This window comes from Erythrobacter sp. HL-111 (assembly GCF_900105095.1).
GTDB lineage: Bacteria > Pseudomonadota > Alphaproteobacteria > Sphingomonadales > Sphingomonadaceae > Erythrobacter.
This window is the reverse complement of the sequence record NZ_LT629743.1, coordinates 1-110,684: the sequence shown is the minus strand read 5'-3', so window position 1 is coordinate 110,684 and position 110,684 is coordinate 1. Positions and strand designations below refer to the sequence as shown.

General features: G+C 66.8%; 111 protein-coding genes, 2 tRNA genes and 3 pseudogenes (1 of these 116 running past the window's edge). 53 read left to right on the top strand and 63 right to left on the bottom strand.

Features of this window, described 5'->3' with window-relative positions:
- Positions 1-1,241, bottom strand: partial view of an IS1380 family transposase gene (locus BLU08_RS00555; RefSeq protein ID WP_090193770.1) — the 5' portion only. It extends 130 nt beyond the left edge of the window; the window shows 1,241 of its 1,371 coding nt (coding positions 1-1,241); the start codon lies at positions 1,239-1,241; the stop codon falls past the left edge of the window.
- A gap of 94 nt (positions 1,242-1,335) precedes the next feature.
- Here BLU08_RS00555 and BLU08_RS00550 point away from each other — a divergent pair, with 94 nt between their 5' ends.
- The 3 genes from BLU08_RS00550 to BLU08_RS00540 are packed head-to-tail and all read left to right on the top strand — an operon-like array spanning position 1,336 to position 3,386.
- On the top strand, positions 1,336-1,623 hold the full coding sequence (locus tag BLU08_RS00550) for a hypothetical protein (protein WP_090193997.1): 288 nt from the start codon (positions 1,336-1,338) through the stop codon (positions 1,621-1,623).
- A 3-nt stretch (positions 1,624-1,626) separates the two neighbouring features.
- Positions 1,627-2,433: a class I SAM-dependent methyltransferase gene (locus BLU08_RS00545; RefSeq protein ID WP_090193995.1), complete on the top strand. Its 807-nt coding sequence runs from the start codon at positions 1,627-1,629 to the stop codon at positions 2,431-2,433.
- The gene (locus tag BLU08_RS00540) at positions 2,430-3,386 is read left to right on the top strand and encodes a lysylphosphatidylglycerol synthase domain-containing protein (RefSeq protein WP_172800948.1); all 957 of its coding nucleotides are present in this window, start codon (positions 2,430-2,432) and stop codon (positions 3,384-3,386) included. Before BLU08_RS00545 ends, BLU08_RS00540 begins: the two co-directional genes overlap by 4 nt.
- Here the strand turns inward: BLU08_RS00540 and BLU08_RS00535 are convergent.
- Positions 3,331-4,461, bottom strand: coding sequence for a glycosyltransferase (locus BLU08_RS00535; protein WP_090193991.1), 1,131 nt, complete (start codon positions 4,459-4,461; stop codon positions 3,331-3,333). The genes BLU08_RS00540 and BLU08_RS00535 overlap by 56 nt on opposite strands.
- A 316-nt stretch (positions 4,462-4,777) precedes the next feature.
- On the opposite strand from BLU08_RS00535, the gene BLU08_RS00530 reads away from it, so the two are divergent.
- Positions 4,778-6,322, top strand: a complete 1,545-nt coding sequence (locus BLU08_RS00530) for a CpaF family protein (protein ID WP_090193989.1) — start codon at positions 4,778-4,780, stop codon at positions 6,320-6,322.
- 114 nt (positions 6,323-6,436) lie between these two features.
- On the opposite strand, the gene BLU08_RS00525 is transcribed toward BLU08_RS00530, so the two are convergent.
- Positions 6,437-6,685: a hypothetical protein gene (locus tag BLU08_RS00525; RefSeq protein WP_233996031.1), complete on the bottom strand. Its 249-nt coding sequence runs from the start codon at positions 6,683-6,685 to the stop codon at positions 6,437-6,439.
- 98 nt (positions 6,686-6,783) lie between these two features.
- Here BLU08_RS00525 and BLU08_RS00520 point away from each other — a divergent pair, with 98 nt between their 5' ends.
- From BLU08_RS00520 to BLU08_RS00515, 3 genes are all read left to right on the top strand, one after another.
- Positions 6,784-7,764, top strand: a complete 981-nt coding sequence (locus BLU08_RS00520) for a DMT family transporter (RefSeq protein WP_090193986.1) — start codon at positions 6,784-6,786, stop codon at positions 7,762-7,764.
- Positions 7,761-7,889, top strand: a complete 129-nt coding sequence (locus BLU08_RS15570) for a hypothetical protein (RefSeq protein ID WP_255361267.1) — start codon at positions 7,761-7,763, stop codon at positions 7,887-7,889. The genes BLU08_RS00520 and BLU08_RS15570 overlap by 4 nt, the downstream gene beginning before the upstream one ends.
- Before the next feature lie 123 nt (positions 7,890-8,012).
- Complete coding sequence (locus tag BLU08_RS00515; protein ID WP_090193983.1) at positions 8,013-8,144, top strand: entericidin A/B family lipoprotein; 132 nt, start codon at positions 8,013-8,015, stop codon at positions 8,142-8,144.
- A gap of 12 nt (positions 8,145-8,156) precedes the next feature.
- Here BLU08_RS00515 and BLU08_RS00510 read toward each other — a convergent pair whose 3' ends face one another.
- The 15 genes from BLU08_RS00510 to BLU08_RS15565 form a co-directional block, all read right to left on the bottom strand.
- Entirely contained in the window at positions 8,157-8,756 is a 600-nt protein-coding gene (locus BLU08_RS00510; RefSeq protein WP_090200808.1) for a DUF938 domain-containing protein, read from the bottom strand.
- Positions 8,753-10,315 (bottom strand): fatty acid--CoA ligase, encoded by a 1,563-nt coding sequence (locus tag BLU08_RS00505; RefSeq protein ID WP_090193981.1) that lies wholly within the window; start codon positions 10,313-10,315, stop codon positions 8,753-8,755. The genes BLU08_RS00510 and BLU08_RS00505 overlap by 4 nt, the downstream gene beginning before the upstream one ends.
- Before the next feature lie 76 nt (positions 10,316-10,391).
- Positions 10,392-10,841, bottom strand: coding sequence for an ABA4-like family protein (locus tag BLU08_RS00500; RefSeq protein ID WP_090193978.1), 450 nt, complete (start codon positions 10,839-10,841; stop codon positions 10,392-10,394).
- Positions 10,842-10,854: 13 nt separating this feature from the next.
- Positions 10,855-11,589, bottom strand: coding sequence for an NAD(P)H-binding protein (locus BLU08_RS00495; protein ID WP_090193976.1), 735 nt, complete (start codon positions 11,587-11,589; stop codon positions 10,855-10,857).
- A gap of 12 nt (positions 11,590-11,601) precedes the next feature.
- On the bottom strand, positions 11,602-12,780 hold the full coding sequence (locus tag BLU08_RS00490; RefSeq protein WP_090193973.1) for a deoxyguanosinetriphosphate triphosphohydrolase: 1,179 nt from the start codon (positions 12,778-12,780) through the stop codon (positions 11,602-11,604).
- Between the two features lie 300 nt (positions 12,781-13,080).
- The gene (locus BLU08_RS00485) at positions 13,081-13,791 is read right to left on the bottom strand and encodes an aspartate/glutamate racemase family protein (protein ID WP_172800947.1); all 711 of its coding nucleotides are present in this window, start codon (positions 13,789-13,791) and stop codon (positions 13,081-13,083) included.
- 77 nt (positions 13,792-13,868) lie between these two features.
- Complete coding sequence (locus tag BLU08_RS00480) at positions 13,869-14,897, bottom strand: alpha/beta fold hydrolase (RefSeq protein WP_090193971.1); 1,029 nt, start codon at positions 14,895-14,897, stop codon at positions 13,869-13,871.
- Positions 14,894-15,910 (bottom strand): SO2930 family diheme c-type cytochrome, encoded by a 1,017-nt coding sequence (locus BLU08_RS00475; protein WP_233996030.1) that lies wholly within the window; start codon positions 15,908-15,910, stop codon positions 14,894-14,896. The genes BLU08_RS00480 and BLU08_RS00475 overlap by 4 nt, the downstream gene beginning before the upstream one ends.
- Positions 15,907-17,115, bottom strand: coding sequence for a parallel beta-helix domain-containing protein (locus tag BLU08_RS00470; RefSeq protein WP_090193969.1), 1,209 nt, complete (start codon positions 17,113-17,115; stop codon positions 15,907-15,909). Before BLU08_RS00470 ends, BLU08_RS00475 begins: the two co-directional genes overlap by 4 nt.
- A gap of 58 nt (positions 17,116-17,173) precedes the next feature.
- A complete protein-coding gene (locus tag BLU08_RS00465) occupies positions 17,174-18,667 on the bottom strand; it encodes a hypothetical protein (protein ID WP_090193966.1) in 1,494 nt (497 codons plus the stop codon).
- 57 nt (positions 18,668-18,724) lie between these two features.
- Complete coding sequence (locus BLU08_RS00460; protein ID WP_233996029.1) at positions 18,725-19,117, bottom strand: hypothetical protein; 393 nt, start codon at positions 19,115-19,117, stop codon at positions 18,725-18,727.
- 1 nt (position 19,118) lies between these two features.
- Positions 19,119-20,618 (bottom strand): NAD(P)(+) transhydrogenase (Re/Si-specific) subunit beta, encoded by a 1,500-nt coding sequence (locus tag BLU08_RS00455; protein WP_090193963.1) that lies wholly within the window; start codon positions 20,616-20,618, stop codon positions 19,119-19,121.
- A 2-nt stretch (positions 20,619-20,620) separates the two neighbouring features.
- Positions 20,621-20,902 carry an NAD(P) transhydrogenase subunit alpha gene (locus BLU08_RS00450; protein WP_090193961.1) on the bottom strand — a complete coding sequence of 94 codons (282 nt, stop codon included), beginning with the start codon at positions 20,900-20,902 and terminating at the stop codon, positions 20,621-20,623.
- A gap of 85 nt (positions 20,903-20,987) precedes the next feature.
- Positions 20,988-22,100, bottom strand: coding sequence for an NAD(P) transhydrogenase subunit alpha (locus BLU08_RS00445; RefSeq protein ID WP_090193959.1), 1,113 nt, complete (start codon positions 22,098-22,100; stop codon positions 20,988-20,990).
- 36 nt (positions 22,101-22,136) lie between these two features.
- On the bottom strand, positions 22,137-22,259 hold the full coding sequence (locus BLU08_RS15565; RefSeq protein ID WP_255361266.1) for a hypothetical protein: 123 nt from the start codon (positions 22,257-22,259) through the stop codon (positions 22,137-22,139).
- A 360-nt stretch (positions 22,260-22,619) separates the two neighbouring features.
- Between BLU08_RS15565 and BLU08_RS00440 the strand changes: the two genes are divergently transcribed.
- The 4 genes from BLU08_RS00440 to BLU08_RS00430 all read left to right on the top strand — a co-directional run bounded on the left by BLU08_RS00440 (position 22,620) and on the right by BLU08_RS00430 (position 26,520).
- Positions 22,620-24,014 (top strand): sigma-54 dependent transcriptional regulator, encoded by a 1,395-nt coding sequence (locus BLU08_RS00440; RefSeq protein WP_233996171.1) that lies wholly within the window; start codon positions 22,620-22,622, stop codon positions 24,012-24,014.
- Between the two features lie 64 nt (positions 24,015-24,078).
- Positions 24,079-24,921, top strand: coding sequence for a hypothetical protein (locus BLU08_RS15005; RefSeq protein ID WP_157674397.1), 843 nt, complete (start codon positions 24,079-24,081; stop codon positions 24,919-24,921).
- Positions 24,922-24,924: 3 nt separating this feature from the next.
- Positions 24,925-25,041, top strand: a complete 117-nt coding sequence (locus BLU08_RS00435; protein WP_369816847.1) for an SDR family oxidoreductase — start codon at positions 24,925-24,927, stop codon at positions 25,039-25,041.
- A gap of 108 nt (positions 25,042-25,149) precedes the next feature.
- A complete protein-coding gene (locus BLU08_RS00430) occupies positions 25,150-26,520 on the top strand; it encodes an IS1380 family transposase (protein ID WP_090193770.1) in 1,371 nt (456 codons plus the stop codon).
- 194 nt (positions 26,521-26,714) lie between these two features.
- Here BLU08_RS00430 and BLU08_RS00425 read toward each other — a convergent pair whose 3' ends face one another.
- The 5 genes from BLU08_RS00425 to BLU08_RS00405 form a co-directional block, all read right to left on the bottom strand.
- A complete protein-coding gene (locus BLU08_RS00425) occupies positions 26,715-27,872 on the bottom strand; it encodes an alkaline phosphatase (protein WP_090193949.1) in 1,158 nt (385 codons plus the stop codon).
- A 108-nt stretch (positions 27,873-27,980) separates the two neighbouring features.
- Complete coding sequence (gene folP / locus BLU08_RS00420; protein ID WP_233996028.1) at positions 27,981-29,108, bottom strand: dihydropteroate synthase; 1,128 nt, start codon at positions 29,106-29,108, stop codon at positions 27,981-27,983.
- A gap of 1 nt (position 29,109) precedes the next feature.
- Positions 29,110-30,264, bottom strand: coding sequence for a site-specific DNA-methyltransferase (locus BLU08_RS00415; RefSeq protein WP_369816805.1), 1,155 nt, complete (start codon positions 30,262-30,264; stop codon positions 29,110-29,112).
- Between the two features lie 218 nt (positions 30,265-30,482).
- The gene (locus BLU08_RS00410; RefSeq protein ID WP_090193945.1) at positions 30,483-31,406 is read right to left on the bottom strand and encodes a sodium:calcium antiporter; all 924 of its coding nucleotides are present in this window, start codon (positions 31,404-31,406) and stop codon (positions 30,483-30,485) included.
- Between the two features lie 30 nt (positions 31,407-31,436).
- Positions 31,437-32,051 (bottom strand): ribonuclease HII, encoded by a 615-nt coding sequence (locus BLU08_RS00405; RefSeq protein ID WP_233996027.1) that lies wholly within the window; start codon positions 32,049-32,051, stop codon positions 31,437-31,439.
- 55 nt (positions 32,052-32,106) lie between these two features.
- On the opposite strand from BLU08_RS00405, the gene BLU08_RS00400 reads away from it, so the two are divergent.
- The 6 genes from BLU08_RS00400 to BLU08_RS00375 all read left to right on the top strand — a co-directional run bounded on the left by BLU08_RS00400 (position 32,107) and on the right by BLU08_RS00375 (position 37,154).
- A complete protein-coding gene (locus BLU08_RS00400) occupies positions 32,107-33,276 on the top strand; it encodes a PQQ-dependent sugar dehydrogenase (protein ID WP_090193941.1) in 1,170 nt (389 codons plus the stop codon).
- A 12-nt stretch (positions 33,277-33,288) separates the two neighbouring features.
- A complete protein-coding gene (locus tag BLU08_RS00395; protein ID WP_233996026.1) occupies positions 33,289-33,831 on the top strand; it encodes a GNAT family N-acetyltransferase in 543 nt (180 codons plus the stop codon).
- A 45-nt stretch (positions 33,832-33,876) separates the two neighbouring features.
- Positions 33,877-34,425 (top strand): DUF1285 domain-containing protein, encoded by a 549-nt coding sequence (locus BLU08_RS00390; RefSeq protein WP_090193939.1) that lies wholly within the window; start codon positions 33,877-33,879, stop codon positions 34,423-34,425.
- 7 nt (positions 34,426-34,432) lie between these two features.
- Positions 34,433-35,050, top strand: coding sequence for a CoA pyrophosphatase (locus BLU08_RS00385; RefSeq protein ID WP_090193936.1), 618 nt, complete (start codon positions 34,433-34,435; stop codon positions 35,048-35,050).
- Positions 35,051-35,146: 96 nt separating this feature from the next.
- Positions 35,147-36,319: a CCA tRNA nucleotidyltransferase gene (locus BLU08_RS00380; RefSeq protein WP_090193934.1), complete on the top strand. Its 1,173-nt coding sequence runs from the start codon at positions 35,147-35,149 to the stop codon at positions 36,317-36,319.
- A gap of 262 nt (positions 36,320-36,581) precedes the next feature.
- Entirely contained in the window at positions 36,582-37,154 is a 573-nt protein-coding gene (locus BLU08_RS00375; RefSeq protein ID WP_157674396.1) for a hypothetical protein, read from the top strand.
- A 188-nt stretch (positions 37,155-37,342) separates the two neighbouring features.
- On the opposite strand, the gene parC is transcribed toward BLU08_RS00375, so the two are convergent.
- Positions 37,343-39,655 carry a DNA topoisomerase IV subunit A gene (gene parC / locus BLU08_RS00370; protein WP_090193928.1) on the bottom strand — a complete coding sequence of 771 codons (2,313 nt, stop codon included), beginning with the start codon at positions 39,653-39,655 and terminating at the stop codon, positions 37,343-37,345.
- Between the two features lie 203 nt (positions 39,656-39,858).
- Here parC and BLU08_RS00365 point away from each other — a divergent pair, with 203 nt between their 5' ends.
- Complete coding sequence (locus BLU08_RS00365) at positions 39,859-40,401, top strand: type 1 glutamine amidotransferase domain-containing protein (protein WP_090193926.1); 543 nt, start codon at positions 39,859-39,861, stop codon at positions 40,399-40,401.
- A gap of 76 nt (positions 40,402-40,477) precedes the next feature.
- Here the strand turns inward: BLU08_RS00365 and BLU08_RS00360 are convergent, their stop codons facing one another.
- From BLU08_RS00360 to BLU08_RS00345, 4 genes are all read right to left on the bottom strand, one after another.
- Complete coding sequence (locus BLU08_RS00360) at positions 40,478-41,584, bottom strand: AI-2E family transporter (RefSeq protein WP_157674395.1); 1,107 nt, start codon at positions 41,582-41,584, stop codon at positions 40,478-40,480.
- Positions 41,585-41,670: 86 nt separating this feature from the next.
- Positions 41,671-42,006: a 2Fe-2S iron-sulfur cluster-binding protein gene (locus BLU08_RS00355; RefSeq protein ID WP_090193919.1), complete on the bottom strand. Its 336-nt coding sequence runs from the start codon at positions 42,004-42,006 to the stop codon at positions 41,671-41,673.
- Between the two features lie 22 nt (positions 42,007-42,028).
- Complete coding sequence (locus BLU08_RS00350) at positions 42,029-43,126, bottom strand: cysteine desulfurase family protein (protein ID WP_090193916.1); 1,098 nt, start codon at positions 43,124-43,126, stop codon at positions 42,029-42,031.
- Positions 43,123-44,115: an aminotransferase class V-fold PLP-dependent enzyme gene (locus tag BLU08_RS00345; RefSeq protein WP_233996169.1), complete on the bottom strand. Its 993-nt coding sequence runs from the start codon at positions 44,113-44,115 to the stop codon at positions 43,123-43,125. Before BLU08_RS00345 ends, BLU08_RS00350 begins: the two co-directional genes overlap by 4 nt.
- A gap of 191 nt (positions 44,116-44,306) precedes the next feature.
- Here BLU08_RS00345 and BLU08_RS00340 point away from each other — a divergent pair, with 191 nt between their 5' ends.
- Complete coding sequence (locus tag BLU08_RS00340) at positions 44,307-44,963, top strand: alpha/beta hydrolase (protein WP_090193912.1); 657 nt, start codon at positions 44,307-44,309, stop codon at positions 44,961-44,963.
- Positions 44,964-44,987: 24 nt separating this feature from the next.
- Here the strand turns inward: BLU08_RS00340 and BLU08_RS00335 are convergent, their stop codons facing one another.
- Positions 44,988-45,203: a hypothetical protein gene (locus BLU08_RS00335; RefSeq protein ID WP_090193910.1), complete on the bottom strand. Its 216-nt coding sequence runs from the start codon at positions 45,201-45,203 to the stop codon at positions 44,988-44,990.
- An 88-nt stretch (positions 45,204-45,291) separates the two neighbouring features.
- Between BLU08_RS00335 and BLU08_RS00330 the strand changes: the two genes are divergently transcribed.
- The 3 genes from BLU08_RS00330 (at position 45,292) to BLU08_RS00320 (ending at position 49,447) form a co-directional block, all read left to right on the top strand.
- Positions 45,292-45,681, top strand: a complete 390-nt coding sequence (locus tag BLU08_RS00330; RefSeq protein ID WP_090193908.1) for a DUF3597 domain-containing protein — start codon at positions 45,292-45,294, stop codon at positions 45,679-45,681.
- 74 nt (positions 45,682-45,755) lie between these two features.
- Entirely contained in the window at positions 45,756-47,645 is a 1,890-nt protein-coding gene (locus tag BLU08_RS00325; RefSeq protein ID WP_090193906.1) for a DUF885 family protein, read from the top strand.
- A 104-nt stretch (positions 47,646-47,749) separates the two neighbouring features.
- The gene (locus tag BLU08_RS00320; protein WP_090193905.1) at positions 47,750-49,447 is read left to right on the top strand and encodes a site-specific DNA-methyltransferase; all 1,698 of its coding nucleotides are present in this window, start codon (positions 47,750-47,752) and stop codon (positions 49,445-49,447) included.
- Between the two features lie 23 nt (positions 49,448-49,470).
- Here the strand turns inward: BLU08_RS00320 and BLU08_RS00315 are convergent, their stop codons facing one another.
- Both BLU08_RS00315 and BLU08_RS00310 read right to left on the bottom strand, forming a co-directional pair.
- Entirely contained in the window at positions 49,471-49,830 is a 360-nt protein-coding gene (locus tag BLU08_RS00315; protein WP_090193902.1) for a hypothetical protein, read from the bottom strand.
- Between the two features lie 107 nt (positions 49,831-49,937).
- Entirely contained in the window at positions 49,938-51,545 is a 1,608-nt protein-coding gene (locus BLU08_RS00310; protein ID WP_233996025.1) for a phosphoenolpyruvate carboxykinase, read from the bottom strand.
- 350 nt (positions 51,546-51,895) lie between these two features.
- On the opposite strand from BLU08_RS00310, the gene BLU08_RS00305 reads away from it, so the two are divergent.
- From BLU08_RS00305 to BLU08_RS00275, 7 genes are read left to right on the top strand one after another with little or no spacing between them, the layout of a single operon-like run.
- Positions 51,896-52,702, top strand: a complete 807-nt coding sequence (locus BLU08_RS00305) for a response regulator transcription factor (RefSeq protein ID WP_090193896.1) — start codon at positions 51,896-51,898, stop codon at positions 52,700-52,702.
- Positions 52,695-54,347 carry a HAMP domain-containing sensor histidine kinase gene (locus BLU08_RS00300; protein WP_233996024.1) on the top strand — a complete coding sequence of 551 codons (1,653 nt, stop codon included), beginning with the start codon at positions 52,695-52,697 and terminating at the stop codon, positions 54,345-54,347. The genes BLU08_RS00305 and BLU08_RS00300 overlap by 8 nt, the downstream gene beginning before the upstream one ends.
- 8 nt (positions 54,348-54,355) lie before the next feature.
- Positions 54,356-54,811 carry an HPr kinase/phosphorylase gene (locus tag BLU08_RS00295; RefSeq protein WP_233996023.1) on the top strand — a complete coding sequence of 152 codons (456 nt, stop codon included), beginning with the start codon at positions 54,356-54,358 and terminating at the stop codon, positions 54,809-54,811.
- A 55-nt stretch (positions 54,812-54,866) separates the two neighbouring features.
- Complete coding sequence (rapZ, locus tag BLU08_RS00290; protein WP_090193891.1) at positions 54,867-55,811, top strand: RNase adapter RapZ; 945 nt, start codon at positions 54,867-54,869, stop codon at positions 55,809-55,811.
- A 58-nt stretch (positions 55,812-55,869) separates the two neighbouring features.
- Entirely contained in the window at positions 55,870-56,307 is a 438-nt protein-coding gene (locus BLU08_RS00285) for a PTS sugar transporter subunit IIA (protein ID WP_090193887.1), read from the top strand.
- Between the two features lie 41 nt (positions 56,308-56,348).
- The gene (locus BLU08_RS00280) at positions 56,349-56,639 is read left to right on the top strand and encodes an HPr family phosphocarrier protein (protein WP_090193884.1); all 291 of its coding nucleotides are present in this window, start codon (positions 56,349-56,351) and stop codon (positions 56,637-56,639) included.
- An 18-nt stretch (positions 56,640-56,657) separates the two neighbouring features.
- Entirely contained in the window at positions 56,658-57,458 is an 801-nt protein-coding gene (locus tag BLU08_RS00275; RefSeq protein ID WP_090193881.1) for an RNA methyltransferase, read from the top strand.
- A 273-nt stretch (positions 57,459-57,731) separates the two neighbouring features.
- Here BLU08_RS00275 and rmuC read toward each other — a convergent pair whose 3' ends face one another.
- Complete coding sequence (gene rmuC / locus BLU08_RS00270) at positions 57,732-59,147, bottom strand: DNA recombination protein RmuC (RefSeq protein ID WP_090193879.1); 1,416 nt, start codon at positions 59,145-59,147, stop codon at positions 57,732-57,734.
- Between the two features lie 538 nt (positions 59,148-59,685).
- On the opposite strand from rmuC, the gene BLU08_RS00265 reads away from it, so the two are divergent.
- Entirely contained in the window at positions 59,686-60,099 is a 414-nt protein-coding gene (locus BLU08_RS00265; RefSeq protein ID WP_090193875.1) for a four-helix bundle copper-binding protein, read from the top strand.
- A 127-nt stretch (positions 60,100-60,226) separates the two neighbouring features.
- On the opposite strand, the gene BLU08_RS00260 is transcribed toward BLU08_RS00265, so the two are convergent.
- Both BLU08_RS00260 and recR read right to left on the bottom strand, forming a co-directional pair.
- Positions 60,227-60,799, bottom strand: coding sequence for a peptide deformylase (locus BLU08_RS00260; RefSeq protein ID WP_090193873.1), 573 nt, complete (start codon positions 60,797-60,799; stop codon positions 60,227-60,229).
- A 57-nt stretch (positions 60,800-60,856) separates the two neighbouring features.
- Positions 60,857-61,453 carry a recombination mediator RecR gene (recR, locus tag BLU08_RS00255; RefSeq protein ID WP_090193871.1) on the bottom strand — a complete coding sequence of 199 codons (597 nt, stop codon included), beginning with the start codon at positions 61,451-61,453 and terminating at the stop codon, positions 60,857-60,859.
- Positions 61,454-61,506: 53 nt separating this feature from the next.
- Here recR and fmt point away from each other — a divergent pair, with 53 nt between their 5' ends.
- From fmt to BLU08_RS00240, 3 genes are read left to right on the top strand one after another with little or no spacing between them, the layout of a single operon-like run.
- A complete protein-coding gene (gene fmt / locus BLU08_RS00250) occupies positions 61,507-62,412 on the top strand; it encodes a methionyl-tRNA formyltransferase (RefSeq protein ID WP_090193869.1) in 906 nt (301 codons plus the stop codon).
- A 30-nt stretch (positions 62,413-62,442) separates the two neighbouring features.
- Entirely contained in the window at positions 62,443-63,216 is a 774-nt protein-coding gene (truA, locus tag BLU08_RS00245) for a tRNA pseudouridine(38-40) synthase TruA (protein ID WP_090193867.1), read from the top strand.
- Complete coding sequence (locus tag BLU08_RS00240; RefSeq protein ID WP_090193865.1) at positions 63,213-64,325, top strand: zinc-binding dehydrogenase; 1,113 nt, start codon at positions 63,213-63,215, stop codon at positions 64,323-64,325. The genes truA and BLU08_RS00240 overlap by 4 nt, the downstream gene beginning before the upstream one ends.
- A gap of 112 nt (positions 64,326-64,437) precedes the next feature.
- Here BLU08_RS00240 and BLU08_RS00235 read toward each other — a convergent pair whose 3' ends face one another.
- Together BLU08_RS00235 and BLU08_RS00230 are read right to left on the bottom strand one after the other, a co-directional pair.
- On the bottom strand, positions 64,438-65,649 hold the full coding sequence (locus BLU08_RS00235) for an MFS transporter (protein ID WP_197676884.1): 1,212 nt from the start codon (positions 65,647-65,649) through the stop codon (positions 64,438-64,440).
- A 20-nt stretch (positions 65,650-65,669) separates the two neighbouring features.
- Positions 65,670-65,846, bottom strand: a pseudogene (locus BLU08_RS00230) (transposase); the annotation flags it as partial.
- A gap of 113 nt (positions 65,847-65,959) precedes the next feature.
- Here BLU08_RS00230 and istA point away from each other — a divergent pair.
- Both istA and istB read left to right on the top strand, forming a co-directional pair.
- Positions 65,960-67,474: an IS21 family transposase gene (gene istA, locus BLU08_RS00225; protein WP_090193857.1), complete on the top strand. Its 1,515-nt coding sequence runs from the start codon at positions 65,960-65,962 to the stop codon at positions 67,472-67,474.
- Positions 67,461-68,189: an IS21-like element helper ATPase IstB gene (gene istB / locus BLU08_RS00220; protein WP_090193854.1), complete on the top strand. Its 729-nt coding sequence runs from the start codon at positions 67,461-67,463 to the stop codon at positions 68,187-68,189. The genes istA and istB overlap by 14 nt, the downstream gene beginning before the upstream one ends.
- A 169-nt stretch (positions 68,190-68,358) precedes the next feature.
- On the opposite strand, the pseudogene BLU08_RS15425 reads toward istB, so the two are convergent.
- The 3 genes and pseudogenes from BLU08_RS15425 to BLU08_RS00200 all read right to left on the bottom strand — a co-directional run.
- A pseudogene (locus tag BLU08_RS15425) lies at positions 68,359-68,948 on the bottom strand (IS5 family transposase); the annotation flags it as partial.
- 187 nt (positions 68,949-69,135) lie between these two features.
- Positions 69,136-70,119: an asparaginase gene (locus BLU08_RS00205; protein ID WP_369816846.1), complete on the bottom strand. Its 984-nt coding sequence runs from the start codon at positions 70,117-70,119 to the stop codon at positions 69,136-69,138.
- A gap of 16 nt (positions 70,120-70,135) precedes the next feature.
- Positions 70,136-71,008 carry a hypothetical protein gene (locus tag BLU08_RS00200; protein ID WP_090193844.1) on the bottom strand — a complete coding sequence of 291 codons (873 nt, stop codon included), beginning with the start codon at positions 71,006-71,008 and terminating at the stop codon, positions 70,136-70,138.
- 141 nt (positions 71,009-71,149) lie between these two features.
- Between BLU08_RS00200 and BLU08_RS00195 the strand changes: the two genes are divergently transcribed.
- Positions 71,150-71,225, top strand: a tRNA-Val gene (locus BLU08_RS00195).
- Positions 71,226-71,322: 97 nt separating this feature from the next.
- On the opposite strand, the gene BLU08_RS00190 is transcribed toward BLU08_RS00195, so the two are convergent.
- Positions 71,323-71,922 carry a TlpA disulfide reductase family protein gene (locus BLU08_RS00190; protein ID WP_090193842.1) on the bottom strand — a complete coding sequence of 200 codons (600 nt, stop codon included), beginning with the start codon at positions 71,920-71,922 and terminating at the stop codon, positions 71,323-71,325.
- A gap of 64 nt (positions 71,923-71,986) precedes the next feature.
- Between BLU08_RS00190 and argH the strand changes: the two genes are divergently transcribed.
- From argH to BLU08_RS00170, 4 genes are read left to right on the top strand one after another with little or no spacing between them, the layout of a single operon-like run.
- Positions 71,987-73,378 (top strand): argininosuccinate lyase, encoded by a 1,392-nt coding sequence (gene argH / locus BLU08_RS00185; protein WP_090193839.1) that lies wholly within the window; start codon positions 71,987-71,989, stop codon positions 73,376-73,378.
- Entirely contained in the window at positions 73,375-73,623 is a 249-nt protein-coding gene (locus BLU08_RS00180) for a hypothetical protein (protein ID WP_090193836.1), read from the top strand. Before argH ends, BLU08_RS00180 begins: the two co-directional genes overlap by 4 nt.
- A 26-nt stretch (positions 73,624-73,649) precedes the next feature.
- Positions 73,650-74,906: a diaminopimelate decarboxylase gene (gene lysA / locus BLU08_RS00175; protein WP_090193834.1), complete on the top strand. Its 1,257-nt coding sequence runs from the start codon at positions 73,650-73,652 to the stop codon at positions 74,904-74,906.
- Between the two features lie 15 nt (positions 74,907-74,921).
- Positions 74,922-75,755 (top strand): bifunctional precorrin-2 dehydrogenase/sirohydrochlorin ferrochelatase, encoded by an 834-nt coding sequence (locus BLU08_RS00170; RefSeq protein WP_090193831.1) that lies wholly within the window; start codon positions 74,922-74,924, stop codon positions 75,753-75,755.
- Between the two features lie 44 nt (positions 75,756-75,799).
- On the opposite strand, the gene BLU08_RS00165 is transcribed toward BLU08_RS00170, so the two are convergent.
- From BLU08_RS00165 to BLU08_RS00155, 3 genes are all read right to left on the bottom strand, one after another.
- The gene (locus BLU08_RS00165; RefSeq protein ID WP_090193829.1) at positions 75,800-76,786 is read right to left on the bottom strand and encodes a MarR family transcriptional regulator; all 987 of its coding nucleotides are present in this window, start codon (positions 76,784-76,786) and stop codon (positions 75,800-75,802) included.
- 104 nt (positions 76,787-76,890) lie between these two features.
- Entirely contained in the window at positions 76,891-77,463 is a 573-nt protein-coding gene (locus BLU08_RS00160) for a murein L,D-transpeptidase family protein (protein WP_090200792.1), read from the bottom strand.
- 88 nt (positions 77,464-77,551) lie between these two features.
- Positions 77,552-78,841: an adenylosuccinate synthase gene (locus BLU08_RS00155; RefSeq protein ID WP_090193826.1), complete on the bottom strand. Its 1,290-nt coding sequence runs from the start codon at positions 78,839-78,841 to the stop codon at positions 77,552-77,554.
- A gap of 192 nt (positions 78,842-79,033) precedes the next feature.
- On the opposite strand from BLU08_RS00155, the gene BLU08_RS00150 reads away from it, so the two are divergent.
- Positions 79,034-80,092, top strand: a complete 1,059-nt coding sequence (locus tag BLU08_RS00150; protein ID WP_090193824.1) for an alpha/beta hydrolase — start codon at positions 79,034-79,036, stop codon at positions 80,090-80,092.
- Between the two features lie 303 nt (positions 80,093-80,395).
- On the opposite strand, the gene BLU08_RS00145 is transcribed toward BLU08_RS00150, so the two are convergent.
- The 4 genes from BLU08_RS00145 to BLU08_RS00130 all read right to left on the bottom strand — a co-directional run bounded on the left by BLU08_RS00145 (position 80,396) and on the right by BLU08_RS00130 (position 84,884).
- Positions 80,396-80,785, bottom strand: a complete 390-nt coding sequence (locus BLU08_RS00145; RefSeq protein WP_090193821.1) for a RidA family protein — start codon at positions 80,783-80,785, stop codon at positions 80,396-80,398.
- Positions 80,782-81,912, bottom strand: coding sequence for an ATP phosphoribosyltransferase regulatory subunit (locus tag BLU08_RS00140; RefSeq protein WP_090193819.1), 1,131 nt, complete (start codon positions 81,910-81,912; stop codon positions 80,782-80,784). Before BLU08_RS00140 ends, BLU08_RS00145 begins: the two co-directional genes overlap by 4 nt.
- Before the next feature lie 88 nt (positions 81,913-82,000).
- A complete protein-coding gene (serA, locus tag BLU08_RS00135) occupies positions 82,001-83,587 on the bottom strand; it encodes a phosphoglycerate dehydrogenase (RefSeq protein ID WP_090193817.1) in 1,587 nt (528 codons plus the stop codon).
- A gap of 115 nt (positions 83,588-83,702) precedes the next feature.
- A complete protein-coding gene (locus tag BLU08_RS00130; RefSeq protein ID WP_090193815.1) occupies positions 83,703-84,884 on the bottom strand; it encodes a phosphoserine transaminase in 1,182 nt (393 codons plus the stop codon).
- Between the two features lie 261 nt (positions 84,885-85,145).
- Here BLU08_RS00130 and BLU08_RS00125 point away from each other — a divergent pair, with 261 nt between their 5' ends.
- Entirely contained in the window at positions 85,146-86,339 is a 1,194-nt protein-coding gene (locus BLU08_RS00125) for a glycosyltransferase family 1 protein (RefSeq protein WP_090193812.1), read from the top strand.
- A gap of 34 nt (positions 86,340-86,373) precedes the next feature.
- Here BLU08_RS00125 and BLU08_RS00120 read toward each other — a convergent pair whose 3' ends face one another.
- Together BLU08_RS00120 and BLU08_RS00115 are read right to left on the bottom strand one after the other, a co-directional pair.
- The gene (locus tag BLU08_RS00120; protein ID WP_090193810.1) at positions 86,374-86,847 is read right to left on the bottom strand and encodes a hypothetical protein; all 474 of its coding nucleotides are present in this window, start codon (positions 86,845-86,847) and stop codon (positions 86,374-86,376) included.
- A gap of 108 nt (positions 86,848-86,955) precedes the next feature.
- Positions 86,956-87,585, bottom strand: a complete 630-nt coding sequence (locus BLU08_RS00115; protein ID WP_197676883.1) for a PadR family transcriptional regulator — start codon at positions 87,583-87,585, stop codon at positions 86,956-86,958.
- A gap of 99 nt (positions 87,586-87,684) precedes the next feature.
- Here BLU08_RS00115 and BLU08_RS00110 point away from each other — a divergent pair, with 99 nt between their 5' ends.
- The 4 genes from BLU08_RS00110 to BLU08_RS00095 all read left to right on the top strand — a co-directional run bounded on the left by BLU08_RS00110 (position 87,685) and on the right by BLU08_RS00095 (position 91,724).
- Positions 87,685-89,016: a replication-associated recombination protein A gene (locus BLU08_RS00110; RefSeq protein ID WP_090193805.1), complete on the top strand. Its 1,332-nt coding sequence runs from the start codon at positions 87,685-87,687 to the stop codon at positions 89,014-89,016.
- Between the two features lie 45 nt (positions 89,017-89,061).
- Positions 89,062-89,946, top strand: a complete 885-nt coding sequence (locus tag BLU08_RS00105) for a hypothetical protein (protein WP_090193802.1) — start codon at positions 89,062-89,064, stop codon at positions 89,944-89,946.
- Positions 89,947-90,001: 55 nt separating this feature from the next.
- A tRNA-Thr gene (locus BLU08_RS00100) sits at positions 90,002-90,077 on the top strand.
- A 276-nt stretch (positions 90,078-90,353) separates the two neighbouring features.
- A complete protein-coding gene (locus BLU08_RS00095) occupies positions 90,354-91,724 on the top strand; it encodes an IS1380 family transposase (RefSeq protein ID WP_090193798.1) in 1,371 nt (456 codons plus the stop codon).
- Positions 91,725-91,828: 104 nt separating this feature from the next.
- Here the strand turns inward: BLU08_RS00095 and BLU08_RS00090 are convergent, their stop codons facing one another.
- From BLU08_RS00090 to BLU08_RS00070, 5 genes are all read right to left on the bottom strand, one after another.
- On the bottom strand, positions 91,829-92,743 hold the full coding sequence (locus BLU08_RS00090; RefSeq protein WP_090193796.1) for a recombinase family protein: 915 nt from the start codon (positions 92,741-92,743) through the stop codon (positions 91,829-91,831).
- The gene (locus BLU08_RS00085) at positions 92,736-92,975 is read right to left on the bottom strand and encodes a hypothetical protein (protein ID WP_090193793.1); all 240 of its coding nucleotides are present in this window, start codon (positions 92,973-92,975) and stop codon (positions 92,736-92,738) included. The genes BLU08_RS00090 and BLU08_RS00085 overlap by 8 nt, the downstream gene beginning before the upstream one ends.
- A gap of 140 nt (positions 92,976-93,115) precedes the next feature.
- Positions 93,116-93,799 (bottom strand): hypothetical protein, encoded by a 684-nt coding sequence (locus BLU08_RS00080; protein ID WP_090193791.1) that lies wholly within the window; start codon positions 93,797-93,799, stop codon positions 93,116-93,118.
- Complete coding sequence (locus BLU08_RS00075; protein WP_090193788.1) at positions 93,792-94,802, bottom strand: hypothetical protein; 1,011 nt, start codon at positions 94,800-94,802, stop codon at positions 93,792-93,794. Before BLU08_RS00075 ends, BLU08_RS00080 begins: the two co-directional genes overlap by 8 nt.
- 62 nt (positions 94,803-94,864) lie before the next feature.
- Complete coding sequence (locus BLU08_RS00070) at positions 94,865-95,179, bottom strand: hypothetical protein (protein WP_090193786.1); 315 nt, start codon at positions 95,177-95,179, stop codon at positions 94,865-94,867.
- 99 nt (positions 95,180-95,278) lie between these two features.
- On the opposite strand from BLU08_RS00070, the gene BLU08_RS00065 reads away from it, so the two are divergent.
- Positions 95,279-95,722 carry a hypothetical protein gene (locus BLU08_RS00065; protein ID WP_090193784.1) on the top strand — a complete coding sequence of 148 codons (444 nt, stop codon included), beginning with the start codon at positions 95,279-95,281 and terminating at the stop codon, positions 95,720-95,722.
- Between the two features lie 475 nt (positions 95,723-96,197).
- Here BLU08_RS00065 and BLU08_RS00060 read toward each other — a convergent pair whose 3' ends face one another.
- The 3 genes from BLU08_RS00060 to BLU08_RS00050 all read right to left on the bottom strand — a co-directional run bounded on the left by BLU08_RS00060 (position 96,198) and on the right by BLU08_RS00050 (position 100,583).
- A complete protein-coding gene (locus BLU08_RS00060; RefSeq protein ID WP_090193770.1) occupies positions 96,198-97,568 on the bottom strand; it encodes an IS1380 family transposase in 1,371 nt (456 codons plus the stop codon).
- Positions 97,569-97,860: 292 nt separating this feature from the next.
- Positions 97,861-99,231: an IS1380 family transposase gene (locus tag BLU08_RS00055; RefSeq protein ID WP_090193782.1), complete on the bottom strand. Its 1,371-nt coding sequence runs from the start codon at positions 99,229-99,231 to the stop codon at positions 97,861-97,863.
- A gap of 108 nt (positions 99,232-99,339) precedes the next feature.
- Positions 99,340-100,583 (bottom strand): IS3 family transposase gene (locus BLU08_RS00050; protein WP_090193779.1). Its coding sequence is split into 2 segments (ribosomal slippage): positions 99,340-100,242 and positions 100,245-100,583, totalling 1,242 coding nucleotides; the frame shifts between segments, so codons are not numbered across the junction.
- A gap of 57 nt (positions 100,584-100,640) precedes the next feature.
- On the opposite strand from BLU08_RS00050, the gene BLU08_RS00045 reads away from it, so the two are divergent.
- The 4 genes from BLU08_RS00045 (at position 100,641) to BLU08_RS00030 (ending at position 104,379) form a co-directional block, all read left to right on the top strand.
- On the top strand, positions 100,641-101,144 hold the full coding sequence (locus BLU08_RS00045) for an antirestriction protein ArdA (RefSeq protein ID WP_090193777.1): 504 nt from the start codon (positions 100,641-100,643) through the stop codon (positions 101,142-101,144).
- A gap of 107 nt (positions 101,145-101,251) precedes the next feature.
- Complete coding sequence (locus tag BLU08_RS00040) at positions 101,252-101,497, top strand: helix-turn-helix domain-containing protein (protein WP_090193775.1); 246 nt, start codon at positions 101,252-101,254, stop codon at positions 101,495-101,497.
- Entirely contained in the window at positions 101,497-102,828 is a 1,332-nt protein-coding gene (locus BLU08_RS00035) for a type II toxin-antitoxin system HipA family toxin (protein ID WP_090193773.1), read from the top strand. The genes BLU08_RS00040 and BLU08_RS00035 overlap by 1 nt, the downstream gene beginning before the upstream one ends.
- A gap of 180 nt (positions 102,829-103,008) precedes the next feature.
- Positions 103,009-104,379 carry an IS1380 family transposase gene (locus BLU08_RS00030; RefSeq protein ID WP_090193770.1) on the top strand — a complete coding sequence of 457 codons (1,371 nt, stop codon included), beginning with the start codon at positions 103,009-103,011 and terminating at the stop codon, positions 104,377-104,379.
- Between the two features lie 214 nt (positions 104,380-104,593).
- Here BLU08_RS00030 and BLU08_RS00025 read toward each other — a convergent pair whose 3' ends face one another.
- Both BLU08_RS00025 and BLU08_RS15370 read right to left on the bottom strand, forming a co-directional pair.
- Positions 104,594-105,331: a PaeR7I family type II restriction endonuclease gene (locus BLU08_RS00025; protein WP_090193765.1), complete on the bottom strand. Its 738-nt coding sequence runs from the start codon at positions 105,329-105,331 to the stop codon at positions 104,594-104,596.
- A 129-nt stretch (positions 105,332-105,460) separates the two neighbouring features.
- Positions 105,461-105,853, bottom strand: coding sequence for a hypothetical protein (locus tag BLU08_RS15370; RefSeq protein ID WP_197676882.1), 393 nt, complete (start codon positions 105,851-105,853; stop codon positions 105,461-105,463).
- A gap of 53 nt (positions 105,854-105,906) precedes the next feature.
- Here BLU08_RS15370 and BLU08_RS15365 point away from each other — a divergent pair, with 53 nt between their 5' ends.
- A complete protein-coding gene (locus BLU08_RS15365; protein WP_197676881.1) occupies positions 105,907-106,332 on the top strand; it encodes a hypothetical protein in 426 nt (141 codons plus the stop codon).
- A 79-nt stretch (positions 106,333-106,411) separates the two neighbouring features.
- Entirely contained in the window at positions 106,412-106,657 is a 246-nt protein-coding gene (locus BLU08_RS15360; RefSeq protein WP_197676880.1) for a hypothetical protein, read from the top strand.
- A 121-nt stretch (positions 106,658-106,778) separates the two neighbouring features.
- Here the strand turns inward: BLU08_RS15360 and BLU08_RS15355 are convergent, their stop codons facing one another.
- The 4 genes and pseudogenes from BLU08_RS15355 to BLU08_RS15000 form a co-directional block, all read right to left on the bottom strand.
- Positions 106,779-107,042: a hypothetical protein gene (locus BLU08_RS15355; RefSeq protein WP_197676879.1), complete on the bottom strand. Its 264-nt coding sequence runs from the start codon at positions 107,040-107,042 to the stop codon at positions 106,779-106,781.
- A gap of 245 nt (positions 107,043-107,287) precedes the next feature.
- Positions 107,288-108,656, bottom strand: a pseudogene (locus BLU08_RS00015) (IS1380 family transposase).
- A gap of 182 nt (positions 108,657-108,838) precedes the next feature.
- Positions 108,839-110,182, bottom strand: coding sequence for a relaxase/mobilization nuclease domain-containing protein (locus BLU08_RS00010; RefSeq protein ID WP_090193762.1), 1,344 nt, complete (start codon positions 110,180-110,182; stop codon positions 108,839-108,841).
- The coding region (locus BLU08_RS15000) for a hypothetical protein (RefSeq protein WP_157674391.1) at positions 110,179-110,684 on the bottom strand (506 nt) is incomplete at its 5' end. The genes BLU08_RS00010 and BLU08_RS15000, both read right to left, overlap by 4 nt.

The window sequence follows — 110,684 nt, the reverse complement described above, 5'->3', positions numbered from 1 at the left end:
AGGCGCAGGGTCGTAAACTCGGCTTTTGCCAGAGCGGTGGTCTTTGGGATCGCCTGCTGAACGCGCCACAGCAGCCAGTAGGCAGCGGTGTGCAGGATCAGGCGCATCTGGTTGGCGTTCGCCGACCGGCACGAGGTGCGGTCACTGGCCAGCTGGGTCTTGTGCAGCTTGATCAAGTTCTCGGCCTGCCCGCGCGCACAGTAGAGCGTGTCATAGATGTATTCAGCCGAGCCTTGGGTTAGCGATGTGACGACATAGCGGATATCCATGCCCAGCGTGCTGGCCTCGATCCTGGCGACGACGCGGCGCTGGCGGTTCCAGCTCTTCGCGCCGTAGCGGGTCTCGGCATAGCTGCGCAGGACCGGGAGTTGGCACTCGGCGCGGCGGACCGCGCAGGCATCGGCGGCAGTGACGATAACCGGATCAGCGCGCAGCGCGGCGTTGGTCGGCAGACCGAACACGTAATCGACATGGGCCGCCTCGCAGAAGGCCATGACCTCGGGCCGTCCATAATGCCCGTCACCGCGGATGGTGATGTGGGTATCGGGCCAGTGGCGGCGAAGATGGCGCACCAGACGCCGGATATGCCCTGCCGCCTCCTTGCCCGAAGGCGTCTTGCCCGTGCGCAGCAGCATCGCCACCGGCCGGCCCGTTGCCGTGTCGTAGACATGGATCGGCAGGAAGCAGCGCTCCCCATGATGTCCGTTCCAGAAGGAGAGTTGCTGATAGCCGTGCACGACGTCGCAGGTGTCATCGATATCCAGCGTCACCGCCGCCGGCGGAGTGGGGTAGCTGGCGCAGTAGATGTCGATCATGATCCCCAGCATCTTTGCCAGCTCGCGCGTGCTCGGCGCATTCTCCCAGCGGCTCATCGTCGGTTGGCTGGCCAACCCCGCACCCGATCCCGGCAGCTTGCCCAGCGCAAGGCGGAAGCCCGGATCATCGCGCAGAGCGTCGAGATCATCGGCATCCTCATAGCCGCAGGCGATCGCGAACATCCGCGCGCGCAGGATATCTTCAAGCCGATGAACCACCCGAGCAGGATCGCGCGGATCGGCAATACACGCCGCAAGCCGCTGGCAGAGCCCCATCATGCGCTCGGCCTGAGCCAGCACCAGGACCCCGCCATCCGAGGTCAGCCTGCCGCCGTCAAACGCAGCTGTGACCTTCTTGCCGCGCACTGCTGGAAACGAAAATACGGACGCGCTATCATCGCATCCGGCGGGTGTGGTCTGTGGCATATTTTGCCCCGTTGCAGGTCTGGCTTAAGCAACCACATTCCTACAACAATGCAAATGCTTACGCCACTCCCGCCAACCCGTCAGACCACCGCCGGTGAATAATCCGGGCTATATCCGCTTCTGGGGCGACATCTTCCTGGCCGGACGAGAGATCGAAGCGGGCAAGGCGATTGAGTGGAATGCGCGCGTTCCGGGCCCTTACACGGTCGAAGGAGCACTTGCGGTGAACGGCATCGCCTATTCTGACGGCGAGGTGCTAGAAATGGAGCGCGGGATCGTCAGCCTTGTCAACTTGGGGAGCGAAACCGCCCGCCTTGTCTGGGGCCAGAACCCCCGGCGCCCGCAGACAATGCCGCCTGAGAATTACTGGACCGGATTCTAGGGGATGATGATGAGCATGGAAGCCGACCAGACCTTGAACCTGCAATTCGATGCGCCGCAGCGTACCGCGCTCGAAAGGCTCTTGCCGCCGCTGACACCCAATGCGTCGCTACGATGGGATGTGGTCTCGCGGCTGCTCCCCGAGAGCGTTGGGAACGCTCTTGAAATAGGCTGCGGGCGCGGCGCGGCAGCCGCCCGGATTGCCAGGCGGGCCGAAACCATGACGGCCGTCGAACCCGATGGCCAAAGCTTCAAGGCAGCGCAAAAAAACCTTCGTGGACTGGCGCAGGTTTTCAATTGCATGAGCCATGAATTGCCCGTCGCCGCGCGATTCGATACGATATGCGCGTTCGAAGTACTCGAACATATCGAAGACGACGCGGCTGCTCTTCAGGAATGGAAGGCCAAGCTCAAACCGGGTGGAGCGCTAGTAATTTCAGTGCCTGCGTGGCAGGCGCGTTTTAGCCTATTTGACGAGATGGTTGGTCATTTCCGCCGCTACGATCCCGAGCACCTGCAGGAGCGTCTCGATACGGCTGGGTTTGTCGATATTCACGTCGAACCTTATGGTTTTCCAGCGGGGCACGTGCTCGAAGCATGCCGCAACTTCGCCGCCATCCGCATGGCAAAGCACGATGCTGGAAAAGCCGACTATGCCGGGCGAACCGCAGCTTCGGGCCGCGTAATGCAGCCTGGACGAGGGATGATGGGCGATCTTGTCCAAATGGCCGCCCGCCCGATGGTCTGGACACAGCGCCTATTCCCCGGTCGCGGGGTCGGTCTCGTTGCCCGGGCATGCAAGCCCCTGTGACCCACGCTGCGACTTCCGATCGCATGCCGGAACGCGGCGAGCCGACTTGGAAAGCCCTTGCGCGGGTGGCTTTTCTGATCGCAACGCTAATCGCTGCCTTGGCATTGCTGTGGAATGAATGGCCGGGAATTTCGGCGGCGCTTGCTCAGGCTGATGACGGCCTGATCCTGCTGGCGGCGCTGGCGGCGATGGCGAATGTCGCGATGACCGCCGCGTCATGGCGCGTCCTTCTCATCAAAGCACCAATCGAGCTGTCTCCGCGGGCTTCAGCGCAGATCTTTTTTGTCGGCCAGATCGGCAAGTATCTGCCCGGCACATTATGGTCATTCATTGCATCAGGCGAACTCGCGCAGCGCGAGGGCTTTCCGCGCGGTGTAGCCATGGCAAGCCTCGGGCTTGCGCTGCTGATCGGACTGGCTTCCGGCATTTTCATGGCGCTAGCGCTGTTACCCAAAGCAATTGGCGATCTGACGGACAACCGTATCGTGTTGGGGGCAGCGCTGGTGTTTGTCGTCTTAGGCTTTATCCCGAAGGTGCAGCGAAAGGCGTTGCGCATGGCGCGCATCGATTTTCCGGTACCTCTTGGCGCGATCATCGCCTCGCTCACGTTCGCGCTCCTCGCGTGGTTTCTTGCAGGTGCTCAGATCGTCTTATTGTCCCAAGCCGTAGGCGCTCCGCTGGACTGGTCGGACTGGCCACAGGTCACAAGTGGTTATGCATTTGCCTGGGTAGCCGGGCTTCTTGTTTTCTTCGCCCCCGCAGGACTGGGCGCGCGCGAGGCCGGGCTGCTGGCGGTGCTGAGCCTGTCGATTGGCCTTGCCGAGGCTAGCGCAATCGTCCTTCTGTCGCGCCTCGCGGTAACCTTTGCAGACTTTGCCTGCGCCGGTATTGCGCTTGTTATGCCGGCTCATCCAGCCTCGCCAGCAGCTGCGCTACGCCGGCATCGGGACTGAGTTCACGCATTGCCTCTTCGGGGAGCGCGGCGAGTTCGTCCTTGCGGGCGAGAGCCTTGGCCACCGCATCCGCTAGCGCCTGCGCATCTCCCGGCGGCACGGTGATTATGCTGCATGGAAAGCGCTTCGCCAAGGGGTCCACCGCCGGGCTTGAGCGGGTGATGACCGGCTTGCCGACAGCTGCCTGCTGGAACAGCTTGTTAGGGATCACGCGCGCTGCCTTATCCGAAGCGCCAAAGACGCCCAAGCACAGACTCGCCCGAGCAATGACCGCCGGCAGTCTTTCGTAATCGATCCATTCGATCCATTCGATATTCGGCTCGCTACGAGTCAACGCGTCGCGCAGCATCGGTTCGAGCTGGCCTCGACCGATCACCACCCAGCGTATGTCGCGCCCTTTGGTGAGAGCCGCAGCCTCAAGGATGGTGGGCAATCCGTGGAGCGGTATCAGCTGGCCATAGAACAGCACGATGGGCCTATCGTCGAGCGGGCCCAGAACATCCTCGACCGTATCGTCTTGCACTGCCTCGGGCGTGAAGCCCGCTTCAGCACCAACCAGCACAGTGATGAATTTTTCACGTTTTAAATCATATTCTTGTGCAAAATAATCGCGATGTGCATCGGTGTCGACAAGGATCAGCGAAGCGCGCCCAAGCGCGATTTTCTCGAACCACCAGATAATGCTCGTGACCACGCCTCGCTTGATCAGCGCGCGGTCTCCTGCTACAGTATCGTGGATGGGGAGGAAAGCATCGAGAACTATTGGCCTGCGCATCGCCTGAGCAATCGGGGCAAGCAGCAGGATCTCGATAATGCCTGGATACGGCAGCAGGATCGCGGTTTCTTGCGATGTTTGCGCCAGGCGCCATATCGCGCGCGGATAGCCAAGAAACATCCGCCAAAGCACGCGGAGAACGTGGCCATACGAGGGAACATTCGTCTCTGGCACCTCCTCCCACGCAGGAATGAGGATTTCTTCTTCAAGCGCGCCAGCCCGCCGCAGCGCACCGAGCAGCAACCTGACCCGCGGTTTTCGCGTGTCATAGGCCCCGAAAGCGGCGAGCCCCGCACTCATCGGCTCGTCTCCGTAACCCAAGCGCGGGACAAAGGCCTGATACGCAGCGGTGCGAGCCAGAAGTCAGCGCGGGCCCCCGCCTCCCCGCCGACACAAATCGTCTGCGTGCCGACGCAAAAGCGGGGTAGTGTCGGCGGAGGAAGGAGAACAGGCATCATGCAGGGGACATGCCAGCCGGAAACCTTTGCGGGCAAGCGCGAGACTTAGGAAAAAAATAAGCTTTCCAAATTATTCACCAAATTTCGAGAGGCGCCCTTCGCCATCAGGCGAGAGATAGGTGGCGCAATTGATTTGATTGGAGCCTCGGGGGCTTGGCATGAGTGCATTCGGGAAAAAGGGCAACGCAGGCGGGATGAAACCCGGCAGCCGACCGGCTTTCGGAGTGGCCCGGCCGATGAAGGGTGGCGGGCGTCCCGGCGACGCGCCGCGCGGCGGCGAGCAGTTCCCGCCCCTGCCCGGCGAGGAAAGGCCGGCCGCGCCCGAAGCGCCCCGGCCCGCGCAGCCCAACCCCTCGCGCGGCGGCGCGACCTCGGCCGCGATGGAACGCCTCGCCGAGCGCATGAGCGCGGTCCACAACGCCGACAGCGAGGTCGGCGGTTTCGAAGCGAGCGTCCACAAGATCAAGGAACAGGTGCTCCCGCGCCTGCTCGAGCGGGTCGATCCCGAAGCGGCGGCGACGCTGTCGAAGGAGGAGCTATCCGAGGAATTCCGCCCGATCATCATGGAAGTGCTGGCCGAGCTCAAGGTCACGCTGAACCGGCGCGAACAGTTCGCGCTGGAAAAGGTGCTGATCGACGAGCTGCTGGGCTTCGGTCCGCTCGAGGAATTGCTCAACGATCCGGACGTGTCCGACATCATGGTCAACGGCCCGGACCAGACCTACATCGAAAAGAAGGGCAAGCTCCAGCTCGCCCCGATCCGCTTCCGCGACGAACAGCACCTGTTCCAGATCGCGCAGCGCATCGTCAACCAGGTCGGCCGCCGCGTCGACCAGACCACGCCGCTGGCCGACGCCCGCCTCAAGGACGGCAGCCGCGTCAACGTCATCGTCCCGCCGCTTTCGCTGCGCGGCACCGCGATCTCGATTCGCAAGTTCTCCGAAAAGCCGATCACCCTCGACATGCTCAAGGAATTCGGCTCGATGAGCGAGAAGATGTGCACCGCGCTCAAGATCGCGGGCGCGTGCCGGATGAACATCGTCATCTCGGGCGGCACAGGTTCGGGCAAGACGACCATGCTCAACGCCCTGTCGAAGATGATCGACCCGGGCGAACGCGTGCTGACGATCGAGGACGCGGCGGAACTGCGCCTGCAGCAGCCGCACTGGCTGCCGCTGGAAACCCGCCCGCCGAACCTCGAAGGCCAGGGCGCGATCACGATCGGCGACCTCGTGAAGAACGCGTTGCGTATGCGACCCGACCGCATCATCCTCGGCGAAATCCGCGGCGCGGAGTGTTTCGACCTCCTCGCGGCGATGAACACCGGCCACGACGGCTCGATGTGCACGCTGCACGCCAACAGCCCGCGCGAGTGCCTTGGCCGTATGGAAAACATGATCCTGATGGGCGACATCAAGATCCCCAAGGAAGCCATTTCGCGCCAGATCGCCGAATCGGTGGACCTCATCGTGCAGGTCAAGCGCCTGCGCGACGGTTCGCGCCGCACCACCAACATCACCGAGGTGATCGGGATGGAGGGCGACGTGATCGTGACGCAGGAATTGTTCAAGTTCGAATATCTCGACGAGAGCGAGGACGGGAAGATCCTCGGCGAATTCCGCTCGTCGGGCCTGCGTCCCTACACGCTCGAAAAGGCGCGCCAGTTCGGGTTCGACCAGGCGTATCTGGAAGCCTGCCTTTGAGGCAGGCGATACCGGGCCATCCGGCCCGGTATCTGCGGCCTGGCCGGCCGGCGGGCAGTCGCCCTTGCGGCGGCTGAGCCGCCGGGGCTTACCGAGACGAGGCTTCGGCGCGCGCTACAACAATTCCCCCAGCACCACCGGCGCGCTCAGGGAGAGCATTCCCCCACCGATGATCGCGCAGGCGACAAAGATCGGCGTCCATGGCACCCAGCCGACAGCTTCGAGCCGGTGAAGCGGGCGGCTTCGCACCCGCCGCCGCTCCATCACGGCGGCGAGCCCCGCGACCACCCAGAACCCGAGCCCCGCAAGCGCCATCAGCGTCGCGTCGCTCGCAAGCAGAAGGCGGTGGAAGAGATCGATCATCATTGGCATCCGCTGGGCGGAGACTCCCCAGGCCGTGACGAGCATTTAGGCGCGCTCGGCGCTTGCGCAATCCCATGGGGGGCCTAAGTCGCGCTGCAATGGATGGCTCCATCGCCCGCCCCCGCCCGCTGCTCGCGCTCGCCGTCCGCCTTGCCACCGCCGCCGTGCTCGCAACCATGGGGATGCTGGTCAAGCTCGCCGGAGAGCGCGGGGCGCATCTGCTCGAACTGATCTTCTGGCGTCAGGCGCTCACCGTCGTCGCGGTCGTCGGCGTGCTCGCGGCGTGGCGACGGCTCTCCACCATCCGCACCCGGCGCATCGGCGCCCACGCCCGGCGCGCGGCCTACGGCATCACCGGCATGATGTTCGTCTATGGCGCGGTCATGCTCCTGCCCCTGCCAGAGGCGACCGCGATCAGCTTCACCGCACCCTTTTTCGCGGTGATGATCTCGGTCCTGATGTTCGGCGAGAAGGTCGGGCTGTATCGCTGGGGCGCCGTGATGCTGGGGTTCGCGGGCGTGCTCGTCATCACCAGCCCCGGTTTCGGCCTTGCCGCAGGCAGCGCGATCGACCCGTGGGGTGCGGCGGTCGGTCTGGTCGCCGCCTTCCTCGTCGCGCTCATCAGCTTCCAGGTGCAGGACCTCAACACCACCGAAAGCCCGTGGAGCATCGTGTTCTGGTTCTCCGCCATCACCGCCCCGCTCATGGCGCTTGCCCTGCCCTTCGTGTCGGGCGCGCATGATGCCGGGACCTGGGGCATCATCCTCGCCATGGCGCTATGCGGGGCGCTGGCGCAGATAATGCTGACGACCTCGCTCAGGTTCGGGTCGGCGGCGGTCATCCTGCTGATGGACTACACCTCGCTCCTGTGGGCGACCTTCTACGGCTGGCAGGTGTTCGGCCGCGCCGCGCCGGCGAGCCTTTGGATCGGCGCCCCGCTCATCATCGGGGCGGGCGCGCTGATCGCCTGGCGCGAACGGGAACTCGCCCGCAAAAAGGCGCGCCCTGCCGCAGTTTCGGAACCGCCTTCGCCCCAACACCTTGATTCGGCGTGCAAGCACAAAGGAGGACCGACATGATCCGCAAGACTTTCATCGCCATCGCCGCGAGCACGCTGACCCTCGCCGCGGCCGCCTGCAACACCGTCGACGGCGCGGGCGAGGACCTGCAATCGGCATCGGACGAGGTCGAAGACGAAATCTGATTTCCCCACGACCGCGAAAAGGGGCTCGCCCGCCCGGCGGGCCCTTTTTTGTTGCCTTTCCGGCGCGCGGTGCCAATTTCGCCGGGGCGTCAAACCCCCGTGCAGATCGATAAGGCCAGACCGATGAAACTGAAGCGCCTGAACGCCGCCGTGATCGGCGCGATCCTCGCCTCGACCGCCGCCTGCAACACGGTCGAAGGGCTGGGCGAGGACATCAAGTCGGTCGGCCGCGCGGGCGAGCGCGCGATCGATTGAGCCGCGCCGCAGCTAGCGCCGCCGGTAGACGAGCGTGAGGTTGTTGGCGGGCATTTCGTGGCGCGCGGTGCGGGTGAAACCGCTGCGCGCGGCAAGCCGGTCGATCTCGGCAAGGTCGCGGATGCCCCAGCGCGGATCGCGAGCCTTCAGCGAAAGGTCGAAATCGAGATTGGACGGGGCGGGTTCGACGCCCTCCTCGAAGAAAGGACCATAGAGGACCAGCGGCGTCCCTTGATCGAGCAGGCGCGCGGCTCCGTCGAACAGGCCCGTCGCCGCCTCCCACGGGGCAATGTGGATCATGTTGATGCACACCAGCGAATCGGCGTGCTGCACCGGCCAGTCGCGCGCCGCGGCGTCAAGCCGCACCGGGGCCGAGAGGTTCTCGCCCGGATAATCCTCGCGGTAGGCCGCGATCGAGGCGAGCGCCTCTTCCCCCGGATCGCTCGGCAGCCATTCGAGCGCGGGAAAGCGCCCGGCGAAGAACACCGCGTGCTCGCCCGTCCCTGCCGCCACTTCGAGCACGCGGCCGGTTTCGGGCAATTCCCCGGCGAGCACGGCCGCGATCGGTTCGCGGTTGCGGAGCGTGGCGGGGGCGTGCTGTTTCAAGGTCAGGAAACCTGCCGTTCCTGCCCTTCCCAATAGGGCGCGCGCAGCTGGCGGCGCAGGATCTTGCCGCTGGGATTGCGCGGCATTTCGGGGATGACATCGACGCTCTTGGGCGCCTTGAACGCGGCGATCCTTTCGCGGGCGTAGGCGATGACGTCGGCCTCGTCGATCTCGTGGCCGGGCCTGGGCACGACGCAGGCCTTGACCTCCTCGCCCCATTTCGCGCTCGGCACGCCGATCACCGCGACCTCGGCAATCGCCGGGTGGCCGTAGATCGCGCTCTCGACCTCGGCCGGATAGACGTTCTCTCCGCCGGAGATGATCATGTCCTTGATCCGGTCCTGGATGTAGACATAGCCGTCCTCGTCCATGATCCCGGCATCGCCGGTGTGGAGCCAGCCGTCCGGATCGATCGTCTTTCCCGTCGCCTCCGGCAGTTTCCAGTAGCCCGCGGTGTTGGAAGGCGACCTGACGCAGACCTCGCCGATCTCGCCGCGCGGCAGTTCACGGTTGTCGGGCCCGCGCACCTCGATCTCGGCGCCCGGCACCGCCTTGCCGGCCGAACGCATCCGCCGGTTGCCCTCGAGGCTGTGGTCCTCGGGCGGCAGGATCGAGATCGTGCCCGCCGTCTCTGTCATGCCGTAGGCCTGGAGGAACTTCGTCCCCGGCATGGTCCGCACCGCTTCCTTGAGCAGTTCGAGCGGCATGGGCGCCGCGCCGTACATGAGATAGCGCAGGTTGGAGAAATCGGTTTCGGCCGCGCGCGGATGCTGGACCACCATCTGAAGGGCGGCGGGCACGATGAACATGTGGGTCGCGCCGTTCTCGATCGCCTCCAGCACGCCCACCGGCGTGAATTCGGCCTGGACGAGGCTCCTGACCCCGTTCGCCACCGCGATGTTCATCAGCCCCGTGCCCCCGATGTGCGCGCAAGGCATCGCGATCAGGAAGCAGTCGCCCTCCTCGAAGAAATTCCATTCGAGCCCCGCCTCGTTGCCCGGGTTGCGAAGGCCGAGGAGGTTGCGGTTGGACAGCACCGCGCCCTTGGGATTGCCGGTCGTGCCCGAGGTGTAGAGCTGCAGCACCGCCTCGTCCGGGCCCGGCGCCTCGTAGGTCGCGGGCGGCAGCGAAGCGGCCTCGCGCCGGGCCGCCTCGGCCTCGATCACCTGCGGCTTCATCGGCACGTCGCCCGCCACCCTGCTCGCGGTGCCGACGAATTCGGCGCCGGCGAAGAGCAGCTTCGCGCCGGTATCCTCGAGGATGTAGGCGATCTCGGGCGGGGCGAGCCGCCAGCCGATCGGCACCATCACCGCGCCCACCCGCGCGGCGGCGAGATAGAGCAGGAAATACATGTCCGCGTTCTTGCCGAGCCACGCGATCCGGTCGCCCTTGCCCACCCCGCGTTCGCGCAAAAGGGTGATGAGGCGCCGCGTGAGGTCGTCCGCCTCGGCAAAGCTCGTGCGCCTGCCCTCCTGTTCGAAGGCGGGCGCGTCGGGCCGTTCCTTCGCCCAGAAGGTCAGGATTTCATCGAAGGTGAAAAAATCGTGATGGGCTTGTCGCGCCATGGCCGTGCTCTCTCCCAGCTTGGTCACAGGACCTTGGTTAAGCACGGCCCGCAGGCGAGGTCCACCGCCTAGATCGCTAGCTGAACCGGCCGGTCTTGCGCGCCACCGGCTCGCGCACGACCAGCCAGATCAGCAGGCCGAGCGGCCCGGCCATGAAGGTCGCCAGCAGGATCGGGGCCTGCACCAGCCGCGAGACGTTCTTCGCATCGCCGTCGCGCGCGATCCACAGGCCGACGAAAAGGTCGAAGGCGAGGTAATGGGTCCAGCCGATCGTCACACCCGCGCGGGTCGCGAAGATCGCCTGGACCCCTTCGATCGTGGTGAAGTCCGCCCCGCCGCCTTCGGGGTTCGGGATCAGCCCGCTCACCACTCCGATCATGCCGACCGCATAGACGAGGCACAGCAGGCCGACGCCGAGATAGAGCACGCCCGACAGCAGCGCCGGCCAGCGCGGCAGCAGGATCAGCGCCACCCACGCGATCAGCGCGAGCAGGTTCACGGCGTTGAAGATCGCGGACCAGTCCATTGCCTTTCCCCTTTCAGCGCCGCTTCGCGCGCCATTCGCGCGCGGCGCGTTTGATCGCTTCGTTGTCGTGGGCGAAGCGCCCCTGCGCGCGCCGCTGGGCGAGGAACAGCGCGGCCTCGGCGACGACATCCGCCTCGATCGAGCGGAACGGCGCCCATTTCGCGGGCAGCAGCGGTTCGACCAGCGGGCTAGCCGCGATCGCGAGGCGCTCCAGCAGGCGGCGATCCCCGTCGCGCTCGCCCCGGAGCAGGCCCGGGCGCAGGATGTCGAGCCGCCGGAAGCCGAGCTTGGAAACCATCGCCTCGGTCTCGCCCTTGACCCGCAGGTAGAAGGTCCTGGCGCGCGGATCGGCCCCGGCCGCGCTCACCAGCACCATGTTCGGCACGCCCGCCGCGGCCGCCGCCTTCGCCGTGGCGATCACGAGGTCCTGGTCGACCGCGCGGAAGGCGGCCTCCTCGCGGCCCGCCTTTTTCCAGGTCGTGCCGAGCGCGCAGACGAGCGCGCGCGGGCGCACCGCCTCGAGCACCTCTCCCCACTTGTCGGGCTCGGCGACGAACACCTCGACCCGCGCGCCCGGCGGCAGGGGCACCTCGCGCCGGGCGATGCCGACGATCCGCACCTCCTCGCCCGCGCTGGAGATCGCGATCAGCCGGCTTCCCACCAGCCCCGTCGCCCCGACCAGCGCGAGCCGCACGGGCGCGGGCGGGCGCGTCTCGCTCCCGGAGCCCTGGGCGAGGGTCCGGATCATGCCCCGCCGCGCTCAGACATTGACCAGCCCCAGCGGGCGTTCGCCGTAGATCTCGGCGCAGGCGCGGATGGCGAAGCGGTCGCTCATCCCGGCGATGAAATCGGTGATGACGCGGCTGCGATGGGGCTCGCGCTCGGGCAGGCGTTCCTGCCATTCGGGCGGCATGAGGCTCGAATCCTGCGAATAGGCCGCCACCAGCCGGGCGACCACGTCGCGCGCGCGTTCGGCGGCGGTGATCTGGTCGGGGTGGTAGTAGAGCTTGTCGTACATGAAGCTCTTGAGCCGGCGCTCGTCCTCCGCCAAGGCGGGCGAGAAACCGGCGAGCTGGCGCCCCGCCGAACGCACCTCGGCGACCGAGCCGATGTCCCTCACCTGTTCGCGCGTGTGCTCGATCACGTCGTTCACCATCAGCCCGATCTGGTCGCGCACCAGTTCGCGCAGCAGCCGGTCGCGCGGCGCATCGGGAAAGCGCCGTTCGACGGCGCGCCACTGGTCGGCGAGGAAATCGAGCTGCAGGAGATCGTCGAGATCGAGGAAGCCCGCGCGCAGCCCGTCGTCGATGTCGTGGTTGTCATAGGCGATGTCGTCCGACACCGCCGCGACCTGCGCCTCGAGCGAGGGCCAGGTGCCGAGATCGAGCGGGAAGGCCTCGTCGAGTTCGGCCAGCGCCCAGTTCGGCGCGACCACCGGGCCGTTGTGCTTGGCGAGCCCTTCGAGCAGGTCCCAGGTCAGGTTCAGCCCGTCGTGTTCCGGATAGGGACACTCGATCCGCATGACCGTCCTCAGCGCCTGTGCGTTGTGGCAGAAGCCGCCGTGGCGCAGCATGGCATCGCACAACGCTGCCTCGCCCGCGTGGCCGAACGGCGGGTGGCCGAGATCATGCGCGAGGCACAGCGCCTCGGTCAGGTCCTCGTCGAGGCCGAGCGCGCGCGCGATGACCCGGCCGATCTGGGCGACCTCGAGGCTGTGGGTCAGGCGGGTGCGGTAATGGTCTCCCTCCGGCGCGATGAAGACCTGGGTCTTGGATTTCAGCCGCCGAAAGCTCATCGAGTGGATGATCCGGTCGCGGTCGCGCTGGAAATCGGTGCGCGGTCCGCGCTGTTCCGCGCGGAGCGGCGCCTCGCCGGCCCGCCCGGTCCATTCGCGGCCCCCATGGGCGTGCGGGTCGGCTGCATAGGGCGCGCGCGTCATCACGCCCGAGCGCTTAGGTCAGCGCCGCGCGCGGCTCAACGGGAACAGATCGAAAACACCGGCAGGGCGAGCCGGAAAAGGGGGGAAAGGGGCCACTCCCCAGGTGCATTGGGGGGGGGTTGGAGAGCGGCCCCAAGAGCCCGAAGGCCCCGGGCCATCGGATCGAACCGACAGCCCGGAACTCGCCGTCACGATGGATGGACGAAGTTCCGGCGGCGCCCTAGGTGGTGGCCGGCGGGGTTGCATAGGGCATGGCGCCAAGTTGCGGCGGGGCGTGTCCGAATGGCGATCAGCCGCCGCTCAGTCGACAAGTTCCTGGTCGAGCACCCAGTCGGCTGCGGCCTCGCAGTGGATCCGGGTCGAATCGAACACCGGCAGGACATTGGCGTCGATGTCGACGACGAGGTTGAGTTCGGTGCAGGCGATCACGATCGCATCGGCGCCTTCCTGCGACTTGGCCGTGATCATCGTCTTCATCTCGCGCTGGGCCTCGCGGCTGACCTTGCCGACCATGAGCTCGTCGTAGATGATCCGGTCGAGCAGTTCGACATTGCTCATGTTCGGCGGGAGCAGGTCGATCCCGTGCGCGACGAGCCGCTTGCGATAGAAGCTTTCGGTCATCACGTTGCGCGTCCCGATCAGCGCGGCGCTCTTGTGACCCGACCGCTTGAGCGTGCGCCCGACATATTCGGCGATGTGGAGGATCGGGACATCGACCGCTGCGGCGACGTCGTCATAGACCTTGTGCATCGAATTGGCGCCGATGATGAGCCCTTCGGCACCCGCGCCCCGGAGCCGCTTCGCGCTTTCGGTCAGCACTTCGGCCGCGCGCTTCCAGTCCTCCTCCTCGCGCAGGGCGTAGAGCTGGGCGAAATCGAGGCTTTCGATGAGCAGCGGCGCGCTCGCCATGGGGGCGGCGCGTTTCTGCACGATGCGGTTGATGCGGTCATAATAGATGCCCGTCGACACCCAGCTCATGCCGCCGATCAATCCGAGTTTACGCAAAGCCATTGGGTGACTCCGTCCAATCTTCCCCACGGTTTAGCGAGGAAGCGCAAGAACAGTCCATAGCGCGCGTTTGCGCGGGGCTATTTCGCGGCTTCGTCGGCGAACGCCCGGTTTTCGAGCCACTCGCGCACGTCCGAAAGGCTGCGCCGGGGCGCTTCCTTCTGCGGCAGGTGGCCGACGCCTTCGTACACGACGAGCCTGGTGTCGGGCATGACCCGGTCGAGCCAGCGCCCCGCGGCGAGCGGGATCAGCCGGTCCTCGGCGCCCCACAGGATCAGCGCGGGCGCGTCGATCCCGGCGATCTCCTCTTCGGCGAGCGGGTCGTATTCGCCCGCGAAACGATCGAGCGTCGCGCGGCGGTTGCCGGGATAGCGCAGCAGTTCCCAGTAGCGGTCGATCATCGCCTCGGTGACGACCGACTTGACCGAAACGCTCTGTTCGAGACTGCTTTCGATCAGCGAGCGCGGGGTGACCTGTTCGACGATCCGGTTGACCCCCGGCAATTGCGCGATGGCGAAGCCGATATTGCCGCTGCCGTCGTCATCCTCCTCCTGCGCGTTGTCCTCCTCCCCGCCCGGCTCCTCGCCGCCCAGCTCTTCCTCGCCCAGCATCGGCCCGCCGCTTGCGTCGACGAGCACGAGGCCGAGCACGCGCTCGGGATGGACGGCGGCGAAGGCCATGGCGTGCTTTCCGCCCATCGAATTCCCGCCGATCACGAACCGGTCAAGCCCGAGCGCGTCGGCCACCTCGCGCACGTCCTCGGTGTAGTTGGCGCGGCTGTAATCGCCTTCGGGATCGGGGCCGGTGAGGCCGTGCCCGACCTGGTCGAAGCGGATCACGCGGTAGCTGTCCTCGAGCCCGGCGGCCCATTCGTCCCAGGTGTGGAGGTCTGAATTCGAGCCGTGCAGCAGCATGATCGGCAGGCCGTCGCGCGGTCCCGTGTCGCGCAGGTGAACGACGGTGCCGTCGCCGATCTCGACGAAGCGCGAGGGCTCGCCGCCATACTTGGCGCGCATCGCCTGCGCGTCGGTATCGGGCGTGCGGAATACCAGGAACAGCACGACGAGCACCGCGACCAGGCCGAGCGCGATGCGAAGGACCCATTTCATGGCGAAGGCATCTCCGCAATCCAGCGGCGCACGATCGAGACGCCCTCGCGGTCTACGGTTTCCCGGCCGAGTTCGGGCATGGCGACCCCCGGCTCGGCGGAGGCCATGCGATGGGCGAGGATCGAGCCATCGGGATCGCCCGGGGCAATGCTGACGAGCAGCCCGCCGGCCCCGCGCCCCGCGGCGACCGGCGGCTTGTCGATGCCGATGGCGTGGGGATCGTCCTGTTCCCACCTCAGGTCGAGCCCCGAATTCGACGCCGCCCCGCCCGGCTGGTGGCAATGGGCGCAATTGACGTCGAGATAGGCCCGCGCGAGCGCCTCGGTCCGCGCGCCCGCGCGCGCGTTCCGGTCGGGCAGCGTGTCGTGCCCGGCGGGCATGGCGGCGAGCATCCCGGCGCGTTCCATGCGCGCGAGCCATCCGGCGGAAAGGTTGCGCGCTTTCGGCCCGATCGGTATCACCGCGCCGTTCTTCGAATGGCAGGTCTTGCACTGGTTCTTGTTCGGCACGCGGTAACTGATCGTCTCGCCCGCGGGCGTCGTGACCGGCAACCGCGCCCCCGCGAGGGCGAGGCGCGCGTCGGTCTGTTCCTCGTTCCAGAGATAGGGCAGCGCGACCCAGCCCCCGGCGCGGTGGAGGAGCACGCGGGTCTCGATCAGGCGCCGCTCCTGCCCTTCCCCGAAAGCGAAGGTCTTGACGATCGCCGAACCCACCGGAAAGCGCGGCAGGCCTTGTCCGTCGGGCTCCATCGCCGTGCCTTGGGGGACGTAGACGAAGCGCAGCTTGTCCGCTCCGTCGGACCAGAGCGGCGTGTTGAGTTCGTAGGCGGCGACCCGCGCGGCAGGCTGCTGCGCGGCGAGATCGGTGAAGAACCCGTATTCGGACAGCGCGCGCGGCATCCCCTCCATGACCGCCGCCTCGCTGACCGCCGCAGGAACGCGCGCGGCCGAATGGCCGACGACCCCCGCGAGCGCGAACGCCCCGGCGAGGAGAAGGACCGCGCCGCGCTTCACTTCAGCCGGGCCACCATGCTTTCGGGCAGGTTCACCCGGGCGAGCGCCGGCGCACCCTCGGGTGTGGCAGCAGGCTTCGGCATCATGACGTCGGGCTTCGCCTCGGCGATCGACTGGCCGACCGCGGTGAGGCCGAGGCTCAGGACCGGCACGGGGTCCTCGACCGTCAGCCCCTGCTGCAGTCCGTCGGCGAGGATCGGGGGCAGGGCACCGCCCACCGCGGCGACCAGCATCTCGCCCCCCGGAAAGTCCGGCGCGCTGCCGCCTTCGCCATAGACATTGCCCTTCACCAGCACATCGACCGGGCGCGGCTGATAACGATCATCCGTATAGCCCTGCGAATAGGCGATCAGCATGACGTGGCTCGTCGCGTTGTTGGTGAGCAGGTTTTCGGTCACGTGAACATTGGTGTTCGCCATCACCATCACGCCAGTCCCCGCCGGAACGCTCGCGACGATGTTGCCCTCGGGCGCGAAATTGTCGGTGTTGTTGCCGATCAACGCGTTGCGCGCGACCAGCACGTCGCCCCCGCCGACCCGCGGCAGGCCGGGCAGGTCGAAGACGAGGATCCCGCCGGTGTTCATCGTCGCGAGATTGTCGGTGACCTCGGCGTGGTTCGAATTCTCGATCTCGATCCCGGCAACGTTCTCGACCACGCGGTTGCGGCGCACGATGATGTTTTCCGACTGGCCGACATAGATCCCCGCATCGCTCGCCCCGCGCACGTAGCTGTCCTGCACGAGGATGTTCGCGCTTTCGACCGGATAGATGCCGTAGGCCCCGTTCGAGGCTTTCGGCCCGCCGGTCCATTCGACCCGCAGGGCGTGGTAGATGATGTTGTCCGCACCCTTGGACTTGATTCCGTCGCCCTTGGCGTTCTCGACCGCGAAATCGCGCAGGGTGACATCGTCGGAAGTGACGAGCAGCCCCTCGCCCGCGCCCTGCTGGCCGGTGAAATCGAGGATGCTGGCGGTGTCGCCCTCCATCCCCGCACCGCGCAGCGTGACCCGGTCGACATCGAGGCTGAGCCCGTCGGTCAGCGCATAGCGCCCCGGTTCGAGCACGATCTCGTCACCCGGCTCGGCGAGGATGAGCGCCTCCTGCAGGCGTTCCTGGGCGCCTTCGCCCGGGGCGACGGTGCGCGTTTCGGCGGCAAGCGGTGCGGCAGACGCCAGCAGCAGCGCGCCAAGGGCCAGTCTTGTCATTGTCTCTCTCCCTCCATTCCCGCTCATCTGGCCCATAAAAGGGAGCGCTGACAAGGCTTCAGGTGCCCGTCGCGGCCTCCAGACCCTTTAGCGAGAGTCGCCGTCCCGGCGCGAAGCGAAGCGAATTGCGGAATGCCTCCGCCGCCTCTTCCCTGCGGCCGAGCGCCAGCAATTCCTCGCCCAGCAATTCCCAGCTGGGCTTGGGCATGGCGGGCGGGCCGAATACGGTGGGCAAAGCGGATTCGGCCTCCGCCGCCGCGCGCAGTGCGGCAAGACCGCCTTGCGTGTCCCCCGAAGCGAGCAGGCGAACCGCCTCGACCTGCGCGATCGCACGCTCGATCCAGGGCATGGTGGTGCGATCGTCGGGAGCCATCCGCGCGAGCAGATCGGGCACCGCCTCGGCATCGCCCCGCATTTCGGCAAGCGCGGCTGCGACGGCACTGGGGTCCTCGCGGCGGCGCAGCGCCTCGACATGGGTAAGAAGCAGGCGCGGAAGCAGGAAGGCTCGCCTGTCCTCGTCCAGCGGTTCGGGCCATTTGCCGGTATCGACCGCCTGCCATGCGGCCATCACGCTGTAACTCCTGACGGGCCCATAGGCAGGCTCACCGCTCTCGGCCACCGCACGGCAGGCCGCCACGCGGTCGCTTGCATCCTTGCCCTGCTGAAGGCGGGCATAGACAAGCCATTCATTGTAATGTCCGCAATCGGTGGGCGCACGCCCCGCAGCGATGCGCTGGCGATCCACCACGGCATCGGCGTTGATGTTCGCTTCCTCCGAAGCCTCCCAGTCGGCGAGCGCGTGGAAGATGTGGCTCACCATGTGCTGGGCGTGGCCCGCATCGGGCGCGACGGTCGCGTAGCGTTCGGCCATGCGTTCGCCCAGCGGCGCGTGGACAGGGTCGTCATAGGAATGAATGAGGTAGTGGAGGATCCCGGGGTGCTGAGGGTGCGTCATGAACCCGGGTTCGAGGATGCCGGCCGCCTCCATGTAGATCGGCACCTGCCGCCCGCCATGCGAGGAGCCGAGCACGGCAAGGCCGGTAAAGGCGCGCACGTCGATATCGTCAGGATAATTGGCCAGCATGGCGCGCATCCTGGCGAGATAGGCGAGATCGCGCTGATCTTTCGTCCCTTCCTCGGCATAGAGCGTCTCGATCGCGGCGAGCCACGCCTTCTCGCGCGGGCTGCGCGCCTTCGCCGCGCGGGCCTCGGCGGAGGGGGCGAGCCGCGCGAGGATCGCGCGCGCCGCGTCGCGGTCCTGCTCTTCCCACAAGGGGTGGTTGTGGGTCATGGCCTCGCCCCAATAGGCCATGGCGAAACCGGGATCGGCCGCCTGCGCCGCGCGGAAGGCTTCGCCCGCGCGGGCGTATTCGAAATTGTGGAGCAGCGCGAGGCCGCGCAGGAACCGGGCCTTGGCCGTCTCCTCCGCCTCGACTTCGAAGACCATGTATTCGGTCCCGACCCGCTCGCCCGCGGGATCGGCGGTTTCGGCCCTGGCCGCGCCGGTGACGGCGCAGGCGAAGAGGGCGGCGGCAAGGGTCGATCTGATCATGAAGGGTTCTCCCGATGGCCTGCGAGTGTGCGGACAGGCTGGCGGCAAGGCAAGGCTTCAGAAACGATCGCGCAGCATTTCCATCCCGCAACCCGCCGCCGCCCGCGCGAGCGCATCGACCGCCGCGGGATCATCGACCCGTTCAAGCCGCACCAGCGCCTCGCGGATCGAGCGCGGCAGCGCGCTCTCGCCGGGTTCCGGGGCGAGCCGTTCGAGCTTTCGCAATTGCTCGCGGCCGAGCCGGTCGACGAGGCGCGGGGCCATGCATTCGGCCATGGGCGCGGGCATCCCGTTGTCGGTGAGCGCGCGTTCGACCCGAGCTTCGGTCACGGTGTCGAGCATCCCGTCCTCGCGCAGCACGAACCACGCACCCGCAGCGATGACGATGATGGCGAGGAGAATCGCAAGAAGCCGCAGCGGTCGCGGCCCGTTGCCTCCCTCGCCCGCCACCTCAGTCGAGCGCCTTGACGATTTCCTCGACCATCTTCTTCGCGTCCGACAGCAGCATGGTCGTCTGGTTCATGTAGAACACGTCGTTATCGACCCCGGCATAGCCTACGCCGCCCATCGAACGCTTGATGAAGAAGACCTGTTTCGCCTTGTCGACGTCGAACACCGGCATCCCGTAGATCGGCGAGGACTTGTCGGTCTTGGCCGCCGGGTTCACCACGTCGTTCGCGCCGATGATGAAGGCGACGTCGCAGTTCGCGAATTCGGAGTTGATGTCCTCGAGTTCGAAAACCTTGTCGTAATCGACCGAGGCTTCGGCCAGCAGCACGTTCATGTGGCCCGGCATCCGCCCCGCGACCGGGTGGATCGCGTATTTGACCTCGACGCCCTTCTCTTCGAGCATTTCGGCCATTTCGCGCAGGGCGTGCTGCGCCTGCGCCACCGCCATGCCGTAGCCGGGAATGATGATGACCTTCTCCGCCTGTTCGAGCATGAAGGCGGCATCTTCCGCGCTGCCCTGCTTGTAGGGCCGCTGCTCGCGCGCCTCGCCGCTGGCGCCGCCGGAATCGTCGGCGCCGAAACCGCCCGCGATCACGCTGAGGAAGCTGCGGTTCATCGCGCGGCACATGATGTAGGACAGGATCGCGCCCGAGGAGCCGACCAGCGCGCCGGTGATGATCATCGCCGTGTTGCCGAGCGTGAAGCCCATCGCGGCGGCGGCCCAGCCCGAATAGGAATTCAGCATCGAGACGACCACCGGCATGTCCGCCCCGCCGATCGGGATGATCAGCAGGAAGCCGATCGCGAAGGCGAGCGCGGCAATCGCGACGATCATCCAGCCTTCGCCCGCCGCCCCCTGCGGCGAAACGGCATAGAGCCCGATCAGGACGAGGATCGCGGCGAGCGTGCCGAGGTTGATGACGTGGCGCGCGGGCAGGAGGATCGGCGATCCGCTCATCCGGCCCGAAAGTTTCAGGAAGGCGATGACCGAACCCGAAAAGGTGATCGCCCCGATCGCGATGCCGAGGCCGAGCTCGATCCGGCTGACCAGCAGGATCTGCCCCGCATCGTCGAGGATCCCGAAGGCCCCGGGATTGAGCCAGGCGGCAAAACCGACCAGCACGGCAGCCATGCCGACAAGGCTGTGGAAGCCCGCGACCAGTTCGGGCATCGCGGTCATGGCGATCCGCCGCGCGATGACGAAGCCGATCGCGCCGCCGATCGCGATGGCGACGACGATCTCGACGATGTTCGAAAGGTCATGAGTGACGAGCGTCGTCGCCACGGCGATGACCATGCCGATCATGCCGTTGCGGTTGCCCGCCCGGCTGGTCGAGGGATGCGACAGCCCGCGCAGCGCGAGGATGAAGAACACCCCCGCGATCAGGTAGGCGAGCGGGACCCAGGCGGGCGTATCGCCCGCGCCGGTGGCGGCATGGGCGGGCGCGGCGACCAGCGCCGCGAGCGCCGCGATGCCGAAGGAGGAAAGCAGGCGGCCCATCCTCACTTCTCCTTCTTCTTGTACATCGCGAGCATCCGTTCGGTCACGGCAAAGCCGCCGAAGATGTTGACGCTGGCCAGCACGACGGCGGCGAGCCCGAGATACTTCGCCACGTCGGACCCCGCCTCGGCGCTGGCGATCAGCGCGCCGACCACGATGACCGAGGAAATCGCGTTCGTCACCGCCATCAGCGGCGTGTGCAGCGCCGGGGTGACCGACCAGACCACGTAATAGCCGACGAAACACGCCAGCACGAAGATCGAGAGGATTGAGATGAAGTCCATTGATTCGCCCCTGTCCGGCACCTGGCCCGCTGATGTCTTCGATTGATCCGCCACCCTGCCCGTATTCGGCACGGCGTGGCCGAGCTTATCCCTTCAGCCTTTCGTTCACCACCGCGCCGTCCTTCGTCAGGCGGATGGCGGTGCCGATCTCCTCGTCGAGGACCGGCTTGCCGGCCTCCTTGTCCCAGAAGGCGGAGAGGAAGTTGAAGTGATTGCGTGAGAACAGCGCCGAGGCGTCGGCGGCGAGGTGGGCGGGCGTGTTCGAATAGCCCATGATCTTGACGCCGTGCCTCACGACGACCTCGTCGGGCTTAGAGCCTTCGACATTGCCCCCCTGCGCCACCGCGAGATCGAAGATCACGCTGCCCGGCTTCATCGTCGCGATCTGCGCGTCCGTGACCAGCACCGGCGCCCTGCGGCCCGGGATCAGCGCGGTGGTGATGACGAGGTCCTGCTTGGCGATGTGGGTGGAAACCAGCTCGGCCTGCTTCGCCTTCTGTTCGTCGGTGAGTTCGGCCGCGTAGCCGCCCTCGCCCGCCGCCTCGAGCCCCTCGGCAAAGACCGCCTTGGCCCCGAGCGAGGTGATCTGTTCGGCAGTTTCGGGCCTCACGTCCGTCGCCGAGACCTGCGCGCCGAGCCGCTTGGCCGTCGCGATCGCCTGGAGCCCCGCAACGCCCACGCCCATGATGAAGACGCGCGCCGCCTGCACCGTGCCCGCCGCCGTCATCATCATCGGGAAGGCGCGGCCATATTCGTCCGCCGCCGCCAGCACCGCCTTGTAACCGGCAAGGTTCGACTGGCTGGAAAGCACGTCCATCGACTGCGCGCGGGTGATGCGCGGCATGAATTCCATCGAAAGCGCCTCGAGCCCGGCCCTGGCATAGGCCTCGACCCGCTCCTTGTGCTGGAACGGATCGAACAGCGCCGCGACCCACGCGCCCGGCCTGGCGCCGGAAAGCAGCGCGACGTCGGGCGCCTGCACGCCCAGCACGATGTCCGCGTCCTTCACGCTCGCCGGCGCATCGCCGATCGCAGCGCCCGCTTCGGCATAGGCCTCGTCGGTGATCGAGGCGGACAGGCCCGCCCCCTGCTCCACCGCGACCTCGTTGCCGAGGCCGATGTACTTCTTCACCGTTTCCGGCGTCGCCGCGACGCGCGTTTCCCCTGCGGCGCGTTCTTTAAGGACTGCGATCTTCACTTGTGCCCCCCAGGTTTCGGCGAATTGTGCGGGTGGTTACCCGGCGATCAGCGAGACGACGAACAGGGTGATGAGGGCGACCACCGGAACGGCCCATTTGAGCGCGGTCATGAACGACTCGTAGGTCGAGCGCGCCTTGTCCATGTCGTGCGATGCCATGCTGCGTATTCCCCTTGATTGTGCGTAACGTGGGTTCCGGCAAAAGGTTGCCGTGAAAAGTGATAGGATGCGCGTTATCCGAGCCTGCCCTCGCGCTCAAGCCCGTGCTGCACCCGCGAAAGCGCCCGCCGGTCCCGCGCCATCATCCGCAACAGGCTTAATCCAGTCTTTACCCGCGCGCCTTAAAGCGGGCCGACGTTTCACCCCGGGACGGTTTGACCGGGGATCGAGGGAGGTCTGCGCACGCCGATGTCGGAAAACTCCATGCCCGATATGGACCGGCAGCCCGCCGCGTGCGCCGACGGGGCGGCCCGCCGCGCGGACGACGAACGGGCGGAGACCGCCGAAACCCGGCTCGTCATGCTGATCGACGACGAACCGGCCCAGAGCCGGCTGATCTGCGCGATCGCCGCGCGGGCGGGCTGGCGCACGCTCGTCGCGCCCGATGCCGAAACCGCGATCGCGATGCTCGGCACGCGCGAGGGAATGCAGTTGTCCGCGATCCTGCTCGACCAGTGGGTGCCGGGCGATGACGCCTGCTCGCTGATCGCCGAGCTCAAGGAACGCCGCCCGGCCCTGCCGATCCTGATGCTGACCACCAGCGCTTCCCCCGTGCTGGCGGTCGAGGCGATGCGGGCGGGGGCGAGCGACTACCTCGTCAAGCCGATCGCGCCCGATCGCCTGATGGAAGCGCTGCGGGCGGTCACCACCCGCGAACGTCAGCGCGACGAACTCGCCCCGCTGACCGAGAAGATGGGCGCCCATCTCGATTTCGACGCGATGATCGGCACCGCGCCCGGTTTCCGCACCGCGCTCGCCCAGGCGGCGAAGGCGGCGCGCGGCCACGGCCACGCCCTGATCGAGGGCGAAAGCGGCACGGGCAAGGAAATGCTGATGCGTGCGATGCACTCGGCGAGCCCGCGGGCGAAGGAACCCCTGCGGATCATCAACATCGCGAGCCTGCCGCCCGGATCGGTCGAATCGGTGCTGTTCGGGCACGAACCGGGCGCCTTTCCGGGCGCCTTCGACCGCCAGATCGGCGCGCTCCAGCATTGCGACGGCGGGACGCTGGTGCTCGACGAGGTCGACCGCCTGCCGCGCAGCGTGCAGCAGCGCCTCGCCGAAGCGCTCGAAAGCGGGATCGTGCGCCCGGTCGGGGCGAGCTACGGCTACCGCATCGACATGCGCCTGTTCGCCACGAGCAACCTTTCGCTGACAGCACTGGTCGAAGGGGACGAATTCGACGCCGAGCTTGGGCGGCGGCTCACCGCGACCCGCATCGTCCTGCCGCCGCTGCGCGAGCGGACGAGCGACATTCCCGCCCTCACCCGCCATTTCCTCGCGCGCATCGGCGAGCAGCCCGGACTAAACCACCTCTCGATCTCCGACAGCGCGCTGGCGCTGCTCGCGGCCTATGACTGGCCGGGCAATGTCCGCCAGCTGCAATCGGTGCTATTCCGCGCCGCGGTCTATTGCGAGGGCGAGACGCTGACGGCGGAAAGCTTCCCGCAGCTGGCCGAACTGGTCGGCGACCGCGGCGAGGCGCCGGTCCCCGCCTTCCACGAAGGCGCGGGCGTGATGCTCTACACCGAGGACGGCAACCTGCGCCCGCTCGAGGAGATCGAGGCGGACGTGATCCGGCTCGCCATCGGCCATTACCGCGGCCGCATGACCGAGGTGGCCCGGCGGCTCGGCATCGGGCGTTCGACGCTCTACCGCAAGCTCTCCGACCTCGGGATCGACAACGCAGCCTGAGCAAGACTGTGCATTATGGTGGCAGAAGCTTCACCCATCGCGGAGCCGGTGCTAGGCATTCTGCATGGGAAAGCCAGCCGCACCATATCAACAAAAACTGTTCAACGACGAGCAACTTGGCTTACGAAGCCACGATGAAATCGTGCGATGGATTGATCAGAAAAGCAAGGTCAGTCCAGGAACAATATTACGCGCGCTAGACCTCAATTTTACCGAAGATGAAAAAGGTGTTTGCCACGCTTGGGGAAAGAATTGGGTTGAACTAGCGGATCATGAGTATCTGAGCGAGCGCACGATCCCCCATTGTCTGAGCGTGTATCTGAGTGGGAACTACCCGAAACATCCTGAACCTCCTCCTCTAGAAGTAAGCCCACCACGCTGGGAACGCTTGATACTCGGCCCCCGCGGGGGATTAATCGGAGCGATCGATCTCTCGTTCTCCATTAAGATCTACCGACCCTTCTTGCATATACGAACACACGAGATCGAAAGAAGTGTATGGTCCGAGTTGGATTTAGAGTTCGATCACCTCTTAGGCGAAAGAGAGTTTGGCATCTGGTCTGATAGGGGAGTGGCAAAAGACGGTTGCACAAATCTAGTTCCTTGTTCATCAACTCCGGCCTCTTCTCTGGCGATCATTCGACATCGTTACGGTCGCTTGGCGATCAAGGGGATTAAATGGGAAAAGATGGACTGGGCACATGAGGAATACAAGGTTTTTGTCGAAGCGAAGACGGAAGTGCGTAGTGCGGGCGAATTATTGAGGCAAATGAACCTCTATCGCACGCATCTTAGCAAGAAAAATAGCTTCTTCTTAGTTGTCGCGCCTCGCGAGAAGGTTCCTGCTGAATTGCCGACAATACTCGATGAGCAAGGAATAAAATTTCTAGCCTATAATGCGAATTAGGATCTGACGGTCTTCGCCACCTCCGCCGAAATGGCCGCGGCGATCCTTTTCCTGCTGAGCGATGCCGCCGCCAACATCACCGGCCACGTGCTGGTGTCGGACGGCGGCTACACTCTCTAGCCCGGATTATTCACCGGCGGTGGTCTGACGGGTTGGCGGGAGTGGCGTAAGCATTTGCATTGTTGTAGGAATGTGGTTGCTTAAGCCAGACCTGCAACGGGGCAAAATATGCCACAGACCACACCCGCCGGATGCGATGATAGCGCGTCCGTATTTTCGTTTCCAGCAGTGCGCGGCAAGAAGGTCACAGCTGCGTTTGACGGCGGCAGGCTGACCTCGGATGGCGGGGTCCTGGTGCTGGCTCAGGCCGAGCGCATGATGGGGCTCTGCCAGCGGCTTGCGGCGTGTATTGCCGATCCGCGCGATCCTGCTCGGGTGGTTCATCGGCTTGAAGATATCCTGCGCGCGCGGATGTTCGCGATCGCCTGCGGCTATGAGGATGCCGATGATCTCGACGCTCTGCGCGATGATCCGGGCTTCCGCCTTGCGCTGGGCAAGCTGCCGGGATCGGGTGCGGGGTTGGCCAGCCAACCGACGATGAGCCGCTGGGAGAATGCGCCGAGCACGCGCGAGCTGGCAAAGATGCTGGGGATCATGATCGACATCTACTGCGCCAGCTACCCCACTCCGCCGGCGGCGGTGACGCTGGATATCGATGACACCTGCGACGTCGTGCACGGCTATCAGCAACTCTCCTTCTGGAACGGACATCATGGGGAGCGCTGCTTCCTGCCGATCCATGTCTACGACACGGCAACGGGCCGGCCGGTGGCGATGCTGCTGCGCACGGGCAAGACGCCTTCGGGCAAGGAGGCGGCAGGGCATATCCGGCGTCTGGTGCGCCATCTTCGCCGCCACTGGCCCGATACCCACATCACCATCCGCGGTGACGGGCATTATGGACGGCCCGAGGTCATGGCCTTCTGCGAGGCGGCCCATGTCGATTACGTGTTCGGTCTGCCGACCAACGCCGCGCTGCGCGCCGATCCCGTCATCGTCACGGCTGCCGATGCCTGTGCGGTCCGCCGCGCCGAGTGCCAACTCCCGGTCCTGCGCAGCTATGCCGAGACCCGCTACGGCGCGAAGAGCTGGAACCGCCAGCGCCGCGTCGTCGCCAGGATCGAGGCCAGCACGCTGGGCATGGATATCCGCTATGTCGTCACATCGCTAACCCAAGGCTCGGCTGAATACATCTATGACACGCTCTACTGTGCGCGCGGGCAGGCCGAGAACCTGATCAAGCTGCACAAGACCCAGCTGGCCAGTGACCGCACCTCGTGCCGGTCGGCGAACGCCAACCAGATGCGCCTGATCCTGCACACCGCTGCCTACTGGCTGCTGTGGCGCGTTCAGCAGGCGATCCCAAAGACCACCGCTCTGGCAAAAGCCGAGTTTACGACCCTGCGCCTGCGGCTGCTCAAGGTTGCTGCCCGCGTCATGGAAAGCGCCACCCGAATCCGCGTAGCGTTCGCCTCTGCGTGCCCCGATGCCGATCTGATGCGTGCCATCGTTCTCGCGCTCAAGCCTGCGCCGACGTAGCGGGCGCGGCAGTGCCGCAGAAACCCCGAGCCAAGTCCTTCAACCAGAAAAGCCCATCGATCACAGCGCGGTGAAACAGACGCCAGCGGTGCCGCACGCCCGCTCTACGCCGCCGCACGCAGCAGTGGCGTCAAGCTCGCACCGAGAGGCGCCCAACCGCATCGCCGTGAATAAGAGAGGCTAGCGGCGGGCGCTCACCAGCTCACCGTCCGGCTCACCCGCTCCTCGCCCCGGTTCCCGCGCAGGGAAAGGGTGAAGGTGCGGTTCTCCCAGTCGATGTCGACAAGGCCGAAATTCTCTTCCGAGATGAAATCGGTCAGCCGCTTGGGATCGGGCTCGCGCGCGGTGTTCGTCGCCGTGTCGTTGAAGGCGAGATTGAGCGAGGAGCTGGTCAGCTCCCAGAATTGCTCGCCGCCCGCCTCGTCCGGCGTGTCGGTGTAGATGCCGCCCGCGTGCCGATCGCCCGAAAGCAGGACCAGCCCGCTTTCCTCGCGGCCCGCGAGCAGGCGGTAGAGCTTCGCGCGTTCGAGCGGCAGGTTCTCCCAGCTTTCGTAGTTGTGCGCGTCGGTCAGCACCTGGATCGAGCTCGCCACGATGCGGAAATCGGCGGGCTTGGCGAGTTCGGCTTCGAGCCATTCCCACTGCGCTTCGCCCAGCATCGTCTTTTCGGGATCATCGCTGGGCACGTAGGGGCCGAGCGGCGGGCGGGTCTCGGAATAGCCCATCGTTTCGAGTTCGGAGCGGAAGAAGCGCGTGTCGAGCAGGATCACCTGCGTTCGCCGCCCGTCCTCGCCGACGATGCGCGAGGAATAGATGCCGGGGCGCTCACGGACATCCTCGGGCGAGCCCCAGAAGGTTTCGAAGATCGTTTCCGACCAGCGCCGCGGGGTGAAGCTCGCCCCCGCATCGTTGAAACCGTAATCGTGATCGTCCCACACCGCCATCATCGGCACGGCCTCGCGGAAGGCGGCGAGTTCGGGGGTTTCGGCCTGCTTGGCATAGGCGGCGCGCAAGGAACCGAGCGCGGCATCGCCGTCCCAGCCGTTGTCGCCGTAGTTGTTGTCGCCGATGAACAGGAAAAGCTGCGGATCGGCTGCCGCGATCCGGGCCCACATGTGCTGCGAGCGGCTCTGGTGGTTGCAGCTGCCGACCCCGATCCGGGTCAGCACCGTGTCCTCGGCGAGGCTCGCCCCGGGAGGCGCGACCGGCAGGTCGATCTCGGTTTCGAGCCTGGCGTAATAGGGCGCGAGCACGTCCTCGGCCGAAAGTTCGACCTGCGGGTTGGCGGAAAGCGGCGCGAGGGCGGCAATCGTCGCGGTTCCGGCCGCGGCGAGGAGAAGCGGAAAGCGCATGGGCGATGGTTCCTTCTGGGGTTTCCTGCGGAGGGTTGCTGGGGGTCCCTTGCCCCCGCTCCATGACGCGATTGCGACAGCGCGCAAGGGGCTTTCGCCCCGACCCGGTCAGTCGAAGCCCGGCAGCTGGCTGAAATCGGTCAGCGCCGCGTCCCTCAGCCCGCGCCAGACATTGCGCGCCTGCACCGTCTCGGCAACGTCGTGGACGCGCAGGATGTGGACCCCGGCTTCCATCGCCCTGACCGCGAGCGCGATCGACCCGGCGAGGCGATCCTGCGGTCCCTCCTCGTGCGAGAGCGCGCCGATCATGCGCTTGCGGCTCACGCCCACCAGCAGCGGCGATCCGAGCGCATGGAACAGCGGCAGGGCGTTCAGCAGCGCGAGATTGTCGGCGAGCGACTTGCCGAAGCCGATCCCCGGGTCGAGCACGATGTTCGCCTCCGCGATCCCGCCGCCGATCGCCTTTTCGCGGGCGAGGCGGAGGAAATCGAACACCTCGCTCACCACGTCCGTGTAATTGCCGCCCTCGTGAAGATCCGCTCCCGCGCCGGGCGCGTGCATCAGCACGACCGGGCATTCGTATTGCGCGACGAGTTCGAGGCTCCGCGGATCATAGCGCAGCGCGGAAACGTCGTTGGCGATATGCGCGCCCGCCGACAGCCCCTGTTCGAGCACGCCCGCGCGCCTGCTGTCGACGCTGATCGCCGCGCCCATCGCGGCGCAGGTGCGGACAGCGGGCACGACGCGTTCGATCTCCTCGGCCTCGAAAGTCGGCTCGGCCCCGGGCCGCGTGCTTTCCCCGCCGATGTCGATGATCGCCGCGCCAGCTTCCAGCATGGCGGCGGCGTGGGCGCGCAGGGCCTCGGGATCCTCGTGGAACGCGCCTCCGTCGGAAAAGCTGTCGGGGGTCACGTTGAGCACGCCCATCACCTGCGGCTGGTCGAGCCGGATCACCCGTTCGCCCGCGTTCAACGGGGCGTGGACCCTGGCGAGGTTGGCCCATTGGCGGCGGGCCTCGCCCTCTTCGAGCGGGCCGAGCCCGGCGAAGGCGCTTTCGGCATCGGCCGGGCCGAAGAGGCTGCGGTCCACCACCCGTTCCCCGTCGCGCAGGACCAGCGCGAAGCGGCTCGCATAGGCCATCGACCCGCCCAGCCGGATCGCGCCCGGCCCGTGCTCGCCCGCCTCGGCCTGCGGGCCGGAGGCGAGCGTCACGGGATGGAGATAGACCGATCCCACCTCAATCCTCGGCGGCGAGGAGATAGAGCTGGCGCGCGGCATCTACGGGGACGATCTCGCCGTCCTTCTCGTAATGCCAGAAGCTCCATCCATTGCACGAGGGCGCGCCCTGGAGATCCTTGCCGAGGCCGTGGATCGAGCCGGTCTGCCCTTCGCAATCGAGCGACCCGTCCGCCCGCACGATCGCGCGCCAGCGGCGCTTCTTGTCGAAGACCACGGTGCCGGGCGCGATCAGTCCGGTTTCCACCACTGTCCCGAAGGCGACACGGGGCGCGGATTTCCTCGATTGCATGGTCTTCAACGCGCTCTCGTCGAGCGGCAGTTCCTTCTCGATCCGTTTGAGAGCGACCTCGCGGTAGAAACCTTCCCGTTCGCAGCCGATCCACTGGCGCCCCAGCCGTTTCGCCACCGCCCCGGTCGTGCCGGTGCCGAAGAAGGGATCGAGCACCACGTCGCCCTGTTCGGTCGTCGCCAGCAGCACGCGGTAGAGCAGCGCCTCGGGCTTCTGCGTCGGATGCGCCTTGCGCCCGTTCTCCTTCAGCCGCTCGCCCCCGGCACAGATCGGGATCACCCAGTCGGAACGCATCTGCAGTTCGTCGTTGAGCGTCTTCATCGCCCGGTAGTTGAAATGATAGCGCGCCTTTTCCCCCATGCTCGCCCAGATCAGCGTCTCGTGGGCATTGGTGAAGCGCGTGCCCTTGAAATTGGGCATCGGATTGGTCTTGCGCCAGACGATGTCGTTGAGGATCCAGAAGCCGATGTCCTGCAGGATCGCGCCCACGCGGTAGATGTTGTGGTAGCTGCCGATGACCCAGAGCGACCCGTCGGGTTTCAGCACGCGGCGCGCTTCGGTCAGCCAGTGCCGGGTGAAATCGTCATAGGCGCGGAAGGAATCGAACCGGTCCCAATCGTTGGTCACGGCATCGACATGGCTGCCGTCGGGCCGGTTGAGGTCGCCCCCCAGCTGCAGGTTGTAGGGCGGATCGGCGAAGATGCAGTCGATGCTGTTGTCGGGCAGGGTCCGCATCGCCTCGATGCAGTCGCCCGCCAGGATCTCGCCGAGCGGAAGCGTCTCCGGCGCAGGGGCAGGCGCCTGGGCGGGTGCGCTCGCACGGGTTTTCCCGCCCGTCCCCGCGCGCATCTTCGCCGTCTCCATCACGCCCACGCCGTCTCTCCCCTGTGCCTTGAATGCCGAAGTTATCCACAGCCATGAGTCCAAGCGGACTCTCCGTCAACCCGGTAAATCCTGCGCGATCATGGTTGAGAAACGGTGAGCGGGGCGGAACGAAACGGGACCGCAACAAGATATGGAGTCCGCCCCGGGCGCCCGGACTCCAGATGGGGTGGTGTGGCCGGAAGGACTCGATCCCGCGGCTAACTGAAGACCAGCACCACGTTCCCGGCAAAGGCCGCGACCAGCAGCGCGCCGGTCGTCCGTCCGATCCGTTTCGCCTGCCACAGCAGCGCGAGCAGGAGCACCGCGCTCGCAGTCAGCAGCGCCATCTGCACCCCCGCGAGCTCGGCGGGCAGCGGAAAGGGCGCGATGCTCATGGTCGCCCCGCCGATGAGCAGGATATTGTAGATGTTCGAGCCCACCACATTGCCGAGCGCGAGCCCCGGCTGGCCGCGCAGCGCGGCGGCGATCGAGGCGGCGAGTTCGGGGAGCGAGGTGCCCACCGCGACCACGGTGAGACCGATCACGGTTTCGGGCACTCTCAGGATCGTCGCAAGCTGGATCGCGCCGAAGACCAGCGCGTTGCCGCCCGCGACAAGCACGCCGAGCCCGCCGAGGAACAGCAGCACCGCGAGCAAGGTGCGCACGGGCGCCGCCTCCGCACCGGTGTCGGGCGGAGAGCTTCCGGGATGGCGATAGCGCCACACGATGTAGGCGACGATCCCGACAAGCAAGACGCCGCCGACCCAGCGCGCCCCGATCCCCGAGAGCGCCAGCGCCCACAGCACCAGCGTCACGCCGAGCGCGGTCACCGCATCGCGCTTTCCCGTCCCTACCAGTTCGATCGGCGCGACCACCGCGGCAAGGCCCAGGATCAGGAGCGTGTTCGCGAGGTTGGAGCCGATGATGTTGCCCCACGCGATCTCGGGCGATCCCGACAGGGCCGCTTGCACGCTCGCCACCATTTCCGGCATCGAGGTGGCGAAGCCGACGATGACGAGCCCGGTGAAGAGCGTCGACACGCCGATCCTCCGCGCGATGCCCACCGCGCCGCGCACCAGCAGTTCACCGCCCACGGCAAGGCCGGCGAGCCCGGCGACGGCGTAGAGGATCGCCTCGATCATAGGCCCGGGCGCATAGCCCAAAGGGCGCGTCTAGAGAAGCGTGGCCTGCGCGACGGGCGCGAAGGATCGGCGGTGCAACGGGCTCGGTCCATAAAGGCGCAATGCCTCGCGGTGCCGGGCCGTTCCATAGCCCTTGTTGCTCTCCCAGCCGTAGGCGGGATAGGCCCGCGCGGCCTCGATCATCAGGCGGTCGCGCCATTCCTTGGCAATGATCGAGGCGGCGCTGATGCAAGGTTCGGTTGCGTCCCCGCCGACGATCGGGCGCGCGGGCCAGCGCCAGCCGGAACAGCGTCCGTGCGGGGTCAGGTTGCCGTCGATCAGCACCTCTTGCGGACCGTCTCCGAGCGCGGCGCAAAGCTCGCCGACGCAGCGGGTCATCGCCTCCATCGTCGCCATGAAGATGTTGAGCCGGTCGATCTCCTCGGGCTCGACCACCGCCACCGCCCAGCGGCAGTTCGCGCGGATCAGCAGGTCGAGTTCGGCACGGCGCGCGGGCACAAGCGTCTTGGAATCGGCGAGCCCAGCCGGTATCGGGGCGCACAGCACCACGGCAGCCGCGACGACCGGCCCGGCCAGCGGTCCTCGCCCGGCTTCGTCGACGCCGATCACGGGGCCGATTGCCGGGCCGATCGCGGGGCGTTTCACGGGCCGGGAGCCGGGCCTTGCGGCCCCCACACAGGTATCGGGAGTTGGATCATCCATGACAGATCTTAAAGCGTTCGCCCTCGCCTTTTCCCTTCCCGCGCTCGCTCTCGCAAGCTGTGCCCGGGCGGATTCCGGGGATAGCGCCGCCCAGGCGGACGCGGAAGGAGCCGAGCGCCCCTTCACGAGCGAGGTCATGGCGACTTTCGAGGAACCCTGGGCGATCGAATTCGCGCCGGGCACGGCGATGCTGTTCGTGACCGAGCAGGGCGGCAGCCTCAAGGTGATGGACACCGCGACCGGCGCAATCGGCACGGTCTCGGGCGTGCCCCCGGTCGATTACGGCGGCCAGGGCGGCCTCGGCGACATCGCCTTCCTTCCGGGCGAGGCGGACGGGGACCTTGCGGGCCGGACGATCTACCTCTCCTTCGCCGAGGCGGGCGAGGGGGACACGCGCGGCGCGGCGCTGGGGCGCGGCACGCTCGAATGCGGCGCGGTCGATGCCTGCGCGATCGAAGGCTTCGAAGTGATCTGGCGGCAGGCGCCCAAGGTGACGGGCCGCGGGCACTATTCGCACCGCATCCAGGTCTCGCCCGACGGGCAGCATCTCTTCGTCGCGAGCGGCGACCGGCAGAAGCAGACCCCTGCCCAGGACCTTTCGAACACGCTGGGGACGATCGTGCGCCTCGACCTCGACGGCTCGCCCGCCGCGGGCAACCCCTTCGCGGACCGCGAAGGCGTGCCCGACGAGATCTGGTCATACGGCCACCGCAACATCCTCGGCATGGATTTCGACGCGCAGGGCCGGTTGTGGGAGACCGAGCACGGGCCGAAGGGCGGCGATGAACTCAACATCGTCGAACGCGGGGCGAATTACGGCTGGCCCGAACGGTCCGACGGCATCAACTATGACGGCTCGCCGATCCCCGACCATGCGCCGGACGACGGCTTCACCAAGCCCGAAGTCAGCTGGACCCCGGTGATCGCGCCGGGCGACATGATCATCCATTCGGGCACGATGTTCGACACCTGGAAAGGCGACGCGCTCATCACGGGTCTTTCGACCGAGGCGCTGATCGTCGTCGCGCTCGAAGGCGACAGCGCGCGCGAGATCGCCCGGCACGACATGGACAACCGCCTGCGCTCGATCGAGGAAGGGCCGGATGGCGCGGTCTGGGTGGCCGAGGACGGCGAGGAGGGCCGCCTGCTCAAGCTCACCCCGCGCTGATCGCCCGCACGCGTGACCACCGACAGCGCCACTCTCATCCCGCTCGCCGCGGTGCCCCCGGCGATGGTCGAGGAACTGCTCGACCGGGCCTTCGGCGAGGGCCGCCACGCGCGCACCGCCTATCGCATCCGGGCCGGGATGGAGGCGCTGGACGCGCTCAGCTTCGCCGCGCTCGACGAAGACGAGATGCTGGTCGCGACGATCCAGTGCTGGCCCGTCGCGCTGGTGACGGCGGAGGGCCGACCGGTCCCGCTGGTGATGGTCGGCCCCGTCGCGGTCCTGCCCGAACGCCAGGGCGAGGGCTTCGGCAAGGGGCTGATGGCGGCGATGCTCGATGCCGAGGGGCGGCTCGGGCGCGAAACCGGCGCGAGCTTTCCGCAGGTCCTGATCGGGGATGCGGACTATTACGGGCGCTGGGGCTTCACCAACGCGCACACGCGCGGCTGGCGCTGCCCCGGTCCCTATGAACAACAGCGCCTGCTTGCGCGCGGCGCGGCGCTGGCGGCCATGCCGGAGGAGGGAATGCTGGGGCCGTGGCCTGACCCCGCGTGCTAACCCCCTTCACGGGAACGCGCGGTTCTGGCAACGCATTTCCCCACCATGCCCTACGAACCGCCTCCCTATCTCGCCGAACTCACCCTTGCCGAAATCGCCGAACACGTCGCGGCGCGCAAGAGCCCCCCGGTCGAGAACTGGGCGCCGGGAAGGCTCGGCGAAAGCGATATGCGGATCGCCGCCGACGGGACCTGGTATCACGCGGGCGACCCGATCACCCGCCCCGCCATGGTCCGCGCCTTTTCCGGACTCCTCACCCGCGACGAAACCGGCCAGCATTGGCTGATGACCCCGTTCGAGAAGCTCTCGATCGAGGTCGACGACGCCGCCTTCGTCGCGGTCGACTGCGCCCTGAAGGAGGGCGAGATCGTCTTCCGCCTCAACACCGACGAACTGGTCGTCGCCGGGCCGGACAATCCGCTGCGCGCGGCGGGCGATCCGGACACGCCCGCGCTCTACCTGATGGTGCGGCGCGGCTGCGAGGCGCGGTTGAACCGCTCGACCTACACCCAACTGGCCGAGATCGCGCTGGCGACCAATGGCGATGAATGGATCGTCTCGAGCCAGGGCGCGATCTTCTCGCTGGTCCCCTGACACGCGGATGGGGAACCTGTTCGACCGGCTTTCGGCAAGCCTCGCGCGGGGCCACCAACGCGACATTCCCGATCTTCTGTCGGACGCCCGTTTCGCCACCGGCGAATCGAAACCCGCCGCCGTGCTGATCGCCGTGACGGAGCGCGCCGAACCGGGTGTCCTCCTCACCCAGCGCCCCAAGGGGATGCGCGACCATCCGGGACAGGTCGCCTTTCCCGGCGGCAAGCTCGATCCGGGCGAGGACGCCATCACCGCCGCCCTGCGCGAGGCGGAGGAGGAGCTGGCCATCCCGCGCGAGGCGGTGCGGGTGGTGGGCGAAACCGACCGCTACCAGACCGGGACCGGCTTCATCGTCACCCCCGTCCTCGCGGTGATCCCGCCCGACCTGCCGCTCGTGCCCCACCCGAGCGAGGTCGCGGCGTGGTTCGAGGCGCCGCTCGCGCTGCTGCTCGACGAGACCGCGTGGACGACCAACGAGGTGTTCTGGCGCGGGGCGATGCGGCGCTATCTCGAGATGGACTATTCGGGCTTTCGCATCTGGGGCGTGACGGCGGCGATCATCGCCAACCTCGCCCGGCGGATCGCGGTGGAGGAAGCGCTGCCCGGCGCGCGGCAGGAACGCTAGGCCGAGCGGGGTTGTGGGACACGCCCGCTTTTCGGTAATCCCCCCTCGCAACGACACGAAGGGCGCCGGCAGGGACCGGCGCGGACAGGGGCGCGGGTGGGACATTCGCTTGAAACGGCAGGCTGGACCAGGCGAGCGGGCCTCGCGGCGCTCACCCGCGCGCTCGGGGCGGAGGACATCCGCTGGGTCGGCGGGGCGGTGCGCGACGGCCTTCTCGGCATCGAGGTGCACGATGTCGACTGCGCGACGCGGCTGCTGCCCGAGACGGTGATCGAGCGCTGCGCACAGGCGGGGATCAGGACGGTGCCGACGGGCATCGAACACGGCACGGTCGCCGCCCTCGTCGAAGGCGGCCCGGTCGAGGTGACGACCTTGCGCCACGACGTCTCGACCGACGGACGCCGCGCCACGATCCGCTTCGCGAGCGACTGGCGCGAGGACGCGGCGCGGCGCGATTTCACGATCAACGCGCTCTATGCCCATCCCGAAACGCTGGAGATCGCGGATTATTTCGGCGGGCTCGATGACCTTGCCGCCCGGCGGGTGCGTTTCATCGGGGACCCGCGCGCGCGCATCGCCGAGGATCACCTGAGGATCCTGCGCTATTACCGCTTCCAGGCGCGCTTCGGGGCCGAGCTCGACGCGGACGCCGAAAAGGCCTGTGCCGACATGGCCGCCACGCTCAAGGGGCTCTCGCGCGAGCGGATCGCGAACGAACTCCTTGCCCTGCTCGCGCTGGCCGATCCCCACCCGACCATCGCGCGAATGCACGCGCGCGGCGTGCTCGGCGTGATCCTGCCCGAGGCCTGTGCGAAACATGTCGAGGGCCTCGCCCGGCTCGTCGCGGCCGAACGCGCGCAGGGTTTCGCGCCCGAGCCGCTGCGCCGCCTCGCCGCGCTGCTGCCGCCTTCGCGCGATGTCGCCGAAACGGTCGCGGCCCGGCTGCGGCTGTCGAAGGCGCAGCGCGCGCGGCTCGTCACCGCGGCCGAACGCAGGGACGAGGATGCCGCCGCGATGCACGCCCTCGCCTACCGCGCCGGGACCGATTGCGCCATCGACCGGCTGCTCCTTGCCGGTGCCGATGCCCGTCCGCTCGCCGGGTGGGCGCCGCCCGTCTTTCCGCTGAAGGGGGGCGAGATCATCGCGCAAGGCGTGACCGCCGGGCCGCAAGTTGCGAAAATTCTGCGGGCGGTCGAGCGACGCTGGATTGCGGAGGGCTTTCCGGATGATGCGCGGCTCAGTCAGATCCTTGCCGAGGAAATCGGCTAAGCGATTGATAATGCGTTCAGGGACCCTTCATCGCGCAGGTGGCATACCTTGTTCCGGGTCGTCCGTGTTGTCACACCTGTCGTTTTTCCCTAGGGAACCGCTTGCGCGTTTTGCACATTCACCTTGCGCGCGCATCCATCCGCACCTGGCATCGGCCGGGGCTTCGTTGCCCCGATCTTCGCTTGGTGCCGTGCGTCCGGCCCGCGTCGCCCGCTCGTTCGCGGCGGCGTCTCGTTGAACTGAAGAACGGAGTATTCTGACGATGAAACTTGCCAAGCTGGCTATCCTGGCCACCGCCATGGCGGCGACCCCGATCGCGGCTTCCGCGCAGGACGTGGGCGATACGATCTACGGCAATGACGGCAACCCGATCGGCACGGTCACCGTGACCGACGATGCGACCGTCACGGTCGACACCGGCACCTACGAGGCGCCCCTGCCCCGCAACGCGATTGCCGAACGCGCGATCAACGACGCGGGCGACATGGGCTTCCGCGTCGAAGCGACCAAGCAGCAGATCGACGGCATGATGCAGCAGCAGGTCGCGCAGCAGCAGGCCGAAGAGCAAGCGCGCGAGGCCGAACTCGCCCGGGCCGAAGCCGAAGCGATGGAGAAGCTCGACGAACTGCTCGTCGTGGGCGCGCCGATCGTGACCGCGGACGAACAGCCGCTGGGCATGGTCGAAACGATCGAGAACGACGGCGAGATCATCGTCGTCAAGGCCGAGGAAGAACTCATCAGCCTGCCGCGCGACCTGATGTGGGTCGACGAGGAAGGCACGATCATGGCGCGCGCCAACTATTCCGACATCATGGCCGCCGCCCAGGGCGGCTGAGCCTCGCTTCACGCACCGTCTGGTCGGACGAAAGGGTCGGCAGGATCGCTCCTGCCGGCCCTTTCTCGTTTGCGCAGCGCATCCGCGCCGCGATCTTCTCGCTCACATGGTCCCAAGGCTGCATCGCTGCGGACGGGCCTGCGCCCTTGCGGCGACGCCTTCGCCGGCCGGCAAGCGGCCGCGCGGAATCAATCGAAGCGGTTGTCCCTCGGGAAGCCCTGCGGCGGCATCCGCCCCGCCGCGCCGCGCGCGACCTTCCATTGCCAGATCTCGTTTTCGGTCCGGGTGCGTCCCTGCGCGCCGCCCATAGTCCAGCTCAGCCCGTCCTCCAGCCGAAAGGTCGTCGCGTCCGAAAGCCCGCCGTCGCGGTAACGCTGCAACTGGACGCCTTGCCCGCGCGCCATTTCGGGCATTTCCTCGATGTTGAAGACGATCAGCCTGCGGTTGTCGCCCACGGCGGCGACGTGATCGTGCTCGGGCGGGACCTGCCGCACCACCTGGAGCCTCGCCCCGCCCTTCAGGTTGACCACCTGCCGGCCCTTGCGCGTCTCGGCCAGCAGGTCGTCGCTCTTCGCGAGAAAGCCCTTCCCGCTCGACGCCGCGAGGAGCAGCTTTCCGCCCGCCCTGTGGACGAGCATGTTGGCGATCGAGCTTTCCGCGTCGAGGTCGATCATGGTCCGCACCGGCTCGCCGAATCCGCGCGCCCCGGGCAGCTTGTCGCAGCCGAGCGTGTAGAAGCGCCCGTCGGTCCCCGCGATCAGCAGCTTGTCGGTGGTCTGCGCGTGCGCGATGAAGGCGAGCGCGTCGCCTTCCTTGTACTTGAATTCCTGGTCGAGCGGGACGTGCCCCTTGGCCGCGCGGATCCAGCCCTTCTGCGAGAGGATGACCGTCACCGGCTCCTTCTCGATCATCGCGTCCATGCTGAATTCGACCGCCGGCGCCGCTTCCTCGATCCGCGTGCGGCGTGCGCCGAGCGGGGTGTCCTCGGCATAGTCCTTGCGAAGCGCCCTGAGGTCGCGCTTCAATCGCGTGCGCTGGCGGGCCGGGCTTTCCAGCAGCGCGGTCAGCTCCGCCTGTTCTGCGAGGAGGTCGTCCTTTTCCTTGCGAAGCTGCATTTCCTCGAGCTTCCGCAAGGACCGCAGCCGCATGTTCAGGATCGCCTCGGCCTGCCGGTCGGTGAGGCCGAATTCCTCCATCATCACCGGCTTGGGTTCGTCCTCGGTGCGGATGATCTCGATCACCCGGTCGAGGTTGAGGAAGGCGATGATGTAGCCTTCGACCAGTTCCAGCCGCTTTTCGATCTGGTCGAGCCGGTGGCGGGTGCGGCGCTGGAGGATGTCGATCTGGGCGGCGACCCAGTTCGCCAGCAGTTCCTTCAGCCCCATCACCATCGGGGTGCGCTTCGCATCGAGCACGTTGAGGTTGAGCCCGAAGCGGGTTTCGAGGTCGGTCAGCTTGAACACGCTCTCCTTGAGCAGGTCGGGATCGACATTGCGCGACCGCGGCACGAGGACGATGCGGATGTCCTCGTCGCTTTCGTCGCGCACGTCCTCGAGGATGGGGAGCTTCCGGTCGGCGATGGTCGCGGCGATCTGCTCGATCAGCTTGCCCTTGGCGACCTGGAACGGGATTTCGGAGATGACGAGCTGCCATTGCCCGCCGCCCAGCCGTTCGATGCCCGCCTCCCGGTCGGCCGCGTTGCCCGATTCCGGCGCGCGGAACACGCCGCGCACCCGGAACGAGCCGCGCCCGGTGGCATAGGCCTGCGAGATCGCCTCGGGGCTGTCGACGATCCGGCCGCCGGTGGGAAAGTCCGGCCCGGCGAACAGTTCCATCAGCCGCGCGTGCTCGACATGGGGGTTGTCGATCAGTTCAAGCGTGGCGTCGATGATTTCCGCGACATTGTGCGAGGGAATATTGGTCGCCATGCCGACCGCGATCCCGCTCGACCCGTTGGCGAGCAGGTTCGGGAACAGGCCGGGCATAAGCTCGGGTTCCTGTTCCTCGCCGTTGTAGGTCGGCAGGAACGTGACCGTGCCTTCGTCGAGGCCCGCCATCAGTTCCATCGCGGTCCGCGTCAGCCGCACCTCGGTATAGCGGTAGGCGGCCGCGTTATCGCCGTCGATATTGCCGAAATTGCCCTGCCCCTCGACCAGAGGATAGCGCAGCGAGAACGGCTGCGCGAGGCGGACCATCGCGTCATAGGCGGCAACGTCGCCGTGGGGGTGATACTTGCCGACCACGTCGCCGACGACGCGCGCGGATTTCTTGAAAGCGCTGTCGGGCCTGAGGCCGAGCTGGCGCATCGCCCAGAGCAGGCGGCGGTGGACCGGCTTCAACCCGTCGCGCAGGTCGGGCAGCGAGCGCGCGGTGATGGTCGAAAGCGCATAGACGAGATAGCGCTCCTCGAGCGCGGCGTCGAAGGGCGCGTCCACGATCTGGTCGAAAGGATCGTCCGGCGGTGGCGGGGCGGGTGCGCCGGGAGCGGGGGTGTCTGCCATGCTTAAGCCCCTAGCAAGCCGCGCGCGCGGGCGGGAGAGGGGTTTCCACAGGCTCGCGCGGGGGAGCGGCCGGCGAGCGTTGGCGGCGCAGGGCGCGGAAAGCCCCACGACCCGGCTGGCCCGCGCCACCGGCGAGCGCGCCCGGCGGAACGCGGCCCCTTCGTCCTCCGTTGATCGAACGAATGGACAAAGGAGGAAACCCGATGAAAAGGATTCTCATCATCGCCACCGACGGTTTCGAGCAGTCGGAGCTTTTCGAACCGCGCCGGATCCTGTCCGAAGCGGGCGCCGACGTGAAGGTCGCCAGCCCCGATGCGGGCTCGATCAAGGGCTGGAACAAGACCGACTGGGGCGACAGCATCGCCGTCGACATGACCCTGGACGAGGTTTCGACCGGCGATTTCGATGCACTGGTGCTGCCCGGCGGCCAGATCAATCCCGACATGCTGCGGCTAGAACCGCGCGCGGTCGAACTGGTGCGCGAATTCGCCTCCGCCGGAAAGCCGGTCGCGGCGATCTGCCACGCGCCCTGGCTCCTGATCGAGGCGGGAATCGTCGAGGGCAAAACGGCGACGAGTTGGCCCTCGGTCCGCACCGATCTCGCCAATGCCGGGGCGAAGGTGGTCGACCGCGAAGTGGCGATCGACGGCAACATCATCACCAGCCGCAAGCCCGACGACGTCGACGCCTTCGCCGGGGCGATCATGGAAGCGCTCGCGATGGAAAAGGCGGGCGAAAACGCCTGATCTTCACCGGCACGGCTTTGCCCGGCCGATCGCCCCGTCGTGCCCCGCGGCCCGGCGGGGTTTTCGCGTGCGGCCCTCAATCCGGCCTGCGGTAATCCTCGAGCTCCTCCATCGTCGAACAATCGGTCAGCAGCAGGGCAAAACCCTTGGTCCGGTCGAAATGGGCCATCACCATCGTCAGCAGCACCGTCAGCGGCACCGCCAGCAGCGCGCCCGGAATACCCCACAGGATGGTCCAGAACATCAACGCGACCAGCACGACCAGCGGCGAAATCGCGAGCCGGCGGCCCATCAGCTTGGGGTCGATGAAATTGCCGATCACCTGCTCGATCGCCAGCAGCCCCGACCCGATGATCAGCGCGGTCCCGAAATCGCGCGTCACCAGCACGTAGATCACCGGCAGGGTCCCGCTGATGATCGAACCGGCAGTCGGGATGAAATTGAGCAGCACCGTCAGCACCGCCCACAGCAGCAGGTAATCGACCCCGAAGATCGCCAGCCAGCCGACATAGAGCAGGGCGCTGAGCACGCTCAGGATGAAGCGGGTGACGAAATAGGCGCGGAACTTCTGCCCGACCGACCGGCCGATCTCGCGCCAGCGCCGGTCGTGGTCATCGCGCGAAACCGCCTGGATCTTGGCCTGCCAGTTGTCCGCCTCGGTCAGCATCAGCAGCATGAGGAAGACGATGAGGATGATTCCCCCCAGGGTGCTCGCCGTGATGTCGAGCGCGGTGAGCGCCGCCCCGGTCAGCGTCCCGCTCGAAGCAAGCGCGCTGTCGCCCGCGTCCGGCCCGTCGGTGAGGAAGTCGGGCAGCGCCACCGGCAGCGCGCCGAGCCGGTCCTGCACCGCGGGCGCGACATTGCTCGCAAGGCCGTAGACCTGCTGCACGGCGAGCCCCAGCGCAAAGAGGAACAGGGCGAGGATCGCGACCACCACCAGCATCCCCACCAGCGCGCCGGTCCATTCGAGCCGACGCGGCATCCGCCTGCGGATCGGATCGACCAGCGGCCAGACCCCGAGTGCGAGCAGCAAGGCGGCGAACAAGGGGATGGTGATCGTCATCGTCTGGAGCAGCAGCCAGAACACCGCAGCAAAGGCGATCGCGCCGAGAAACGCCCGGCGCACCGGGGCGCTGATCGACGGTTCGGGCGACATCGGGGCCTTGGCGCGTTCTTCTGCCATGCACATCGTGCAACGGTGCGCGATGCGGGGCGTTCCTTGCGAACGCGGCGTGACCGGGACGCAACGTTCGGGTCCTGCCCGTCCGCCTACATCCGCCGCGCGTCGACGCTTTCGCCGGGCACGGTGACGGTCAGCCCGTCCATCGCCTCGGTCAGTTCGATCTGGCAGGACAGGCGGCTCGTGCGGCGCACCCCGGCGGCGAAATCGAGCATGTCCTCCTCCTCCTCGCTCGCCTGCGCGAGGCGGTCGAACCATTCGGGCGCGACGACGACGTGGCAGGTCGAACATGCCATCTGCCCCTCGCAGGTTCCCTCGAGCGGCAGGCCCGCCGCCTGCCCCACGCGCAGCAGGCTGTCGCCCGGCTCGCCCTCGGCTTCGACCACGCGGCCATGGGGATCGATGAAACGGACCTTCACGCTCATCCTGCCATCCTCGCAAACATCTTCACGGCCACTGCCCGCCGGCGGCCTCGATGATCGCGCGGGCAGCGCGTTCGATCTCGTCCCTGCTCGTGTAGCGCCCGAAGCCGAGGCGGATCGAAGCCCGGGCCTCGCGCTGCGTCAGTCCGATCGCGGTAAGGACATGGCTCGGCCGGCCCGATCCGCTGGCACAGGCGCTGCCCGCGGAGAACATCACGGTGCGGCAATCGGACATCAGGCGGGCCACGTCGAGCCCCTCTCGCCGCAGGTTGAGATTGCCGTGCCAGCGTTCGGTAGCGCTGCCGTTGAGCGTCCAGTCCGCGAAGAGTTCGCGCGCGCGGGCCCACAGGGCCTCGACATGCTCGGCATCGGCGGTCATGCGTTCCTCGGCGATCTGGGCCGCCGCGCCAAGCCCCGCGCACAGGGCGGGGGAAAGCGTGCCCGAGCGCAGGTGCGCCTCCTGCCCGCCGCCGAACATCAGCGGATCGGGTTCGACCCCGTCGCGCACCCACAGCGCCCCGATCCCCTTCGGCCCGTGGATCTTGTGCGCCGATATGGCGATGAAATCGGCGTCGAGCCCGGTCAACGGCACGCGGCCATAGGCCTGCACCCCATCGACCAGCACCAGCGCGCCCGCTTCGCGCGCGATCCGCGCGATCTCGGGCAGGGGATGGCGCGTGCCGATCTCGTTGTTGATCGCCATCGCCGCCACCAGCCCGGTCCCGGGGCCGATCGCATCCCTCAGCGCGGCGAGGTCCGCGCGCCCGTCCCGCTCGACCGGCAGCACGGTGAAGCCCCTTCCCGCCGCCTCCACCGCCTTCGCGCAGTCGAGCACGGCGGCGTGTTCGGTGGCGAAGGTCAGCACGTCGCCCCTAGTGCCCCTGAGCGCGGTGTTGAGCGCCTCGGTCGCGCCGCTGGTGAACACCACGCGCCCGCCCTTCGGCAGCAGCGCCGCGACCCGTTCGCGCGCAGTCTCCACCGCCGCCGAGGCCGAGCGGCCCATCCGGTGCGCGCTGTGCGGATTGCCGAAGCCGGTCCCCTCCGGCCCTTCGAGCCAGCGCAGCATCGCCTCGCGCGCTTCGGGCGCGAGCGGGGTCGTCGCCTGGTAGTCGAGGTAGATCATGTTCGCGCAAGCTCTTGCCAGTGCTCGCAGAAACGTTCCACCTCCTCGCGCGTCGTCGACCAGCCGAAGGAGACGCGGATCGTGTTCGCGGCGATCTTCGGATCGAGGCCCATCGCCTCGAGCACGTGGCTGGTCTTCATCGTGCCGGAGGAGCAGGCCGAACCCTGCGACACCGCGAAACCGGCCATGTCGAAGCGCATCACCTGTGCGCTGCCGCTCATCTGTGGCATGGCGAGCGCGCGGATAAAGGGCGTCGGGTCCGCAAGCCTGTCGGCAAGCCATGTCCCGCCAAGCGCGCGGCATTCCCCGGCCAGCGCATCGAGCGGTGCGAGCACTTCGGGTGCGAGGTAAAGACCGCCGCAGGCTTCCAGCGCCGCCGTCATGCCGAGCGCGCCAGGCAGGTTCTCGGTCCCGCGCCGATAGCCGCGCTCATGCCCACCGCTCGGCTCCAACATGGCGTAATCGCGGACCAGCAAGGCGCCCACGCCGATAGGCCCGCCGAACTTGTGCGCGGACACGATCGCCATGTCGCAGGCAGGCAGCGCGAACTTGCCCGCGCTCTGCGAGCAATCGGCAAGGAGCATCCCCCCCGCTTCGTGCACGATGGCACCGATCGCGGCGAGGTCCTGGCGGTTGCCGGTTTCCGAATTGACGTGCTGGACCGCGACCAGCGGGCGCTCGCGCCGGACCGCTTCGCGCAGGGAATCGAGATCGAGCGCGCCGTCGGGGCGCACCGGCAGGCGTTCGGCGTCGGGTGCGGCCTTGAGGATCGCATCGTGTTCGACCGCGCTCACCAGCCGGGCGCCCGCCTTCGCCCGCGTGAGCGCCAGTTCGGCGCTCTCGCTCGCCCCGCTGGTGAGAATCACTTCCCCCTCCCAGCCGAGCGCCGCCTTGATCCGCTCGCGCGCATCCTCCAGCGCGGCCTTTGCCTTGCGCCCCTCGGCATGGGGAGAGGAGGGGTTCGCCCACCGCGCGAAGCCTTCCGCCATCGCCGCCTGCGCCTCGGGACGCAGCGGCGAGGTCGCGGCATGATCGAGATAGATTCGCCTCACCCCAGGCTCACCCGACAAAAAATTGCGAAAACGGCATCGAACCCTATATAGAGCGCGCTTTCGCGGGGACCAACCGGTCGCCCGCCCGTCAGTCTTTTCACCGCCCATACCAGCAAGGTCACACCCGGATGCCCTCAGTCATCTTTCCCGGCCCCGAAGGCCGTCTCGAAGGCCGTTTCTCCCCGCCGCCGCGCCCGCGCGCGCCCGTCGCGCTGATCCTTCACCCGCACCCCGAAGGCGGCGGCACGATGAACGACCGGATCGTGCAGCGGCTCTACAAGACCTTCGCCGACCGCGGATTTGCCACCTTGCGGTTCAATTTCCGCGGAGTCGGGCGCAGCCAGGGGAGCTTCGATTCGGGCGTGGGCGAACTTTCCGACGCAGCCTCGGCGCTCGACTGGGTGCAGTCGATCCATCCCGAGGCGCAGACGACCTGGGTCGCGGGCTATTCCTTCGGCGCGCTGATCGGGATGCAGCTGCTCATGCGGCGCCCGGAAGTGCGCGGCTTCATCTCCGTCGCGCCGCCCGCCAACATGTACGATTTCTCCTTCCTCGCCCCCTGCCCGGCGAGCGGGATCTTCGTCCAGGGCGCGGCCGACACCGTGGTCCAGCCCGCCGCGGTGCAGAAGCTGGTCGAGAAGCTTCGCACGCAGAAGCACATCACCATCCACCACGAGGAGATCCCGCGCGCCAACCACTTCTTCGAGAACGAGCTCGAGGAACTGATGGGGTCGGTCGACAACTACCTCGATTTCCGGCTTTCGCCCGATTGTCCGATCAAGTGAGAGCATGAGGGCAGGCGGGGAGGATCAACCCGCCCCGCCCTGCTCCAGCCCTTCGAGCGGGCTCGTCCCGTCCGAGGTCGGCACGGTCCAGATCAGCACGTTCACGACCGCGATCAGCGCGAGTAGCACCATCAGCGCGGGGTTCCTGACCTCGCCCGTGCGCCGCCACAGCACGAAGGCGCCCGCCAGCAGCGCCAGCGCCGCCAGCATCACGATCGAGAGCACGATATCGGTCGTCATAGCCTGCTGCCTTGCGCCTGCCTCGACACGGAACTGGAACATGCACGCCCTAAACCCCGAGGCGGGGTCGCCGGACGAGGAGGGTCATATGGGTATTTTCAGTTCGATCAAGAATGCGATCTGGGGTTCCGACGAGGAAGACGAGGCGCAGGACAAACCGCAGGAACCGGCAAGCCCCGCGGCAAAACCCGCCGCCGCGCCCGCGCCGGTCAGGCCCGCCCCGATGAGCGAAGTCGATGTCGCCTTCAAGCTCGATTCGATGGACGGCGCGGACCGGCTCAACTGGCGGACCTCGATCGTCGACCTGATGAAACTGATCGGCCTCGATGCGAGCTATGCCAATCGCAAACAACTCGCCGCCGAAATGGGGATGAACGATTATTCGGGCGAGGCGGAAGAGAACATCGCGCTCCACAAGGCGGTGATGACCAGGCTTGCCGAAGCGGGCGGCCGCGTCCCCGACGATCTCAGGGACTGACGCGCTCCCTGCGTCGCGCGCGATCCGGGCGGCGCGATTGACACCGTGCGGGCGGGCATTAACACCTCGCCCCCATGAGAGAGCGCAGCCCCGCCGCCATCGCGGCCCGTCCCGTCAGCCGCCGCCAGATCCTCGCCGGGTTCGGCGGCGCCTCCGCGCTCGCGCTGCTGCCCGGCTGCGCCGCGCGGATGTCCGAGCCCGCCCTGACCGAGGCGCCGCCCGCCTCGCTCGGGCCGGACCGGATGCTCGACCGGATCGCCTATGCGATGCTCGAACACGAACCGGCGCGGGCTACCGGGCTCGGCGTCGACACCGGCGAGCGGGCCGATTGGCGCGGGACCTTCGGCACGCCCGGCGCGGAGGGGCGCGAGGCCTATGCCGCGACGCTCGCCCGCCTGCTCGAGGAGGCGCGCGCCTATCCGCGCGAGGGGCTGACCGCCGACCAGCGGATCGGCTTCGAAGTGGTCGAAACCGCCTTCGCCAGCGCATTGGAAGGCATGGCCCTGCCCTATGGCGAGGTCGCGGTCGGCTCGTGGCGCAACGCGCCCTATGTCGTGATCCAGAACGTTGGCGGATATATCGACTACCCGCGCTTCTTCGGCTCGACCCAGCCGGTGCGATCGGATTCGGACGTCCATTTCTACCTCAACCGCCTGTCCCAGGTGCCCGCCATCCTCGATGCCGAGCGCGAACGGATGCGCGAGGCGCGCGGGCTCGGCGTGGTGCCGCCCGACTTCCTGCTCGACAAGGCGATCGCCCAGATGGAAGCGAGCATCGCCGCGGCGGCCGATGGCGCTGCCTATGCCGACCCGCTGGCCGAAGGCATCACGAAGAACGTAAGCGAAGGCTCCTTCGACGAACAGGTGGAGATGGCGCGCGAAATCACCCGGCTCGACATCGCCCCCGCGCTCGCCCGCCAGCTCGAGGAGCTGAAGGCCCAGCGCGCCGCCGCGACTTCGGATGCCGGGATGTGGGCGCGCCCGCGGGGCGAGGAATGGTACGACTGGGCGATCCGCGCCTCGACCACCACGAACCTCTCGCCGGACGAGATCCACCGCCAGGGCCGCGAGGAGCTGGCCGAACTGCACGGGAAGATGGACCCGATCCTGCGCGAGATCGGCTACACCAAGGGTTCGGTCGGGGAGCGGATGCAGGCGCTTTCGCAGGATCCGCGCTACCAGTTCGCGCCGGGCGATCCGGGGCGGGCCGAGATCATGGCCTTCATCCGCGAGAGGATCGACTGGATCACCGCGCAGATGCCGCGCGCCTTCACGCAACTGGTCGATCCCAACCTCGAAGTGCGCCGCCTGCCGCTGGCCGAGGAACCGGGCGCGCCGGGGGCCTATGGCGGGGCGGGCAGCAAGGACGGGACCATCCCCAGCCGGATGTGGATCAACCTTCGCACCACCGACCTTCACCGCAAGTACGACCTGGCCGACCTCACCTTCCACGAGACGATCCCCGGCCACGTGTGGGAGGGCGAATTCTCGAACCGCCTGCCGCTGATCCGATCGATCCTCGCCTTCAATGCCTTTTCCGAAGGCTGGGCGCTCTACGGCGAACAGCTCGCGGACGAACTGGGCGCCTACGACGATTTCAAGGTCGGGCGATTGGGCTACCTGCAAAGCCTCGCCTTCCGCGCGTGCCGGCTGGTGGTGGACACGGGCCTCCACGCCAAGCGCTGGACCCGCGAGGAAGGCCGCCGCTTCTTCGTCGAGGAGAACGGGTCGAAGCCCGAGGAAGTCGCCTCCGAAGTCGATCGCTATTGCAGCTGGCCGGGGCAGGCCTGCGGCTACAAGGTCGGCCATTCCGAGATCGTCCGCCAGCGCGCGCGGGCGCAGCGGGAACTGGGCGGTGCCTATGACATGAAGGCGTTCAACACCGCCGTCATCATGGGCGGGAACGCGCCGCTGAACGTGGTCGAGAACACCGTCAGCCGCTATATCGCGGGCGCGCGCGGGTAAGGGGTTCTTGCGGGCGGGGCGAGGCATCCCCCCGATTCGCCAATGCCGGCTTGACCCCGGCGCGCGCTTGCTGCTGTTTGCGGGCGACAGGTCAGGGGGACGCGATGACCAACACGCTCTATTACGGCAACAATTTCGATGTGCTGCGCGAACACATCGCAGATGAGAGCGTGGACCTCATCTATCTCGATCCGCCGTTCAATTCGAACGCCAATTACAACATCCTTTTCAAGTCGCCGGAAGGCCAGCAATCCGACGCCCAGATCGAGGCGTTCGAGGATACGTGGCACTGGAACGACACGGCAGAGGCCGCTTTCGACGAGGTGATGAAAAGCGGCAATTCCGATGCCTTCGAATTGCTGCGGGCGATGCGCGGGTTTCTCGGCGAGAACGACATGATGGCCTATCTCGCCATGATGGCGGTGCGGCTGATCGAATTGCACCGGGTGCTGAAGCCGACGGGTTCGCTCTATCTGCACTGCGATCCGACTGCGAGCCACTACCTCAAGCTGCTGCTGGATGGGGTGTTTGGGCCAGTCAATTTCAGAAATGAGATAATTTGGCGGCGAACAAATGCCCACAACAAGCTGAGCCGCCAATTTGGCCCTATCCACGACACCATTCTCTTCTACTCGAAGTCGAGTGATTTCACTTTTCATCCCGGACGGAGGCCGCAGTCACGCGCTTACGTAGAAAAATCCTTTCCGTCTGTAGACGAGCGCGGTCGGTATCAATCGAATGTTCTTACCGGTGCAGGGACGCGCACTGGCGATAGCGGCAAGCCATGGCGTGGATACGACCCAACTCCGCGAGGGAGGCATTGGGCAATTCCGAAAAAGCTTGGAGACGAGGTTCCATCGGGCTTGCCCCTTACAGCGATCTTGGATGCACTCGATGAGAAGGGACTCATCTTGCATCCCAAGAGTGCAGGCGCATTGCCCAGATACAAGCAGTATTTGGACACAGCAGACGGCACTTTATTCCAAGATATCTGGGCCTATCAGCCGGGGACAAAAGGCTGCCTCGTTGGCACTGACGAGGGAATCGACGAAGATGTGAAGTGGCTCGATGCGGGGGGCGAGAAAATGCCTTATCCGACGCAGAAGCCCGTGGGGCTGCTTTCTAGGATTATCGAAGCCTCCTCAAACGAGGGCGACGTAGTGCTCGATCCCTTCTGCGGCTGCGGCACCGCCGTTCACGCCGCCGAGAAGCTGGGCCGCAAGTGGATCGGGATCGACGTGACCCACCTCGCCATCGGCCTCATCGAAAAGCGCATGAACGAAGCCTTCCCCGGCCTCGAATTCGAGGTGAAGGGCCGCCCGCAATCGCTCGCCGCCGCGCAGGACCTCGCCCGCCGCGACAAGCACCAGTTCGAGCTATGGGCGCTTTCCATCATCGAAGCCGTGCCATGGAAAGGCGGGCGCAAGGGCGCGGATGGCGGCATCGACGGCATCATCTATTTCAAGCCCGACGGCAAAAAGACCGAAAAGGCCATCGTCGAGGTCAAGGGCGGCGCGGTCGGCGTCAAGGATATCGGCCGACTGGCGCAGGTCATGGACCGCGAGAACGCCCCGCTCGGCGTGTTCCTGACCGCCCAGCCGCCGACCCGCGCGATGGAACGCGACGCGGCAGCGGTCGGCGTGTGGGAAAACGAATATACCGGGCGCACCCATCCGCGCCTGCAAATCCTGACGCTGGCCGAACTGTTCCAGAACAGGCGGCCCGATATTCCGTGGGTCGATACGTCCGGCCAGAAAAAGGCCAGGCGCGAGGACAGGACCGAACAGGGCAAGCTGCTCTGATCGGTCGGCCTGCGCGCTCCGCCTCAGCCCTTCCCGCCGAACAGACCCTTGGCGAGGCCGGCGATGTCGTCCATCGGACTGCCGTCGCCGTCGAAATCGAGCAGGTCGACGAGCGAGGACGGGTCTTCCTGCACCATGCGGGCGAATTCGGAAAGCGAGCCTTCGCCCCCGACCGCCGCGACGATCTGCGACAGGACGCCGGTGTCGAGCCCGGTCCGCGCCGAGGCCAGTTCGACCGTGTCGCCATCCATCTGGTGGGTCTGGCCGAGCACCGCGATCGCCTTTTCCGCGAGCGCGGGGTCGATCCCGACCTTGCTCGCCAGGTTCGCCACGTCGTCGGGCGCACCGGTGATGTTCTTCAGGATACCGTCAAGCACGCTCATACCTGTCCTCCCCTCAAGTCCCTCGCGGGATTCGCGGGGGAGATGATGGCACGCTTCGATGACCGCGCAAAGACGCCCCGCGCCGCGCGGGCGGTGGGCGCAGCGGGTCAGGCCGCGGCCGGAGCCGCCTGGCGCACGCCTTCGTCGACGTGGGCCTCGAACTCGGCGAAATTGTCGATGAAGAGCCGCACCAGCTTCGCCGCGGTCGCGTCGTAGTCGGCCTTGTCCGCCCAGGTGCTGCGCGGGTCGAGGATCGACTGCTCGATCCCCGCCTCGGACAGGGCCGGGACCGAGATCGGCACGTCGAAGCCGAAATTGGGATCCTGCCGGAACTCGACGTGTTCGAGATCCCCGTCGAGCGCCGCGTTGAGCAGCGCGCGGGTCGCCTTGATCGGCATCCGCTTGCCCACGCCGTACTTGCCGCCGGTCCAGCCGGTGTTGATCAGCCAGCACTGCACCGAACCCTTGGCGATGCGCTCCTTCAACAGGTTGCCGTAGACGCTCGGATGGCGCGGCATGAACGGCGCACCGAAACAGGTCGAAAAGGTCGCCTCGGGCTCGGTCACGCCGATCTCGGTCCCGGCGACCTTGGCGGTGTAGCCCGACAGGAAGTGATACATCGCCTGTTCGGGCGTCAGCCGCGCGATCGGAGGCAGCACGCCGAAGGCATCGGCGGTCAGCATCACGACGTTCGACGGCACCGGGCCGAGATTGTCCTTGCTGGTGTTCGGGATGAAATCGATCGGATAGGCCCCGCGCGTGTTCTCGGCGAGCGAGTTGTCGTCGAAATCGAGCTCGCGCGTGTCGGGGTCCATCACCACGTTTTCGAGCACGGTGCCGAAACGGCGGGTGGTGGCGTAGATTTCCGGCTCGGCCTCTTCGGAAAGGCGGATCATCTTGGCGTAGCAGCCGCCTTCGAAATTGAACACCGCGGTGTCCGACCAGCCATGTTCGTCGTCGCCGATAAGGGTGCGGCTGGCATCCGCCGAAAGCGTGGTCTTGCCCGTGCCCGACAGGCCGAAGAACACGCTGGTCCTGCCGTCGGCGGAGATGTTGGCCGAACAGTGCATCGGCATCACGCCGCTCGCCGGGAGCAGGTAGTTGAGGATGCCGAAGACGCTCTTCTTCATCTCGCCCGCGTATTTCGTGCCGCCGATGAGGATCAGCTTCTCGGAGAAATTGACCGCGATCACGGTCTCGCTGCGGGTGCCGTGCCGTTCCGGGTCCGCGCGGAAACTGGGCAGGTCGATGATCGTGTATTCGGGTTCGAACCCGGCCAGTTCCTCGCGCGTGGGGCGCACCAGCAGGGTGCGGATGAACAGGTTGTGCCAGGCAAGCTCGTTGACGACGCGCACGTTGACGCGGTGTTCGGGCTGCGAGCCGCCGAACAGGTCGGCGACGTAAAGCCGTTCCTTCCCGGCCAGCGCAGCCATGAAATCGGCCTTGAGCGCGGCGAAATGTTCGGGCGTCATCGGGACGTTGACCTTGCCCCACCACACGCTGTCGGCAGTTTCGGCATCGCGGACGATGAACTTGTCCTTCGCGCTGCGCCCGGTATGCGCGCCGGTCCTGACGACCAGCGCCCCGTGCTTCGAAAGCGAACCCTCGCCCGAAGCAATCGCCGCTTCGACGAGTTCAGGAGTGCCGAGGTTGGGACGGATTTCGGCCGAGGTTTCGATGCCCTGGCCGGCAAGCGGAAAAGCGAGCGGGGTCAACTTCTGGGTCTCCTGAACGGGAACGCGCTGGTGCGGACGGGTCCTTGCATGGCATGAGGACCGGCAGGCGCCCCTCGCTCTCCGCGACGGCGAAGCGACTCGGTGCGGTCCGGCCCCCCTTGCGCCATTCGGCATAGGGGCGCCTCGCCGCTCCGTCAAACCGGGCTGCGCCGGCCCGCCCGGCGGGCCGCGCAAAGCGCCGCGCCGCACGGTGCGCCCGCCCGGCGGCGTTGTCTTGGCCGGGCGCCCGCGCTAATCAGGCAAAGGCCCGATGCCCGCCGAGCAGCCCTGCGAGAGCCCGTGACGGCGCTCGCCAGCCGGGGCCGCGCGGGCTCGAAAGGAAGGACCCGATGTCGAGCAGCCATGACGAGGTCGGCCACAGCCCGGCCGGCACCCCGCGCCCCGCCGACGCCGGCGAAGTCGGGACGGCTGCCGCCCCGCGCAGCGGCGCGGCGATCGCGCTGGTCGACGATGATCGCAACATCCTCACCACGGTCTCGATCGCGCTCCAGGCCGAAGGCTTCGTCACCCGGCTCTATTCCGACGGCGAGACGGCGCTGAAGGCGCTGGTGGACAATCCGCCCGACCTCGCCGTGTTCGACATCAAGATGCCCAAGATGGACGGGATGGAACTGCTCCGGCGCGTGCGCGAACATTCGGCGCTGCCGGTGATCTTCCTCACCAGCAAGGACGACGAGGGCGACGAGGAGGCGGGGCTCGAACTGGGCGCGGACGACTACATTTCCAAGCCCTTCAGCCAGCGCCTGCTGATCGCGCGGATCAGGGCGATCCTCAGGCGCGCCGAACCGGCCCGTGGCGGCCGGGGCGAAGGCGGCGAGGCGGAGCCCGGACATCCGATCATCGCGCGCGGGCGGCTGTTCATGGATCCCGCGCGCCACCACGTCACCTGGGACCAGCGCCCGGTCAGCCTGACCGTGACCGAGTTCCTCATCCTCGAGGCGCTCGCCGCGCGGCCCGGCGTCATCAAGAGCCGCAACCAGTTGATGGACGCGGCCTATCCCGACGACGTCTTCGTCGACGACCGCACGGTCGACAGCCACATAAAACGGATGCGGCGCAAGTTCCGCAGCGTCGATCCCGAATTCGGCGCGATCGAGACGCTCTATGGCGCGGGCTACAGCTTCAATGATGTCTGACCGCCGCCGGTCCGACCACAGGGCGGCCACCCGCATGACCTCGCCCGCGCGGGTGCTTGGCCGCCTGCCCCCGGGCGCGCGGCGCGGCGCGGGCGAGAGCGCGGCGAGCGTGCGCGTCGGCGAACAGTTCACGACAACCGGCCGTTTCGCGCTGACCGCGCGCATCCTCGTGGTCAACATCCTGCCGCTGGTGCTGCTGGGCGGCGGGCTGTTCTACCTCGACGGCTACCGCACGCAGCTCATCAACGAACGCTTCAAGATGGCGCGGATCGAGGCCCAGATCACCGCCGAGGCGCTCGCCGGGGCGACGCGCGAGCGGCAGGAAGCGCTGCTTGTCCAGATCGGCAAGGAACAGCGCATGCGCCTGCGGATGTTCGACGCCGAGGGGCGATTGTGGGCCGACAGTTTCGCGCTGGCCGAGCCCGCCTTCCAGTTCAACGACATCACCGACGACAGCTGGGACCAGCAATTCGCGCGCTGGCTCGACCGGACGGTGGACACGATCGTCGCGGCCGAGCCGGTGCAGGACTATGTCGAGCCCGAAGCGCAGGAGGCCGATGCCTGGCCCGAGCTCGCCCAGGCGCGCGAGGAAGGGGTGAGCCAGGTGCGCCTCTACGACTGGCGCGACGGGACGCCGGTCATCACCGCGGCCGCGCCGGTCGGCCTCAACGGAGCCACCCTGCTGACGGTTCGCAACGCGGTCGACATCACCGAGAGCGTGCGCGCCGCACGCTCGACGCTGGGCATCGCGGTGCTGTGCGTGCTCGCCGCCTCGATCCTGCTCTCGCTGTTCCTCGCCCGCACCATCGTCACCCCGCTGCGCCAGCTCGCCAAGGCCGCGATGCGCGTGCGCGCCGGGCGCGAGCGCGAGGTCGAGGTCCCGCGCCTGCCCGAAAGGCGCGACGAGATCGGCCTGCTCGCCCGCGCGGTCTCGGACATGACGGGCGCATTGCGGCACCGGATCGACGCGGTCGACAGCTTCGCCGCCGATGTCGCGCACGAGATCAAGAACCCGCTCGCGTCCCTGCGCAGCGCGATCGAATCGCTGCACCGCGTCGATGACCCCGGGCTGCGCCGCGAGCTCGAACAGATCGCCACCCACGACGTGCGCCGGATCGACCGGCTCGTCTCGGAAATCTCGGACGCAAGCCGGATCGACGCCGAGATGAGCCGCGCCACGCTCGAACGCATCGACCTGGCCGATCTCGTGCGCGCGATCATCGGCAGCCGCGAACACCGCTCCGAAAACGAGGGCCGCCGGATCGAGCTCGTCGCGCACGGATTCGCGCCGATCGTCGCGGGCGTGTGCGCGCGGCTCGAACGGGTGGTCGAAAACCTGCTCGACAACGCCGTCTCCTTTTCGCCGCCCGACGCGCCGATCGAGGTCGGGATCGACAATGACGGCGAATGGGTCACCCTGACCGTGTGCGACTACGGCCCCGGCATCCCCGAGGACGCGCGCGACAAGGTGTTCCAGCGCTTCCACTCGGTCCGGCCCGAGCAGGAGGATTTCGGAAACCATTCCGGCCTCGGCCTCGCCATCGCGCGCACCATCGCGGAGGCGCATGACGGCACGCTGCGCGCCGAGGCCCGCCCGGACGGCCGGGGCGGCGCGTGCCTGCGCCTGCGCCTGCCCGCCGCCTGATCCCCCGCATGGCCGAACAGCCGGGCATGGTGCTGCAGGCGAGCGCGGTCGCGATCGCCGGGCGCGCGCTGCTGATCGAGGGCGCGCCCGGGAGCGGCAAGTCGAGCCTCGCGCTCGCCCTGATCGACCGCGGAGCGGGGCTGATCGGGGATGACGGCGTCACCCTTACGCGCCGCAGGGACGGTACGCTCGTTGCCGCGCCGCCGCCGCATATCGCCGGGCTGATCGAACTGCGCGGGATCGGCATTGTCAGGGTGGAACCCGCGCCGCCCTGCCCGGTCGCGCTGATCCTCACCCTGCCTGCGCCGGACGACGCGCCGCCCGAACGCCTGCCCGAACGCGCCGCACGTCGCACCCTTTTCGGCTGCGAGATCCCCGTGCTCGCCTTCGACCCCGGCACGGTCGCGCCCGCGGCAAGGGCGGAATGGGCGCTGCGGATCCATGGTCTTGCCCCGCCCGCATGAGGGCGCGCGAAAAAGGCGCTTCCCATCGCGCCGCGGCGGAGCGAAAAGGCGCGCGATGACCAGCCCCAGCGAACAGGAACCCGGCCGGGCCGAAGGTGCCGACGCGCCGCAGCGCCTGCTGCTCGTCACCGGGCTTTCGGGCGCGGGCAAGTCGACCGCGCTCGACGTGCTGGAAGACCTCGGCTGGGAGACGATCGACAATTTCCCGGTGCGGATGCTCAAACGCCTCGTCGCCCGACCGGGGGAGGAGCCGGGCCGGCTCGCGATCGGTTTCGATTCGCGCACGCGCGGCTTCGTCCCGGCCGACGTCATCGCGCTGGCCAAGGACCTTTCGGAACGCGGCGATCTTTCGACCAGCTTCATGTTCATCGACTGCGCCGATGTCGAGCTCGAGCGGCGCTACAACGAGACGCGCCGCCGCCACCCGATGGCGCAGGGCCGCCCCGTGCTCGACGGGATCGCGGCCGACCGCGAACTGCTCGAGCCGCTGCGGCGCTGGGCGGACATCGTGATCGATACGACCGCGCTCTCCTCGAACGACCTGCAGGGCCGCGTGCGCGAGCTGTTCGGCGATGACGGCGCGGACGAGACGACGCTCACCATCTCGAGCTTCGGCTTCGCGCGCGGGATGCCGCCGCTCGCCGACCTCGTGTTCGACATGCGCTTCCTCGACAACCCGCACTGGGTCCCCGGCCTGCGCGAACTGACCGGGTGCGACGCACCCGTAGGCGCGCACATCGAACGGGATCCCGCCTTCGCCGACGCCTTCGCGCGCATCCGCGACCTCCTGCTCACCCTGCTCCCGCGCTACCGCGCGCAGGGCAAGTCCTATGTCCACGTCGCTTTCGGCTGTACCGGGGGAAGACACCGCTCGGTCTACACCGCCGAGGCGATGGCGCGGGCCTTGCGTAGCCACGGATTTTCGCCCACTGTACGCCACCGAAATCTCGGCTCGCGCACGACGGACGAACTGGAACGCCGCCAGGCGGGGTCGAAATGACGGTCCACCTCTCAAACGAGGCGCGCCAGGCGCCCGCAAACACGGATTCTTATCCCGCATGATTGGTCTGATACTGGTCACCCACGGCCGCCTTGCCGACCAGTTCGTCGAGGCGATGGAGCACGTCGTCGGCCGGCAGGACGGGATCGTCACGGTCTGCATCGGCCCGAATGACGACATGGAACAGCGCCGGGCCGAAATCGCGCAGGCGATCACCGGCGTCGATGCGGGGGCGGGCGTCATCATCCTCACCGACCTGTTCGGCGGGACGCCCTCGAACCTCGCGATCTCGCTGCTCGATGCGGGCCGGGTCGAGGTGATCGCGGGGATCAACCTGCCGATGCTGATCCGCCTCGCCGGAGCGCGCAAGACGATGGGCGTGGTCGAGGCGGTCGAGGCCGCGCAGAGCGCCGGGCGGACCTACATCACCGTGGCGAGCGAGCTGCTCGGCGACGATTCGCGCACCCCGCGCAAGGCGAGCGGAGGCTCGGGCTAGCGGCGCGCAGGCTTGAACGAGGCCAGGGAGAGGGCCGCAGGATGAACGAGAACCGGACCGAAATCCGCCGCACGATGACGATCGTCAATCGCCGCGGCCTCCACGCCCGGGCGAGCGCGCGCTTCGTCGGGGCGGTGAACGCGCTGCCCGACGGGGTGGAGGTGCGCGTCGCCAAGGACGGCAACAGCGCCGCCGGGGGCTCGATCCTCGGCCTGATGATGCTCGGCGCGGCGAAAGGCGACACGGTCGAACTGATCGTCGCGGGCGAGGAGGCGGAGCGCGTGATGGAAGACCTCGCCGCGCTGGTGGAAAGCGGCTTCGGCGAGGACTGACCGGCCGCGGATCCCACCATGCGACGCCACATCACCGGTTTTTCCAATCCCACGGTCAAGCACCTGCGCAGCCTGCGCGACCGCAAGCACCGCCGCCGCGCGGGCGAGTTCCTGGTCGAGGGGCTGCGCCTGCTCGAGGATGCGCGCTCGAGCGGCAGGGTGCCGCGCCTGCTCGTCATGGCCGAGGAGCGCGAGCCGCACGAACTGCTCGCCCGGCTCGAACGGGAGGTCGAAGCGGCGGGCGGAGAGATCGTGACGACCACGCCCGACATCCTTTCGAAGATCACGGGCAAGGCCAATCCGCAGGGCGTGGCGGGCGTCTTCGCCGAATGGGACACGCGGCTCGACCGGCTCGAGCGCAGCGTCGCGCCGATCTGGCTGGTGGCGCAGGAGCTGCGCGACCCGGGCAATCTCGGCACGATGCTGCGGACGGGCGATGCGGTCGGCGCGGGCGGGCTGATCCTGGTGGGCGACTGCGCGGATCCCTTCAGCGCGGAGGCGGTGCGGGCGAGCATGGGGGCGGTATTCACGCAGCAGGTGGCGCGGGCTTCGTGGGAGGAATTCATCGGCTGGCTGCGGGCAGGCGAAGGCCAGCTCGTCGCCGCGTCGCTGCGCGAGGCCGTGCCCTATCGCGGCGCGGACTACCGCAGCCCGTGCTTCCTCCTCGTCGGCAACGAATCGCGCGGCCTGCCCGAGGACTACGAAGCCGAATGCGACCTGCGCGTGACCATGCCGATGCGCGGCCGGGCGGATTCGCTCAACGCCGCGGTGGCGGGCGCGGTTCTGGCCTACGAGGCGCTGGCGGCGCTGGAGGGGTGAGCGGCCAGAAAAGGTGACAAAGGTTACACCGTGTAAACTTGTTTCAGGGCGGATTTCCTGTTTGAATTCAGGGTCATGGCCCGGAATTCGGCAATGCGACGAACATGGGAAACGGGCGCGTTTCTGCCGCGCCGGGCAGGTCCCGGCCGAAAATCGGGCGGTTGCGGAGGGTGGGAAAGAGCAAGGCCCGTCATCGCGTCCCGGCAGGCAGTAGGCCGGCAGGCAGTAGGAAAGCCCTGCCCTTCCCGCCGCCGCCGCCGCCGCGACGCAGGGCTACTCCGCCGCGTCGCGGTCCGCCGGGAGCGCGGGATATTCCGCCTCGACCGCCTTCGCGTCCTCGGCATTGTAGCGCGGCGCGGCCTCGACCAGGGGGACCTCCTCGATCTCCTTGGCGATCTCCAGCCCCTTCTCGGCCATGCGGCGGCCCGAGGTCAGCACGTTGCGCTCGAAACTGCCGACGAACTTGTTGTAGTTGTTGACCGCGGTTTCGAGCCCGCCGCCCACCCGCTTCATGTGCTCGGCCGCGACCCGCAGGCGGTCGTAAAGCTCCGCGCCCATCCGGCCGATCTCCGCCGCCTCATTCGCCATCTTGTCCTGCCGCCAGACCTGCGCGACCGTGCGCGCGATCGCGACGAGGTTGGTCGGCGTCGCCAGCAGCACCTTGTTGTGGAAGGCGAAGTCCCACAATTCCGGATCGTGTTCGAGCGCGGCGGCGACGAAATGCTCACCCGGCACGAACATGACGACATAGTCGGGCGCGTCCTCGAACTGGCTCTGGTAGCCCTTGGACCCGAGCGTCTGGACGTGACCGCGCATCGACTTCGCGTGGCGGTCGAGATGGCGCTTGCGCTCCGCATCGTCGTCCGCCTCGAACGCGGCCTGGTAGTGGATGAGGGACACCTTGGCGTCGATCACCAGCTTCTTTTCGCCCGGCACCCGGACGATCGCGTCGGGCCGCAGTCGGCCCTCGCCCGTGTCGATCGACTGTTCGAGCAGGAAATCGGTGTGCTGCGACAGGCCGCATTGTTCGAGCACGTTCTGCAGCGCCCGTTCGCCCCAGCGCCCGCGCGCCTTGGGCGCGTTGGTGAGCGAATTGCCGAGCCGCTCCGCCTCCTTGCGGACCTGTTCCTGCGACACGCGCATCAGCTCGATCTCGCGGTTGAGGCTGGAAAAGGCATCGGCGCGCTGTTTCTCCAGCGTTTCGACCTGGCGTTCGTATTTCTCGAGCCGCTCGCTCACGGGCTTGAGCAGGTTGGCGACCGCCTCCTTGTGCTGCGACTGCGCCTCGCCCAGCCGCTTGGTCGCCTCGCTGTCGAACCGCGCGCGCGCGGCCTCCAGCACCTTTGCCCCTGTGTTCTCGAATTCCTTGAGCAGTTTCTCGCGCGATTCCTCGAGCAGGCGCTTCTGCTCCTCGAACCCGGCGCGTTCCGCCCGGTAGGTCGCGTTTTCGGCGCGGGCCTTGTCCAGTTCATCGGCCAGCCGGCCGGCCTGTCCGGCCCGCTCCTTCGCCCCGGCGAGCTCCACCTGCGCCTCGCCCAGTTCGGCCACCGCGCGCCTGAACTCCTCCTCCCGCGAAGCCAGCCGCGCGCGCAGATCGGCAAGCGGGCGCGCACCGAACCAATGGCCTACGACAAGGCCGAAAATGGCGCCGACCAAGAGCGCGGCGAGTGCGAGAATCGTGGGGTCCATAACACGTCCTTTAACCAGTCGGGTGATGGGCGTGCTCCACCACCCTGCTGGTTATCGAATGGCAAACCGCCAAACAAAATCAGCCTTTGCTTGCGCTTCGGTCTCGAAACCGAACTCCGATTGGCACACGCAGTTGCTCCCGTCGGACGAGAGTAACACCCAATAGCAAAGGCCGTTTAACCAGCGCAAAACGTGAGGGGGCAAAATCATGCCATCCTCCTCTTATGCGTGGTTTCGATTTGGCTGGAGTGCTGCGCGAAGCATCAGCTTGAAGATTTACGCTTTTCAACCCGCTAATACGCTCGCCTTCTTGATGGGCGTTCCGCAGGCAAAGTCTTACTCGCGTCGGTTCAGCATCGCATATCACGACGGACCTTAGCCGGTTGTCGTTTATCGCCCGACGGCATCAGTGATCGATAGGCGTCTCCTTCTCAATCTAGTTCACAAAACATACGCAGAACGCAGAGCGTGGCCAAGTGCCATCTCGGAACCTATCCCCGGCGCGGTTCGCTTCATCCACAAACAAGGAGCGAGCCCCATGTCGATCAAGGAAATGCTGAAGGAACACCCGCTCGAAGGCGGCGATCACGAGGACCGGCTGGGCGAGGCGGTGAAACACGCCATGTACGGCGCGGCGATCATGAACGCCTGCGCCGATGCCTGCCTCGCCGAACCGGACGCGCAGAGCCGCGCCGAATGCATCCGCCGCTGTCTCGATGCGTCGGATGCCTGCACCGCCTTCTACCGGGTCGCCTCGCGCCGGGTCGGCGGGCACGTCAAGACGGTCAAGGCGGCGGGCGCGGCGGCGATCATCGCCTGCGAAGAATGCCACGCCCTGTGCAAGCAGTATGACGAGGCCTATTGCCGGCGCTGCACGCGGATGTGCGAGGAAGTGATCGCCGACACCAAGGCCGCCGTGCAGGGCCTGATGGACAGCGAGGATGCGGACTAAGCACACGGCAAAGTCGCGCTGGCCCGGCGCAAAGCGCCGCAAGCGCGACTGCGCGCCCGCAGGGGCCCGTAGCGTAGCGAAGGAATAGCCCCGAGGACGAAGGCGCGGATGCGCCTTCGCAAACAAACTACGCCGCCTGGCGCAGTTTCTTGAGCTTCTTCAATGCCATCGACCGCTTGAGCCGCGACAGGTGGTCGATGAACAGGATGCCTTCGAGGTGGTCCATCTCGTGCTGGAGGCAGGTCGCCATCAGGCCGGTCAGGTGTTCCTCGTGCGTGTTCCCGTCGAGGTCCTGGTAGCGCACGGTGCAGGATGCGGGGCGGTCGACATCGGCGTAGATCTCGGGAACGGAGAGGCAGCCTTCCTGGTAGGTCGACAGCTCCTGCGCCGGGTCGAGGATCACCGGGTTGATGAAGACGCGCGGCTCCTTCCTCGTCGCCGGGTGGGTGTGCCTGTGCCCGTCATGGTCGCATTCCACGGGCTCCGCGTCCGGGTCTTCCGGCTGGAGGTCGATCACCAGCACGCGCTTGGGCACGCCGACCTGGATCGCGGCGAGGCCGATGCCGGGGGCATCGTACATGGTTTCGAACATGTCGGCGACGAGGGCGCGCAGGTCGTCGTCGAACTCATGCGGTTCGACCGGGGTCGAGACGATCTTGAGCCGGGGGTCCGGCACTTCGAGGATTTCGCGGATAGCCATGGCCCGTATTTAAGCCGGAGCGAGGATTTCTTCAATATGGCTGCGTTGCTGGATGCGCTAATCCAGCGGCCTCCTTGCCCTCAGCGCCTGGGCCAAGGTCCCTTCGTCGAGATAGTCGAGTTCCCCGCCGACCGGCAGGCCGTGGGCGAGCTGGGTGATGCGGACCTTGTGCGGCTCGAGCCGTTCGGCAAGGTAGTGCGCGGTCGTCTGCCCTTCGAGCGTCGCGTTCATGGCGAGCACCACTTCGTCGACCGCCCCGTTTTCCACCCGGGCGAGCAGCGCGGGGATCGCAAGGTCCTCCGGGCCGATCCCGTCCAGCGCGGAAAGCCTGCCGCCCAGGACGTGGTAACGCCCCTCGAACAGGCGCGCGCGGTCGAGCGCCCAGACATCGGCAACGTCCTCTACCACGCAGATCGCGCGTTCGTCGCGCTTCGGATCGGCGCAGATGCCGCAGGGGTTCTTCGTATCGACATTGCCGCAGGTGTCGCATTCGACCAGCGTCTGCGAAACCGCGTCCAACGCCTCGAGCAGGGCCGGCAGCGCGCCCGCGCGGTTCTTGACCAGCCACAGCACCGCGCGCCGCGCCGAGCGCGGGCCGAGGCCCGGCAGGCGGGCGAGCGCGCTGGCGAGGGTGTCGATCTCTTGCGATGCCATGGGGGGAGAGATAGGGGCGCTGCGAGGTTTCACAAAGCTCGGGCTCGGCTCTTATGCGCATCATCTTCATGGGAACGCCCGATTTCGCCGTCCCGGCGCTGACGGTCTGCCACGAGGCCGGGCACGAGATCGCCTGCGTCTATACCCAGCCGCCCGCGCGCGCCGGGCGGGGGAAGAAGCTGCGCCCCTCCCCGGTGCAGGCGAAGGCGGAGGAACTGGGCCTGCCGGTGCGGCATCCCCGGTCGCTCAAGGGGGCCGGGGAACAGGCCGAATTCGCCGCGCTCGGTGCGGACGTCGCGGTGGTCGCGGCCTATGGCCTGATCCTGCCGCGGGCGGTGCTCGATGCGCCGAGGCACGGCTGCCTCAACATCCACGCCTCGATCCTGCCGCGCTGGCGCGGGGCGGCGCCGATCCACCGCGCGGTGCTGGCGGGCGATGCGGAAACGGGGGTGACGATCATGCAGATGGAGGCGGGGCTCGATACCGGGCCGATGCTCCACGTCGTGTCCACACCGATCGCCCGCAAGACGACCGGGGAACTGACCGCCGAAATCGCGCAGATGGGTGCAGGGGCAATGGTGGACGTGCTCGCCGACCTTCCGGCCTTCCCTCCGCAGGCGCAGGACGAGGCGCTCGCCACCTATGCCCCCAAGATCGACAAGGCAGAAGCCCGCATCGACTGGACCGCCAGCGCCGAGGCGATCGAGCGGCAGGCGCGCGGCCTTGCTCCCTTCCCCGGCGCATGGTTCGAATTGGGGGAAGAGCGGGTCAAGCTGCTGCTGGCTGAACTCGCGGAAGGCTCGGGCCACCCGGGCGAAGTGCTCGATGCCGACATGACCATCGCCTGCGGCACCGGCGCGATCCGTCCGCTGCGCCTGCAACGCGCCGGGAAGCCCGCGATGAGCCGCGAGGACGTGCTGCGCGGGCGGCCCGCCGTGCCGGGGACGAGGCTTGGCTGACTCCCGAAGCGCAAGCAGGCGGGGCGAGAAGTGACCCGCTTCGCCCTCACCCTCGAATTCGACGGAACGCCCTTTCACGGGCTCCAGCGGCAGGCCCACGGGCCGAGCGTGCAGCAATCGCTCGAGGAAGCGATCCACCGGATCACCGGCGAGGAAGCCACGCTCCACAGCGCCGGGCGGACCGATGCGGGGGTCCATGCGCTCGCGATGCGAAGCCATGTCGATCTTGCCAAGGACATCGCCCCGTTCCGCCTGATGGAGGCGCTGAACGCGCACCTGCGGCCCGATCCGATCGCCGTGACCCATTGCGAGATCGTGCCGGACGACTGGCACGCGCGCTTTTCCTGCATCGGGCGGAGCTATCTCTACCGCATCGTCAATCGCCGCGCGCCGCTGACGCTCGGCAGGGGGCGGGCGTGGCACGTCGCCGCCGAACTCGATCCGCACGCCATGCACCGCGCGGCGCAGGCGCTGGTCGGACGGCACGATTTCACCACCTTCCGCAGCGTGCAGTGCCAGGCGAAGGATCCGGTCAAGACGCTGGACCGGCTCGATGTCACCGCGGCGCAGGGCGAATTCGGCCCCGAAATCCACGTCCGCGCCGAAGCGCGCAGCTTCCTGCATCACCAGGTCCGCTCGATGGTGGGATGCCTCAAGCTGGTCGGCGCGGGCACCTGGCCGGAACGTCGCATTGCCGCAGCGCTTGCCGCGCGCGACCGCGCCGAACTGGGGCTTAACGCGCCCCCCCACGGCCTCTACTTCGTCGAGGCGATCTATCCCGAACCCGGAGAGGAAACACGATGACGACGACCGGAAAACAGCTTTTCACCACCCTGACCGCCGACGGCAAGCTGACGCTCGAAGTGGCCGAGGCGACCTTCCCCGAGCCGACCGGCAACCAGGTGCTGGTCAAGATGGAGGCCGCGCCGATCAACCCGTCGGACCTCGCGATCCTGACCGGGGCGGCGGATTTCGACAACGCCGAATACTCGCCCGGCAAGGTCGTCGCCGCCATGCCCGAACCGTTCCTGTCGGGCCAGAAGGGCCGCCACGGCCAGCGCCTGCCTGCGGGGAACGAGGGCGCGGGCACGGTCGTCGCGACCGGGGACAGCGATGCGGCGAAGGCGCTGATGGGGCAGCGCGTCGCCTGCGTTCCGGGCACGGCCTTTTCGCAATACGCGATTGCCGATGCGATGATGTGCCTGCCCCTGGGCGATCACAGCGCGGAAGCGGGCGCGTCCTCCTTCGTCAACCCGATGACCGCGCTGGGCTTCGTCGAGACCGCGCGGATGGAAGGCCACGACGCGATCGTCCACCTCGCCGCCGCCTCGAACCTCGGCCAGATGCTGAACCGGATTTGCCAGGAGGACGGGATCAAGCTCGTCAACATCGTGCGGCGCGCCGAACACGTCGAACTGCTGAAATCGCAGGGCGCGCAATTCGTGGTCAATTCATCGGACGACGATTTCATGGACCAGCTGCGTTCGGCCATCGCCGAAACCGGCGCGTTCCTCGGCTTCGACCCGATCGGCGGCGGCAAGAACGCCGACCATGTGCTGAAAGCGATGGAACAGGTCGCCGCCAGCCAGATGAAGGAATTCTCCCGCTACGGCTCGAACCAGGACAAGAAGGTCTACATCTACGGCCGCCTCGACTTCGCGCCGACGATCCTGACGCCGTCCTACGGGTTGCAATGGACCGTCTCGGGCTGGCTGCTGACGCCCTTCCTCCAGCGCGCCGGGATGGAGACGGTGGTGAAGATGCGCCAGCGCGTGCTCGCCAACCTGACGACGACTTTCGCCTCGCACTACAAGACCAAGGTCGATCTGGAGGGGATGGTGACGAAGGAGGCGATTCTTGACTACCGCCGGATGAAGACGGGCGAGAAATACCTCGTCACGCCCTGGGGCTGATCGAGGCGCGCGCCCCCGCGAAGGCGGGGGTCGCCGCGCACTCGGCGAACGGCGGCTTTTGGTGAAGCGTCGGACTAGCGGGCTATGGCTGTTTGTGGGTGGAAAGCTTCCATCAGCGCTTGTGGGTTTCCGTCATGCGAACAGCCACCACGACGCCTGAGAGAAATGTCATGCCAGCAATCACGAGTGCGGCGTTGCCTAGGCCGAACCGGTCTGCAACCACGCCCGCAATGATGGCACCCGCTGCATAGCCAAGATCTCGCCAAAGCCGGTATACGCCCACAGCCGATGACCGCCACGATGGATGCGCCACATCACCGATCGCAGCAAGCAGGGTGGGATACACCATCGCCGTTCCCAACCCGAGCAAAACGGCACCGGTCGCAAACCCGGCAAAGGACCACCACAGCGCGATTGCGATGATACCCACGGCTTGCAGCCACATCCCGGAAGCGATGAGCCATTTTCGCCCCCAGCGGTCGGAGAGGCCACCAGTAATCAGTTGGGTCAGGCCCCACACCGCCGGATAAAGGGCTGCCAGAACGCCAACCGCGTCGAGCCCCAGACCGGCTGCTGCGAAGATGAGCGGGAACAGTCCCCACGCCAGACCATCGTTCAGATTGTTGACGAACCCGGCCTGTGTCGCAGATGAAAGGTTTCGGTCCCTCCAGGTCGCCAATCGGAAAATCTCTCCATTCGACGGAGGTTCGCTGAGCGTGCTGGCGGACGCTGCCTCATGGTCTGCGTGGCCTTTGGTTTCCTTGACGAGGAATACCGACAGAACGAACCCGAAAATCAGGAATATCACCCCGAGATAAAAGGGCTCCGGGCGCAGTCCGTAACGGGCCGCGATATAGCCGGTCCCCCATGCTGCGATGGCCACGGCAAAATAACCGGCAAATTCATTCAGCCCCATCGCAAGGCCACGGTTTCGCGGACCCGCCAGATCGATCTTCATGACTACAGCAGTGGACCAGGTCAGCCCTTGGCTCACTCCGAGAAAGACATTGGCAACAACCACCCAGTCCCAGCTCGGAGCCCACATCAGCAGAAATGGAACCGGAGCGGCAATGACCCACCCCGCCACGAGAACGGGCTTTCGCCCCCAACGATCACCCAACCGACCGGCAAAATAATTGGCAGCAGCCTTCGTGACACCGAAAACCGCGATGAACGAAAGAATTGCCGTCCGCTCGGCAAGCCCGAATTCTTGCTGGGCAAGCTCGGGCAGAATGCTCCGCTCGATCCCCACCATCCCGCCGACAAAGGCGTTGACGAGAACAAGAAGCAGGAACTGGGGCAGATTGGCGCGAAGCCCCAGCACGGGTTTTCTAGGCTCAGGACTCATTGCGGCAGCCAGAAGATGACGGTTGCTGCGATGCAGATGGCGGACATGAAGGTGTGCGCGCAGCGATCGTAGCGGGTGTGGATCCGGCGCCAGTCCTTGAGTTTGCCGAACATGTTCTCGACCTTGTAGCGTTGGCGATAGAGGGTCGTGTCGTGCGGGATGGGCACCTTGCGGTGTGGAACGGCGTGCAAAAGGGACCCCGTTAGCGGGGTGATCGGCGTCTAAAAGGGACCCCTCATTCTGATGGTGTAGCAGGCTGCCTGGTTTTCCAGGTGGTGAGATCGGGATGTTGGTTGTGGAGACGGTTGTTCGGATTCGGCGGGAGCACGCGGGCGGGAAGGCGATCAAGGCGATTGCGCGGGATCTGCGGTTGTCGCGCAAGGTGGTGCGCAAGGCGATCCGAGCGCCGGAAGGCGCATTTGATTATCGCCGCACGGTTCAGCCGCTGCCCCGGCTTGGACCGTTTCAGGAGCGGCTCGACGTGCTGCTGACGGAGAACGAGGCCCGGCCCCGGCGCGATCGGCTGCGCATGACCCGGATCCATGATCTGCTTTGCCGTGAGGGGTTCGAAGGTTCTTACGACGCGGTCCGACGTTACGCCCGGCGCTGGACGGAAGCGCGGCGCAAGGATGCGGGTGATGGGGCGCCTGCCTTCATCCCGCTCATGTTCAAGCCTGGCGAGGCCTACCAGTTCGACTGGAGCCACGAGGATGTGGAGATCGCGGGCAAGCCGATGCGGGTGAAGGTGGCGCAGATGCGGCTGTGCGCGTCGCGCGCGGTCTACGTCAGGGCCTATCCGCGCGAGACGCAGGAGATGGTGTTCGACGCCCATGCGCGGGGCTTTGCCTTCTTCGGCGGCGTGCCCCTGCGCGGCATCTACGATAACATGAAGACCGCGGTTACCACCGTGTTCGTCGGCAAGGAGCGGGTGTTCAACCGCCGCTTTCTGGTCATGGCCGATCATTACATGGTCGAGCCCACGGCCTGCTCCCCGGCGGCGGGGTGGGAGAAGGGTCAGGTTGAACACCAGGTTCAGACCATCCGAGGCCGCTTCTTCCAGCCTCGCCTGCGCTTTGCCAGCATCGAGGAGCTCAACGGGTGGCTGGAAGCTGAGTGCCTGAGATGGGCCGCAACGCACGCGCATCCCGAGCAGAAGGAGCTGACCGTTGCCGAGGCGCTGGAGCTCGAACGGCCAGCCCTGCAGCCGATGCTGGCACCGTTCGATGGCTTCCATGAGACCGCGCATGCCGTGACCGGCACCTGCCTGATCAGCTTCGACCGCAACCGCTACTCGGTCATGGCCAAGGCGGCGCGGCGGGCCGTCCAGGTCCGCGCCTATGCCGACCGCATCGTCGTGCGCCTCGGCGACGAGGTAATCGCAGAGCATGCCCGGCACTTCGGCCGCGACCGGACGATCTATGATCCCTGGCATTACCTGCCCGTTCTGGCCAACAAGCCCGGCGCTCTGCGGAACGGCGCACCCTTCCAGGGGTGGGACCTGCCACCGGCACTGACGCGGTTGCGGCGCAAGCTGGGCAGCGGTGATGAAGCCGACCGCCGCTTCGTGCGCGTGCTGGCAGCCATAATGACCGATGGCCTCGAAGCGGTCGAGGCCGCGGTCCGGGAGGCGCTCGATGCCGGCGCCGTCAGCGACGAGGTCATCCTCAACATCCTGGCCCGATACCGGGACCCGCCATCCGAGCGCCCCCTGGACGTGGTCGTCGATCTCAAGCTCAACCATCCGCCGATCGCGGACTGCGCGCGCTACGATACGGTGCGAGGCCTTGATGCAGCGGCATGAGATGATCGAGGCGATGCGCGCACTCGGCCTCAAGGGCATGGCCGGCGCGTTCGACGAGGCGGTCACCACCGGGCTGCAGCGCAAGCGCACGACCCACGAGATCCTGACCGACCTGCTGCGCGCCGAAGCCGCGCATCGTCATGCCGCCTCGATCCGTTACCGCATGACCGCAGCCAAGCTGCCTGTAATCAAGGACCTCGACGCCTTCGCGTTCGAGGGCACCCCGATCAACGAAGAGCTGGTGCGCTCCCTGCACGCAGGTTCGTTCCTGCCCGGTCGCCGCAACATCGTGCTCATCGGCGGCACCGGGACGGGCAAGACCCATCTGGCCACCGCGATCACCGCCAGCGTCGTGCGTGCTGGCGCTCGCGGGCGCTACTTCAATACGGTCGATCTCGTCACCCGGCTCGAGGAAGAAGCTCGCATCGGCAAGGCTGGCGCCATCGCCGCCCAGCTCGGCAGGCTCGATCTCGTGGTGCTCGATGAACTGGGCTATCTGCCGTTCGCCCGATCAGGCGGGCAGCTCTTGTTCCATCTGATCAGCAAACTCTACGAGCAGACCTCGGTGATCATCACCACCAACCTCGCCTTCGGCGAGTGGCCCACCGTCTTCGGCGATCCCAAGATGACCACCGCGCTGCTCGACCGCATCACCCACCATTGCGATATCGTCGAGACCGGCAACGACAGCTGGCGCTTCAAAAACCGCAGCTGACCCGATCAGAAAACCGACTTCGCGCTGCTGACGCCTCCGGTCGGGCTACGCCCTCCCTACGCCGCCAGCAGCGCGAAAACCGCGCCCAGCGTCAACCGATCCTCGCAACCGCAGAGGGGTCCCTTTTGCGCGCCGATAGGGGGTCCCGATTGAACGCCGATTGACACACCTTGCGGTTCGCCTTTGACGGGATGCACGGAGCAATGCCGCGCTGCTCCAGAGCGGCGCGAAACCAGTCAGCATCATAGCCCCGGTCGGCGAGCAACGCCTTTGCCTTCGGAAAGGCATCGATCATCAGTGCAGCGCCCTTGTAGTCGCTCATCTGCCCTTCACTGAGCAGCATGATCAGCGGGCGGCCCTTGCCATCGCAGACGGCGTGGAGCTTTGAGTTCAAGCCACCTTTGGTGCGCCCGATACGTCGGGATAGAGCCCCTTTTTTAGCAGGCTTGCTGCTGTCCGATGCGCCTTCAGATGGGTGGCATCGATCATCAGCTGATCGGGCTTCCCGCCCTTGGCGGCTAGCTCGGCGAAGATGCGGTTGAACACGCCCAGGCGGCTCCAGCGTATGAAGCGATTATAGATCGTCTTGTGCGGACCATAACCGACCGGCGCATCACGCCAGCGCAGCCCGTTCCTGATCACAAAGACGATGCCGCTCACGATCCGCCGATCATCAACCCGCGGAATGCCGTGCGACAGTGGGAAATAGGGCTCAATCCGGCGCATCTGCGCCTCGCTCAACAACCACAGCTCGGACAACAGCAACACCTCCCTGGTGCCGCCATTGAATCAACCGATTGCCTCCCGCGCAAGCGATTTAATGGGTCCTGAGCCTAGCGGTTTCCATCCAGCAAGCTTCTAACACTTCTGCCGTGCTGTCGAATGTCCATAGTGGGGTCGCAAGCGGAAAGTCCGCTTTCTCCTTCCGAAACTCGGAAAGCAGACCTCACCTCCCGTCGAACGCCTCTTGTATCCGCGCGGCGTCAGTCACGCCATTCGCGATCAGCACCATCAGCAGGATGCGTGCCTTGGCAGGACCGAGCGCACGCGCCGCGACGAGGCCCGTCGCGTCGTCGTCGACCTCGACATTGCGGTCGACCATGCCTTCGTCGACCCGGGCCGAGCGGACCACGGGGACGCCGTTCGCCGCTGCCTTGGCAAGCGCCTCGATCACCACGCGCGGGGCGTTGCCCTGCCCCATCCCGGCGAGCACCAGCCCCTTGCAGCCGATGCCGAGCAGCGCCTCGACCGGCTTTGCGTCCATCCCCGCGCCCGCGGTGAGGATCGCGACGCGCGGCAGCGCCTCGGGCCAGGCGTAGCGCGCCGGGCGGCCGATGCGGTGGGCGGGCGCGAACCAGTCGAGGGTCGCGGGGGTAACCCGCGCCAGCGGCCCTCTCGGATAGCCGCGGAAGGCATCGATGTTGGCGGTCGCCGCCTTCCTCACGTCGGCGGCGGCGAAGACCGTGTCGGCCATCACCACCAGCACGCCGCGCCCCGCGCTTTCGGGATCGCCCGCAAGCCGCACCGCATTGGCGAAATTGCGCATCCCGTCGCTCCCCACCGCGTCCGATGGCCGCATCGCGCCGACCAGCACCACCGGCTTGCCCGCGGGCAGGGTCAGGTCGAGGAGGAAGGCGGTTTCCTCCGCCGTGTCGGTGCCGTGGGTGACGATGATTCCGGCGAAGGACGGGTCATCTTCAGCCTCGGCGATCGCGGCGTGGAGCGCGTCCCATTCCGTCCAGCCGATGTCCTGCGAGCCGATCGCGGCGATGGTCCGCGGGATCAGTTCCGCCTCGAGCCCGAGCGCGCGGACCGCATCCAGCATCGTCTCGAGCGCGACCTCGCCCGCGGCATAGGCCTTGCCGGTGCGCGAACGGGCGGTGCCGGCGATGGTACCGCCCGTGCCGAGCACGAGGATGCGGGGCCGCACCAAGCCGCCGCGCGCCCTAGAGCGCGAGCGTGACGCGCGACGCGGCGCCGAGCAGCTTGCCGCGCTCCACATCGAGCGTCGCGGGCCGCTCCGCGGCCGGATAGGCCTCCCGCAGCAGGTCCAGCGCTTCGCGGATGCGCGCGGCGAGGTCGGGGCTCTCCGCGGAAATCGCGGATTGGGCATCCTCGAAGGTGCGCGCCGCGGCGCGGGTGAAGCCGTAGCCGTCGAGATAGGGCTCGTAACGGTCCGAGCCTTGCGCCTCGCCATACATGGCGGTCGCCCGGTCGATCATGTCGGCGGTGACGCGCGCGGCGACGTCGGCCCCGCTCGCCTGGCTGTCCGGGGCCTTGCCTGCGGCCTGTTCGATCGCGGCGAGCACGGCGTCGTGGCGCTCGCGCACTTCGGTCTCGTCGCCGCCGTCGAGGACCGTCTGCGAGGCCTCGTTGAAGCGCGGCTTGAAATCGTCGACGCCGAGCTCGGCGAAGACGGGGTCCATGTCGGCCAGCACTTCGGAGACCGGATGGCCGTACATCTCGGCGGCCGGGTCGGTCTTTCCGGCGCGGAAGGCGTCGTAGGCGGCAAGCGCGTGCGCCTCGGCGACGGCAAGCGCGGTCAGGTAGACGACGGGATCGCTCGCGGCGGCGGTGAAATCGACCCCGCCCTCGCCGCCTTCGCCGCCTTCGCCCTCACCGCCCTCGCCTTCACCGCCTTCGCCTTCACCCGCTTCGCCGCCTTCGCCTTCGCCAGCCTCGCCGGGCATGGCGCCATCGGCACCGGCGCTTTCGGCGGCGGGATCCTCGGGCGCTTCCTCGGCGCATCCGGCAAGCCCCGCCCCGGCCAGCGCGCCTGCAAGGCCGAGCCCGGCCCAACGCTTCATTTCGATCCTCATCGTGGTCTCTCCTTGTCCAGTTCGCGCGGGGTCTTAGCCGACCCGGCGACGGGCGCAAAGGGGACCGGCTCACGATGCCCGATCGGCCCGTGCTTGACCGGCCCGGCGGCGCGGCCTAATCGGCAGCCCTCCTGCGCGAGGGGGCGATTAGCTCAGTTGGTAGAGCATCTCGTTTACACCGAGAGGGTCGGCAGTTCGAGCCTGTCATCGCCCACCAGTTTCGGCCATGCGAAATCGTCCGGGGGATGATTTCGGGTCGAAACTCCCGAGCGCAGGCGAAGGGCGCGGATCCGCCCCATCCCTCGACCGGGCCCCTATTCCCCCAGCGCCTCGGCGATCAGCGCGCGTGCCTCGGCGCTGTCCCATTCGTAGCCACCCGCGACCCGCAGGACCTCGCGGCCCGAGGCGTCGTAAAGCACGGTCAGCGGCAATTGCCCGCCCTCGCTCATCCTCACGGCCAGTTCGCTGTCGGGATCGAGCCACGGTTCGAGCTTGCGAAAGCCGCGCTCGGCGAAGAAGGGTTCGACCTGCTCCGCCCCGCGAATGTCCTGGCTGACGGTCACGACCCTGAGCTCGCCCGCCGTCTCTTCGGCGAGCGCGTCGAGCATCGGCATTTCGACCACGCAGGGCGCGCACCAGGTCGCCCACAGGTTCAGCAGGACCGGCTCGCCCCCGAGGCTGGCGAGGTCGAGCGCGTTCCCGTCCGGGTCGGTCACGGTGAAATCGGGCAATGGCGCGCCCGCCTCCGCGCGCGAAACCTCCCCGGCGAGCGGCTGTTCCGCGCCGGGCGCGCCCGCGCCTGCCTCGTCGTCGGCCTGCGGCGCGCTCCCCGGTTGCGCGGAGCCCTCCTGCGCCCTATCGCAGCCGCCGAGCGCAAGGACCATCGCGGCGAGAATGAACGAGACACGCAACATACCGGGCAAACCTTCCGTTTCCGCAGCCCCCGGCGAACGCGCCGCGAACGGCGGCGGCAACGCGATGTGGGGCGGCCGCTTCGCCGAAGGCCCTAGCGCGATCATGCGCGAAATCAACGCCTCGATCCCGTTCGACAAGGCGCTCTGGCAGCAGGACATCGCCGCTTCCGAAGCCCATGTCGCCATGCTCGCGGCGCAGAACATCGTGTCGAGCGAGGACGCGCGCGCGATCAGCGACGGGCTGGCGACGATCGCGGAGGAATACGAAAGGGACGGCGTGCCCGAGGACTGGGACCTCGAGGACATTCACATGACCACCGAGGCGCGGCTCGCCGAACTGATCGGGCCGACCGCCGGGCGGCTCCACACCGCGCGCAGCCGCAACGACCAGGTGGCGACCGATTTCCGGCTCTGGGTGCGCGAGGCACTGGACCAGATGGACGACGGGCTGGCGGCGCTCCAGCGGGCGCTCGTCACCCGCGCGGGCGAACACGCGGCCAGCATCATGCCCGGCTTCACCCATCTCCAGACCGCGCAGCCGGTGACGCTCGGCCATCACCTGATGGCCTATTACGAGATGTTCCGGCGTGACCGTTCGCGCCTTGCCGATGCGCGCGCGCGGATGAACGAATGCCCGCTGGGTTCGGCCGCGCTGGCGGGCACGGGCTTTCCGATCGACCGCGACATCACCAGCGAGGCCCTGGGGTTCGACCGGCCGACGGCGAATTCGCTCGATGCCGTGTCGGACCGCGATTTCGCGCTCGATTACCTCTTCGCGGCGAGCGCCTGCGCGCTCCACCTCTCGCGCCTGGCCGAGGAACTGGTGCTGTGGGCGAGCCAGCCGTTCGGCTTCGTCCGCCTGCCCGACAGCCTTTCGACCGGCTCCTCGATCATGCCGCAGAAGAAGAACCCCGACGCGGCCGAACTGGTGCGCGGCCATGCGGGCCGCGTGATCGGCTGCGCGACCGCGCTGATGGTGACGATGAAGGGCCTGCCGCTCGCCTATTCGAAGGACATGCAGGACGACAAGCCCCCGGTGTTCGAGGCCGCCTCGCTGATGGCGCTGTCGATCGCGGCGATGACCGGCATGATCGCCGATGCGACCTTCGTGACAGCGCGGATGCGGCAGGCGGCGGAAATGGGCCACGCGACCGCGACCGACCTTGCCGACTGGCTGGTGCGCGAGGCGGGAATCCCGTTCCGCGAGGCGCATCACGTGACCGGCGCGGTCGTGAAGCTCGCCGACAGCCGCGGCGTGGCGCTTGCCGAACTGCCGCTCGAGGAGCTGCGCGCGATCGATCGGCGGATCGACGAGCGGGTGTTCGGCGTGCTGCCGGTCACGGCCTCGGTCGCCGCGCGATCCTCCTATGGCGGAACCGCGCCCGAACAGGTAAACCGGCAGGTCGAGCGGGCGCGCGCGGCGCTCGGCATGGACGGGAGCGAGGCGAGCGAATGACGGGACCCTGCCGGATGATGGCGCTTGCGGCGCTCGCCGCCGGGCTCGCGGGATGCGGGGCGACCGCGCCGCTGCGCCCGCCGCCGGGCGAAAGCCTGCCGGTCGCCCCCCATGGCGCGCCCGCGCGGCCCGATGCCGAGCAATTGCTCGAACTCGGCGCGCTTGCCGCGCCCGAACGTTCGGTCGAACTGCGCCGCCGTTCCGAGGAACGCGAGGACGACCCCTTCGACCTCCCGCCCGAATAGCCCCCCTTTTCAAGACGAGCAGGACCATGGATCACTTCGCCTACAAGGACGGCGTCATGCACGCCGAGGACATTCCCCTGCCGCGCATCGCCGAGGAAGCGGGAACGCCCGTCTATGTCTATTCGCGCGCCACGCTCGAACGCCATGCGCGCGTCTTCCGCGAAGCGCTGGACGGGGTGCCGGACAAGCTGATCGCCTTCGCGGTCAAGGCCAATCCGAACCTCGCCGTGCTCAAGGTGCTGCAGGGCCAGGGATACGGCGCGGACGTGGTTTCGGTGGGCGAGATGCGGCGCGCGCTCGCGGCGGGGATCGCGCCCGACAGGATCGTGTTCTCCGGCGTCGGCAAGACCGCGGCGGAACTCGTCGCCGCGCTCGAGGCGGGGATCGGCCAATTCAACATCGAAAGCGCGGAGGAGGGCGAGGAGCTGGCCGCCATCGCCGCGGGGATGGGCCGCACCGCGCGCTGCGCGCTCAGGGTCAACCCGGATGTCGATGCGGGCACGCACGACAAGATCTCGACCGGCAAGGCGGACAACAAGTTCGGCGTGCCGATCGACGAGGCGGGACAGATCTTCGGCCAGCTCGCCGGCCTGCCGGGCGTGGAGATGCGCGGCGTGGCGGTCCATATCGGCAGCCAGCTCGGCGATCTCGCCCCGCTGGAACGCGCCTTCGCCAAGCTCGGCGCGCTGGTCGGGGCGCTGCGCGGCGCGGGGCACACGATCACCCATGTCGATCTCGGCGGGGGTCTGGGCGTGCCCTACAGACGCGACGAAACCCTGCCGAGCCCGGCGGAATACGGCGCGATGGTCGCGCGCGTGACGAAGGACTGGGGCGTGACCCTGATCTTCGAACCCGGCCGCGTCATCGCGGGCAATGCCGGGGTCCTGCTGACCCGCGTGGTGCGGGTGAAGCGCGGGCTCAACCATCCCTTCGTGATCGTCGACGCGGCGATGAACGACCTCGCGCGCCCGGCGCTTTACGGCGCCTATCACGATTTCGTCGCGGTCGAGCCTTCGGGCGATAGCATGACCGCGAACATCGTCGGCCCGATCTGCGAGACGGGCGACACCTTCGCGACGGGCCGCGACTGCGACCGGCTGGCGGCGGGCGACCTGGCGGTGTTCCGCACCGCCGGGGCCTATGGCGCGACCATGGCGTCGTCCTACAATTCGCGCGGCTTCGTCGCCGAGGTGCTGGTCGACGGCGACCGCTACGCCGTCGTCGCCGACCGGATCGAGGCGAGCGCGATCATGGATGCCGAACGCGTCCCCGAATGGCTGTGACCCGCCCGCGCTAGGATGAGCGACCTTGCGAGCCTTCCCCTGTTCCACCGGATCGAAGGCCAGCAGGTGCTGGTGCTGGGCGAAGGCGCGGCGGCGGAGCCCAAGCGCCGGCTGGTCGAGCGTGCGGGGGGCATCGTCGTCACCGACATGCAGCGCGCGATCGACGAGGGCGTGCGCCTGGCCTTCGTCGCCTTCCCCGACGCGCGGGCGTGCGAGGCGGCGGCGATCAACCTGCGCTGCGCGGGGATGCTGGTGAACGTCGTCGACCGGCCGGACCTGTGCGATTTCACCACGCCGAGCATTCTCGAGCGCACGCCGCTGCTGATCGCGATCGGGACGGGGGGTGCCTCCGCCGGGCTGGCCAAGCACGTGCGCCTGAGACTGGAGCGGATCCTGCCCGAAAGCCTGGGCAGGCTCGCCGATGCGCTGTTCGCCGCGCGCGGCCGGCTGCGCGAGCGGTTCCCCGAAACCGCCGAGCGGCGACGCGCGATCGATGCGGCGCTGCGCGAGGGCGGGCCGCTCGACGTGCTCGACCCCGCTTCGCACGAGCGGGTCGCCGATTGGTCGGAAAGGGGCGAGCTGCCGCCACGTCAGAGCGTGGCCGAATTCACCATCCGGAGCGATGATCCCGACGACCTGACCGTGAAGCAGGCGCGGCTGCTCGGCGAGGCGGACGTCGTGTGTGCCGACCCGGCGATCTCCCCGGCCATCCTCGCCAGAGCGCGGGCCGATGCGGAGCGCCTGACCTGCGAACGCCTCGCCTGCCGGTCATCCGGGCGCCCGCGCTGCACGCAGGGGAGCGATACCGACGGGTCGCGTCTGACGGTCATCCTGCGCCGCGAACCCTAGGGCGGTTTTCCGCGCTGGCGGCCCGGGCACAGGCCGAACCGCGATCAGGCCGCCCGGGCGAGCGGGACGTCGACTTCCGCGAAATAGCGCGACATCGCCTCGATCGAACGGTCGGTCAGCGCGATGAAGGCGCGGCGGCGATCGGTTTCGTCCGCGATCCGCTTGAAGATGCCGGTGTCGACCATCTGCTTGAGCCAGCGCAGCGCCGTGGTCGCGGGGACTTCGGCGGCGATGCACAGCGATGTGACCGAAACCCGCTGCCCCTCCCCGTGCGCCGCGGTGAGGTCGAGCAGCATGTCCCACGCCGGATCGGCGAACAGCGCCCCGTCGAAGAACCGCGCGCGAGCCTGCCGGCCGGCGATGATCTTGCGGATCATGCGCGGATCGGGAAGCGGGGGCTTCTGCGAATCGTAGAGCCGCGCCGGGCTCGAGGGCTGGCGGGCCGCCGCATCGGAAACGGGCCGGGCGCCCTCCCCCGTCGCGGTGTCACCGTCCGGCCGGTCGTGAGCGGCGCCGCCCGAAAGCCCTTCGAGCTTGCTCGCGATCGCTTCGACCTGTTGCGACAGGCGCAGCAGGCTGAGGCGGTCCGCCTCGGTCATTTCGCGCACGCGCGGGTCGGCAATGTCCGCCATCACCTGGCCGACCGCGACGACCCGGTCCGCCCGGCCTGGCGCGACGAGAATCTGCGGGTCGCACTGGTCGAGCGTGCCGAAGACATCGTCGAGCGCCTCCAGCGAGGTGGCGACGACCAGCCGCGCGCCCGATTGCGCCGCCCGCATGTCGAGCCGGGCGAGCGCGGCGAGCTGCCGCGCGCCCGGTGCCGGGCAATCGATCAGGACCACGTCGCCCAGAAGGACGATCGGCCCGTCCAGCAGCGCATCGAGCGCGCCGCCGTCGATCGTGCGGAAACCCGCCCCGGCAAGGTCGCCCAGCATTTCCGAACGCCGCGCCGCGTCATCGGCAAGGACGGCGATCCGGCAGGGAAGGCCCGCGGCATCGCGGCCGCAATCATATGCGAAATCTGTGCTCATCGAATCGACCCTTTGTTCTTATTGGAACAGGTTTAGAACAAAAGGGGTTCATGTCAAGTCCAACAGCCGCCCGGCCGCCTGGACACGGGGTGCGCCTGCCCAATTCAGGGGCGGATTTCGATCGGCGTTCCGTCGGGAACGAGCCGCCAGAGTTCCTCGATCTCGGCATTGGACAGGGCGATGCAGCCATCGGTCCAGTCGCCCGGCAATGGCGGTCCGGGATAGCCGGTCGGCTGGCCGTGGATGAAGATGTCGCCGCCGGGAGAGCGCCCGAAGCGCGCGGCACGGGCGCGGTCCTCGGCATTGGGATAGGAGATGTGGAGCGAGAGGTGATAGCGGCTGTCGGGGTTGCGCCAGTCGATCGTGTAGAGCCCTTCGGGCGTGCGCTCGTCGCCCTCGAACCGCTTGTGGCCTGTCGGAGCATCGCCGAAGGCGAGGTTTCGGTAGGCCCGGATCGGCTGGCCGCCGCTATAGGCGATCAGCAGCCGCTCCGACTTGTCGACCAGCAGGTAGTCGGCAAGGAGCCTGCGCCCCGAGGGAATCTCGCGCGCTGCCGCGCCGCGGGAGCCCGGCACACCCTCCGCGATCCCCTCGCCCGGCGCTCGCACGACCTCTTCCCGTGGCCCGGCGCAGGCGGCCAGCGCGAGGAGGAGGAGGGCAGCGAGAAGGCGTTGCATCGCAGCGCTTTCATACATCGGCCCCGGTTGACCGGCAATTGCGCCCCGACCCCGTAGCGTGCCCGGGCGCCCCGATCCTCGACCGGTCTCAATCCTCGAAGGGATCGCGCACGAGGATCGTGTCGTCGCGTTCCGGGCTGGTCGAGACGAGCGCCACGGGGCATTCGATCAGTTCCTGCACCCGCTGGATGTACTTGACCGCATTGGCCGGCAGGTCGGCGAAGCTGCGCGCGCCCGCGGTGGATTCGCTCCAGCCGTCCATTTCCTCGTAGATCGGCTGAACCGCGGCCTGGTCGCCGGCATGGCTGGGCAGGTAGTCATAGACATTGCCGCGCAAGCGGTAGCCGGTGCAGATCCTCACCTTGTCGAGCCCGTCGAGCACGTCGATCTTGGTCAGCGCGATGCCGGTGACACCGCTGATCGCGCAGGTCTGGCGCACCAGCACCGCGTCGAACCAGCCCACCCGCCGCTTGCGCCCCGTCACCGTGCCGAATTCGTGGCCGCGCTCGCCCAGCGCCCTGCCGGTCTCGTCGTCGAGTTCGGTCGGGAAGGGGCCGGAGCCGACGCGGGTGGTGTAGGCCTTGACGATGCCGAGCACGAATCCGGCCGCGTTCGGCCCCAGCCCGCTTCCGCTCGCCGCGGTGCCGCTGACCGTGTTGGAGCTGGTGACGAAGGGATAGGTGCCGTGATCGACATCCAGCAGCACGCCCTGCGCCCCTTCGAACAGGACCTTGGCGCCCGCTTTCCTGATCTTCTTGAGCCGTTTCCACACCGGCTGGGCGAAGCGCAGGACAAAGGGGGCGACATCACGCAGGTCCTCGAGCAACGCCTCGCGGTCGACCGGCGGCTGGTCGAACCCGGCGCGCAGCGCGTCGTGATGGGCGCACAGGCGGTCGAGCTGCGGCTCGAGCGTATCGAGATGGGCAAGGTCGCACACCCGGATCGCGCGGCGGCCCACCTTGTCCTCGTAGGCCGGGCCGATCCCGCGCCCGGTCGTGCCGATCTTGCCCTTGCCCGCCGCGCCTTCGCGCAGCGCGTCGAGATCGCGGTGCAGCGGCAGGATCAGCGGGCAGTTGTCGGCAATGGCAAGGTTGTCGTCGGTGATCGCCACGCCCTGCTTTTCGAGCTTGTCAACCTCCTCGCGCAGCGCCCACGGATCGAGCACAACGCCATTGCCGATCAGGCTCATCGTACCCGATACGATGCCCGACGGCAGCAGGCTGAGCTTGTAGGTCGTCCCGCCGATGACGAGCGTGTGGCCCGCATTGTGCCCGCCCTGGAAGCGGACCACGGCATCGGCGCGGCTGGCGAGCCAGTCGACGATCTTGCCCTTGCCTTCATCGCCCCACTGGGCGCCGATCACGGTGACGTTGGCCATGTATGTCCCTTGTGAAATCCTCACCGCGCCCGGGCCCGGGGCCGCGCGCAAACCGGGCGGGGTTAGGCGCTTGGCGGGCCAAGGGCAAGCGGCTCTCGGCGAGTGGTCTTGCGCGCGCCCTGCGGGTGCGCGAAGGGTTCGCGCGGGGCGCGCGTCTTCCTGTGCGAGAACCCCGAGGAAAGGCCTTTGCCCATGACCCGATCGACCCGCATTCTGGCAGCCCTGCTTGCAGGCGCGCTCGCCGCGACGCCGATCCTCGCGCAGCAGCAGCAGCGCGCCGGGCGCCTGTCGGAGGATTGCCGCGAGGAGCTGATCGCGCTGTGCTACGAAATCGACGAGACCGACCGCGCGCTTTTCCGCGCCTGCCTGCGCGAACGCCGCGCGGAAATTCCGGAGAAGTGCAGGGCCGAACTGCGCGCCCGGATCGAGGCGCGCGGGCGGGCGAACCCGCTGGAGACCCGGCCCGAGGGCCTGCGCCCGGCGGCGAAGGTCACCCGCAGCGTCCTCTACGGCGATGATCCGCGCCAGCAGATCGATGTCTACGAGCCCGAAGGCGCGGTCGATCCGTTGCCGCTCGTCCTGTTCATCCATGGCGGCGGCTGGCGGGCGGGGAACCACAAGGCGGTGCAGGTGAAGCCGCCTCACCTCAACGCGCAAGGGTACTATTTCGCCTCGACCGGATACCGGCTCGTGCCGAACGTGAGCGTCGAACAGCAGGCCGAGGACATCGGCGCGGCTTTGCGCGCGCTGCGGGGACAGGCCGGCGCGATCGGCTTCGATCCCGATGCCATCGTGCTGATGGGCCACAGCGCGGGCGCGCATCTCGCCGCGCTGGTGGCGACCGATCCGCGCTATGCGGGCGAGGCGTTCGACGCGGTCCGGGGCGTCGTCCTGCTCGACGGGGCGGGCTATGACGTGAAGGCGCAGATGGCAGGGGCCGCGCCCGAGCTCTGGCAGGTCTATTTCAACGCCTTCACCGCCGACGAGGCGGTGCAGGAGGCGCTGTCCCCGATCACCCATGTCGGCGGGAAGGACGCGCCGCATTGGCTCGCGCTCCATGTCGAGGGGCGCGAGGCGTCGCAGGTGCAGTCCGAAATGCTCGCGGAGCGCCTGCGAGCGGCGGGGGTCAGGGCGGAGGCGGTGGCGATCGAAGGGACCGATCACGGGCGCATGAACCGCGAACTCGGCACCGAAGCGGGCGAAGCGCAGACGCGGGCGGTGGATGCCTTCCTGGCGAGGGTGCTCGGTTAGGGGCAGCGGGGCGGGAAGGTCGTCGAACTGCGCGCTTGCCGCCCGGTGCCTGACGCGGGATGTTGCTGCTCCCCTCCCCCCGGGGAGGGGCTGGGGGGGGTCGGCGGTGATGGCGCAGTGCGACCATTCAGGCGCCGCACACCCGTCCCCAGCCCTTCCCTCAAGGGAAGGGAGCGGGATGCGCGCAACGGAGAAAGGGCGCGAAAAGCCCCCTCCTTCCCAAGGCGGGGGTTTGGGGGTGGCTCCGCGCGAAGCGAAGCGAGCGCGCCTTCCCCTCAGACCCCTCCCCTCAGACCCCTACCCTCAAACCGTCGCGGTGACGTCGATCTCGACCATCAGTTCGGGCAGCGCCAGCCCCTTCACCTCGACCGTCGTGTCGGCGGGATAGGGCGACGTGAAATATCTCTGCCGCGCCTCCACGATCTTCGGGAAATGCGCCATGTCGGTGAGGTAGATCACCACCTTCACCACTTTCGACAGATCGCTCCCCGCCGCGGCCAGCACGCGCTCGATATTGGCGAAGGTCCGGGCGAGCTGGGCGTCGAAATCGCCCGCGCCCACGATGCTGCCGTCCTCCCCGATGCTCGCCTGGCCGGAGCGCAGCACGAGGTCGCCGACCCGCCATGCGGGCGCGATGAAATAGGGCGCGAGCGGGTCGTTCGCGGGGACGATCGGGATGGCCTTGTCCGTCATCTGTCCTGCTCCAGTTCCTTGACGCCTGCGCCTTCCAGCACATGGGTGCAGCCGAGCGCCGCGGCGTCCTCGCCCTCGCCCAGTTGCGCGAGCGTGCGCCAGCCTTCGGCGCGCAGCCTTGCCGCCGCCTCGACGTCATGGCCGAGCGGGAGGTAGATCGCCCGGCCGCGCTCGGCCTCGGGCGCGGCCTCGGCGAGGTGGTCGACATAGAGCGAGAAGCCGGTCGCCGCCTCCTCGCTCCCGCCGATCCGGTAGGTCCCGCCGCGCCCCGCCGCGCCGCGCAGGCCTTCGGCATAGAGGGTGAAGCCGAACCAGGTCTGGTATTCGAAGCCGTAACGCTCGGTCGGGTCGAGGGTCAGGCGCACCGCATCGCCATGCACCGCGGCGATCCGGGCCGCGATCGCCTCGAGCCCGTCGAGCCGCGTGCCGAGCGCCCCGCCCGCATCGAAGGCGCGCAGGTCGGCGAGCGCGCGGTCGAACGGCCCGGCCGCGTAAAGCAGCGGGAGATAGGCCTCGCCGCCCGCGTCCCGCAGCCCGCCCGCGTCCTTGGTGTCCAGTTCGCGCCGGATCGCCTCGATCTGGTCGGGATCGGTGTCGCCGTCCCTTTCGGCCAGCGTGTCGACAAGGTCGGGCAGGGTGAAATCGACGCTGATGCCAGTGAGCCCGGCGGCCTGCAGCGCCTCGATCGCCACCATCGCGATTTCGCTCGCTGCCGCGATCGTGTCCGCGCCGACCAGTTCGGCGCCAAGTTGCAGCCGCTCGCGCGCGGGGTCGAGCTGGCTCGCGCGGATCAGCGCGGTCTCGCCGCAATAGGCGAGGCGCAGCGGGCGCGGGGCGGCCTTCATGCTGGTCGCCGCGATCCGGCCGACCTGCGGGGTGATGTCGGAGCGCAGGGCGAGCGTTCGCAGGCTCGCCGGGTCGACGAAACGGAACATGGCCTGCGTGCGGATGCCCTGCATACGGCTCGCCAGCGAGCGTTCGAATTCGAGCAGCGGCGGGCGCACCCGCTCGTAGCCGTGGCGGTGCAGCACGTCGAGGCAGGCGCGCATCGCGGTGGTGATGCGCGCGGCGGAGGCGGGCAGGCGGTCCTCGAGCCCCTCGGGCAGCAGGTCGGTCGGTCGGGTCATGGGCGCTGGCGCTAAAAGGAAAACGGCCCCCCGACAAGCGCGCGCTCGCCGGGGGGCCGCAGGATCGGTCTTGCGCCGGGGCGAGAAATCAGAAACCGAGCGCCTTCACCGTCTTCACGCCCTCGAGCGCCTCGGCCTCGGCCATGATCTCGGCGCCCGGATGCTCGTCGAGGCTGAGCAGCAGCACCGCCTCTTCGCCCGCATCGCGGCGGCCGAGGTTGAAGGTGCCGATATTGATCCCGTGGCTGCCCAGCATGGTCCCGATGCGGCCGATGAAGCCGGGCTTGTCGTCGTTGACCACGTAGAGCATGTCCCCTTCGAGTTCGGCCTCGATGCCGATCCCGAAGATCTCGACGAGGCGCGGCGACTGGGTCCCGAACAGCGTGCCGGCGACCGAACGCGGGCCGGACGCGGTTTCGACCGTGACCCGGATCAGCGTGTTGAACGCACCCTCGCGCTCGTGCCGGATTTCCGACACGTCGAGCCCGCGTTCCTTGGCGAGATAGGGCGCGTTGACCATGTTCACCGTGTCGGAATAGCGCCGCATGAAACCCGCCAGCACCGCGCCGGTGATCGGCTTGCCGTTGAGCTGCGCCGCCGCGCCCTCGCGCTCGATGCTGATCTTGGTCAGGCTGCCGTGGGCGAGCTGGCCGACGAGGCTGCCGAGCTTCTCGGCGAGCGCCATGTAGGGCCGCAGCTTGGGCGCTTCCTCGGCACTGAGCGAAGGCATGTTGAGCGCGTTGGTGACCCCGCCGTTGACGAGGTAGTCGCTCATCTGCTCTGCCACCTGCAGCGCGACATTGACCTGCGCCTCGGTCGTCGAAGCGCCCAGGTGCGGGGTGCAGATGAAGTTCGGCGCGGAAAACAGCGGGTGGTCCGCCGCCGGCGGCTCGGTCTCGAACACGTCGAGCGCGGCCCCCGCGACCTGGCCGCTTTCGAGGCAGTCCTTCAGCGCCGCCTCGTCGATCAGCCCGCCGCGCGCGCAGTTGACGATGCGGATGCCCTTCTTCGCGTTCTCGAGCCGTTCGCGGCTGAGGATGCCCCGCGTCTCGTCGGTGAGCGGGGTGTGGAGCGTGACGAAATCGGCGCGCGCCAGCAGCGTGTCGAGATCGACCTTCTCGACGCCCAGTTCGATCGCGCGGTCCTCGGTCAGGAAGGGATCGTAGGCGATCACCTTCATGCGCAGGCCCTGCGCGCGGCTGGCGACGATCGAGCCGATATTGCCCGCCCCGATCAGGCCGAGCGTCTTGGCCGTCACCTCGACCCCCATGAAATCCTTCTTCGGCCATTCGCCCGCCTTGGTGCGGGTGTTGGCGTCGGGGATCTGGCGGGCGAGCGCCATCATCAGGGCGATCGCGTGTTCGGCAGTGGTGATCGAATTGCCGAACGGCGTGTTCATCACCACGACGCCCTTCCCGCTGGCATAGGGGATGTCGACATTGTCGACTCCGATGCCGGCGCGGCCGATCACCCTGAGGCTGGTCGCCGCATCGAGGATTTCGGGCGTGACCTTGGTCGAGGAACGGATCGCGAGGCCGTGATAATCGCCGATCACGCCCTTCAATTCATCCGGCGTCATGCCGGGCTTCACGTCGACCTCGCAGCCGCGCTCTTCGAAGATGCGCGCAGCGTTGGGGTCCATCTTGTCGGAAATGAGTACCTTGGGCTTGCTCATGGGAAATTCCTGAAAGGCGTCATTCCCGCGCGCGGGAACCCAGGGCGGCTTGGACGGCGTTTCGTGACCCTGGGTCCCCTGCTGCGCGGGGATGACGGGAGTAGAAGAAGACGGCTCAGGCCGCGCCCTTGACGGTGGCGTAGGCCCATTCGATCCACGGCAGGAGACGCTTGATGTCCTCCTGTTCGAGCGTGCCGCCGCACCAGATCCGCAAGCTTGGCGGGGCGTCGCGGTAGCCGTTGAAATCGTAGCCGACGTGCCGCTCCTCGAGCAGCTTGACGATCTTCTTGGGCACCGCCGCCTTCTCTTCATCGGGCAGGTTGTCGTACCATTCGCCCTGGAAGACCATGCACACGCCGGTATTGGTCCTGAGCGCCGGGTCGGAGACCATGTTGCGCAGCCACGGCGTCGATTCGATCCAGTCGAGCACGATCGCCGCGTTCGCATCGGCCCGTTCGATCAACGCCTTGCGCCCGCCGATCGATTTCGCCCATTCGAGCGCGGCGATGTAATCCTCGGTCGCGAGCAGGGAGGGCGTGTTGATCGTCGCCCCTTCGAAGATGGCGCGGTTGAGCTTGTCGCCCTTCTTCAGGCGGAACAGCTTGGGCAGCGGCCAGGCGGGATCGTAGCTCTCGATCCGCTCGACCGCCTTGGGCGAGAGGATCAGCATCCCGTGCTGGGCTTCGCCGCCCATCACCTTCTGCCAGGAATAGGTCGTGGCATCGAGCTTGGGCCAGTCCATTTCCTGCGCGAAGATCGCGCTGGTCGCATCGTTCAGCACCACGCCCTCGCGGCCCGGTTCGAGCCAGTCGGTATTCGGGATGCGCGCGCCGGAGGTCGTGCCGTTCCAGGTGAAGACGACGTCGTTGCGCTGGGGAATCGTGGTGAGGTCCGGGATCTGGCCGTAATCGGCCGACAGGACCTGCAGGTTGGGCAGCTTCAACTGCTTGACCGCGTCCTGGATCCAGACATTGCCGAAGCTTTCCCAGGCCGCCACCGTCGCGGGGCGCGCGGGATCGAGCATGGTCCACATCGCCGCCTCGATCGCGCCGGTGTCGGAGCCGGGCATGATCCCGACGAGATAGTCGTCCGGCACGCCGAGCAGTTCGCGCGAGAGGTCGATCGCGTATTTCAGCCGAGCCTTGGCGTCGGCCGAACGGTGCGAACGGCCGAGCGATGCGGTCTTAAGCCTGTCGAGGGACCAGCCCGGGAATTTCACCGTGGGGCCGGAGGAAAATTGCGGACGTTCGGGTTTCACGGGCGGCTCGTGCAGGAGCCCGCGTGCATATGCAGTCATGTATTCTCTCCTTCCAGAGAGCTCGCGCGGCGTTGGGACCGCGTGGCCCGCCAGCGCAGTTAAAGGGATTGCGCGACAAGTCAATGACGTGCGGACGATATTTCTCAAACCGATGTTTTCGGGAACTTTTCCATCGCCCGGGGCTTGTTGCGCGCGGGCCGGATCCGGCGCGGAAGCCCGTCGGATTCCGGGCGGTCTCCGGCTCGCGCCACCGCGTCGCTGCTTGAGCGCTCGGCCCGCCTCCCCTAAACGGACCGGCAGATGAAAACCTCCGACCTCCGCATCGCCCTGTTCAGCGGCAATTACAATTACACCCGCGACGGGGCGAACCAGGCGCTCAACCGGCTGGTCGGCTCGCTGCTCGACGCGGGGGCGAGCGTGCGGATCTATTCCCCGGTCGTCGCCGAGCCCGATTTCGAGCCGACCGGCGACCTCGTCGGCGTGCCCAACATCCCGATGCCGGTGAAGGGTCGCGGCGAATACCGCCTGCCGACCGGCCTCGGCGGCAAGGTCAGGCGCGATCTCGCGCGGTTCCGCCCGAACATCGTCCATCTCTCCTCGCCCGATCCGGCCGGGCACGCCGCGCTGCGCTGGGCGCAGGAACACGACGTGCCGGTGCTCGCGTCGGTCCACACCCGTTTCGAGACCTATCCGCGCTATTACAACATGGCCTTCCTCGAACCGCTGGTGGTGCGGCTGCTGCGGCGCTTCTACAATCGCTGCGACGCGCTGCTGGCGCCTTCGCAGAGCATGATCGACGAGCTGCTGGCGATGGAGATGCACGACGACATCGGCCTGTGGAGCCGCGGGGTCGACCGCGAGATCTTCGCTTCGACGAGGCGCGACCGCGCCTGGCGCCGCGCGCTCGGCCTTGCCGACGACGATGTCGCGATCGTCTTCCTCGGCCGGCTGGTGATGGAAAAGGGGCTCGACATCTTCGCCGAAACGATCGTCCAGCTCCGCCGCCGCCAGGTTCCGCACCGCGTGCTGGTGATCGGCGACGGCCCCGCGCGCGGCTGGTTCGAGGAGGCGCTGCCCGGCGGCATCTTCGTCGGTTTCAAGACCGGCGCGGCGCTTGGCCAGGCGCTCGCCAGCGGCGACGTGTTCTTCAATCCGAGCGTCACCGAAACCTTCGGCAACGTCACGCTGGAGGCAATGGCGAGCGGGCTGCCGGTGGTGGCGGCGGGCGCGACGGGTGCCTCCAGCCTCGTCGTCGATGGCGCGACCGGACGGCTCGTCCCGCCCGGCGACAGGGGGGGCAACGCGGGCGCCTATGCCGAAGCGCTCGCGCCCTACTGCACCGATGCGGCCCTGCGCGCGGCGCATGGCGCGGCGGGCGAGGCGCGGGCGGGCGAATACGGCTGGGAGGCGATCAACCGCGTGGTCGCGCAGACCTATGTCCGGCTGGTCGAGGATCGCCGCGCCCTGCAGCAACGCGAGGCGCAGGCCGCCTAGCGGGCCGGATGCGCCCGCTCCGCCTGCCCCCGGATCAGCGCAGCACCCCGGCCTTCGTCATCCGCGCCGCATACCAGGCCATGCCGATCACCGAGGCCCAGATCAGGAAGGTGAAGACGAGCTGGGCAGTGCCGGTGAAGGCGGCCGGCGCGTCGGAGGCGAAAAGGTAGGCGCTCGACCCGGCAAGGCCGACAAGCGCGGCGAGGAAGGCGTGACGGGCGAACCGGCTCCGCGCGAACAGCAGCAACGAACCCGCCACCGCACCCCACACGCCGAGCGCCCAGCACACGCTCGCCCAGAGCGGATAGTCCGCGAAATAGGCGAGGATCTCCTCGACGGTGATGCCCATGCTGTCGGCCGCCATCCCGAGATAGGCAGCGTTCGCGGTCCTCGTCATGACGTAATCGTTCGCGCCGCCCGCGAACCACAGGAGGCTCGCCAGGGCGAGCGCCCACAGGTGCCACGGTGCCTTCGCGCGTTCGCCCCGCACCGCGAATGCGTCGGTCATCGGCAATCCCTCCCCTTCCGGCGCGACCCGTTCCCGGGCGAAGCTACGCTCGCCCGGGCGAATCCGCAAATGCCGGCTGTCGCCGTGCGCGGGCGGGAGGGGCCGCGTTCAAAGCCGCTCGATCCGTTTGGCGACCTCGTCGATGATGTCGACGATCTCCTCCATCGCGGCCTTGTCGAGCCGGCCGCCCCGCGCCTTGTTGGCGAGGACGGTGGCGAGATTGCCGAGCGCGCGCATCAGGTCGGGCGAGCGGGCCTTCTCCGCGCGGCTGCCCTGTTCGTCCAGCCGCTCCATCAGCGCGTCGACCTCGCTCTTGCGCTCCTCGAGTTCGGCCCGGCCCTCCTCGGTCGCCTCGAACGGCTTCTTGGGACCGTCCGCCTCGGCCTCGGCGATCCTGCCCTCGTCGGCGAGCAGCTGCAGCGTCGGATAGACCGCGCCCGGGCTCGGCGCATAGGTGCCGCCGGTCATCTCCTCGATCGCCTTGATGAGCTCGTAACCGTGGCGCGGCTGTTCGGCCAGCAGGGCGAGCAGGGCGAGGCGCAGTTCGCCCTGCCCGAACATCCGCTGCCGCCGCCGGCGCCCGCCGCGCGGTCCGCCGCCCCATTCCGCGCCCCAGTCGGCGTCCCGGTCGCCCCGGCGCCCGCCGGACGCCGCCATCGCCATGAGCGGGCCGTAGAACTGCCACGCCGAACCGCGCCGGCCGTGGCGACCATGTCTCGAATACCGGAATCCTGTCATCGCAACCTCCATGTCGTGACTGCGTCAAGATATATCTTCGATACAGCGATGCAAGCGCGCCGTGGCATTTTCCGATCGAAGGCCTATGTCGCCGGACGAATGGCAGACCTGTTCGGAGACGACGCCCCCTCGCCCGCGCCCCCGCCCGCACCCACCGCGCGCGGGGACGCTCCGCTTGCCGACCGGCTGCGCCCGCGCGCGCTCGACGAGGTGATCGGGCAGGAACACCTCACCGGCCCCGCAGGCCCGATCGGGCGAATGGTCGCCGCCGGGCGGCTGTCGAGCATGATCCTGTGGGGCCCGCCCGGCACCGGCAAGACCAGCATCGCGCGCCTGCTCGCCGATGCGGTCGCAATGCGCTTCGTGTCGATCAGCGCGGTCTTCTCCGGGGTCGCGGACCTCAAGAAAGCCTTTGCCGAGGCGGACCGCATGGCCGAGGCGGGGCGGAAGAAGACCCTGCTCTTCGTGGACGAGATCCACCGCTTCAACCGCGCGCAGCAGGACGGTTTCCTGCCCTATGTCGAACGCGGCACGGTGACACTGGTCGGCGCCACGACCGAGAATCCGAGCTTCGCCCTGAATGCCGCCCTGCTCAGCCGGGCGCAGGTGCTGATCCTCGAACGGTTGGGGCACGAGGCGCTCGGCAAGCTGCTGGACCGCGCCGAAGCGGCGGAAGGAGCGCTCCCCCTGACCGCCGAGGCGCGCGCCGCGCTGATCGCGAGCGCCGACGGGGACGGGCGCTTCCTCCTCGGACAGGCCGAAACGCTCTACAATGCGGGGCTTGCGGAGCCGCTGGGGCCGGCCGAACTGGGCGCCTTCCTCCAGCGCCGCGTGGCGGTCTACGACCGGGACCGCGACGGGCACTACAACCTCATCAGCGCGCTGCACAAATCGGTGCGCGGCAGCGATCCGCAGGCCGCGCTCTATTACCTTGCGCGGATGCTGACGGCGGGCGAGGAACCGCTCTATGTCCTGCGGCGGCTCGTGCGGATGGCGTGCGAGGACATCGGCCTCGCCGATCCGCAGGCGCTGGCCCAGTGTCTCGCCGCGAAGGACGCCTACCAGTTCCTCGGCAGCCCGGAGGGCGAGCTGGCGATCGCGCAGGCCTGCCTCTACTGCGCGACGGCGCCCAAGTCGAACGCCGTCTACGCCGCGCAGAAGGCGGCGTGGCGCGCGGCGAAGGAGACGGGCAGCCTGATGCCGCCCGCCAATATCCTCAACGCGCCGACCAGGCTGATGAAGGAGATCGGCTACGGCGCGGGCTATTCCTATGATCACGACGCGCAGGAGGGTTTTTCGGGCGACGATTACTGGCCCGAGGAGATGGAGCCGCAGGAATTCTACACGCCGGTGGAACGCGGGTTCGAGCGGGAGGTGCGCGAACGGATCGCCTACTGGAACCGCCTGCGCGCGGAGCGCCGGGGTGGCTGAGCCGGCACGGGCAGCGGCCGCGAGCGCGGGCGAACGGGCGGGATCGTGAGAGCCTTCGACCACTTCCTCGCAGTCGACTGGTCGGGCGCGGCGGGCGCGCAGCACGCCGGGATCGCGCTTGCCCTTGCCCATGCCGATGGCGGTCCGCCCGCGCTGGTGCAACCGTCCCACCCGCGCGGCTGGTCGCGGAAAGAGGTGCTTGGCCTGCTGCTCGACCTTCCCAGCGACACGCTCGTCGGCATGGATCTCGGCCTGTCCCTGCCGCACGCGGATTGCGGCGCCTTCTTTCCCGGCTGGGCGGATTCCCCGGCGAACGCGCGCGGCCTGTGGGCGCTGGTCGAACGGCTCGCGGCGGCGGACGCCCACCTCTCCGCGGGCAGCGTCGTCGACCACCCCGAAATCGCCCCGTTCTTCCGCCGCCATGGCGGGCGCGAGGGCGCGCGGTTCCGCTGCGACGGGGCGGCGCACGGGCGCGGGCGCCTGCGCGTCACCGAACACGCGCAGGCGGCGATGGGACTGAAGCCCTATTCCAATTTCAACCTCGTCGGCGCGGCGCAGGTCGGCAAGTCCTCGCTGACGGGAATGCGCGTGCTCGACCGGCTCGCCGGGCGCGTGCCGGTGTGGCCGGTCGACGCGCTTCCCGCGCGCGGCAGCGTGGTGTGCGAGATCTACACCTCGCTCGCCGCGATCGAGGCGGGGCGTCCCGCATCGCGCGCCAAGATGCGGAGCGTCGAGGAGCTCAACGACGCACTCGCCGCGCTCGGATCGCCCCCGCTGGCGGGCTCCGGCCCGCTCGACGACCATTCCTGCGACGCCGCGCTGACCGCCGCATGGCTGCGCGCGGTCCACCGCGAAGACGCGCGCTGGACGCCGCGCGGCCTGACCCCGGCGATCGCCGTCACCGAAGGCTGGACTTTCGGCGCGATGTGACGATAGAGGCGCGTCTCCCCCAGGAACGCAGCGCCGCGCAGGCGCGCGGGGCGGAGCCGGCTTAGCTCAGTTGGTAGAGCAGTTGATTTGTAATCATCAGGTCGCGGGTTCGATTCCTGCAGCCGGCACCATCCTGTTTTCTAGGGTCGAAAAATCCCCTAAGAGCTTGAAGGGTAAGGAAAAATTAGCGGTTCGAAACCCTTCGTTTCTTTTGTATTTTAGCTGGTCTGCAAACGTCAATCTCAGCACCGCACGCTTGTCCTCAAAACGCGGAGAACTCCATAATTTCAGCGGGTTAGCCCGGATTATTCACCGGCGGTGGTCTGACGGGTTGGCGGGAGTGGCGTAAGCATTTGCATTGTTGTAGGAATGTGGTTGCTTAAGCCAGACCTGCAACGGGGCAAAATATGCCACAGACCACACCCGCCGGATGCGATGATAGCGCGTCCGTATTTTCGTTTCCAGCAGTGCGCGGCAAGAAGGTCACAGCTGCGTTTGACGGCGGCAGGCTGACCTCGGATGGCGGGGTCCTGGTGCTGGCTCAGGCCGAGCGCATGATGGGGCTCTGCCAGCGGCTTGCGGCGTGTATTGCCGATCCGCGCGATCCTGCTCGGGTGGTTCATCGGCTTGAAGATATCCTGCGCGCGCGGATGTTCGCGATCGCCTGCGGCTATGAGGATGCCGATGATCTCGACGCTCTGCGCGATGATCCGGGCTTCCGCCTTGCGCTGGGCAAGCTGCCGGGATCGGGTGCGGGGTTGGCCAGCCAACCGACGATGAGCCGCTGGGAGAATGCGCCGAGCACGCGCGAGCTGGCAAAGATGCTGGGGATCATGATCGACATCTACTGCGCCAGCTACCCCACTCCGCCGGCGGCGGTGACGCTGGATATCGATGACACCTGCGACGTCGTGCACGGCTATCAGCAACTCTCCTTCTGGAACGGACATCATGGGGAGCGCTGCTTCCTGCCGATCCATGTCTACGACACGGCAACGGGCCGGCCGGTGGCGATGCTGCTGCGCACGGGCAAGACGCCTTCTGGCAAGGAGGCGGCAGGGCATATCCGGCGTCTGGTGCGCCATCTTCGCCGCCACTGGCCCGATACCCACATCACCATCCGAGGCGACGGGCATTATGGACGGCCCGAGGTCATGGCCTTCTGCGAGGCGGCCCATGTCGATTACGTGTTCGGTCTGCCGACCAACGCCGCGCTGCGCGCTGATCCGGTTATCGTCACTGCCGCCGATGCCTGCGCGGTCCGCCGCGCCGAGTGCCAACTCCCGGTCCTGCACAGCTATGCCGAGACCCGCTACGGCGCGAAGAGCTGGAACCGCCAGCGCCGCGTCGTCGCCAGGATCGAGGCCAGCACGCTGGGCATGGATATCCGCTATGTCGTCACATCGCTAACCCAAGGCTCGGCTGAATACATCTATGACACGCTCTACTGTGCGCGCGGGCAGGCCGAGAACCTGATCAAGCTGCACAAGACCCAGCTGGCCAGTGACCGCACCTCGTGCCGGTCGGCGAACGCCAACCAGATGCGCCTGATCCTGCACACCGCTGCCTACTGGCTGCTGTGGCGCGTTCAGCAGGCGATCCCAAAGACCACCGCTCTGGCAAAAGCCGAGTTTACGACCCTGCGCCTGCGGCTGCTCAAGGTTGCTGCCCGCGTCATGGAAAGCGCCACCCGAATCCGCGTAGCGTTCGCCTCTGCGTGCCCCGATGCCGATCTGATGCGTGCCATCGTTCTCGCGCTCAAGCCTGCGCCGACGTAGCGGGCGCGGCAGTGCCGCAGAAACCCCGAGCCAAGTCCTTCAACCAGAAAAGCCCATCGATCACAGCGCGGTGAAACAGACGCCAGCGGTGCCGCACGCCCGCTCTACGCCGCCGCACGCAGCAGTGGCGTCAAGCTCGCACCGAGAGGCGCCCAACCGCATCGCCGTGAATAAGAGAGGTTAGCCATGTTGGTTTTCCGGCCCGAGAGACGGTCCTGAATTCTCCGATATGTGTGTAGGCTGATGATCCCATCATGCTGCCCTTCACGCAGATCGATGTTCCAATCCGGACGCTCGATATATCCGGCATAGAGCACCTGCGTCAGCCATTCCCGGACACGCTGGATGCGCACTTCGCCTTGCTTTGTGTCTTTCGGAAAGTCCGGCTGGGCTTCCAGGAAGCGCTTTACCTCGCTCAGCGTCTGCAAACGCCCGTCAGCATAGCGTTCAAGCGCCTCTTGAAGGATTGAGGCGACAGGTTCATCGCGAACAAGGAGCTTGCCGTGCGCGCCAACCTTTTCGTATTTCAATCCGATAGGCGCTTTGAAGACCCAATAGCCGTTCATCATCCGGCCCCACATGCGGTTGCGGGTCTGCTCCGCATTCTTGAGGCGATGATATTCGGCAAAGTTCACCGACATCATCTCCATCAACCAGGCTTCGGAGGTGTCGCCAAACTGGAAGGACGGGCATTCCAGTATCGAGTTGGTTTTGGCCAGTTCATCGCGGAACCACATCCAGATGCGGGTGTCACGCGCCAGGCGGCTGATATCTTCAATGATGATGACGTGAGGAACGCGGCGATTGGCGCGTAGAAACTTCAGCATTTCCTCGCTTTGAGGACGCTTCAGATCGCCGCCGGATGCATCGTCCTTGTAGGTCGCAACGACCTCATAACCCTTGCTTTTCGCGTATTCGACGCACCGCACTTCCTGGCTTTCCAGGCCGTGGCCTTCCGTTTTCTGCTTTGTATCAGAAACGCGGCAATAGATGACGGCAGGTTGTTTCTTCTCAGTCATTGTTCAGCTCTGTAATCATTATCGTTTCATCGGATTTTACCTCATCCGAATCAGCCTTGCCAGAATTACGTCGCTGTTTATCAACGACTTTCTGGACAGCATCTGTGCCGTAAGCACGGGCAACGAAGCTGTCGAGCAGGGCCCACATAACATCGATGAACTCGTCTTTTTTGTCATCCGCGAGGTTAAATTCATCCAGCAGGGGCCGGTATTTTTCATAGTCCGGTCCCATCTATTCCAACAAGCTGGCTTTAAGAAAAAGCCAGTCCTCTATCTTCAGTATACCACTATGAGTTGTATACTTGCAAATAAATCCCGGATTTACGCGGGTTACAGAGTTTTTCATTTTGTTATTCATCTGTATTCTCCGCATCAATATTTCGGGAAAGCTTCGAAGAGCGCCCCGGCTTGATCAGCCCAGACTGTCCAGGCATCGATCAGGTTTTGGGTGCGGGCGCGCTGAGCGCCGCCGGTTGTCTCACCAATTCCGTAGAGGCTGACGCCGCAGCCCTGGAGCAGATCACCGTTCGGCGCAGGCAACGGGGTTTCACCGCTGGCCAGACGTTCCGGGCTTGTGCCAGGCGACGCCTCAATCCCGTCGGTGAAGAGAACAAGCGCGGTCAGGCGTGTGCCGCAGGACAGCAGCGCCGCTTCCTCTTCAAGAAAGGCAGTGATGTGCGTTGTGTCGCCCGCAGGCAGGCGTCCGCTCGCTACTAGTTCCGGGAGGCTGGCGATCAGCCGTTCCACACTCGCCGCGACGCGGGCCGCAGGCATTCGCCGCGACACCGTGATATCCAGACGCAGCGGGTTATCGCTTTGGCTGTAGGAGCCGAAGGTGCGGATACGCAGCCGATCGCCATTGCCAAGGGTACGGATCATCTCCGCCGCCTTGCGCCCGGCCTTGGCCGCCATGACGTCGCTTTCGACGATGACATTCGAGGTCGAGACATCGAGCGCAATCATCAGATCGCGCGGGGTGCGCCGATCATCCGCGACGGCGGATTGGCCCAGGAGGCTGAGCATGGCGCAGCCAGCAAGGAAAGCAGCCTTAGTCATCGAACATCTCCAGATCATTCTCGGTGAGGCCGAACTCGGTGATCGCCACCGACACAGCGATGTCGAAGAGCACGTCGTCGCTGATCGCCTGTTCGAGATCGGCCAGAAGGGCTTTGAGGGCGGGCACATCGAGCGTGCCGACTTCATCGGGCAGGCCGAGGAGCTTGGAGCCGAGCCCGGCCAGCAGATCGCCCGCATCATCGGCCTTCATCAGCTTTTCAGCTTGGGCCACACGGCGCGGATAGCTCAGCGCGCGATCGGCTTTCGCTGATAGGATCGCCACGGCTTCACCTACCTGCGCTGCAGGCGATTGGGCATCATGATCCTTGAGATCGTGTGCAATCTCGCCGAGCGCGGCGTCAGCCTCAAAAATTTCAGCTTTGTGTTTGCCCGATTCCTTGAGGGGGATGAGCGCGCCGACAAAGTCGCCAGCAAGCTTGAGCGCCACGCCGATCAGGAAATGGCTCACCAGCACGGTCAGGAAAAACACACCGCCCAGGCCAAGGGTCGCGAACAGGAGGGCAATCAGCCCGCCATAATCCGCGAACAGATCGCGAAGGAACTCGACAAAGCTTTCATCGTCGGGCGCGCCATCGGCATCGGCGAGCCAGCTATCGAGCCCATCGATGCCGGTGGCCGGATCGAACAGCATGGAGGCTGCGACCTCAAAGCTCGTCATTGCGACGATCAGGCCGAAACCCAGAAGGAAGAGCACAAGCGCCACCAAACCGAGGCGCATCATCCAGCGATGGATTGCCTCGCTCCCCGGCTGACGGGTGAGCACATGCAGCGCGACGATCGCGATCAGGGAAGCAAGCGCGAGAAGGGTGATCGGCTGATTGCCGGTCCCGTCATCCAGGAGCGTCACCATGGTGTGGAGCATCAGTTGAAACTCCACCGCCAGCGCCGCCCCGAGCACGAGAAGGACAAGCGGAAGCGCCGCAAGCCCCGCCGCCGCCAGCAGGAAGGCTTTGCGCGCAGCGCCGTGCAGCGCGCCGATCATTTCAATCTGATGCGGGCGTAGCCGAGTAATTTGGCGAGTTGCTGGACGGGTGTTTGCCTTAGTCATGGTCGGCCCCTTTTCGCGCTGGCGAGACGGAGCAGACGCCCATGGTCGGCCTTCAGCCTCGCGAAGGCGGGCGTGTCTTCATGAAGGGTCAGGAAGGCATGGAAGGCGTCGCTCAGCTCCGCTTGGAGCTGATCCGCCGTTGCTTGTGCCGCGTCCGCCTCATTGCGGGTAAGCCCGAACAGCTCGCGCACCGCCTCAGCGGTGACCGCTTTCGAGGGCGGCTGCATCTCGCGCAGGGCCGCTTCGAAAGCATTGAGGGCTTTCATCTCGCTGACCTCTGGCGGCGTCGTATTGAAAATCCGGCTGTTCATAGTGATGTTTGATAAGCGCAACCCGCGCCGGGACGGGTTGTCGAAAGTTGTCGAATGAGGGAGAGCGGGGTGCCAAGCTTCGGAATTCGCTTAGGAAAAATGGTCGCCGAATTCCGGGCGGCGAACGAGATGAGCCAGAAAGACCTGGCGATCGCCGCCTTTAACGACGAGGCACAACGCTATTGGGTCTCGAAACTTGAAGGCGGGAGAGTTCATCGTCCGCATGAGCGGAAAGTCGATGCGCTTCGGCTGGCACTCGGTATCCCGCTGGAGACGATCGACGAAATCCGCGATCCGTCCGAGCGTGAGGCCGCGCTCCTCGAAACCGAAGAAAAGCTTGCTCGGTATACGGCCAGTCTCAATGAAGGCTTGGCGAAGAGAGGCTCAGTCCGAATTTTACCCTTGCGCCCGCAAGAGCCCGTTACGGCCAAATCGCTTGCCGAATACAAAGAGCAGCTCAAAAAAGCCAAACCTCCACGCACCTACGTTCTGGATGACGACGGCAATCTTGTTCAGCCCGGTCATAAGCTCAAAGACCTATAGGCTCAGCCTAAAATAGGATTAGGGCGGCGCAGGATTGCCCGTCAGAGGTCCATCGCTCGTTGGGCCGGTCCGTGATCAATCATCGTTACGCAAACCTGGCCGGGCGCGCCGAACGCGCAAGGGCCGCCCGCTCCATTCGCTCACGCATGCGTTCGCTCCCGTGTTAGCCCGCGCGAGGCCATAGCCTCGCTTTGCACGTCCGGCTTCTTCGCCCGGCCTTTCTCGTTCGCGTCCCGATCACGGGACCAGACAACAGCGAGAAAGGACCAAGACAATGAGTGTCGTTGCCCCTTAACCTCTCTTATTCACGGCGATGCGGTTGGGCGCCTCTCGGCGCGAGCTTGACGCCACTGCTGCGTGCGGCGGCGTAGAGCGGGCGTGCGGCACCGCTGGCGTCTGTTTCACCGCGCTGTGATCGATGGGCTTTTCTGGTTGAAGGACTTGGCTCGGGGTTTCTGCGGCACTGCCGCGCCCGCTACGTCGGCGCAGGCTTGAGCGCGAGAACGATGGCACGCATCAGATCGGCATCGGGGCACGCAGAGGCGAACGCTACGCGGATTCGGGTGGCGCTTTCCATGACGCGGGCAGCAACCTTGAGCAGCCGCAGGCGCAGGGTCGTAAACTCGGCTTTTGCCAGAGCGGTGGTCTTTGGGATCGCCTGCTGAACGCGCCACAGCAGCCAGTAGGCAGCGGTGTGCAGGATCAGGCGCATCTGGTTGGCGTTCGCCGACCGGCACGAGGTGCGGTCACTGGCCAGCTGGGTCTTGTGCAGCTTGATCAAGTTCTCGGCCTGCCCGCGCGCACAGTAGAGCGTGTCATAGATGTATTCAGCCGAGCCTTGGGTTAGCGATGTGACGACATAGCGGATATCCATGCCCAGCGTGCTGGCCTCGATCCTGGCGACGACGCGGCGCTGGCGGTTCCAGCTCTTCGCGCCGTAGCGGGTCTCGGCATAGCTGCGCAGGACCGGGAGTTGGCACTCGGCGCGGCGGACCGCGCAGGCATCGGCGGCAGTGACGATAACCGGATCAGCGCGCAGCGCGGCGTTGGTCGGCAGACCGAACACGTAATCGACATGGGCCGCCTCGCAGAAGGCCATGACCTCGGGCCGTCCATAATGCCCGTCACCGCGGATGGTGATGTGGGTATCGGGCCAGTGGCGGCGAAGATGGCGCACCAGACGCCGGATATGCCCTGCCGCCTCCTTGCCCGAAGGCGTCTTGCCCGTGCGCAGCAGCATCGCCACCGGCCGGCCCGTTGCCGTGTCGTAGACATGGATCGGCAGGAAGCAGCGCTCCCCATGATGTCCGTTCCAGAAGGAGAGTTGCTGATAGCCGTGCACGACGTCGCAGGTGTCATCGATATCCAGCGTCACCGCCGCCGGCGGAGTGGGGTAGCTGGCGCAGTAGATGTCGATCATGATCCCCAGCATCTTTGCCAGCTCGCGCGTGCTCGGCGCATTCTCCCAGCGGCTCATCGTCGGTTGGCTGGCCAACCCCGCACCCGATCCCGGCAGCTTGCCCAGCGCAAGGCGGAAGCCCGGATCATCGCGCAGAGCGTCGAGATCATCGGCATCCTCATAGCCGCAGGCGATCGCGAACATCCGCGCGCGCAGGATATCTTCAAGCCGATGAACCACCCGAGCAGGATCGCGCGGATCGGCAATACACGCCGCAAGCCGCTGGCAGAGCCCCATCATGCGCTCGGCCTGAGCCAGCACCAGGACCCCGCCATCCGAGGTCAGCCTGCCGCCGTCAAACGCAGCTGTGACCTTCTTGCCGCGCACTGCTGGAAACGAAAATACGGACGCGCTATCATCGCATCCGGCGGGTGTGGTCTGTGGCATATTTTGCCCCGTTGCAGGTCTGGCTTAAGCAACCACATTCCTACAACAATGCAAATGCTTACGCCACTCCCGCCAACCCGTCAGACCACCGCCGGTGAATAATCCGGGTTAACCTCTCTTATTCACGGCGATGCGGTTGGGCGCCTCTCGGCGCGAGCTTGACGCCACTGCTGCGTGCGGCGGCGTAGAGCGGGCGTGCGGCACCGCTGGCGTCTGTTTCACCGCGCTGTGATCGATGGGCTTTTCTGGTTGAAGGACTTGGCTCGGGGTTTCTGCGGCACTGCCGCGCCCGCTACGTCGGCGCAGGCTTGAGCGCGAGAACGATGGCACGCATCAGATCGGCATCGGGGCACGCAGAGGCGAACGCTACGCGGATTCGGGTGGCGCTTTCCATGACGCGGGCAGCAACCTTGAGCAGCCGCAGGCGCAGGGTCGTAAACTCGGCTTTTGCCAGAGCGGTGGTCTTTGGGATCGCCTGCTGAACGCGCCACAGCAGCCAGTAGGCAGCGGTGTGCAGGATCAGGCGCATCTGGTTGGCGTTCGCCGACCGGCACGAGGTGCGGTCACTGGCCAGCTGGGTCTTGTGCAGCTTGATCAGGTTCTCGGCCTGCCCGCGCGCGCAGTAGAGCGTGTCATAGATGTGCTCGGCCGAGCTTTCGGTGAGCGATGTGACGACGTAGCGGATATCCATTCCCAGCGTGCTGGCCTCGATCCTGGCGACGACGCGGCGCTGGCGGTTCCAGCTCTTCGCGCCGTAGCGGGTCTCGGCATAGCTGCGCAGGACCGGGAGTTGGCACTCGGCGCGGCGGACCGCGCAGGCATCGGCGGCAGTGACGATAACCGGATCAGCGCGCAGCGCGGCGTTGGTCGGCAGACCGAACACGTAATCGACATGGGCCGCCTCGCAGAAGGCCATGACCTCGGGCCGTCCATAATGCCCGTCACCGCGGATGGTGATGTGGGTATCAGGCCAGTGGCGGCGAAGATGGCGCACCAGACGCCGGATATGCCCTGCCGCCTCCTTGCCAGAAGGCGTCTTGCCCGTGCGCAGCAGCATCGCCACCGGCCGGCCCGTTGCCGTGTCGTAGACATGGATCGGCAGGAAGCAGCGCTCCCCATGATGTCCGTTCCAGAAGGAGAGTTGCTGATAGCCGTGCACGACGTCGCAGGTGTCATCGATATCCAGCGTCACCGCCGCCGGCGGAGTGGGGTAGCTGGCGCAGTAGATGTCGATCATGATCCCCAGCATCTTTGCCAGCTCGCGCGTGCTCGGCGCATTCTCCCAGCGGCTCATCGTCGGTTGGCTGGCCAACCCCGCACCCGATCCCGGCAGCTTGCCCAGCGCAAGGCGGAAGCCCGGATCATCGCGCAGAGCGTCGAGATCATCGGCATCCTCATAGCCGCAGGCGATCGCGAACATCCGCGCGCGCAGGATATCTTCAAGCCGATGAACCACCCGAGCAGGATCGCGCGGATCGGCAATACACGCCGCAAGCCGCTGGCAGAGCCCCATCATGCGCTCGGCCTGAGCCAGCACCAGGACCCCGCCATCCGAGGTCAGCCTGCCGCCGTCAAACGCAGCTGTGACCTTCTTGCCGCGCACTGCTGGAAACGAAAATACGGACGCGCTATCATCGCATCCGGCGGGTGTGGTCTGTGGCATATTTTGCCCCGTTGCAGGTCTGGCTTAAGCAACCACATTCCTACAACAATGCAAATGCTTACGCCACTCCCGCCAACCCGTCAGACCACTGCCGGTGAATAATCCGGGTTAATTCCCGGACAGTTCCTCACTGGTTGATTGGGTGATGTATTCTCGCGGGGCGAGGTAGCCAAGTGCGCGATGCGGGTGGACGGTGTTGTAGTGGTGGAACCAGCTGGGCAGCTGGTTGATCACGGCTCTGGCGTTGGGCTTTTCGGCGACGCGGACGTAGTCGCGCTTCATGGTGCGCACGAACGCTTCGGCCATGCCGTTGGACTGCGGGCTTTCGATGGGTGTCGTGCGCGGCCTGAGGTTGATCTCGCGGGCGAAGCGACGGGTCTCCCTGGCGGTGTAGCAACTGCCGTTATCGGTCAGCCATTCGATGGTAGTAGGGAGCCTGTTCACGCGGCCGAAGCGGTGCTCGACGGTGGCGGTCATGAGATCGCGCACGTCCTCGGCGGATATGCCTGCGGTGGTGGCAACAAAGCCCATCGCCTCGCGATCGCAGCAGTCGAGCGAGAAGGCGACCCGCACCTTCTCGCCGTTATCGCAGCCGATCTCGAAGCCGTCGGAGCACCAGCGGGTGTTGCGGGTATCGACCGCGACCCGCCCATCGTGGCGGCGCTCGTCACCCTTTCCGCTATGGCGCTGGAGCAGCAGGCCATGCACCTTCATCACTCGGTAGACCCGCTTGGCATTGGGCGCAGATGGCCCGCCATTGCGCGCCTGCCGCCGCAGGAGCGCATGGATCCGGCGGTAGCCATAGGTCGGCAGTTCGGCGATCAGGGCCTGGATACGCGCGACGAGCTCCTCCTCAGGCAGTGGAGGCCGGCCGCGGCGGCGTGCAGGAGCCTTGCGTCTGGCTGACGAGAGATGCTGCCGGGAGACGCCAAGCGCTCTCGCAACCGCGCTCACAGGTCGCCCTCCGGCAACGAGAGCGTGCGCAACGCTGTTTTTTTGGGTCCGGCCACGCGCGAGATCGCCTCGCGCAGGATCTCGTTCTCCATGGTCTTCTTACCGAGCATGCGCTGCAGCTCGCGCACCTGGTTCTCCAGCGCGCGATACTCGCTCGCCGGAACCACCTCGCCGCCAGCGCGGGTGGCGGACAGGGCGCCGCTTGCCGCCTGCCGGCGCCAGCCAAAAAGCTGGTTCGGCGCGACCCCGTGCATGCGCGCCACAAGCGACACGCTGTTGCCGGGCAGGAAGGTCTCTTCGACCATGCGGAGCTTCTCTTCCGGGGTCCAGCGCCTACGGCGCTGAACCCCTCCGAGAACCTCCGCATGCACATAGTTCCTGGGATTACTGTCGGTCATATGCCTCACTCTTACATAAGTGTGAGGTCCTGTCCGGTCATTTTGGGGGCCGCTTCAATGAGCAACCGCTACCACGCGACACCCTATGACATTTCCGCCACCGGCTTTTACTTCGACACCTATGAGGAATATCAGGCCCGCGCCGCTGTGCACCGCAACGAGTACGGCGATCCGGTCGAGGAATACGAAATCCAGTTCATCGACGGCGACAGCTACCGGCTCTTCGACGCGATCGGGGTCAATCAGGCAAATCTGAAAGACTGGTTCGAGCGCTTCGAGGACATGGATGACGACGAGGCCGTGAAGCTCATCATCCTGATCGAGCACTTCGGATACAGCGTCGAGGACGCCCTCGATCGGATCGACGATTTGCATCTCTTCGAGGGAACCGCGATCCAGTACGCCGAGGAACTGATCGAGAGCACCGGCATGCTCGACCAGATGCCCGAGAACCTGCGCTATTACTTCGACACCGAAGCCTTCGCCCGCGACATGGTGCTGGGCGGTGATATCACCCCGGTCGAGATTGATGGCAGGAGTTACATCGCCGATGGCGTGTGAGGGGCACACGCCCCTCATTCGCGCTCGCGGATAAAGTAATTTTATCATCGAACGCGGATATTGAATTTTTATCCGCGATCGCGTATATTCAACGATGGAGGAACACCATGCCGATACGCGATCCACAACAGCTCGGCGCAGCGCTTCAACGGGAGCGAAAGCGTCAGGGCCTGACCCAGACACAGCTCGCCGAAAAAGCCGGACTGCGCCAGCAGACGATTTCAGCCGTTGAGGGCGGCAAGCCGCGCTCCGAGCTTCAAGTCATCTTCGACATTATGGCCGCCCTTGGCCTTGAGGTGGCGCTCAGCCCGCGCGACGGCAAGATATCGCCAAGCTTTGAGGAATTGTTCTGATGGGCCGGAAACGCAAATCCGGCGTGCTCACCGTCGCGCTGAACGGGCGCGTTGTAGGCAGGCTTGCGCGCGCCGCCGATGGCGCGACGCGCTTCGATTACGCCCAGAACTGGCTCGATTGGGAATATGCGATCCCGGTCTCGCGCTCTATGCCGCTCGTGGACCGGCCCTTTACCGGCCTCGCCGTTAGGGCGGTCTTCGACAATTTGCTTCCCGACGATGATCGCATCCGGGCACGGATCGCGGCCAGAGTGGGCGCAGACGGGACAGATGCTTTTTCGATGCTCGCCGCGCTTGGCCGCGATTGCGTCGGCGCGCTTCAGTTTCTCCCGGAAGACATGCCGCCCGCACCGCCCGGCCCGCCGGAAGGCGAGCCCATAACCACAGAGGCAATCGCCGAGCGCATTCGCTCGCTCAGCGTCGCGCCGCTGGGCATGCGCGGCGGCGATGATGCGTTCCGCATTTCCCTAGCGGGCGCGCAGGACAAAACCGCCCTTCTTTATCACAAAGGCACGTGGCTGGTTCCGATCGGCACCACCCCGACCACCCATATCCTGAAGCCCCAGATCGGGATGGTCCAAACTCCCGATGGTGAGGTGGACCTCACCGACAGCGTTCAGAACGAGCATGTCTGCATGGCGCTTTGCCGTGCTCTTGGGCTGGACGTGGCCCCGACCGAAATCCTGGACCTTGACGATGATCTTCTCGTTCTCAGCATTGAGCGGTTTGATCGCCGCCTCGACAGCAAAGGCCGTCTCCTGCGGCTCCCCCAGGAAGATATGTGCCAGGCGCTCGGCATCCTGCCGACCGGCAAGTATGAGAGCCATGGCGGCCCCGGCATCGGAGACTGCCTTGACCTCCTGAAATCGAGCGATCACCCGGACGCCGACCGACGCGCGTTCATGAAGGCGCAGATCGTCTTCTGGCTGATCGGCGCGACCGACGGCCACGCAAAGAATTTTTCCCTGTCTCTGGAACCGCAGGGGCGCTTCCAGCTGACACCGCTCTACGACATTCTGTCCACCCAGTGGCAGCATGACCGCCGCCAGATACCCCGCAACGCGTTCCGGCTTGCGATGGCGATTGGCGACAAGCGACGGTATAAGGTGACGGAAATTGCGCCGCGCCATTTTGAGCAGACGGCGAAGCTTGCAGGCTTCCCGATCGACGCGCTGCATGAGGTGATGGGGGAGATCGTGAGCGAGCTTCCACGCGCCTCAGAAGCCTTGACAGATCAACTGGACGCCCGCGTGCCAGCCGTTATGGCAGAGGCAATCCTGGCCGCCGCAAACACGAGAGCGCAGCAGATCGAAGCGTATTTGAATGGCTGATATCAGCCATGCTCGTTGTATGGAGTCGGTGTCACAAGGGAACAGATCGACGGTAATACCAAGGAGCCTTAACCCGGATTATTCACCGGCAGTGGTCTGACGGGTTGGCGGGAGTGGCGTAAGCATTTGCATTGTTGTAGGAATGTGGTTGCTTAAGCCAGACCTGCAACGGGGCAAAATATGCCACAGACCACACCCGCCGGATGCGATGATAGCGCGTCCGTATTTTCGTTTCCAGCAGTGCGCGGCAAGAAGGTCACAGCTGCGTTTGACGGCGGCAGGCTGACCTCGGATGGCGGGGTGCTGGTGCTGGCTCAGGCCGAGCGCATGATGGGGCTCTGCCAGCGGCTTGCGGCGTGTATTGCCGATCCGCGCGATCCTGCTCGGGTGGTTCATCGGCTTGAAGATATCCTGCGCGCGCGGATGTTCGCGATCGCCTGCGGCTATGAGGATGCCGATGATCTCGACGCTCTGCGCGATGATCCGGGCTTCCGCCTTGCGCTGGGCAAGCTGCCGGGATCGGGTGCGGGGTTGGCCAGCCAACCGACGATGAGCCGCTGGGAGAATGCGCCGAGCACGCGCGAGCTGGCAAAGATGCTGGGGATCATGATCGACATCTACTGCGCCAGCTACCCCACTCCGCCGGCGGCGGTGACGCTGGATATCGATGACACCTGCGACGTCGTGCACGGCTATCAGCAACTCTCCTTCTGGAACGGACATCATGGGGAGCGCTGCTTCCTGCCGATCCATGTCTACGACACGGCAACGGGCCGGCCGGTGGCGATGCTGCTGCGCACGGGCAAGACGCCTTCTGGCAAGGAGGCGGCAGGGCATATCCGGCGTCTGGTGCGCCATCTTCGCCGCCACTGGCCTGATACCCACATCACCATCCGCGGTGACGGGCATTATGGACGGCCCGAGGTCATGGCCTTCTGCGAGGCGGCCCATGTCGATTACGTGTTCGGTCTGCCGACCAACGCCGCGCTGCGCGCTGATCCGGTTATCGTCACTGCCGCCGATGCCTGCGCGGTCCGCCGCGCCGAGTGCCAACTCCCGGTCCTGCGCAGCTATGCCGAGACCCGCTACGGCGCGAAGAGCTGGAACCGCCAGCGCCGCGTCGTCGCCAGGATCGAGGCCAGCACGCTGGGCATGGATATCCGCTATGTCGTCACATCGCTAACCCAAGGCTCGGCTGAATACATCTATGACACGCTCTACTGTGCGCGCGGGCAGGCCGAGAACTTGATCAAGCTGCACAAGACCCAGCTGGCCAGTGACCGCACCTCGTGCCGGTCGGCGAACGCCAACCAGATGCGCCTGATCCTGCACACCGCTGCCTACTGGCTGCTGTGGCGCGTTCAGCAGGCGATCCCAAAGACCACCGCTCTGGCAAAAGCCGAGTTTACGACCCTGCGCCTGCGGCTGCTCAAGGTTGCTGCCCGCGTCATGGAAAGCGCCACCCGCATCCGCGTAGCGTTCGCCTCTGCGTGCCCCGATGCCGATCTGATGCGTGCCATCGTTCTCGCGCTCAAGCCTGCGCCGACGTAGCGGGCGCGGCAGTGCCGCAGAAACCCCGAGCCAAGTCCTTCAACCAGAAAAGCCCATCGATCACAGCGCGGTGAAACAGACGCCAGCGGTGCCGCACGCCCGCTCTACGCCGCCGCACGCAGCAGTGGCGTCAAGCTCGCACCGAGAGGCGCCCAACCGCATCGCCGTGAATAAGAGAGGTTAGAAGCTGAATACGATCAAGCATTAATGACACCTATCTTGCCGCCACAGCCGCGATATGCCCTGCAAAGTCTGTCACGAACGTCTTCAATGACGTCAGCTCGCTCAAGTGCCGATAGCTGCCATCTTTTGAAGCCTCGCGCGGCGAAGCCAGAAACGCCGCGCTGTTATAGAGCCCTTCTTGGACAAGACGCTTGCAGAGAATGTCGTATCGCTGCGCGTAGGATGCGCGCTTGAAGGCGGGATCAACGGGGAAGTGCGGCTGCTTGTCCGCAACGGGCGTGTTTGACTTCGGGCAGTCTTCGACAAGCATGACCCACCCGAGGAACGGGCGCGGAACGTCCTTGCCAAACGCCCCTTCGCGGTAGGCCGTCCAGAGATCGTGCGCCGTGCCGATGGCTTCCTCGGAGCGGTTGTTGAAGTTGTTGCCGAAGGACGGCCCGACTTGCGACTTGAATTCAAGGGCGGCGACAAGCTCGCCCCGATACATGACGAGCATGTCCCATAGCTTGGTCGGCCTGAAAAAGCCTGGCAGAGTCAGAACGCGCTGCTGAACGCAGATATCTGCGAGCGCCAGACCGTTGACCTCGACCAGCGTTTGGGCGATGGCAAGGAAGCCATCCATGTTCTTGCCAGCGGTGACAGCCCCGCGCGATCCTGCGTCCTGGTTTCCTGACTCGATCTGCCGCGCCAGCGCAGCTTCACGGTTTCCCCAGAACAGTTTGACGGCTTCGCGCGCCTGGGCTTCGTAGTTGGCAAGTTCAAGACTCATGCGTCGGCATTCCTTTCAATCAGTTTCAGTTCGGCAGGGCTTAGCCCGTAAAGCTCGGATACAATTTCGTTAAGAGCATGGCGGTCGTTCGTCTCGGCGTAGTTTGCGAGACGCTGGCGCAAGTCGGTGCTAACGTCCGACCACTTCGGAATCCTGATCTTGCGAAGGTACTGCGCCTGAAAGCGCAGATACCCGCCCCGCATGCGGGTACAGTAAAGCGCCACGAAAAGGCGGGCGATGCCCGACCGCATGACGGCCTGAAGCGCGTGCACGTCCCACTCGTCCGAGGTGATGAAATAAAGATTGTGGTGGCGGGTAGAGCTCGCCCTTTTCGTACACGATGGACGCATCACCCTTGATGTCGGGGATAAGCAGCTTCTCGCGGTAGGTCAGCTCAGGATAGATGCGGTCAATGGTGCGATACCAGCCGCGCGGGTTCTTTTCGGCGACGTGGCGGTCTGCGATCTGTTCCTTGCGCTCTTCAAGGTAGGCGCGCAGCTTCGGGAAGTCCTCGAGATCCACGAGCTTCCCGTCATCGCCGAACGGATTGACGATCCCCTTCCCCGCCAGGCAACGTGCCCTTCGAGTATGTCGCGCGTCATCACGAGCGGCAGCTTGCGCGAGGGCTCGACATCAAGATTGCGAAGTCGCCGATGAAGGCTTGTCGGCGGCCCGTGGCAACGCCGATGCCGGACTTTGCAGCCCGCATCTTCAAGGGCTGGAAACCGCGCCTCGATGCGGCGCACGAGGGCGAGCTCATCGAAGGAGTCGAGCACCCACGGCTCGCCGCCTGCGGTGACATTCTCGATCTCGCGCACCTTGGTCTTTTTCGGAAGCTTGGCGGCGGTGAGATCGGCTGCGAGCGCTTCAAAGTCTTCGAGTCGATGGCGGGGCGAGCGAAGACGCGGGTCGAGCCGCCCGTCGCCTTTTCGATGACGGTGATGGCAGGGTATGCGCTGACCTCGGCATGGAAGGCATCAACGCCGTACATGTCCACGTAGGTCGTGAGCGCGTAGTGCTTGCTGACCAGCTCGCGGAGCTTCTTGCCATACTTGTTCTTCATCCAGCGGTCAGCGGCAGATGAAGCCAAGCTTGCCGCCCTTCGCCAGCAATGCCAGCGGAGCGCTCGATGAAGGGCACATAGATGTCGGCGCGATCATAGATCGTCTTGAAGCGCTTCCTGTACTCCGCTCATCAGCAGTCAGGAATGCTCTCCTGCCGAACATAGGGCGGGTTGCCGACGACATGTGTGAAGCCTGTGGGCAGGTCGGCCAGCAGGAAGTCGCCCTGCATCAGCCAGACATCGCACAAGGCGCTGCATCCTGACGACTGAGCCCGCGCTGTAGGAGCGTCTTGGCAAGCAAGGCGCGAGTGCCGTACAGGTGGCGGCGGTGCAACTCGACGGCGCGGATCGCGGGGGCAAGCGGCTTCGAAGGTCAGTTTGCCGTCACGCGCAGCGGGCGGCAACCAGGCGGTCGATGGCAGGAAGCAGGAAGTCGCCATCACCGAAGGACGGTTCAAAGCAGGCGGTATGCCGTAAGCGGCGCGGCCTCGGTGTAGCCGTGAGATCGAGGATGAATTCGACCACTTCGCGCTTGGTGAAGATCGCTCCGCGCTCTTCGATGCCGCCGTCTGTCGCCAGCTTCTCCACGGCCTCTGTCACAGGACAAAGGCCAGGGAAGGCAGGCTGCAAGGCAAGCGATGCTGTCACGGTCGATTCCTCATGAACAATTCAAGAACTCGTTGCCCTTGATAGCATGGATAGTGCAAGCCGTTCCCTCTCTTATTCACGGCGATGCGGTTGGGCGCCTCTCGGTGCGAGCTTGACGCCACTGCTGCGTGCGGCGGCGTAGAGCGGGCGTGCGGCCGCTGGCGTCTGTTTCACCGCGCTGTGATCGATGGGCTTTTTCTGGTTGAAGGACTTGGCTCGGGGTTTCTGCGGCACTGCCGCGCCCGCTACGTCGGCGCAGGCTTGAGCGCGAGAACGATGGCACGCATCAGATCGGCATCGGGGCACGCAGAGGCGAACGCTACGCGGATGCGGGTGGCGCTTTCCATGACGCGGGCAGCAACCTTGAGCAGCCGCAGGCGCAGGGTCGTAAACTCGGCTTTTGCCAGAGCGGTGGTCTTTGGGATCGCCTGCTGAACGCGCCACAGCAGCCAGTAGGCAGCGGTGTGCAGGATCAGGCGCATCTGGTTGGCGTTCGCCGACCGGCACGAGGTGCGGTCACTGGCCAGCTGGGTCTTGTGCAGCTTGATCAGGTTCTCGGCCTGCCCGCGCGCGCAGTAGAGCGTGTCATAGATGTGCTCGGCCGAGCCTTGGGTTAGCGATGTGACGACATAGCGGATATCCATGCCCAGCGTGCTGGCCTCGATCCTGGCGACGACGCGGCGCTGGCGGTTCCAGCTCTTCGCGCCGTAGCGGGTCTCGGCATAGCTGCGCAGGACCGGGAGTTGGCACTCGGCGCGGCGGACGCGCAGGCATCGGCGGCAGTGACGATAACCGGATCAGCGCGCAGCGCGGCGTTGGTCGGCAGACCGAACACGTAATCGACATGGGCCGCCTCGCAGAAGGCCATGACCTCGGGCCGTCCATAATGCCCGTCACCGCGGATGGTGATGTGGGTATCAGGCCAGTGGCGGCGAAGATGGCGCACCAGACGCCGGATATGCCCTGCCGCCTCCTTGCCAGAAGGCGTCTTGCCCGTGCGCAGCAGCATCGCCACCGGCCGGCCCGTTGCCGTGTCGTAGACATGGATCGGCAGGAAGCAGCGCTCCCCATGATGTCCGTTCCAGAAGGAGAGTTGCTGATAGCCGTGCACGACGTCGCAGGTGTCATCGATATCCAGCGTCACCGCCGCCGGCGGAGTGGGGTAGCTGGCGCAGTAGATGTCGATCATGATCCCCAGCATCTTTGCCAGCTCGCGCGTGCTCGGCGCATTCTCCCAGCGGCTCATCGTCGGTTGGCTGGCCAACCCCGCACCCGATCCCGGCAGCTTGCCCAGCGCAAGGCGGAAGCCCGGATCATCGCGCAGAGCGTCGAGATCATCGGCATCCTCATAGCCGCAGGCGATCGCGAACATCCGCGCGCGCAGGATATCTTCAAGCCGATGAACCACCCGAGCAGGATCGCGCGGATCGGCAATACACGCCGCAAGCCGCTGGCAGAGCCCCATCATGCGCTCGGCCTGAGCCAGCACCAGGACCCCGCCATCCGAGTCAGCCTGCCGCCGTCAAACGCAGCTGTGACCTTCTTGCCGCGCACTGCTGGAAACGAAAATACGGACGCGCTATCATCGCATCCGGCGGGTGTGGTCTGTGGCATATTTTGCCCCGTTGCAGGTCTGGCTTAAGCAACCACATTCCTACAACAATGCAAATGCTTACGCCACTCCCGCCAACCCGTCAGACCACTGCCGGTGAATAATCCGGGCTAAACCCGCGCGGGGCCATCAGGACATCGCCTGCGATCTCATTTCTACCAAACATAGTACCAGTCCTTCATCTCTAAGGTTCGAGGGTGCGGTCGCGGGAGCGGCCACCGGATTGCGTGGAGCGGTTGCGCGTGCGGTCCGGCTTGGCGCGATCCAGGGCCGCCCGCGTCCGCGCGGAGGGTTTTTCGAGGGCGTCGGACAGCGCCCGCGTTTTCGCGAGGTCGCGATAGAGAAGCGCCAGCTCGCTCGCATGGCGTTGCCGCTCGTTTCGGACATTGGCTTGCAGAGCGCGCCGTTCGGCCAATTGCCGGGTGATCAGGTCCTGGCGCTCTTTCGCATCGCGCTCGCGCTTGAAGGCGACTTCGGCCTCATTGCGCTTGCGCACGGCGCTATGCTTGCCGCGCAGCAGTCCCACACGCCTTTCAGGCCCTTGGAGAAGCGCGCCTGGCGGGCTTTGGATTCGACCACCCAGCGTTCCGCCTGACGCTGATCGAGCGCCCGCGCGCTCAGCCTTATGATCGGCGCGCATAGCGCGCCTTTTCGCGCGGATCGGGTTCAGGCGCTGTGCGCTTTCTTTATCGAGCGTCGTGATGTGACGCTTGAGGACCTTTTCCATCAGCTCTGCGACACGCGCCTTGGTCTCATCGACCGACGGCAGGGTTGACGGATCGCCCAGGCGCTCTTTTACGGCCTTGGTTTTCTGGCCGATCATGCGCGGGATCGCATAGACTTCGCCCTGGACATCGACCGCTACGAAGCCCCGGCGATCGCCTTGCGCCAGATAATAGCCGCGCTCTTCGAGCTGGCGCTTGAAGGCGGTAACGTCTTTCGCGCCGTTCCAGCATTCCTGGAAGGTGGCCTTGATATCGGCAGCGCTTTTCCCGGCGCGCCGGGCTTGTTGCCATTCGGCGAGAGTGAAATTCAGCGGGGAACGATGGTTCCTTCCATCTTGGCCGCGCTTATACCCATCAGGCAGATTCCAGCCATGTTCGAGGAACAGCCCCCGCGAAATCTCATTCAGCTTGCGCTTGAAATGCGGGAGATTGATCGCCCGCATGTTCTCAGTGTCGATCCGGCTCCACACTGCATGGGCGTGGCGGCGGCCTTCCTTTTCATGGAAGACGAGCGCCATCGGCTGGCGCTCCAGGCCCATTTCCTTCTCGATCCGGCGCGCGGCCAGCTCGAAGACTTCAGGCCGGACATTTTCCGTCTCGGGCGGGGAGAGACTGACCGAGAAGAAATGCTGTTTGCACTTCGTGCCCTTGGCCGCCGCTTCGGCTTCCAGGAACGCGCCATGCAGATCGTCGGAGACGAAGCCGCGAACTTTGTGCAGCTCGACATGCTCGTTATCGCGCTCATTCATCAGATGCGAGGCGAGCGCCCGCCCGCCGCCGCGTTGCGATGCCTTGATGATCATGGGGAAGGCTCCCCATTTCGATCATGGTCACCGTGCTCGCCCGCCGCCCGGCCAAAGGCCGAGGAGCAGCTTTCGCAGACATGTGTGGCTTTATCGGTTTCCCTTATGCCGAGGGCGGCGAGCAGGAAGCGCCGCATGATCCGGACATCATCACAGGCGCGCTTGATAGCCCGCTCAGTCTCATCGCCGAGGGGCAGCGCGCCGACGCGCGCAGCCTCGGCCAGTTCGTTCAGGTTTTTGGCAATCCGGGACGAGCCCAGCATGCCCAGGAGTTGAGCCAGCGCTTTCTGGTCTTTGACCGGATTGAGCCCGCGCGCCTGTTTGACCGACGCATCGGGATCGAACAACCGTGATTTGATATACGCGGAAATTGATTGCCGACCGGCATCCTCGATCAGCTTTTGCTTCTCATCGAAGCTCAGACGCAGCGAGAAGGGAGCGGGACGCTTTTGCGTCCGCTTGTTCCATTTATCCTGGCTGGGGCCGGAGCCTTGCCCGCCCC

Excerpts from the sequence above, each read along its gene's own strand:
- BLU08_RS00315 (WP_090193902.1), bottom strand. The coding sequence starts at position 49,830 with ATGAGCGTGCTTGACGGTATCCTGAAGAACATCACCGGTGCGCCCGAC.
- BLU08_RS00375 (WP_157674396.1), top strand. The coding sequence starts at position 36,582 with ATGAAACTTGCCAAGCTGGCTATCCTGGCCACCGCCATGGCGGCGACC.
- BLU08_RS00070 (WP_090193786.1), bottom strand. The coding sequence starts at position 95,179 with ATGAACAGCCGGATTTTCAATACGACGCCGCCAGAGGTCAGCGAGATG.
- BLU08_RS00440 (WP_233996171.1), top strand. The coding sequence starts at position 22,620 with ATGCTGATCGACGACGAACCGGCCCAGAGCCGGCTGATCTGCGCGATC.
- BLU08_RS00490 (WP_090193973.1), bottom strand. The coding sequence starts at position 12,780 with ATGACGCGCGCGCCCTATGCAGCCGACCCGCACGCCCATGGGGGCCGC.
- BLU08_RS00150 (WP_090193824.1), top strand. The coding sequence starts at position 79,034 with ATGACCCGATCGACCCGCATTCTGGCAGCCCTGCTTGCAGGCGCGCTC.
- fmt (WP_090193869.1), top strand. The coding sequence starts at position 61,507 with ATGCGCATCATCTTCATGGGAACGCCCGATTTCGCCGTCCCGGCGCTG.
- BLU08_RS00450 (WP_090193961.1), bottom strand. The coding sequence starts at position 20,902 with ATGGACTTCATCTCAATCCTCTCGATCTTCGTGCTGGCGTGTTTCGTC.
- BLU08_RS15565 (WP_255361266.1), bottom strand. The coding sequence starts at position 22,259 with ATGGCATCGCACGACATGGACAAGGCGCGCTCGACCTACGAGTCGTTC.
- BLU08_RS00400 (WP_090193941.1), top strand. The coding sequence starts at position 32,107 with ATGACAGATCTTAAAGCGTTCGCCCTCGCCTTTTCCCTTCCCGCGCTC.
- BLU08_RS00165 (WP_090193829.1), bottom strand. The coding sequence starts at position 76,786 with ATGAGCACAGATTTCGCATATGATTGCGGCCGCGATGCCGCGGGCCTT.
- BLU08_RS00305 (WP_090193896.1), top strand. The coding sequence starts at position 51,896 with ATGTCGAGCAGCCATGACGAGGTCGGCCACAGCCCGGCCGGCACCCCG.
- BLU08_RS00345 (WP_233996169.1), bottom strand. The coding sequence starts at position 44,115 with ATGGCGGAAGGCTTCGCGCGGTGGGCGAACCCCTCCTCTCCCCATGCC.
- BLU08_RS00425 (WP_090193949.1), bottom strand. The coding sequence starts at position 27,872 with ATGCGCTTTCCGCTTCTCCTCGCCGCGGCCGGAACCGCGACGATTGCC.
- BLU08_RS00385 (WP_090193936.1), top strand. The coding sequence starts at position 34,433 with ATGGGGAACCTGTTCGACCGGCTTTCGGCAAGCCTCGCGCGGGGCCAC.
- rapZ (WP_090193891.1), top strand. The coding sequence starts at position 54,867 with ATGACCAGCCCCAGCGAACAGGAACCCGGCCGGGCCGAAGGTGCCGAC.
- BLU08_RS00130 (WP_090193815.1), bottom strand. The coding sequence starts at position 84,884 with ATGACTGCATATGCACGCGGGCTCCTGCACGAGCCGCCCGTGAAACCC.
- BLU08_RS00085 (WP_090193793.1), bottom strand. The coding sequence starts at position 92,975 with ATGGGACCGGACTATGAAAAATACCGGCCCCTGCTGGATGAATTTAAC.
- recR (WP_090193871.1), bottom strand. The coding sequence starts at position 61,453 with ATGGCATCGCAAGAGATCGACACCCTCGCCAGCGCGCTCGCCCGCCTG.
- BLU08_RS00545 (WP_090193995.1), top strand. The coding sequence starts at position 1,627 with ATGATGATGAGCATGGAAGCCGACCAGACCTTGAACCTGCAATTCGAT.
- BLU08_RS00330 (WP_090193908.1), top strand. The coding sequence starts at position 45,292 with ATGGGTATTTTCAGTTCGATCAAGAATGCGATCTGGGGTTCCGACGAG.
- BLU08_RS00145 (WP_090193821.1), bottom strand. The coding sequence starts at position 80,785 with ATGACGGACAAGGCCATCCCGATCGTCCCCGCGAACGACCCGCTCGCG.
- parC (WP_090193928.1), bottom strand. The coding sequence starts at position 39,655 with ATGGCAGACACCCCCGCTCCCGGCGCACCCGCCCCGCCACCGCCGGAC.
- BLU08_RS00115 (WP_197676883.1), bottom strand. The coding sequence starts at position 87,585 with ATGACAGGATTCCGGTATTCGAGACATGGTCGCCACGGCCGGCGCGGT.
- BLU08_RS00200 (WP_090193844.1), bottom strand. The coding sequence starts at position 71,008 with ATGAGGATCGAAATGAAGCGTTGGGCCGGGCTCGGCCTTGCAGGCGCG.
- BLU08_RS00520 (WP_090193986.1), top strand. The coding sequence starts at position 6,784 with ATGGATGGCTCCATCGCCCGCCCCCGCCCGCTGCTCGCGCTCGCCGTC.
- BLU08_RS00125 (WP_090193812.1), top strand. The coding sequence starts at position 85,146 with ATGAAAACCTCCGACCTCCGCATCGCCCTGTTCAGCGGCAATTACAAT.
- BLU08_RS00505 (WP_090193981.1), bottom strand. The coding sequence starts at position 10,315 with ATGGCGCGACAAGCCCATCACGATTTTTTCACCTTCGATGAAATCCTG.
- BLU08_RS00325 (WP_090193906.1), top strand. The coding sequence starts at position 45,756 with ATGAGAGAGCGCAGCCCCGCCGCCATCGCGGCCCGTCCCGTCAGCCGC.
- BLU08_RS00180 (WP_090193836.1), top strand. The coding sequence starts at position 73,375 with ATGACGGGACCCTGCCGGATGATGGCGCTTGCGGCGCTCGCCGCCGGG.
- BLU08_RS00470 (WP_090193969.1), bottom strand. The coding sequence starts at position 17,115 with ATGACAAGACTGGCCCTTGGCGCGCTGCTGCTGGCGTCTGCCGCACCG.
- BLU08_RS00485 (WP_172800947.1), bottom strand. The coding sequence starts at position 13,791 with ATGGCTTTGCGTAAACTCGGATTGATCGGCGGCATGAGCTGGGTGTCG.
- BLU08_RS00320 (WP_090193905.1), top strand. The coding sequence starts at position 47,750 with ATGACCAACACGCTCTATTACGGCAACAATTTCGATGTGCTGCGCGAA.
- BLU08_RS00410 (WP_090193945.1), bottom strand. The coding sequence starts at position 31,406 with ATGATCGAGGCGATCCTCTACGCCGTCGCCGGGCTCGCCGGCCTTGCC.
- BLU08_RS00060 (WP_090193770.1), bottom strand. The coding sequence starts at position 97,568 with ATGCCACAGACCACACCCGCCGGATGCGATGATAGCGCGTCCGTATTT.
- BLU08_RS00515 (WP_090193983.1), top strand. The coding sequence starts at position 8,013 with ATGAAACTGAAGCGCCTGAACGCCGCCGTGATCGGCGCGATCCTCGCC.
- BLU08_RS00300 (WP_233996024.1), top strand. The coding sequence starts at position 52,695 with ATGTCTGACCGCCGCCGGTCCGACCACAGGGCGGCCACCCGCATGACC.
- BLU08_RS00045 (WP_090193777.1), top strand. The coding sequence starts at position 100,641 with ATGAGCAACCGCTACCACGCGACACCCTATGACATTTCCGCCACCGGC.
- BLU08_RS00500 (WP_090193978.1), bottom strand. The coding sequence starts at position 10,841 with ATGGACTGGTCCGCGATCTTCAACGCCGTGAACCTGCTCGCGCTGATC.
- BLU08_RS00265 (WP_090193875.1), top strand. The coding sequence starts at position 59,686 with ATGTCGATCAAGGAAATGCTGAAGGAACACCCGCTCGAAGGCGGCGAT.
- BLU08_RS00275 (WP_090193881.1), top strand. The coding sequence starts at position 56,658 with ATGCGACGCCACATCACCGGTTTTTCCAATCCCACGGTCAAGCACCTG.
- lysA (WP_090193834.1), top strand. The coding sequence starts at position 73,650 with ATGGATCACTTCGCCTACAAGGACGGCGTCATGCACGCCGAGGACATT.
- BLU08_RS00035 (WP_090193773.1), top strand. The coding sequence starts at position 101,497 with ATGGGCCGGAAACGCAAATCCGGCGTGCTCACCGTCGCGCTGAACGGG.
- BLU08_RS15360 (WP_197676880.1), top strand. The coding sequence starts at position 106,412 with ATGAAGCCAAGCTTGCCGCCCTTCGCCAGCAATGCCAGCGGAGCGCTC.
- BLU08_RS00335 (WP_090193910.1), bottom strand. The coding sequence starts at position 45,203 with ATGACGACCGATATCGTGCTCTCGATCGTGATGCTGGCGGCGCTGGCG.
- BLU08_RS00355 (WP_090193919.1), bottom strand. The coding sequence starts at position 42,006 with ATGAGCGTGAAGGTCCGTTTCATCGATCCCCATGGCCGCGTGGTCGAA.
- BLU08_RS00260 (WP_090193873.1), bottom strand. The coding sequence starts at position 60,799 with ATGGCTATCCGCGAAATCCTCGAAGTGCCGGACCCCCGGCTCAAGATC.
- BLU08_RS00160 (WP_090200792.1), bottom strand. The coding sequence starts at position 77,463 with ATGCAACGCCTTCTCGCTGCCCTCCTCCTCCTCGCGCTGGCCGCCTGC.
- BLU08_RS00390 (WP_090193939.1), top strand. The coding sequence starts at position 33,877 with ATGCCCTACGAACCGCCTCCCTATCTCGCCGAACTCACCCTTGCCGAA.
- BLU08_RS00080 (WP_090193791.1), bottom strand. The coding sequence starts at position 93,799 with ATGACTAAGGCTGCTTTCCTTGCTGGCTGCGCCATGCTCAGCCTCCTG.
- BLU08_RS00415 (WP_369816805.1), bottom strand. The coding sequence starts at position 30,264 with ATGGAGACGGCGAAGATGCGCGCGGGGACGGGCGGGAAAACCCGTGCG.
- BLU08_RS00495 (WP_090193976.1), bottom strand. The coding sequence starts at position 11,589 with ATGATCCGGACCCTCGCCCAGGGCTCCGGGAGCGAGACGCGCCCGCCC.
- BLU08_RS00465 (WP_090193966.1), bottom strand. The coding sequence starts at position 18,667 with ATGATCAGATCGACCCTTGCCGCCGCCCTCTTCGCCTGCGCCGTCACC.
- BLU08_RS00140 (WP_090193819.1), bottom strand. The coding sequence starts at position 81,912 with ATGACCCGACCGACCGACCTGCTGCCCGAGGGGCTCGAGGACCGCCTG.
- BLU08_RS00010 (WP_090193762.1), bottom strand. The coding sequence starts at position 110,182 with ATGATCATCAAGGCATCGCAACGCGGCGGCGGGCGGGCGCTCGCCTCG.
- argH (WP_090193839.1), top strand. The coding sequence starts at position 71,987 with ATGTGGGGCGGCCGCTTCGCCGAAGGCCCTAGCGCGATCATGCGCGAA.
- BLU08_RS00530 (WP_090193989.1), top strand. The coding sequence starts at position 4,778 with ATGAGTGCATTCGGGAAAAAGGGCAACGCAGGCGGGATGAAACCCGGC.
- BLU08_RS00040 (WP_090193775.1), top strand. The coding sequence starts at position 101,252 with ATGCCGATACGCGATCCACAACAGCTCGGCGCAGCGCTTCAACGGGAG.
- BLU08_RS00090 (WP_090193796.1), bottom strand. The coding sequence starts at position 92,743 with ATGACTGAGAAGAAACAACCTGCCGTCATCTATTGCCGCGTTTCTGAT.
- BLU08_RS00295 (WP_233996023.1), top strand. The coding sequence starts at position 54,356 with ATGGCCGAACAGCCGGGCATGGTGCTGCAGGCGAGCGCGGTCGCGATC.
- BLU08_RS00170 (WP_090193831.1), top strand. The coding sequence starts at position 74,922 with ATGAGCGACCTTGCGAGCCTTCCCCTGTTCCACCGGATCGAAGGCCAG.
- BLU08_RS00065 (WP_090193784.1), top strand. The coding sequence starts at position 95,279 with ATGGTCGCCGAATTCCGGGCGGCGAACGAGATGAGCCAGAAAGACCTG.
- BLU08_RS00055 (WP_090193782.1), bottom strand. The coding sequence starts at position 99,231 with ATGCCACAGACCACACCCGCCGGATGCGATGATAGCGCGTCCGTATTT.
- BLU08_RS00535 (WP_090193991.1), bottom strand. The coding sequence starts at position 4,461 with ATGAGTGCGGGGCTCGCCGCTTTCGGGGCCTATGACACGCGAAAACCG.
- BLU08_RS00340 (WP_090193912.1), top strand. The coding sequence starts at position 44,307 with ATGCCCTCAGTCATCTTTCCCGGCCCCGAAGGCCGTCTCGAAGGCCGT.
- BLU08_RS00075 (WP_090193788.1), bottom strand. The coding sequence starts at position 94,802 with ATGATCGGCGCGCTGCACGGCGCTGCGCGCAAAGCCTTCCTGCTGGCG.
- BLU08_RS00280 (WP_090193884.1), top strand. The coding sequence starts at position 56,349 with ATGAACGAGAACCGGACCGAAATCCGCCGCACGATGACGATCGTCAAT.
- BLU08_RS00030 (WP_090193770.1), top strand. The coding sequence starts at position 103,009 with ATGCCACAGACCACACCCGCCGGATGCGATGATAGCGCGTCCGTATTT.
- istA (WP_090193857.1), top strand. The coding sequence starts at position 65,960 with ATGTTGGTTGTGGAGACGGTTGTTCGGATTCGGCGGGAGCACGCGGGC.
- BLU08_RS00110 (WP_090193805.1), top strand. The coding sequence starts at position 87,685 with ATGGCAGACCTGTTCGGAGACGACGCCCCCTCGCCCGCGCCCCCGCCC.
- BLU08_RS15570 (WP_255361267.1), top strand. The coding sequence starts at position 7,761 with ATGATCCGCAAGACTTTCATCGCCATCGCCGCGAGCACGCTGACCCTC.
- serA (WP_090193817.1), bottom strand. The coding sequence starts at position 83,587 with ATGAGCAAGCCCAAGGTACTCATTTCCGACAAGATGGACCCCAACGCT.
- BLU08_RS00350 (WP_090193916.1), bottom strand. The coding sequence starts at position 43,126 with ATGATCTACCTCGACTACCAGGCGACGACCCCGCTCGCGCCCGAAGCG.
- BLU08_RS15005 (WP_157674397.1), top strand. The coding sequence starts at position 24,079 with ATGGGAAAGCCAGCCGCACCATATCAACAAAAACTGTTCAACGACGAG.
- BLU08_RS00480 (WP_090193971.1), bottom strand. The coding sequence starts at position 14,897 with ATGAAATGGGTCCTTCGCATCGCGCTCGGCCTGGTCGCGGTGCTCGTC.
- rmuC (WP_090193879.1), bottom strand. The coding sequence starts at position 59,147 with ATGGACCCCACGATTCTCGCACTCGCCGCGCTCTTGGTCGGCGCCATT.
- BLU08_RS00155 (WP_090193826.1), bottom strand. The coding sequence starts at position 78,841 with ATGGCCAACGTCACCGTGATCGGCGCCCAGTGGGGCGATGAAGGCAAG.
- BLU08_RS00120 (WP_090193810.1), bottom strand. The coding sequence starts at position 86,847 with ATGACCGACGCATTCGCGGTGCGGGGCGAACGCGCGAAGGCACCGTGG.
- BLU08_RS00360 (WP_157674395.1), bottom strand. The coding sequence starts at position 41,584 with ATGGCAGAAGAACGCGCCAAGGCCCCGATGTCGCCCGAACCGTCGATC.
- BLU08_RS00455 (WP_090193963.1), bottom strand. The coding sequence starts at position 20,618 with ATGGGCCGCCTGCTTTCCTCCTTCGGCATCGCGGCGCTCGCGGCGCTG.
- BLU08_RS00430 (WP_090193770.1), top strand. The coding sequence starts at position 25,150 with ATGCCACAGACCACACCCGCCGGATGCGATGATAGCGCGTCCGTATTT.
- BLU08_RS00095 (WP_090193798.1), top strand. The coding sequence starts at position 90,354 with ATGCCACAGACCACACCCGCCGGATGCGATGATAGCGCGTCCGTATTT.
- BLU08_RS00285 (WP_090193887.1), top strand. The coding sequence starts at position 55,870 with ATGATTGGTCTGATACTGGTCACCCACGGCCGCCTTGCCGACCAGTTC.
- BLU08_RS00190 (WP_090193842.1), bottom strand. The coding sequence starts at position 71,922 with ATGTTGCGTGTCTCGTTCATTCTCGCCGCGATGGTCCTTGCGCTCGGC.
- istB (WP_090193854.1), top strand. The coding sequence starts at position 67,461 with ATGCAGCGGCATGAGATGATCGAGGCGATGCGCGCACTCGGCCTCAAG.
- BLU08_RS00240 (WP_090193865.1), top strand. The coding sequence starts at position 63,213 with ATGACGACGACCGGAAAACAGCTTTTCACCACCCTGACCGCCGACGGC.
- BLU08_RS00525 (WP_233996031.1), bottom strand. The coding sequence starts at position 6,685 with ATGATCGATCTCTTCCACCGCCTTCTGCTTGCGAGCGACGCGACGCTG.
- BLU08_RS00025 (WP_090193765.1), bottom strand. The coding sequence starts at position 105,331 with ATGAGTCTTGAACTTGCCAACTACGAAGCCCAGGCGCGCGAAGCCGTC.
- BLU08_RS00365 (WP_090193926.1), top strand. The coding sequence starts at position 39,859 with ATGAAAAGGATTCTCATCATCGCCACCGACGGTTTCGAGCAGTCGGAG.